The following is a 110,598-nucleotide window of genomic DNA, read 5'->3' as shown; positions in this document are numbered from 1 at the left end:
GGTGGGGGCGAGCAGGGCGTCGCCCCCAGCTCAGCCCCTCGACCCGGACGCCGAGGCGGTCACGACTCTCGGCGACGCCCTGCTCGCCCCCACCCGCATCTATGCCAAGCCGGCGCTGGCGCTGCTGCGCCACGGCGGCGTGCACGCGCTGGCCCACATCACCGGCGGCGGCATCACCGACAATCTGCCGCGGGTGCTGCCGGCAGGCACCAAGGCCGTGGTGGATCTGCGCACCTGGACGCCGCCGCCGGTGTTCCGCTGGCTGAAGGACGCCGGCAATATCGGCCAGGCGGAGCTGCTGCGCACCTTCAACTGCGGCGTGGGCATGATCGCCTGCGTCGCCGCCGACCGCGCCGCGGGCGCCTGCGGCCTGCTGCGCACCGCCGGCGAGCAGGCCTGGATCATCGGCCGGGTGGACCCGCATCGCGGCGAGCCCGTGGTGGAGTATGCCGGTGGCCGATGAGGCAGTACAGGCCCCAAGCTCCCACCCCCGACCACTGCCTGTGGCGGTGCTGATCTCCGGCGGAGGCAGCAACCTGCAGGCCCTCATCGACGCCCGCCAGGCCGGGGAGCTGCCAGTCGAGCTGCGCGCGGTGATCAGCAACCGCGCCGATGCCTATGGCCTCACGCGCGCCGCGCGCGCCGGCATCGCCACCCGGGTGCTGAGCCACAAGGCCTTCGGCAGTCGTGCCGAGTACGATCGAGCGCTGGCGGCGCTGCTCGATGAGCTCGCGCCGGGTCTCGTGGTGCTCGCCGGCTTCATGCGCATCCTCACCCCGAAATTCGTCGCGGGCTTCCGCGGGCGCATGTTCAACATCCACCCATCGCTGCTGCCCAAGTATCCGGGTCTGCACACCCATCGGCGGGCGCTGGAAGCCGGCGACAGCGAGCACGGCGCCACCGTGCACTTCGTCACCGAGGAGCTCGACGGCGGACCGCCGGTGCTGCAGGCACGGGTGCCGGTGCTGCCGGGGGACGACGCCGAGCGTCTCGCGGCGCGCGTGCTCGAGCAGGAGCACCGCATCTACCCGCTGGCGGTGCGCTGGCTCGCCACCGGCCGGCTGTGGTTGGACGAGACCGGTCGCCCGGTGCTGGACGGGCGCCCCCTGAGCGCACCTGTCCAACTGGCCGACGTCATCGCTCATCGACCCTAGCTCCGGACAGCCGACGCGCAGAGAGAGGATGAAACGCGGGTCCGATCTCGCTTCCGCGCCGTCGCAGCGCTCGGCTCGAAATCCCGGAAGTTTGACCCCAGAACCTTCGGCGTCTTCGAACTGTCCAGGCAGTAGCACCACCTCTGCACCAGCCGCCCAACCAGCATTCAGTCCCATGGCCCATCTGAACCTCAAGCACCTGCGCTATTTCTGGTCCGTTGCCAGTCATGGCTCCATCGCCCGCGCCGCCGAGATCCTGCACCTGACCCCGCAGACCATCAGCGGCCAGCTGCGGGAGCTGGAGGAGCAGGTGGGCGCCAAGCTCTTCACCAAGTCCGGCCGCGGCCTCGCGCTGACGGACACCGGGCGCCTGGTGTTCTCCTACGCGGACGAGATGTTCCGCATTGGCGACGAGCTCCAGGACGTGCTCGCCGGGCGCACCCCCGGCGGTGGGCTCACGCTGAATGTTGGCGTCGCCATGGTGGTGCCCAAGCTGCTCACCCACCGGGTGCTGGCGCCGGCGCTGGCCATGGACGAGCCGGTGCGGCTGCAATGCGTCGAGCGCCCGCTGACGGAGCTGCTCGCGGATCTGTCGGTGCACAAGCTGGACCTGGTGCTGACGGACAGCCCGCTGAACCCGGCGCTCAACATCCGCGCCTACAACCACCCCCTCGGTGAGACACCGAGTGTGTTCTGTGCCGCCCGCTCCCTCGCCGCCCGGCTGCGTCCGGGCTTTCCGCAATCGCTGGACGGCGCGCCCATGCTCATGCCGAGCAGCCACAGCGCCCTGCGCCGGGTGCTGGACCAATGGCTGGACGGCCTGGACGTCAAGCCGCAGGTGGTCGCGGAGATCGAGGACCGCGCCCTAATGAAGACCTTCGGTGAGGCCGGTGCGGGCGTGTTCAGCGTGCCGCAGGCGGTGGAGGACGACGTGCTCCAAAAATACGACGTCGAAATCATCGGCCGCACCGACGAAGTCACCGAGCGCTTCTATGCCATTTCCGCCGAGCGGCGCATCAAGCACCCGGCGGTATCGGCCATCACCGAAACGGCCCGCAGCGGGCTCTTCTCGCCGCGGCGGCAAGTGCCCGCCCCGACACGGCCGCAGGCGGTGGAAGCCGGCGGCTGAGTCCGGCACTGCTCGCTCGCGCAGCGCAAACCGGACCCAGCCGCACCGTGAGCCGGGACCAGACAACGCCCGCGCGCCGCGCGGCGGCGGTGGACTGCACCTCGGTGTCTTTGCTGAGGACGTGGTCGGCGGCTGGAGCTACAGCGACGGGCCCTATGCCGAGCGCTTCTACGTCCAGCTGACGCTCAGGCCGGACCCGGCGAGCGGCACGGCCGAGCTCGCGCTGGTAACGGCTTGAGCGCCGGCCGCCGCGCGCCAACCCAGCCCGCATCGCGTAGCATGCTGCCACTGCTAAGGAGCCCACCCAGCCGGCACCGCATGACCGACACCGCCCCGCCCACAGTCGACTTGCACAGCGACGGCGAGCACGCAACGCTGGTGCTCGGCGGCAGCTGGCGGCTGTCCCAGCGCCTGCCCCGGTTGGCGCGCGCCGAGCGGCTGTTGGCGCGGGCGCCGGCGGCGACGCGGCTCGATTTCGACACCACGGCGCTGACGGACTGGGACTCGGGCCTGGTCACCTTCATCGCCGGGCTGGACCAGCGTTGTCACGAGCGCGGCATCGCGTGCGACGCGCACGGCCTGCCCGCGGGCCTGCGCAAGCTCCTGGAGCTCGCCCGCTCGGTCCCGCAGACGGGCCGCGGCGGCCATGCCATGCAGCCAACGCCCTCCTTCCTGACCCGCGTGGGCAGCGACGCGCTGGACCTAGTCCAGTCCACCGGCGAGATCATGGAGTTCTTCGGCGAGGGCACCCTGGCCTTCCGCCGCTTCCTGCTGGGCCGGGCGCGGTTCAAGCAGTCGGACCTGTGGGTGATCATGCAGGAGGCCGGGGCCGACGCCCTGCCCATCGTCGGGCTGGTGAGCTTTTTGGTGGGGATGATCCTCGGCTACATCGGCGATCAGCAGCTCGCGGAATTCGGTGCTCAGATCTATGTCGCGGACCTGGTGGGGCTCGCCACCGTCATCCAAATGGGCGCGCTGGTGACCGCCATCGTGCTGGCGGGGCGCACGGGTGCAGCCTTCGCCGCGCGCATCGGCACCATGCAGGTGAACGAGGAGATCGACGCGCTGCGCACCCTCGGCATCTCGCCCATGGAGTTCCTGGTGCTGCCGCGTATGCTGGCGCTCATCGCCATGACACCGCTGCTGGCCATCTACGCGGACCTGCTCGGCATCCTGGGCGGGGCCTTCGTCGGTTCGGTGGTGGGCGGCATCACGCTGTCCGCCTACATGACGCAGACGCAGCTCGCCATCGGCTGGAACCACATCATCCAGGGCCTGATCGCCGCGACGGTCTACGGCGCCATCGTCGCCGCCTCCGGATGTCTCAGGGGCATGCAGTGCGGGCGCAGCGCCGCCGCCGTTGGGGAGGCGACGACATCCGCAGTGGTCACCGCCATCGTCTTCATCGTCATCGCCGCGGCGGTGCTTACCATCATCTTCGACGCGGTGGGGCTGTCGTGAGCGCCCCCGACGGCAATGCGGGCACGGGCTCGGCACCGGCGCATATCCGCGTGGAGGGGATCACGCTCGGCTATGGCGAGACCCTGGTGCAGCAGGATCTGACCTTCGACATCCGCCGCGGCGACGTCTTCGTCATCATGGGCGGCAGCGGCTGCGGCAAGAGCACGGTGATGCGCTGCCTCACCGGGCTGCTCGCGCCCTGGTCGGGGCGGGTGCTGCTCGGCGGCGAGAGCCTGTGGGAGCTGCCGGCGGCGCGGCGCAGCGCCCTGATGCGCCGCAACGGCGTCATGTATCAAAGCGGTGCACTCTGGAGCTCCATGACCTTGGAAGAGAACATCTGCCTGCCCCTGGAGCAATACACGAAGCTGGCGCCGGAGCAGATGCGCGCCATCGCCGAGTACAAGCTCGCCCTGGTGGGTCTCGCCGGCTTCGGCGACCATTACCCGTCGGAGATCAGCGGCGGCATGCGCAAGCGCGTGGGCGTGGCCCGGGCCATGGCCCTGGACCCGGAGGTCCTATTCTTCGACGAGCCCTCCGCGGGGCTGGACCCGCTCTCCGCCCGCCGGCTGGACGAGCTGATCCTGGAGCTGCGCGAAAGCCTCGGGACCACCATGGTGGTCATCTCCCACGAGCTGGACAGCATTTTTACCATCGCCGACGATGCGGTTTTTCTGGATGCCGAGACCAAGACCATGCTTGCCACCGGCAACCCGCACGAGCTGCGCGATCACAGCCCAGTCGCGCAGGTGCGGGCCTTTTTGACCCGCGGCGAGGCCGACCAAGATGCCGCCGCGTAGCAACGCCCGCAAAGACAGCCCGCAGCAGGACGCACACCCCGCTGCGCGCTCCCGGCTGCCCGGGCTACGCCGTCCTCAGCCCTCAGCCCTCGGCCCTGAGCCCCCGGCTCTGTCGGCGCCCTATCCCCAATGCTCCCCCACGCTTGCCTGGCACCCCCACCGCGCAGCAGGCGCGCGCAGATGAGCAAGCAAGCGAACCCAACCGTCATCGGCGGCTTCGTGCTCGGCGCCCTGGTGCTGGTGGTGGTGGCCATCCTGGTGTTCAGCAGCGGCGCCTGGATGCGCGAGCGCGTGCCCATGGTCACCTACTTCACCACGACGGTGCAGGGGCTGAACGTCGGCAGCCAGGTCCTCTTCCAGGGCGTGCCTGTCGGCCAGGTGACCAGTATCGGCGTGGACTACGAGTCCGGCCGAGGGCGCTTTCGCATTCCCGTGCACTACGAGATCTGGCCCAAGCAAATGCATATCCTGGAGTCCTCCGGCGAGGACGAGCGGGATCTGAAATCCCTGCTGCGGGAGCTAGTGGCCGAGCATGGCCTGCGCGCCAAGCTGGAGTCCGTGAGCTTCGTCACCGGCCAGTACGTCATCACCCTGGGGCTGGAGCCGAGCGCACCGCCGCTGACCGCCCCTCAGGAGACCCGGGGCCCGGTGCAGGTGCCGCCGACACCGGCCACCCGGGATCAGGTGGAAGAGATGCTCCAGACCATCGACCTCGGCAGCCTGGTGGGCGCCGCCACGGGCACGCTGCAAGCCTTAGAGGAGCTGTTACGCTCGCCGGCGTTGCATTCGTCGCTGGAGAATCTGGACGACACCCTCGACGGCACCCGCACGGCGCTCACGGAGCTGAACACGGAGCTGCGGCCGTTGCTTCAGCGTGCCGACAAGACGCTGGCGGCCTACGGCGAGCTGGCCACCACGCTCGAGGCCCGCGTGGGCCCGCTCGCGACCCGCATCGAGCAGCGCTTGGACGACGTCAGCAACGACATCTCCGGCTTGACCCGTAACCTGGAGACGCGCATCGATCCCATCGCCAACGCCGCCACCGGCGCCCTCGGCGAGGCCGAGGCGGCCATGGGCGCCCTCGCCGACTTCGCCGGCGAGGGCTCGGCGACCCGCTACGAGCTCTCGGAGCTGCTGAAGGAGGCCACGCGTGCCGCGCGCTCCCTGCGCAGCCTCGCGGACTACCTGGAGCGTCATCCCGAATCCCTGCTGCAGGGCAAACGCTGATGACGGCCGCAGGCGCAGTGCCGAGGGGTCATGCTTGCAGCGATGGGCGCGCCGGTCGCGGCCCGGTCGCGGCAGGGATGCCGCTCCCACAGCGGCAAGGCGCGGGTCGGCGTGATGATCGGAGCATCCGGCGGCAAACCCATCGGGCGTGGCGATGTAACCTCAAGTGCTTGACACAACAGGACGGCATTCCCAGACTGGCGGGCTTCTTGGGTGATCTGCACCCTAGCGGGCAGCCCTTTCGCTGCGTCGGCCAGCGGTCGCACCTTTGCGCCGAGTAAAGACCAGCCCACGAAGAAAGACCACGAAGCAAGACAGGGACTTGGAGGCAAGCGTCGCCGAGGTCTCGAGCATCCGGTGATGACGGCGCAGACTTGTATATCCTACTGGGCCCTTTCGTGCTCTTCGTGGCTCAAATACCCGGTCTCGGTTGAGTGACGACCTGCCGCCGCCATCTTCTTCAACGCATGACACGCAAGCTCTACATCCAGACCCACGGCTGCCAGATGAACGAGTACGACTCCGCGCGTATCGCGGACGTGCTGCGAGTGTCCCATGGCGCGGAGCTGACGGACCGCCCGGAGGCGGCGGACATCCTGCTGCTCAACACCTGCTCCATCCGCGAGAAGGCGCAGGAAAAGGTCTTCTCGCAGCTCGGGCGCTGGCGGCCGTGGAAGGCGCGGCGCCCGGAGCTGGTCATTGGCGTCGGCGGCTGTGTCGCGAGCCAGGAGGGCGAGGCCATCCGCGCACGAGCGCCCTTTGTCGACCTGGTGTTCGGCCCGCAGACCCTGCACCGGCTGCCGGAGATGCTCGACAGCCTGCTCGCCGAGCGCGCCCCGCAGATCGATGTCTCCTTCCCGGAGATCGAAAAATTCGACCGCCTACCGGAGCCCCGCGCTGAGGGCCCCAAGGCCTACGTCTCCGTGATGGAGGGCTGCTCCAAGTACTGCACCTTCTGCGTCGTGCCTTACACCCGCGGCGAGGAGATCAGCAGGCCCTTCGATGACGTCATCGCCGAGGTCGCGAGCCTCGCCGAGCAGGGCGTGCGCGAGGTCAATCTGCTCGGGCAGAACGTCAACGCCTACCGCGGCCCCATGCACGACGGCGAGATCGCCGACCTGGCGCTGCTGATCCGCTACGTGGCCGCCGTGGACGGCATCGAGCGTATTCGCTTCACCACCTCGCACCCCATGGAGCTCTCGGACAGCCTCATTGAGGCCTACGCCGAGGTCCCGGAGCTGGCGAGCTTCCTGCACCTGCCGGTGCAAAGCGGCTCGGACCGCATCCTGGCGCAGATGAAGCGCGGCCACACGGCACTGGAATACAAGGAGAAGATCCGCCGACTGAGGCGCGCACGCCCCGGCATCAGCGTGTCGTCGGACTTCATCGTCGGCTTCCCCGGCGAGACCGAGGCCGACTTCGACGCCACCATGGAGCTGGTCACCGACATCGGCTTCGATCAGTCCTTCAGCTTCATCTACAGTCAGCGCCCGGGCACGCCCGCTGCGGCGCTGGCGGACGACGTGCCCCACGCCGTCAAGCAGGCACGCTTGGCGCGGCTGCAGCAGCAGATCAACCATCAGGCCCAGGCCATCGGCCGGCGTATGCTGGGGCAGATACACCGGGTGCTGGTGGAAGGCCCCTCGCGCAGGGACCCGTGCCAGCTCGCCGGCCGCACCGAGAACAACCGGGTGGTGAACTTCGCCGGCCCCGACAGCTTGGTCAGCACCTTCGTTGACCTGCGGATCACCGAGATCCTGCCCAATTCCCTGCGCGGCGAGCTGACCGACCCAAGCCCTGCGGCAGCGACGGCCTACGCGCCAGCGGATGCCGCCACCTTGGCCGAAGGCGCCGCCGCTACCCGAGCCCCCATTTGAGCCCCCTTTGAGTCCAGAGCCCTACAGCATCGACCTGGAGCTGGCGCCCGCAGACAACGCCCGGCTCTCCAGCATGTGCGGGCCCTTCGACCAGCACCTGCGCCTCATCGAGCGCCGTCTCGGCATCGAGATCAGCAACCGCGGCGTGAGCTTCCGCATCGTCGGCGAGCCAGCGGCGGCGGCCGCCGGGGAGCAGGTCTTGCGCGACCTCTACGACGTCGCCGAGACCGAGGCCGTCTCCCCCGAGTCCGTGCATCTGCAGCTCCAGCAGGCGGACGCCGAGGCCGCAGCCGAGGACACCGCCGAGCGCCTGCCGGATGTCATCATCAAGACCAAGCGCGGCCTGGTGAAGGCCCGCGGTGCCACCCAGCAGGCCTACCTGCATGCCATGGTCACCCATGACATCAGCTTTGGCGTCGGTCCCGCCGGCACCGGCAAGACCTATCTCGCCGTCGCCTGCGCCGTGGAAGCGCTGGAGAGCGAGCGGGTGCGCCGGCTCTTGCTGGTGCGCCCGGCGGTGGAGGCCGGCGAGCGGCTCGGCTTCCTGCCCGGCGACCTGGCGCAGAAGATCGATCCCTACCTGCGCCCGCTCTACGACGCCCTGTTCGAGATGCTGGGCTTCGAGAAGGTCAACAAGCTCATTGAGCGCAATGTCATCGAGGTCGCGCCCCTGGCCTACATGCGCGGGCGCACGCTGAACGACGCCTTCATCATCCTGGACGAGGCCCAGAACACCACGCCGGAGCAGATGAAGATGTTCCTCACCCGCATCGGCTTCGGCTCCACGGCCGTCATCACCGGCGACGTGACCCAAATCGACCTGCCCCGCGGGCAGCCGTCCGGGCTCAAGCAGGCCCTGGGTGTGCTACAGGACGTCCCCGGCATCGGCTTCACCCACTTTGGCGCCCGTGATGTGGTGCGCCATGCGCTGGTGCAGCGTATCGTCAACGCCTACGATGCGCATGATCGCCGCCAGGAGCGCCGACACCGTCGCGACAGAGACTCAGGGCATGAGCGCCGAGCCCCGGACGAAGGGCCGCACGAGAACGGCGACGAGGCGTGAGCAGCACCACCCAGCCCCCGGCTGCCGCGGACGGGGAGCCTCCGTCATCCCTATCGCCGGCGCCCGAAGTCCTGCTCGGCGTCCAGCGTGCCTGCGACGCGCCGGACCTCCCCGGCGATGAGCGGCTCGCGTCCTGGGTGAGCGCCGCCTTGATCGCGGGCTCGGCCGAGCCGCGTGCCAGGGCCGCACTGACGCTGCGCGTCGTCGACACCGACGAAGGCGCGCGGCTCAACGAGACCTATCGCGGCAAGTCCGGCCCCACCAATGTCCTGTCCTTTCCCTTCGAGCCACCATCCGGCCTGCCCCCAGAGGCGTTGGAAGCATTGGGCGAGGACTTGGACGCGGAGCTGGGCGACCTGGTGATCTGCGCCCCGGTGCTGCGCCGGGAGGCGGCCGACCAGGGCAAGACGCTCAGCGCCCACACGGCGCATCTGATCGTCCACGGCACCTTGCACCTGCTCGGATACGATCACATCGACCCGGCCGAGGCCGCCCGAATGGAAGCCCTGGAAAGCGCCATTCTGCGCGGGTTAGGATTTCCCACACCTTACGAGGTCCCCGAGGACCCTGATGACCACCGATCGAGCGCGTAACGACGCGCAGCCCAACTCCCAAGCCACACCCCAGCCCATTCCCCAGCGCATCCCCTGGCGCAAGCGGGTCTGCCGCCTGTTGGGCCGGGAGCCCAAGGATCGGGCCGCACTCATCGACATCCTGCAAGACGCCGAGCGCACGGGCCTGCTGGACCGCGACGGCCTCGGCATGATCGAGGGCGTCATGCAGGTGGCCGATCTGCGGGTCGGCGACATCATGATCCCGCGGGCGGAAATGGTCAGCGTCCGCCGCGACGACCCGCTGGAGCGCATCCTCGAGATCGCCGTGGACTCCGCCCACTCGCGCTTCCCGGTCACCGGCGAAGACAAGGGCGAGGTCATCGGCATCCTGCTCGCCAAGGACCTGCTCGCCTACTGCACCGAGAGCCGCCGGCAGGGCGCCTTCAACATCCGCGACCACCTGCGCGGCGCCGTCTTCGTACCCGAGAGCAAGCGGCTCAACGTCCTGCTCAAGGAGTTCCGCTCCAGCCGCAACCACATGGCCATCGTCGTCGACGAATACGGCAGCGCCGCCGGGCTCGTCACCATCGAGGACGTGCTGGAGCAGATCGTCGGCGACATCGAAGACGAGCACGACCACGACGAGGGCGCCTTCATCTTCAAGCGCGGCAAAGGCGAATACACCGTCAAGGCCCGCACCAATGTCGAGGACTTCAACGACTATTTCGATAGTGGCCTCGACCCCGGCGAGTTCGACACCATCGGCGGGCTGGTCACCAACGCCTTCGGCCGCCTCCCCACCCGCGGCGAGCGCACGGAGATCGAAGGCTTCCGCTTCACCGTCATGCGCGCCGACAGCCGGCGGGTGCATTTGCTGACGGTGCGCCCACCGGCCACCGCAGCCGAATGACATCCCCATAACCCAAGCCAGGCCCCAAGGCGCTCCCGGCGGGCTAAGAGCCCGTGCCCGGGACGACGAAAGAGCCTGCTGCCGCTGCAGCCCGGCGACGTGCCCGACACCCAAGCCGACGCCACCGACCTGGTGGAGCGGCAGGAATACAAGCCGGATGCATTGGTCGAGGACGGCATCGCGCGGTTCCTGGGGTGGTATCGGGGTATCAGGGCGTTTGACGTTGCGGGCTTGCGGGCCGGATGGAGTCCGCAAATGAACGCCGAGAGACGCAATCAAGCACGCAAATAGGGTTTCGGGAGGCGTATCGCCCGTCACCGGGGCATAGGGGCAGACATGCGATACCTACAGTATCTGGCTTTAGCAGTGGTGGTCGGCGGCGGGCTATACCTGCTATTGTCGATCTCTTTTGATTCCGCCTACGCCGCCAAAATGGCCGCGGTTACGGCGCCGCTGGCGCTGTGGACGGGGCGGCTGATCACAGCCTATCGAACTAGCGTCATCACCCGGCGCATGCCGATGCTCGATGGCGGCCCGACACGGGCGGGCGCCTTCTGGTCCTTCCGCCCGGATGTCTACGAGCGCAGACCGGGTTTCGACTATTTCAAGGGCTATTTCGTCAAGGAAGCCGCCGTGCTGGCGTTGCTCTGGCTCCTGTTTCTGTCCATACCGCTTATGGAGCTTTTGGACGGGGCGGGACTCGTGGAGCGCTAGCCATTATGAACGGCCGTTTCTCCGCCCGGTAAGCAGCGCCCGGTAAGCAGCGCCCGGTGGGCTACCGATCCAGCGCAATGAAGCCCCTATGCGTCGCGTCGCCGTCGACCACTTCGGTCAGCTGCGCCATGCCCGGCTCGTGGCCTTGATCATAACTCCGACCATTTCTTGCGCCGGTCTCCGATGCTTCAGACTAAGTGTCTGATTTGATGGGCTTGGCAGAAGCGTAACCATCGGCGACGCTGGGTTCTGGACGGACTTATGATCAAGGCCCGGCTCGTCGGGCAACAGGGTCACCCCAACGCGGTCGCTGACAGCCAATGCCTCGTATTGTGATCGCGACACCGCATAGGGATTGCTGTATGGCCGGCCCTCGTAGCGGTGCTCCACCTCGATGACGAAACTCGGGCTGGCGCTGCTGGACCCGCTCGGGTACGACCGGCTCTTCTCGATAACGACACCCTCAACTTGCACGCCGCGCGCGGCCAGATTTTCGAGCAGCGACTGATAGCGGTTGAAGTGCCATAAGCCCCAGCCGGCAAACACGGCTGCGAAAGCCATGATTGCGACGCACGACACCGAGGCGAGCCAAGCCGCCTATCCGCAGCCGGCGAGCCAACGCGAGGGCTTGGGCTTCTCGGTCATGCGCCTGGTGGTCTTGCTGTGTCTGGCCAGCGGCGCGTTGCTCGACGCGGCCGAGGGGGCCTGCCCGGGCAAAGGCGGCGACGAGCAGACGCTATTGCGCAGGGCGTAGGGTGGACAAGCGAAGCGCAGTCCACCAGGTTACGGGCGGCCCCGTGGTGGACTTCGCTGGCGCTTGTCCACCCTACGGCTTGCACTAACAATCAAGCCGCCGGGGGCGCACCCTGCGTAGCCGGGGCTTTCAGCCCTGATTGTGTCAGGCCGGGATGGCCTGACTACCCAGTCAGCGCCCAAGGCGGCCGGAGTGATGATCAAGGCCCTCGGCAACAAGGACCCTCTCAGCGTCTGGACCAAGCCGAAGCGCCCGGACTGGATGAGCCCGCAGGAGTACGCCGAGGTGCCCGACACCTTGACGGTGCGCGAGCTCTCCAGCGGGGGGCAAGATCCTGGTCACCACCTGCCTCTGCCCGAAGGACACCCCCAAGGGCATGCTCAAGGCCCTGTATGGGCGCCGCCGGGACGTCGAGCTTAACGTGCGCAACATCAAGACGACACTCGACATGGAATCAGTTGGCATGCGCGCGCCGGTGCCAGCCATGACGGCGTGGTCATCCACGGGTTGCTGCTGGTCATCGCCGAGCCGCGGGTTGGCCTCAGACCGGGGCGAATCGAGCCCCGTCAGCGCAAGCGCCGGCCCAAGTCGTTCCCCTTGCTGACCAAGCCGCGGGCCGAGGCGCGTGAGGAGGTGCGGCTCAACGGCCATCCGAAGAAGCAGCGCTGAGTCGGCAAGGTGGCTGCCAAGTGCATGATTCAGAGAGCTTTCCGCTTGACTTAGCGCCATTCGGCTCTGCCCGTTTCGCCGACCCCTTTTGCCCACAACGCACGCTGAGGGGCGACGGCGGCGACTACTGCTTACGATCGAATCCCGCCGTTGGCCCTTTCAGGGCCAACGACCGCTTCGTCCCAATCAGCGGTCACGGACGCCAATGGAATCTGCCGCACCGGTGTGATTGCGACAGTCGAGATGAAGCCACGGGGTGCGGCATCCGTGGTCGTTCTGTAAGCTGACACCAAGCCAAACGAGAGCTGAAGAAGCACTCTGCGGCGACCAGGCGTAGACGAGTATCCTCCCGGCATGCACAGCATTCTCATCAGCTGGCTCGGGCGCACCGATCTTCGAGCGGTCACCGAGAGTAAGCAAATCGGCATCGGGCCGGTTGCACAAGCCTTGGCAACAGGGCGTTTCGAGCGGCTGGAGCTTCTGTGCGACTGCTCGGCGGAAGAGGCCGAAACCTATCTGGCATGGCTCGTGCCGCGGACCGAGACGCGGGTCATTCCCCACCCGGCCGTGCTGCCAAGTCCAACCGATTTCGACGCCATCTACCGTCACGCGTGGACTGTCGCTGCTCAAGCGGCGGCGGAGGTGAACGGCCAGGCCGACCATCTCACTTTCCATCTGAGCCCTGGCACGCCGGCCATGGCCGCGGTCTGGATCATCATCGCCAAGACTCGCTTTCCCGCGGAGCTCATCGAATCCTCGATTCAGCACGGCGTCAGAACGGTCGCAGTCCCGTTCCAGATCTCGGCAGACTTCATCCCGGATCTGCTCAGGCGCCCGGATTGCGAGCTCACCCGCCTCACCGCCGGTCTGCCACCGGCCGCGCCCGCCTTCGATGCCATCATCCACCAAAGCCCGGTCATGCATCGGGTCGTTGCTCGTGCCAGACGGGTCGCGCTGCGCTCGATCCCGGTCCTGATCGAGGGAGAGTCCGGCACTGGCAAGGAGCTGCTGGCTCGGGCCATCCACCAGGCCAGCCCGCGCCATGATTGCCCCATGATCACCGTCAATTGTGGCGCGATCGCTCCGGAGCTGATCGAATCGGAGTTGTTCGGGCACGAAAAGGGCGCCTTCACCGGGGCCACCAGCGCCCGCCGGGGCGTCTTCGAGGCCGCCGACACCGGCACCCTGTTCCTCGACGAGATCGGCGAGCTACCCAAGCCGGCCCAGGTCCGCTTCCTCCGGGCGCTCCAAGAAGGCGAGGTCACCCGCGTCGGTGCCACCGCGGCGATCTGCGTCGATGTCCGCCTCATCGCGGCCACCAACCGCAGCCTGATCCAAGAGGTCACGGCCGGGCGTTTCCGGGAGGATCTCTTCTACCGCCTAGCGGTCGCCGTCATCCCACTGCCCGCGCTGCGCGATCGCGACCAAGACGCCGCCCTGCTGCTCGACCGCCTGCTCGACCAGGTGAACTGCGAGAGCACCGGCGAGCCCGGCTATGAGCCGAAAAAGATTTCCGTTGCCGCAAGAAAGCTTCTGCTTGAGCATCCCTGGCCCGGCAACATTCGCGAGATGCTCAACACACTGCGGCGCGCCGCCGTCTGGACCCCCGGCCCGATCATCGATGTCGACGACGCCCGCGACGCCCTGCTGCCGAGCCCGACCCAAGCCCAGGCGCAGGACGCCATCCTCGCGCAGGATGTCCGCCAAGGCATTGATCTCAATGGCATCATCGACCGCGTTGCGCGACACTATCTGCAACAGGCCATGGCAGGGACCGGCGGCAACAAGGCGCGCGCCGCCAAGCTCCTCGGCTTCGGTAACGCGACCACGCTGACCAATTGGCTCAAGCGCCACGGCGTCGAGCCCTGATGGCACGGCTTCTGCTTTACCCTTCTCAGCACATCGTGCGCCTCTCCAGGAAAGCCAGACCGGAACCCGATCATGTCCGTACCCACCATCAACCCCGAGTTTGCTCCCGTCCTCGAGTCGCTGGGCGACGGCGCTGGAGACTTCTTCCTCGCCGCCAGCCTTTACCATGCACACAAGATCAGCTTTGGCGCGGCGGCCGCCCTGGCCGGTCTGGGGTACGAGGAGTTCCACTATCGGTTGAAGGAGCACTTCGGCAGTGGCTTCGCCATCGACGACGAGACCATCCGTGAGGATCTGCGCCTCGTTGACGAGCTTGCCGGGCACCGGTCGTGAAAATCGTCACCAACGCCAGCCCGTTGATCTTCCTCTCGAAGATCGACTCGCTCGGGCTGCTGCAACAATGCTTCTCCGATGTCCTAGCTCCACCGGCCGTGTTGGCCGAGACGGGCCTGAAACTGCCGGACTTCGTCGAACAATCTCAACTATCCGATCTGGGTGAAGCCTTCGTCCGGGGCGCCCTTGGAAGCCTGCATCGGGGCGAGCTGGAAACTCTCGTGCTCGCGCGGGAGCGCGGCACAGATCTTGTCGCCGTTGACGACGGCGCCGCGAGGCGCAAGGCCGGCCAGATGGGTCTGCGCCCCATTGGTACCGTCGGCATTCTCGTCCTCGCGCGGCGTTTCGGGCATCTGGACGAGCCAACAGCGCTAGAGCAGCTCAACCTGCTCGTCGATCGCCACGGCCTCTACGTATCGAGCGCGCTTCTACAACAGGTCCGCCACGCGCTCGCCGGGCCACACCCGGATGCAACCGAAGAACACTAGCCGCCACCGCACGCGACGGAAATCACGATGATCCTCAAGGCCCTGACCCTCGAAAACTTCAAAGGCATCCGCGAGCCGGTGCGCATTGAGTTTGCGCCACTGACGCTGCTGTTCGGGCCGAACAACGCCGGCAAGAGCACCATTGTGCAGGCGTTGATGTATGCGCGGGAGGTGTTGGAGCGGGACAATTGCGATGTTGGACGGACTGAACTTGGCGGTGACGTAGTCGATCTTGGCGGTTTCAAGAACCTTGTGCACGACCAAGATTATCGAAATCGTGCGATCCGAATGCGCTTCCAGTTGGACCTCTCGCAAATTGGATTACCAGATTTCCGCCGACCGAGACGCTGCACGCGGGCCAACTGGTGGCCGGTGGCGTCTGCGATGCCTGGCTGTGGCGGGGCCGGCGGGTGGTGTTGGCCGACGGCACGACGACGAGCCGGCACGACACCGAGGCGAGCCAAGCTGTCTATCCGCAGCCGGCGAGCCAACGCGAGGGCTTGGGCTTCCCGGTCATGCGCCTGGTGGTACTACTGTGTCTGGCCAGCGGCGCGTTGCTCGACGTGGCCGCGGGGGCCTGCCAGGGCAAAGGCGGCGACGAGCAGACGCTATTGCGCAGGGCGTAGGGTGGACAAGCGAAGCGCAGTCCACCAGGTTACGGGCGGCCGCTCGGCATGGAATCAGTTTTTCATGTCGCCTGACACATGGGTTGCTGCTGCTCATCGCCGAGCCGCGGGTTGGCCTCAGACCGGGGCGAATCGAGCCCCGTCAGCGCAAGCGCCGCCCAAGTCGTTCCCCTTGCTGACCAAGCCGCGGGCCGAGGCGCGTGAGGAGGTGCTGCTCAACGGCCATCCGAAGAAGCAGCGCTGAGTCGGCAAGGTGGCTGCCAAGTGCATGATTCAGGGAGCTTTCCGCTTGACTTAGCGCCATTCGGCTCTGCCCGTTTCGCCGACCCCTTTTGCCCAAAACGGACCCTGAGCGGCGGGTGCTGCTCGGCCCCGTGACCCTCGAGTGTCAGCTTCCCGCCCCACAACGCACGCTGAGGGGCGACGGCGGCGACTACTGCTTACGACCCCTATGTAAAGTTGCAAACTATGTGAAGTTCGCCTGCTGGCCCCAGCGGTACGGGGCGTTGGAGCCAGCAGGTTCTTTACATAGTTACAGGGCTTGAAGGAATGCTCGCAGCGCATCGGGCGGGCGATAGCGATGGATCGTCGTATCGGGCTCGTCGAGGCGTGCGAGCGCCTGTTCCTTCATCGCCAGGTCCGCTTCCACGTATCGATGTGTCGTCGTTGTGCTCTCGTGACCCATCCACAGGGCAATCACGCTGAAGGCGACACCGGATTGCAGCATATGCATCGCCGTCGAATGACGGATCGTGTGCGGCGAGACATGCCGTCCAGCGAGGGAGGGATGCGTTTGGGTGGCACGGGTCACGGCGATATCGAATCGTTGGTTGACGTTTTGGCGTGTCATGGCGCGACCGCCGCGGTTGGGTAGCAACGGCGTGTCCCGCGCGAGCGCAGGATTGCGCCGCAGCCACGCGCGGATTTCCTGGACCGTGGATTTCCACAACGGGACTGCGCGCTGCTTTCGGCCCTTGCCGTGCAAATGCACACAGGCGGAAGCATCCAGCACGACGTCGGCGACCTGCACGGCGATGATCTCCGAGACGCGCGCCCCGGTGTTGTAGAGCATGGTCAACAACAGGTGGTCGCGCTGCGACGTCCAGGTCGCGCCCGGCTGGCCAATGACCGCGAGCATCTCCTCGCGCGACAGAAACCCCAACATGGGGCGCTCGAAGCGCTTCATGGGTACCGCGAGTGCCCGTTCGACGCTCAGCAGCGAGGCGACATCGTGCCGTCCGGCGAACTTCAGGAACGCGCGCAGGGCAGTCAGGCGCAGATTGCGGCTGCGCACCGAGTTGTTGCGCCGCCGTTCCAGGTCATCGAGGAATGCCAGGATGAGGTCCGGCGCGATATCCGCCAGACACAGCTCGGTCGGGGCCTTGCCCAGACGTTCGTGCGCGAAGTCCAGGAACAGCAGCATCGCATCGCGATAGGACGCGACCGTGTTGGGGCTCATGGCGCGCTGGGCGAGCAGATGGTCGGTGAAAAACTGCTGGACCAGCGCCGGAAATGAAGGCGTGTGTACGGCGTTGGCTTCAGACATGGTCGACCTCGGCGCTTGGGGGCAGCGGCTCGAACCGTTCGGTGGCCAGTGCCATGAGCGCGGGCACTGCTGTGATGTACCAGTAGGTGTTGGTCACCATCGCATGGCCGACGTAGGTAGCCAGGGCCAACATCTGTTGGTCGACATCGACCCCCTGCGCCTGCCAGAGCAGCATGCGACGCACGACGAACGTGTGTCTCAGGTCATGAATGCGCGGCGCGTGATGGGCGCCACGGTTGATCCACCCCAATTGGTCGGATAGGCCGCGGAACACCCGAGCGACTTGCCGCAGACTCAGCGCGCATCCCTGGCGCTCACCGCGCGTGCCGACAAACAACGGCGTTTCCTCCCTACGCGCGACCTGCCGATCGCGCAGCCGACAGTACGCTTTCAGCGCCTCCAGCGTGCTCGGATGCAGCGGTATCTGGCGGGACTTGGCGAACTTGGTTCGCCGGACTGTCAGCAGGCCCGAGCGCAGATCGACATCCGCATCGAACAGGTGCAGCGCCTCCGAGACACGCAGACCGGTTGCCGCCAACAAGCCGAACAAAGTTTCGTAGGTGGCGCCGCGTAACGGCGGACACAGACCACGCGCGGCGACCAGCAGGTCAGCAATCTCCTGCTCGGTGTAGATGTGGGGGGCCAACCGCTGGTCGACACCGCCGAAGACAGTGTCGTCGGGCACCTCGGTACCTGGCTCGAACTGCTGCATCCATCGGGCAAAGGGGCGCAGGATCTTCAGTCGCCGCGCCCAAGTGAGCGGGTTGTCACTGCCGTTCTTCGGACAGCGCGCCCACGCGGCCATGGCCTCGACGGTGAGCGGCGCCGGTGTTCCCAGGCCATCGATGTAATGCGCGAAGCTGCGCAGGGCATGCCCCATCGAGCGCGAGGCAAACCCGAGCCGACGACGTTCCTCCAGGAATTGCGCCACGGACGATTGCATGGCGGTCATGGTGTTCATGCCGCACCTCCTGGCCATGGCAACGCGACGGCGGTCAGCGTCCGGCTGTCGAGCTTGGCGTAGATCAGCGTGGTGTTGAGCGAACGATGGCGCAGGACATCGGCCACCTCCTTGAGCGAGCTGCCGCTCGCCAGCAGGCGACTGGCCATGGTGTGGCGCAGCAGATGCGAGCGGGTATAGGGCAAACCGGCACGGGCGTAGGCTTGGCGAATGCTCTTGCGCACGCAGTCGGCGCCGAGCGGGCGGTCGCAAGGCGCGATGCGGCGAACGAAGACCGCCCGACTGGCGCTCGGCGGGCGTTCGTGCAGGAGATAATCGACGATGGCCTGTCCCGTGGTCGGCGGCAACGGCAAGGTGTCTTCGCGACGGCTCTTGGTCCTGCGCAAGGTGATGGTGCCGGCCTGCCAGTCGATATCATCGAGGCCAAGCGTGGCGATCTCCCCGCTGCGCAAGCCCAGATCCAGGGCACAGCGCACCATAGCATCGGCGCGCCGCGCCGACGCCCCCTCCCAACCGAGCGAATCCACCAGCTGCTGAACTTCCGCATCGCTCAGGCCTTTCGGCAAGGAGGCCAACTGCCAGTTGGCCGGATAGGGCAGCACTCCGATGAGCGCATGTACCCGATCGCCACAGGTGGCGCGGAAACGGAAGTAGCCGCGCAACGCCGAGATCAGCGTGCCGGCGCTGGCCGGGCTGCTGTAGCGTTCGCTCTGACGGGCGACGAATCGACGCACGCGCTCGGGCGTGACGGCGTCGAAGTCGATGGCCTGATCGCCGAAGTGTTCGACGAGCAGACGGCGGACCGTTCGCAGGTACTGGGTGCGCGTCTTGGGGGCAAGTCCCTGCACACGCTCCATCCGTTCGCCGAAACGACGCAGTTCCTCCTCGACCGGCGTCCCCGGCAACCGTTCCGGTAGCGCTGCGTTGGCGTGCAAGACGATCAACAGATGCCCAAGCGCCGCCCGCAACTCTGCATGGGCGCGAACAACGGGTGCGGCACAATCGCACCGGGGAAGGTGGCCGTTGAGAAACTCCGCGACCCTATCTGCGCCGAGGGATTCGACCGGGATTCGGTGCCGGTGCATCCAACGCCCGAAGTGTGCCAGGCATCCGAAATAGGTCGTCGTCGTTTGAGCTGCGTACTCGCGCTCGCCGAGGTAGCGTGCGAAGGCGTCCACGTAAGGTGCCAACGGGCTGCCACGAAGCTGGCGGATTGATCGCTCGGGAAGTTGGCCTGCACTGCTCATCGCGGTCTCCTGAAGCGGCTGGAGCCTCTCAGTAAACCGCAGAAATATGTAAAGTTCGCTCCCCGTTCCTTCCCGCTGAGGCTCGCAAACACAGCGACTTACGAAGACCGCCGTGCCACGATTTACATAGTTGGCAACTTTACATAGGGGTCGCTATGTAAAGCTTTACATAGCGACCCATAGGAGACATCTTTCCTGAGAGATTGAACGACAGCAAAGCACCGCTCAGCGGACATCCAGCTCAGGTTGGTCTGCGATGCGATAGCCCATCGCTTGATACCCCCGTTGGCGTTTGTCCCACATGCGTTGTAGTGCCGGATGACCGGTATCGATGAAATCGATGATGCGTACGTCGGTCTTGATGGCATGTTCCCGGTGCAAGCGGCCGGCATATTGCTGCAACGTCCCCCTCCACGACACGGGCATCGCCAGTACCAAGGTGTCGAGCGGCGGATGATCGAAGCCCTCACCGACCAGTTTGCCGGTGGCGACCAACACGCGCGGCGCATCTGGCGCCAGCGCATCCAGTTCAGCGACCAAGGCGGCTCGCTGCTTTTTCGACATCCGTCCGTGCAACACGAAAAGGGATGGAATGGTACCCTCCAGTGCGGCATGGATGGTATGAACATGGTCTGTGCGTTCGGTCAACACCAAGACCTTGCGCCCGTGTTCCACCGCATTGTGGATCGGGTCGATTATTGCTTTAGTCCGATCCTGATCGTTGGCCAGGTGACGAAAGACTTCCTGAATCCCTGCATCTGGCGGTAGATCAATGCACCCAGACAGCTCGCGCGGCAGCACGGCAAGGTCACGCGGGGCGCCGGCGGGTTGGGTCGCCGTGTGTCGGATGGGGCCACACTGCATGAAGATGATGGGCTGTTGGCCGTCGCGGCGGATCGGCGTGGCGGTTAGGCCTAGGACGTATCTCGCTTTGACGCATTTGAGAATGTCCTCGAAGGAGGTGGCACCGAGGTGGTGACACTCATCCACAATGACCTGACCATAGTCTTCGACGCACGGGTTGACCTTGCCCCGACGCGACAGCGACTGCATCACGGCAAGATCGATCTTGCCGCTGAGTTTGGTCTTTCCGCCGCCGATGGTCCCGATCACGCCCTGGCCGACGCCGAGAAAGGATTGCAGACGCTCCCGCCATTGGTTGAGCAGGTCCGTTCGATGCACTAGGACCAGGGTGTTGACACGACGCTCAGCGATCATTCCGGCCGCGACCACCGTCTTGCCAAACGCCGTTGGCGCGCAGAGAACCCCGGTGTCCTGTTGCAGCATCGCGGAGACTGCCTCGGCTTGATCGGATCGCAGGGTGCCGGCGAACTCGACCTCAAGGGGTCGGCCTGAAGACCGCTCGTCGTGGACTTCGCTGCCAATCGCGTTGTCCTGCAACAGTTCCAGGACGGCATCGAGACATCCGCGCGGCAACGCAATGTGCTGAGGATAGTTTTCCGCGCAGCCGATCACGCGGGGCTTGTTCCAAACCGATAGGCGCATGGCCTGCGCCCGGTAGAAAGCAGGGTTTTGGAACGCGGCGAGGCGGATCAGCCGGTTAGCCAGCGGCTGCGGCAGTTGTGCCTTCTCGAAATAGACGCGGTCGGCCAACGTCATGGTGATGCGCTTGGGCATCGGTGCTGGTAGCGCTCTGGCCGCCGGTTTAGGGCGCTTCCAAGGCTCCGCCTGGTCCTCCTCATCAATGAAGGCAATATCCAATGGATGAACCCCGCCGCCACCGCGCAAGATCGCGGGCTCAATATCCTGCGGCGCCATCAGTCTTATCGATGCCAGGAAGGCCCATTGGTCGGGATACGCGTGCCAGTCGCTGTCGACGAACAGGCTGCACTGGCTTTCTCGCGGTTGCTTTTGCAGCGGCAAGGCAATCAGGTTGCCGAAGCCGCCCTTGGGCAGCCTGTCCTGGCTTGGGAAAAGTCGGTCGTAGGAGGTCAGCTCCAGCTGCCGGGTGCGGGCGCAGGTGTGGCTGATCAGGGTAGTGCCAAGCCGACGGGCCTCATGCGCCGGCACGCGGCCATCGAAGAAGATCCAGGCATGCGCCCCTTGGCCGGAGCGCGAGATTTCGAGCGCGACGGGGACCCCCAGGTCCTCGCAAGACTGGGCGAAGGCGCGCGCGTCGGCGCGCCAGTCGGCTTTATCGAAATCGACTGCTAGAAAGTGGCAGGTGTCGTCTTCCAGCAAGGGATAGATGCCAATCGTGTGCTTGCCTGCCAGGTGGTCATAGACGACGGTATCGGTCAGCGGGATCAGTACGCGATGAGCACAGTCCGCGCACTTGATGCGCGGTTTGTCGCACACGCCAGAGCGCCATTCGTTGGCGCAAGCTGGTGCATAGCCCGACTTGCCGCTGGTCTTGCTCTCCCAACGGATCGGAAAGACATCGTCGCGGCCTCGGAACAGCCGACGAAACAGCGCTACTTTCTCGCGCGTCGATAGCCCTTGTGTTTCCCGCTCGGAGACGGGGGAAAGGGACTCGGTAGGCTGTCGCCACTGGATTCCATGGGCCTCCAGTAACCCGATCAGGCGCGCGTTTTCGGCCCTCAGCGCTGCAAGCGCATCCTGCTCAGACACTGGGCCTACCGTTGGCAAGGGAACTGTGTAGGCCCCTCGCATCAGCGAGATCGGACTCGTTGGCGTGGATGGGGCTCGAAGGGGCCGCGGGTTGCTCGGTCGCCATAACGGATGGGCGGGGTCAGATGAGCGGAATAAGGGGCCGAATGGCACTCGCTTAACCGACAGCCCCTTAAAATCAATCGCTTAGCGAAGCCCTTCGCCCGCAGCCTGCATGATTTCAGCCAATCCCGCGGGAGGAAACCGCAGACCTTCACGGTAGACGCAGCGTGGATCGCCGGATCAAAGTCATCGCAAGCAACTGGTTTGTACGAGTTCGTGGCCTTAATCTAGCGCTATTCGGATTAGGCTCAATTTCTTTCCGATACCACCGACTCATAGCTCCGCCGCCAACCACTCCGCAAGCCGGGCGCGGACCGCGCTCAGACGTTCCTCGCTGATCGACCCAATAGACCCTATCAACAGGGCGCCGTCCAATACCGCGAGCCGCGAAAGGCGCAAGACGCTAGGCGCTTTCAGGCCGGAACCTGCAAAATCAGGGTCTTTCGTAAAGATGATCTCATCAAAACCGGGTTCGGCCTGATGCAGTTGCGAGGACACCATGCAAACCAGCCAGTCATCGGCGCGGCTGGATGCCTGACGGATCAATAAGACGGGGTGTAGCTTCGAACCGGAGAGATCTGTGTTGGGAAAGGGAGTCAAGGCGATTTGCCCGGCGCGCTTCATGGCCAACGCTCGCGGAGATCGGCGTCACCGTAAATGACCGGATCATCATCCATGCCGCGCAATGCCTGCTGCATCGCCATGTCGGCGAACTCCTCATCCGTCCACTGATCCATGGCGGGGCCTCGGTGGCTGGCGAATCGGGCGGCCAGATAATCGACGAAATCGAAAACCTCGGCCCGCTTCTCGTCCGGCAGTGTCTCCAGTTTCTTGATCAGCTCCGCGTAACCCATCGTTAGTGTACGTGTTCTCTGTTTGGTGCTCCACATGCTAGCGCGCGTCCGGGTCAGACGGAAGCCTCTCCGCCGGTATACCGGGCTCCCGGTCTCTCGCCTAAGACGTGTCTGCTAAGGATTCCTGGGCAGTCGGGTCGCCACGGAGCGGCAACGACCGGAATTGGCCGACTGCTGACGGAAGCCCATCCCCGACGCACGTCCGTAGTTTGCTGTACAGCGGACCTCCGCATTGTTTGTTTACACCCGAGAGCGCGCGGCGGGCAACCATACCCCAGCGACGGCGTCATGCCCCAGCCGCGCTGCTCTGCGCTCCCTCGGGTGCACGCGGACGCCGTCCAGTACAGGGCTGGGGTTTCGGCTCCAACTTCCCGGGCTGAGCGCCAGCGATTGGGCCTGGACCACTAGGTCAGCGTGAGCCCGGGTGCGCTGCGGGGCGAATCTGTTTGGATGCCATGTGCCTATCGGCGCCTGCGCCCGCAACGCGAAGCACCGCCATCGCTTGGTGCTCGGCATCTGGACTGCGCGGGGCGCAACCTTATGTCCTGCTTTGGGGCCGGGAGCGGTCCTAGCGCCCGAACTGGAGCCGGACACGGCCGTTCGTAAGGCCCTTGTCCAGGAGACAACACGGCGGCCACATCAGATTGGCGACGCGTGGTCGCGCCACAGGCTTTCAGACCTCGTTGCACAGCAGTTGCTGCCGGGGGATGGCAGCGACTTGGACGTTCTCCGGACGCGATGGCTTCTTCGAGCCGAGGTCCGGTCTCAAAACATGCGAATGCGCAACGAGCGAGCAAAAGTGCGCCCGGAGTCGTGACCAGAGGAATTGCCCCCTGGTGGTGGGCGCTTGGACTGGCAAGCGCCGCGGGCCAGACGGCCCGCGGCGGAGGCTAGGCAGCAGCCGTCAGACTTGGCGGGCGTCCATCATGCGCTCGATGATGGGCTGGAGGATGATCTCCATCGAAAAGCCCATCTTGCCGCCGGGCACCACCATGGTGTTGCGGCGGGACATGAAGGAGTCCGGGATCATGTTCAGCAGATAGGGGAAGTCCACCTCCAGCTTCTCCGGCTCCTTGAAGCGGATGATGACGAAGCTCTCGTCCGGGGTCGGGATGTCCCGGGCGATGAAGGGGTTGGAGGTATCCACCGTCGATACGCGCTGGAAGTTGATGTCGGTCAGCGAGAACTGCGGCGTGATGTGGCGGATGTAGTCCGGCATCCGGCGCATGATGGTGTCGACGATGGCCTCGGCAGAGTACCCGCGCTCGGCGTTGTCGCGGTGGATTTTCTGGATCCACTCCAGGTTGACGATGGGCACCACGCCGACGCCGAGGTCCACGTGCTTGGCGACGTCGATGTCGTCGGTCATCACCAAACCGTGCAGGCCCTCGTAGAAGAGCAGATCGGTGCCCGCGGGGACGTCTTCCCAGGGCGTGAACTGGCCGGGCTCGAGCTGCGTGTCCAGCCGCGCGTTGTGCTCGTCGGCCTCTTCCTGGCTGTGGATGTAGTAGCGCTTCTTGCCGCCACCGGACTCGCCATAGCTGGCGAAGAGCTCTTGCAGCAGGTCGAAGCGGTTGGCCTCGGGGCCGAAGTGGCTCAGATTGCGGTGCTCCTCGGCGGCACGGGCCATCTCCGCTTTCATTTCCTTGCGGTCGTAGCGGTGGAAGCTGTCGCCCTCGATGACGGCGGCGTTGATACCGTCGCGGTAGAAGATATGCTCGAAAGCGCGCTTGACCGTGGTCGTGCCGGCACCGGAGGAGCCGGTGACGGCGACGACTGGATGCTTCTTTGACATGGTGAACTCCCCGTCTTATTGACTGCTGCGGCGGCCGCGCCTGGCGGCCGGCGTGCGGGCAGGCGCCGCGACAACGGCCAGTACCTGGGCCGGTACGGGCTAGCGAGAGCCGAGGCGGCGCCGATCTCCGACGGCCGCCGGCCGCTATCGGAGCGCCGAAAAAAATGCAGAACCTCTAATATAACACGCCAGTTAAGACCACAGGACGGATGCTGGAAACCGGCATCCGCCGCCCGCCGGAGCCGACATGTCGCCCATGAGCCGCATCCCGCCCGCGCTGCGCGCCAATCCGGAGTTCCAGTCCGCGGTGGTACGCGTGGGCATCTGGCTGTTCGGATTGATCTATATCGCCGCGGCCGCCTGGCTCGGCCTCTTCAGTGTGGACTATCCGGCGTTTCTGTCGCTGTTCGCGGGCTACCTGGTGGTCAACCTGACCATCCTCGTCAGCGTGCTGCTGCGCGCGACCTGGGAGGCGCGGCGCTACATCTCGCTGTTCTTCGACATCGTCGCCGTCAGCCTGGCCATCTTCCTAACCGGCGACCAGGGCAGCCCCTTCTACCTGTTCTACATCTGGATCTTCATCTCCGCGGCGACCCGCTACGGGCGCACCCACCTGGCCGTTGCCGCGAGCGCCGCGGTGGTCTCCTACAACATCACCCTGTTGGTGCTCGGCGCCTGGACCAAGGACCCGATGGACGCCGCCTTCCATGTGCTGGTGCTGGTCCTGCTGCCCTTGTACCAGGACTCCCTGCTGGTGAAGCTGCGCGAAGCCCGCCGCGCCGCCGAGCAGGCCAACCAGGCCAAGAGCGACTTCCTGGCCAACATGACCCATGAGCTGCGCACCCCGCTTACCGGCGTGCTCGGTATGGCGACGCTGATGCGCACCACCGAGCTGGACACCCAGCAGCGCGAGTACCTGGACGCCATCACCAGCTCCGCCAACATGCTGCACGCGCTGATCGGCGACATTTTGGACCTATCCAAGATCGACGCCAAGAAGCTACAGCTGGAGCGCAGCGGCTTCGACCTGCGCGAGCCCGTGCGCGAGATCTGCGAGGTCATGCACACCCATGCCCTCGCCAAAGGGCTGGACCTGGTCTGCGACGTCGCCCCGGACCTGCCGCCGCGGGTGCTCGGGGATGCGCTGCGGGTGCGCCAGATTCTGTTCAACCTGATCGGCAATGCCGTCAAGTTCACCGAGCAGGGACAGGTGATGGTGCGCGCCAGTGTCGCCGACGCGGGCCCGGCGGACCCGCGCACCGGCGTGTGCCTGACGGTGGAAGACACAGGCATCGGCATCGCCCCCGAGAAGCTGGAGAGCATTTTCGAGAGCTTCAGCCAGGCGGACGACTCCACCACGCGCCGCTACGGCGGCACCGGCCTCGGCACTACCATCGCCCGTGACCTCACCCGACTCATGGGCGGGCACATCACCGTGGAGAGCCAGGTGGACCGCGGCACGGCCTTCCGCGTCTGGCTGCCGCTGCTGGGGCAGGATTGCCCGCGGCCGCCGGCGCCGCCGCAGCCGAGGCTCGAGGCTGTACGGGTGCTGATCTACGAGCGCAATGCCGCCCAGCGCGAGATCATCCACGCCACCTGCCGGAGCCTCGGCATGCAGTGCTTCGCCGAGCAGGACATCGGCCGCCTCGGCGGCTTGTTGCAGCGGGCCGGCGGCATCGACCTGCTGATCGTCGGCGACAGCCCGGAGCCGCTGGACCTGCCCGACCTGCTGGACACCTTCCAGCGCCTGCTGCACATCCGGGTGCCCTATCTGCTGCTGATCTACGGCCAGCGCCGCGGCGAGCTGCACGGGCACTGCCGCCACTGCCTCACCAAGCCGTTCCTGCGGGAGGACTTGGTGCGCGCATTGGAGGTCACACTGGCCGAGCGCGGCACGGCGCCGGACGACGACACGGACACCGTGGACACCGCGTGCGACGCATCGCAGCCGTCTGCCGGCACCCCGGCAAGACCCGAGCGCGAGACTTCGGAAACAGGGGAGATCCCCGCGCCCGACCCGAGCGCGCCGCAGATCCTGGTGGCCGAGGACAACGCCATCGCCGCGACCATCATTCGCACGCTGCTGGCGCAACAAGGCACCGCGGTGACAGTGGTGACGGATGGTGAGCAGGCGCTTGCAGCGGTGCGGCGCAAGGATTTCGACCTGGCGTTCGTCGACCTGCGCATGCCGAAGGTCGACGGGCTCGATTTCACCCGGCGCGTACGCGCGAGTCAGGGCGAAGGGCGGCGGCTGCCGATCATCGCCCTCACCGCCAACGCCGCCGAGGATGTCAAGGACCGCTGCCTGGAGGCCGGCATGGACGCCTTCCTCACCAAGCCCGTGGACGCCGATGCCCTGGCGGCCGCCGTCGCGCGCTGGGCACTAGCCGCGGACGCTCCTTGAGATGATCGAGGCCGTCAGCGCGGCGTCACGGGCACGTCAGCCCGGGGCCGGCTGCGCAGCATCCTGCTCCGGTAGATCGCGCCGCGCGGCGGCCGCCCGCTTGAGGCGGGCAGCACGCTTGTCGATGATGTTCTTCAGCGCGATCAGGAAGCCGAGCCCGATAAAGGCGCCCGGCGGCAGGATGGCCAAGAGCGCACCCTGGAAGTCCGGACCCAGATCCAGCCCAAAGCCGCGGGCCCCCTCTCCCAGCAGCAGCTCAGCCTGATGGAAGAGGGTCCCCTGCCCCAGGAGCTCGCGCATGCCCCCGAGCACCATCAGCACCAGCGAGAAGCCGATGCCCATGGCCAGGCCGTCGACGATGGCCTTGTCCAGACGGGCCTTGGAGGCATAGGCCTCGGCCCGGCCGATGATGGCGCAGTTGGTGACAATGAGCGGAATGAACAGCCCGAGCACCAGATAGAGCTCGTAGAAGGCCGCCTGCATGGTGAGCTCGACGGTGGTCACGAACGACGCGATCACCAGCACGAACACCGGCAGGCGCACCTCGGGGCGCACCAGGTTGCGGATCAGCGAGATGGTCGCGTTGGACAACACCAACACCGTGGTGGTGGCGAGCCCCATGCCGAGGCCGTTGGTGGCCGTGGTGGTCACCGCCAGCAGCGGACAGAGCCCGAGCATGGCCACCAGGGCCTGGTTGTTGCTCCACAGGCCGTCGCCGATGAGGCTGCCGTAGCCCTTCTCCGCCATCAGCCCGCCTCCGCAACCTTGCCGCTGCCTGGCAACTGCCCGCCGGCCGTCGCCGGCTCATCCGCCGCCGTCGGCGCCTCGGGCTCGGCCTGATTCGCCGGGCCCGCCGAGTCGTAGAGGGAATCGCCCGCACGCTCCACGAACAGCAGGGTGTTCTTGACGGCATTGACGATGGAGCGCGGCGTGATGGTGGCGCCGGTGAACTGGTCGAACTCGCCGCCGTCGCGCTTCACCTGCCAGGCCTCCAGCGGCGGGTTGCCGATGGACTTGCCATTGAACTGCTCGACGATCCAGTCGCTCTTCTTCTCGTCGATCTTGTCGCCGAGTCCGGGGGTTTCGTGGTGCTCCAGCACGCGCACGCCGCCGAGGCTGCCGTCGCGCAGTACGGACACCAGCAGCCGGATCGGTCCGGCATAGCCGTCCGGCACCACCGGCTGGAGGATCACGGCCACCGGCTCGTCCTCGTCGCGCACCCGGTAGACCTCGGTCTGCGCCGAGCCGAGCAGGTCCGGGGCGCTGACTTTGATGCTGTCCTGCAGCGGGTCGTTGGCGACGCGCTCGGCGGGCACGATGGCCTTGAGCTTGGAGAGCATGGCCTCGCGCTCGTTGGCGGCGATGCGCTCGCCGGTGAGCTCATGGGTCATGGCCACCAGGCCGACGCCGCCGACGGCGAAGCTGCCGAGGATGGCGGCGGCGATGAGGATAGGTGCTTTGTTCATGGTGAAGAACGACTGTCTGCGCTCGAAACAGGGGTCAACCTTCGGCGTGGCGCTGACCCGCCGACGGGCCGCGCCACCGCCGGCCGGGGCTAGGCACTGCGTTTCTGCCCGAAGACCCGAGGCTGGGTGTAATGATCGATCATCGGGGCGGCGATGTTCAGCAACAACACCGAGAAGGCCACGGCGTCCGGATAACCGCCCCAGGTGCGAATCACGTAGATGGTCACGCCGATGAGAAAGCCATAGACCAGCTGCCCCCGCTTGGTGGTACAGGCGCTCACCGGGTCCGTGGCGATGAAGAAGGCGCCGAGCACCGCCGCGCCCGACACCAGGTGGAGCATGGGTGCCGGATAGCTCTGTGGGTCCAGCAGCCAGAAGACGGCGGCGGCGAGCATCAGCCCGGCCAGGAAGGCCACCGGGATCTGCCAGGTGATGACCTTGCGCCAGAGCATGTAGAGCCCGCCGAGCAGGAACCAGAAGGCCACCCACTCCCAGCCGCGACCGCCGAACAGGCCCCACAGCGGGCTGGAGGCGCGGATCTCATCCATGGTCATGCCCTGATCGAGCAGGGTGCGCATCTCATCCAGCGGCGTGGCGGCGCTCACGGCATCCCAGGTGTGCTCCGCCGGCAGGGCGCCGGTGAAGATGAGCCGGGCGGAATCCATGAAGGACAGGGTCACCAGGTCCTGCGCCGCCAGCAGCGCCGGCACGTCCGGGGGCAGCCAGGTGGTGGTGGCCACCGGATAGGAGATCAGCAGGAATACATACCCGGCCATGGCCGGGTTGAAGGGGTTGTAGCCGATGCCGCCGTAGAGCTGCTTGACGATGACGATGGCGAACAGGATGCCGAGCAGCGTCAGCCACCAGGGCAGGGTCGGCGGGATGGTCAGCGCGAACAGCAATGCCGTCACCACGGCGCTGTAGTCGGCGATGGCGGGCAGCGCCGGGCGCCCGCGGACCTTCATCACCAGGGCCTCGGCCACCACCGCAAAGACCACGGCCAGGGCCATGTTGATGAGCACGCCCCAGCCGAAGAACCACACCAGCGCGAGGGTGCCCGGCACCAGTGCCAGGCAGACCTGGAGCATCACCCAGTCGACGCTGTTGACCCGCGCCGCGTGGGGCGAGGAGATGAAGCCTGCGCGCGCCTGCATCAGCCGCGCCCGGCCGATGCACGCGGCCGCTCCTGCTCCGTCGATGACGCGGCTGATGGCTGCTTGGCGTCATCTGATCCCTCACCTGGTCTTTCATCTGGCCCCGCGCCGAGGGTCTCGGCACCGGCCGCCTTTGCCTCATCCACGGCGCGACTGCCGTCGTCCGGCACCGGCTTCGGCACGGCGCCCTGCGCGCCCTGCTGCTCGGCGGCCTTGGCCTGGGTCTTCGCGTTCGCTTGGGCGCCCGGCGGCTTGCCGTCGGGCGCTGCCACCTTCGGCGTCTCGGCCCCGGCGGCGGCACCGGCCTCGGCGGCGTTCTGCTCGGGCGCCTCCTTTTGGGCGGCTGCTTCTGGCGCCTCGCGCTTCTTGGCGGCGGCCCGCTCGCGCGCGGCCTTGATGGCGGCCTGCTTGTCGTCGTCCTTGCCGCCCTTGGGCGCCACGGCCTCCTTCTTCTTGCGCATCTTGGCCTTCTTCTCGCGCTCCAGACGCTCGAGACGAGCCTCCTTGGCGGCATGGCGCTCGCGGGCGTGCTCTGCGGCGCGCTTCTCGCGCTCCCGCGCCCAGCTCTCGGTTTTGGCGAAGCGGTAGTACTGCACCAAGGGGATGTGCGACGGGCAGACCACGGCGCAGCAGCCGCACTCGATGCAGTCGAAGAGGTTGTAGTCCTGAACCTTGTCCAGGTCCTTGGCCCGCGCGTGCCAATAGAGCTGTTGCGGCAGCAGGTTGGCGGGACAGACCTCGGCGCAGCGTCCGCAGCGGATACAGGGCTGGGGCTCGCCCGGGTCCGGACTCTCGCCCGGCGTCAAGGCCAGGAGGCAGTTGGCGGCCTTGGTGATGGGCACGGCATCGGAGTCGATGCGAAAGCCCATCATGGGCCCGCCGACCACGAGCTTCTCCAGCGCACCGGTGTAGCCGCCGCTGGCGGCCACCAAGTCCGCGGCCGGGGTGCCGATGCGCACCCGGTAATTCTGCGGTTTGCCGACGCCGCGGCCGGTGACGGTCACATAGCGCTCGATGAGCGGGCGCCCGCGCAGCACGGCATCGGCCACGGCGCAGGCCGTCCCGACGTTCTGGCAGACGATGCCGATCTGCGCCGGAATGCCGTGGCTCGGCACCTCTTTGCCGGTGAGGATCTTGATGAGCTGTTTCTCGCCGCCGCTGGGATACAGCGTCGGGATCTCCATGACCTTGATGCGCCCGGCGGCGCCGTCCTGCTCGTTCGCCTGCTGCGCGGCCTCGCGCATGGCGGCGAGGGCCTCGGGCTTGTTGTCTTCGATACCCACCAGGCAGCGCTGCGTGCCCAGGATGTGCAGCATGACCCGAATGCCGTCGACGATGTCCGCCGCGCGCTCGCGCATGAGCAGGTCGTCGCAGGTGATGTAGGGCTCGCACTCGGCGCCGTTGATGATCAGCGTCTCGATGGGCTGATCCGGCCCCGGATTCAGCTTGACGCTGGAGGGGAATGACGCCCCGCCCATGCCGACGATGCCGCTCAGGCGGATGCGCTCCCGGAGCTCCGCCGGATCTTGCTGCGCGAAATCCGGCAACGGCGCCGGTAGCTCGCCCCAGACATCGTCGCCGTCGGTGGCGATGACGACACAGGGGGCGCTGAGGCCGGAGGGGTGCGGCACCTGCCGCGGCTCCACGGCCACGACGGTGCCGGAGCTCGGCGCATGCACCGGTGCACTGACATAGCCCTGGGGCTTGGCCAGCACCTGGCCCTTCTTGACCTGGTCGCCGACGCCCACGCAGGCCTGAGAGGGCGCACCGATGTGCTGCTGCAGCGGCACTACCAGCTGGGTCGGCAGCGGTGCGGCGACGCTGGCGCCGGCGTTGGACAGCGCCTTCTCGTCCGGCAGGTGAATGCCGCCGTGGAAGTGCCACAGGCGCTCGCGGTGGGGGTTGAGTACGGAAAAGAGCATGATTCAGGCTCAGGTCACGGCGCGGATCGTGAAGTGCCTAGTGTAGCGGCCGCCCGGGCGCGCCGGCGGGCTGCACCTGTCGCGACGGCGTGCGCGCTCCAGAGCATCGCCGGGGCATCGCCGGGGCTTGGGCGGGGTAGGCAAGGACTTGACAGCAGGCATCGCCGGGGCTTGGGCGCGGCTAGGCCGCCTCGCGCTGCTCCACGGCGTCGGCGTTGGCCGCACTGCCGGGCCGCCCGGAAGCGACGCGCGGCACCATCGGATAGGGCCACTTCCAATTGGCGATGGTCTGCGGAATCGGCTCCATGTGGATGCAGTCCACCGGGCAGGGCTCCAGGCAAAGCTCGCAACCGGTGCACTCGGCGGCCAGCACCCCGTGCAGCTGCTTGGCAGCGCCGACGATGGCGTCCACTGGGCATACCTGCAGGCACTTGGTGCAGCCGATGCACTCCTGCTCGTCGATGACGGCGACGGCTTTCGGCTTTTCCACCACGTCGCCCACTTCCACCGGCTCGCGGCCGAGCAGGTCGGCGATGGCGAGCATGGTGGCCTCGCCGCCGGGGGCGCATAGGTTGATCTCGGCCTCGCCGGCGGCGACGGCCTCCGCATAGGGACGGCAGCCCGGGTAGCCGCACTGGCCGCACTGACTCTGCGGCAACAGCTCGTCTAGCTGATCGGCGACGGGATCGCCGTCGATGTGGAAACGGATCGCCGAATAGCCCAGCAGCAGCCCGAAGGCCGCGGCGAGCAGCGCAATGGCAGCAACGGCAGTCAGCATGGCCGAATCTCCGATGGTAGCGGCCCGCCGCGGGTACCTGGGCGGCGGACGCGGACGTTGACCTCGCCGCGTTGGGCAGCGCGCGGGCGCCGCCCGTTCCAAACGTCGGCGCTCATACCGAGACCAGACCCGCGAAGCCCATAAAGGCCAGCGACATGAGCCCGGCGGTAATCATCGCGATGGCGCTGCCCTGAAAGGGCTCCGGCACGTCGGCCACGGCGACGCGCTCGCGCATGGCCGCGAACAGCACCAGCACCAGCGAGAAGCCGATAGCCGCCCCAAAGCCGTAGAGCGCCGACTCCAGGAAGCCCCGCTGCTCCTGGAGGTTCAACAACGCCACGCCGAGCACGGCGCAGTTGGTGGTGATCAGCGGCAGAAAGATGCCGAGCACCTGATAGAGCACCGGGCTGGTCTTGTGCATCACGGTCTCGGTGAATTGCACCACCACCGCGATCACCAGGATGAACGCGATGGTCCGCAGGTAATCGATACCCAGCGGCATCAGCAGGAATTCGTTGACCAGCCAGGAGGTGACCGCCGACAGCGTCAGCACGAAGGTGGTGGCAAACCCCATGCCAATCGCCGTTTCCAGCTTCTTGGACACGCCCATGAAGGGGCAGAGCCCGAGAAACTTCACGAGCACGAAGTTGTTCACCAACACGGTGCCGACGAGGATCAGCGCGTACTCGGTCATGGGTTACAGTGGTGCTCTATGCCGGATCCGACGCGCCTGGGACAGGTGCGGGCCGATCCAGTTTTTTCACTTAGTATGATCAGGGTTATTACCCAATCCCGGCATCATAGTCACAATTGTGCAGTGCAGCAACCCAGCAGCAGCCCGACCAGCAGCAGCCCGATTGGCTCCGGGCGTTGGCACCCCCCTGTCGAGACGCACCCAGGGCCGCCGCGAGCGGCCACGCAGGCAGCCACGCCCCCAGCCACGCGAAGCCCTCGAGTCGACACCTGCGGGGACACCTGCGGGGACTCCGGCAGGCGCCGGGCCAGTCCCAGCTCCTCCCAGCCGATCCCAGCCACTGCCAATCAGGCCCGCAACCGCTTGCACACCGCCTTGCAGTACTCTAGCAACGCCATGCGGGTGCCGCGTTGACCACCATCACCCAGGACCGCTTAATCCGAGTATTTTACTCAGGCAAAGCCTGGCTTGCACTACCGCCATTGCGCTTGCCCCAGACGCTGGCCAGTGCCACTGTCGGCGGGGATACTGACGGGCCTTCTGCACCATCGAGCCGGGCCCTGAGCACACGAAGCCATGCAGACAGACGTGAAGCCCCGTCCGCTCCCGCTGCCGCCCCCCGGTGACGCGCTGCGCCGTCTGCGCAGCAGCGTCCCGCTGGTGCAGAACATCACCAACTACGTCGCCATGCATGCCGCTGCGAACATCCTGCTCGCAGTGGGCGCCTCGCCGGCGATGGTGCATGCCGTCGAAGAGGCGGGCGAGTTCGCGACGCTTGCCGATGCCCTGACCATCAACATCGGCACCCTGTCACCGGCTTGGCTGGAGGGCATGCTCTCGGCGGCCGCCGCCGCTTGCCGTCACCGCAAGCCATGGGTGCTGGACCCGGTCGCCGTCGGCGCGACCACGCTGCGGCGCGAAGCGGCGGCACGGTTGCTGGCGCTGGCGCCGACACTGATTCGAGGCAATGCGTCGGAAATTCTGGCCCTGAACGCCTTGAGCGCGGATGCGTCCAACGGCGCCGGCGAGCACACCGGCGGTCGCGGGGTCGATGCCACAGACCCTGTCACGGCGGCGGAACAGGCTGCCGTGGTGCTCGCTCGCCGCCAGAGCTGTAGCGTCGCCGTCACCGGCGAGATCGACTTCGTTACCGACGGCCAACGCGCCGCGCGGGTCGCCAACGGCCATGTGCTCATGCCCCAGGTCACCGCCCTCGGCTGCTCCCTCACCGGGGTCTGCGGGGCCTTCCTCGCTGGCGGTGACGACCCCTTCGAAGCCACCGTCGCCGCACTCGCCTACTATGGGCTCGCCGGCGAGCATGCAGCCCGTGGCGCGGATGGACCGGGCAGTTTCTTGCTCTGCTTCGTCGACGCCCTGGCCGCGCTTAGCGCCGACGCCGTCAACGCGGACGCCCGCATTGCACCCGGGCCCGTGCCCGAGCCGCTGGCCAACGAGCCGCAGCGGGGCGCGGACGACATCGAGCCCACACCGGGAGCACCCGCCTCATGAGCCGCGCCTTGGACCTGTCGTTGTATCTGGTGACGGACCCCGGGCTTTGTGCGAGCCGCGGCCTGGTGGACACCGTGCGGGCCGCCGTGGCGGGCGGCATCAGCGTCGTGCAGCTGCGGGACAAGGCGGCACCGGACGCGCTGCTCATCGAGCAGGGCCGCGCGCTCAAGACGGCCCTGGCCGGCACCGGCGTACCGCTGATCGTCAATGATCGTCTGCGCGTGGCCGCGGCGGTCGGGGCCGACGGTGTCCACGTCGGCCAGTCCGACGCGAGCGTGGCCGCGGCACGGGAGCTGCTCGGGCCGGAGGCCATCGTCGGGCTATCCATTCAGACCATCGCGCATGCCCGGGCGGTCGCTGCATTGCCCATCGACTATGTCGGCATCGGCCCCGTCTTCGCCACCGCCACCAAGACCGACCACGCCGTGCCGCTCGGGTGCGACGGACTCGCCGCGGTGCGGGCGGCTTCGGACTTTCCGGCCGTCGCCATCGGCGGGCTCACGGCCGCCCACGCAGACTGCGTGCTGAACGCCGGCTGCGAGGGTCTAGCCGTGGTGTCCGCGGTCTGCGGGACGCCGGATCCGGAAGCCGCTGCCGCAGCACTCGCAGCCGCCGTGCAGCGGGCGCAGAAGCGGAAGCAGAGGCAGAAGCGACAGACAACATGAGCGCGACTCGCATCAAGAACGTCCTGAGCATCGCCGGCTCCGACCCCAGCGGCGGCGCCGGTATTCAGGCGGATCTGAAGGCCATCGCCGCCCAGGGCTGCTACGCCATGGCCGCCGTCACCGCCCTGACGGCGCAGAACACCCGCGGCGTCACCGGGGTTCGGCTCGTCGAGCCGGACTTCGTCGCCGCACAGATCGACGCGATCTTCGCGGACATCCGCGTCGATGCGGTAAAGATCGGTATGCTCGGCAGCGCCGACATCGTCGCCGCCGTCGCCGCCGCCCTCGCCCGCCATCGCCCGCCGCACGTGGTGCTGGACCCGGTCATGGTGGCCAAAGGCGGTGATCGGCTGTTGGCGGACGCGGCGGTGGCCATGCTCAAGGACCGCCTGCTGCCGCTGGCCACGGTGCTGACCCCGAACCTGCCGGAGGCTGCGGTGCTGCTGGAGTGCCCCGAGCCCGAGACGCGGGACGCCATGCTCGCGACGGCCAAAGCATTGCGCGGCCTCGGCCCCGCGGACGGCAGCGGCGCCGTGCTGCTGAAGGGCGGCCATCTGCCGGCGACGGACAGCCCGGACCTGCTCGTCACCGCCGACGGCGAGCATTGGCTCGAGACCGAGCGTATCGCAACCAAGAATACCCACGGCACGGGCTGCACGCTGTCCTCGGCGCTGGCGGCCCGGCTCGCCGCGACGGCCGACGTGCGCGCAGCCACCGAGCAGGCCAAGCGCTACGTCGCCGGCGCCATTGCCGCAGCCGATAGCCTCGACGTCGGTCAAGGCCACGGCCCCACCCACCACTTCCACGCCCTCTGGCGCTGAGCCCACCGCGCCGGCGTAGGTACCTGCGATTTAGCTCAGGCAACGGCGCGCAGCTGCGCGGGCTCGGCGGGGGCGGCGGGCAGGCCGAGGTCGAGTGTCTTGAGGTCGGCGCCGGCGCGGCCGGCGAAGAGCCGCAGGTCCGCGGCGATGAGCGACCAGCAGTAGGGACCGATGCGCTCGGCGTGGCCCTGGATCTCGGTCTCGACGCGGATGCGCGGGGCGCGGTAGAAGAGGCGGATGCCCAGAGTGAGGGGCGTGGCGCGCTGCTCGTCCGTCAGCTGCTCGGACAGGTCGATGCCACCGCTGTCGCGACGGGCCCCCGGGTAGATGTCGACGGCCAGCTCGACCAGATTGGTGGCGATGCGGGGCGTGCCCGTCTGCACGCGCTGAAGGGTGCAGTTCGGATCTCGGCAGCGCTCGCGCAGCGCAAAGGTGAACTCACGCTCGAAAAACACGCAGAAGGCGTGCTCGACCTCCTCCAGCTGGCGCTGGACCCGGCGCAGACGCTGCGGATAGGGCTGCTGGTCGCGCATTTCTTCCCGAATGACCTTGCGCAGCCGGCCGAAGGCCTTGGGCAGGGCGCCGGAATGGAAGCCCCGGGACATGAGCGCCCGCACGCTCTCGCCGTGGTGGCCGACGGCGGCGGGCTCCACCGGCAGGGGCTCCTTGCCCTCGCCCATGAGCGCCGGCTCCTGGTAGGCATGGCTCGCATCGGCGAGACCCTCGCGATGATTCGCCTGGTAGAGCTTCCAGTTCTCCTTGAGCTCCCAAACGAAGAAGCCGAAGAGTCCCGGCAGCAGCACGATGGTCAAGGTCACCAGCGGATAGGCGATGACCTTGGGCAGGATCGCATCGCTCATCTCCAGGAACGCGGCCGTGATGGCCGGCAGAAAGGGCAGCAAGAGCTTGTGCCCGATGCTGACGATGGGGAAGTGCTTGACCGGGTTGACCTGCGGCTCCACCAGCACCGTCACATAGAACTGCATCAGGGCCTCGGCGAGGCGCCACACCGGCGCCAACAGGGCCTTGGCGACGCGCCGTCCCATGCGCTCGCCTCGATGGTGGATCAAGGCCTCGTCCACCCGGTGCAACAGCTGCGAGAAGCGCCGCGTGACTTCCTTGAAGAAGTACAACAGCGACTGGATCAAGCCGATGAAGAGCGCCTGATTGAGTCGCGTGAAATAGAGGCCGACGCGCGTGCTCAAGTTGTCGAGGAAGCGTCGCCCGGCGGGCGTATTGCGCGCCAGTGTGCCGAGCGCAAAGGCCAGACCGGCGAGCCACAGCCCAGGCTCGATGGGCACCTCTTCCACGAGCACCGCAAGCAGGATGATGGGTGCCAGCGGCAGGGCGCCGATCAACAAGGGCTGCACCAGATTGCGCCCGAGACCGCGCACGATCCCGGTGCTGAGGAAGTCCGCCAGCGGGCGCCAGCGCCTGAGCCGGCTCAGCCCGTCGTAGAAAACGAAGCGCAGCGCCGCCACCAGCCCGTGCCACAGCGACACGGCGATGTGGCGGCCAATCCCTGTGTGCATCACCAGGTTCACGAGCCCGCCGAGGAGCATCACGTCGGTGAAGGAGGCGAGGTGGAAGGTTTTGTCGTGGTGCGGCAGCAGCTCCAGCAGCAGGTCGATGCTCTTGAGCAATAGGTAGGCGGCACCGAAGGGCACCAACAGATAGCGCGAGATGGTCCGCCCCGGCCCGGTGCCGAACAGCGGCGCGCTCAGCTGTTGCAGGCCTTTGATATAGATCTCGCCCGGCCGATAGACCCCCGGCAGGGCGTCGGCGGCGGTGCGATCGAAGCGCGCAAGGCGGTCGCCGCGGAAAAACTCGGACAAGGTCGGGTCCGGCAGGCGCAGGATGTTGCGGGCGACGATGTCGCGCACGTCGGTGAACTTGAGGTGTCGGCGGCGCTTGATGACGTCCAGCAGCTCCAGCTGCATCTTCTGCGCAGCGACGTTCTCGCGGTGATCCCGGGGCACGAAGTCGGCCTTGCACATGGCCTGCTTCACACGCGGCATGATCTGCTCGTCGAGGCGCGCGTTGACGCGCTGCGTCAGCGTCTCCAGCACGCGCGTGAAACGCTCCAGGTCCGTGATGGGCCAGGGCATCTCCTCCAGCCGCGCGCGGGCCGTCTCCATGGCGCGCATGGCTTTGAGCAGCGCCTGGAAGGGCAGCGGCTCCAGCAACCGCCGGCGCCCCGAGCTCAAGAGCCAACGCGCGAAGCGCAGACGATAGTAATCGCTGCGGCTTTCCGAGAGCACCTGCTCCAGGCAGCTGAGCAGCGTGCGGGCCGGGGCGGAGCCGAAGCGGCGGCGGTCCGCGGCGGCGAGGCGCTCGATGAGGTGGCGCAGCTCGCTGGCCGTGGCCGGCGCGAGCTTCCACTTGGCGGCGAGCAGATCCGCCAGATGCTCTTCGGCGGCGTGCTCGCGCTCGTTGATCGCTATCTCTACCGCGGCCGGCGCACAGCGTGCGGGTCGGCTCATCCGCTGGGCGAGCCGGCGCGCATCCGCGAGAAAGCGCAGCTGCGCCGCGAAGCGGCCTTCGAACTCGGCCCGCTGCGCACAGCCCACGGCGTGCTCGAACAGCGCGAGCCCTAGGCTGTGCCAGCGCATGGCGGTACCCGGCGCCGGCGCGAAGCCAATATCGTCCAGCCCCGGCAGGAACAGCAGACGGCCCACCAGCCGACGCAGGCCGTTGCGGACGTCGTCGCGCAGCCGCGCGAGCCAGCCCTTGCGGCGACGGACCCGCGTGCCACGGTGCAGGGCGGCAAGATAGTGTGCTTCCAGTGAGGGGGGCAGATCGGCGTCCATGTGACGCAAGTCGGCGCCATGGTCTTCCGTCTGCTCGCAGGGATCACCGCTCGCCGGGGCCTTGGCCGGCCACACCTCTGCGGCGTCGGCCACCGCGATGGCGAGATCCGGGTCCGAGGCCCCGAACGGTAATCCCGTGGGCAGCAGCGGCGGCGCCGCCGGCAGCTCGCTGCCGCCCGGGCGGCTTTTCATCAGCAGCAGCGGCTGACGCCCGTCACGGCTCGGCGCCGGTAGATCGAGGCCGCTGGCGGCGAGCCAGGCGTCCACTTCCGGCCAGACCTCGATGGCGGGGAAATAGAAGCCGCGGGCCCCGGGCGCGAAGTAGCGCAGCCGCACCACCAGGGCAGCGAAGGTGCGCGTAATGAGATCATCGCTCCAGACGGACAGGATCACGCCGTCACGATCCAAGACCTCGCGCACCTCGGCGAAGGCATGCCCGCCGATGAGACTGCGCAGCGCGACGGCGCCGAAGCGCTCGGCGTCGTCGTTGTCGTCGCGGGTGTTCTGCCAAGCCCTGGCCACTTCGGCCTCGAAGCTCCGCGCCCAATAGTCGTGCCGCAACCGCTCGAAGGCGCCCTGCCCCGCGGCCTGTGAGCTGGGGCTCGGCAGCAGGACCACGTACCGCGGCAGACGCAGGCCCTCGATGACGGACAAGGCCTCGGCGTTCTCGCTCTCGAGGCCGTAGAGGAAGGCCTCCCGCGGCATCAAGTAGTAGGGCAGGTTCGGGATGGGCACGCCGCGCGCCTGCGCGCCGAGCTCCTCCTCGATGAGGCGCTCGATGGCGCGGGCGTGGAAGAGAAACACCCCCTCGGCAGGCTTTAGGATCTGCTGCCGGAAGGCCTTGGCGCTGGGTGTCGACATAACTGCATGAATGTGCGCCGATGTCACCGGGATCAACGGCGCACGCGGCGGCCGAGTCGACGGCGGGCGACCGAAGAACCGCATGGTAACGCCAGCCGCCCCCGCGGGGTATCACTGCGTGCCCATCGCGCCTGGCGGCGACGCGCTGACGGGCGCCCTTCCTGATCTATCTCGCGCTGATGCTCGGCATCGTCGTCGCGAGCGGGCGCCGCGTCGGGCTTCGTGCCTCAGCCCGACCTACGGAGCGACAACGCAATGTCCGGGCCTCAAAGCCCGCCACTCTCAGGGCTCGCGCCCGGGCGTCAGAGGATGACGGGCTCCTGGCGGTCGCGCTCGAGGTCGAAATGGAGCTCGGCCAGGACCGCTCGGTACTTGTCCGCCAGCTCCATCTCGTCCCGGGCGCCGATGAAGACCTGCGCCAGCTCGAAGCTGTATTGGTCCTGGCCCTGGAGCTCTCGCAGGTGCTGGCCGGGCTCGACGGCAATCTTGACGACGGTATCCGGCTGTTGCTCGGCGATGCGCGCAATGGCTGCGTCGTCCGGCACCACGGTGATCCGCCCCGCATCCGGGGTGCGCACCATGAAATGCGCGGCGACGTTGAAGTGTCCGGCACGCTCCAGCGGCGACGGCTTGCGGCCCAGGGCGAGATCCAACATCACCGCATGATGGGAAATACCCGCGACTTTCTCGAACAGGTCCGTGTGCGCCTGCGAGATGCGCGGGTTGATCTCCAGGAGCCAGATTCGGTCCGCGCTCTGGTCGTAGTAGAGCTCGGCGTTGAAGGGGCTGTTGTCGAGACCGATGGCACCAACGGCAAGCCGGGCCGCATCGATCATGCGGTGCTGGATCTCCAGCGGCAGCGATGACGGGTACTGGTAGCGGCCGAAGGAGAGGCCCCCGGCCGCGCGGATGCTGTCGACAACGCCGTAGACGACAACGCCGCCTTGGTACACATAACCTTCCAGTGTGCATTGAGCCCCGCCGATCGGCGTCTCGGCGATGAAGGTCTCCGGCATGTCCACGATCTCCGCCGGCAGCTCGAACATCCGCAGCAGGTCGCGGAAGGGCTCGACGATATGCCCCTGCTCCTGACGGCAGGTTTGCATGACGTCGCGAAACTGGTGGGCGTCGTTGATCTGAAAGGCCAGATAGGAGCGGAAGGACTTGATGGGCTTGATCCAGAACGGCGGCACCAGCTGCAGCTTGCCGAAGGCGTCGTCGTCGTTCGGATCGAAGGCGCGGAAGACCGGCAGGTGCTGCGCCACGGCCTTCTGCTGCTCGAGCCGGCTCCAGTACTTGTGCTCGCACTTGAGCACGGCCTCCAGCGACGGCCCGGGCAGGCCGAAACGCTCGGCGAGGACGGGCACGAACAGACTGCCCGGGAAGTCCCAATAGGACGCGACGCCGTCGATACTGCCGTCGAAGTCCTCCATCGCGGCCACCGCCTTGTCGATCAGCGCGGGAACATCGTAACTGTCGACGTGACGGATGTCGGAGACATCCAAGGCCGCGTGGAGCTCGCAGTCGCGGGCCGCCGGCACACGTTTCAGCCGCTCCAGATTGAAGGGGTCCAGTCCGACGATGAAGACATTGTGCTTGGGCATGCGGTGCTCCGGTGTGGATGGGCGCTCCCCGCCGGGCTTGTAGCCACCGGCGACCGGGCGTGGAATCAGATCAGATCGCGCGGGATGGCCTCGTCCCAGCTCTTCTCGAACAGCCGCACGTCGCCCTCATAGGCGTCCAGTGTCGCGCGGATCAGGAAGTGGGTGGCCGTGGACGTCAGGATGGTGCGGGTGACGGTGCGCGCGGACCAGTCGGGGGCGCCCGCGACGCCGGCACGCTCGAAGCTGCGCTCGTGCACCACCTCGCCGCGCACGGTCTCGTAGCGCTCATTCTTGTAGCTCCAACGCTCCTCCACGTTGCGGCCGAAGGCGAGGCCGATGTCGTCCAGGCGCACGCGCGCGTCGTTGTTCACCACGTCCAGCGCCACCTCGTTGTTGGCCAGGTTGTGGCGGACGGTCCAGTGGCGCTCCGCCGGCACCAGCAGGGTGTGCGCCGGTGCCGGTGCGCTGCGCGGCGCCCCGAGATTGCGCAGCTCGGCATCCTCGGGCTTCGGCGTGCGCAGCGGCAGATACAGCCGGCAGCCCTCGGCGTCCAGGGTCAGCCGCGCCGGCTCGGGCGAGGGCCAAGCCAGCGGGAAGTAGGAGCTGGAAATGCCCAGCCGGATGCGGTGGCCGGCGAAGAAACGCTGGCCCACCTCGTTGAGCGGCACCCGGACGCGGTAGCGGCGGCCGGGCTCCAGCGGCTGCGGCTGCTCGTGGCCGTCCCGGTGCGTGAGGTTCAGCACGCCGAAGGTGACACGCGTAGCGCGGTCGTCGGGGCCGATGTCCGACAAGCGCACCGCCACCATGGCCACGGGCCGATCCGCCGCAAGCTCCAGCTCCACCTCGGGTGAGCCGAGGATGGAGATATCCTCCGCCAAGGGCGCCGTGTCGAACACCAAGGCGCCGCCGTCTTCCAGGCGCTGATCCGAGGGCAGATCCGTCGTCTCCGCGTACGAGCACCACTTGCCGGCAAAGAGGCCGACGCTCAAAGGGCTCTTGATGCTGAGCTCGGCACCGGCGGTGCTGGTGCTGCCGTCGTCCGGCACCAAGGCGCCGCGGGCGAGCCGGTAGGCCTGGGGCGCGATGTCGGGGCTGGGCCAAACCGGCTCGGCCACCCAGCGGCCGGTGGTCTCCGGGGAGGAGGGGTCGCGGCGGTCCAGCATCCAGGCGCGCAGCATGGGGTCGTCGTCGATGCCGCGGTCGATGCCCTTGAGCCATTGATCCCACCAGCGCACGCATTCGCCGAGAAAGTCGATGGCAGGGCCGGGGCCGCCCATGTGCGGATACTTGTGCCCCCAGGGCCCCACCAGCCCCCGGCGCGGCACCGACAGATGCTCCAACAGCCGGAATACGGTGTTGGAATAGCCGTCCGCCCAGCCGCTGACGGCCATCACCGGCACCTGGATGGCGCTGTAGTCCTCGCATACCGAGGCATGCTTCCAGAAGTCGGTGCGGCGCTGGTGCTCCAGCCAGTTCTTGATCCAGAGCCCGCTGCCCGCCAGGCGCTCCAGCCACATCGCGCGCCAGCGCTCGCCCACCACCGCCGGGTCCGGCGGGCAGGAGTTGAAGCCGAACATGGTGGAGGCCCAGGAGAGGTTATCCGTCAGCAGGCAGCCGCCCATGTAGTGGACATCGTCGGCATAGCGATCATCGGACGAGCAAACGGAGATCACCGCGCCCAGCTCCGGCGGCTGAAGGGCTGCGATCTGCAGGCCATTGAAGCCGCCCCAGGAGAGTCCGAACAGCCCGATCTTGCCGCTGCACCAGGGCTGCTCGGCGATCCAGCGCAGCACCTCCAAGCCGTCGTCCAGCTCGCGCTGGAGGTACTCGTCGCGCAGCACGCCCTCGGAGTCGCCGCTGCCGCGCAGGTCCACGCGCACTCCGGCGTAGCCGTGCTGCGCGAAGAAGCCGTGGATCTCGGCGTCGCGAATCGCCTTGTGATCGCGCTTGCGGTAGGGGATGTACTCCAGCACCGCCGGCACCGGATTGTCCTCGGCGTCCGGCGGCAGCCAGAGCTTGGCCGCCACTGAGCAGCCGTCGGACAGTGTGATCCAGATGTTGTCGATCATCCGCGGCCGCGCGCTGTGATTACCCGCCGCGGCACTGGTCTCTTCTGGCATAGGTCAACCCTCCTGCGCCTCGCGTCGGCGCACGCGTACTGCTCTCGACGCAATACCGCACGGCCACCGACGCCGCAATTGCCTGATGCGAGCACCGCCCCTGGTGTCAATGGCCAGGTCCAGCGCCGGCTTCGGCGCCAGGTCCGGACCAGAGCTCCCGTGCCAAGCCTGTACCGGCGCTTGCACAGGGCAAAACCAAGGCAGCCCACGCCTGTACCTTGCAGGATAGCAGTACGGCACTGTGCCGCCGAGCCGCGGCGCGGCCATCACTCACGGCTTGGGTCTCTTGCCAAGATCTTCGCTCCGACGCCGACCGCATTCGCCGCCCGTCTTGCCCCATCCGAGCTCTCACAGTTCTTTACACTTCGAAAAGTCTTAATAATCAGAAATCTCAGCGTTCCCCCCATCGCCGGGCAACGATTCGGCCTCAACGGCTATATGAGATAAACAACCAGCCTTTTCGGAAGACAGCATAGGCATCCGGGCCAAAATCGCCAGTGCTGTAAAACCGCTATTACACAGGCCCCATTGAGTTGGCCAGTACCGGCTTCGAGCTCGCATTCGCGAGTCTGTCCGGCGCTTGTACAGCCCAGTAATTGGCTTTTTAATCAGCACCCTAGCCGCTCAGCGAAACCCTTAGCCTCATTTGGTGGCGCAGGCCTCTCCGCGTGGCATGAATACTGTAATGCTGTTGTCGAGTTGCGCTGCTTCTGAAGCAGCCGCAGAGATCGGCGACCCTGCACACTCGCACGTGCTCATTGGGCAACCTGACATTCTCGGCATTGCCACTATCCGGTGCGCAGGCACCAGCAAGCCCGAGCCTACCCAGATGAGGCTCGACAGCGGCACAACTCGTGAAGAAACCTCGTTCCTCAACCGTTTCACGCATGCGGAGTCATCACATGAAACAGACAAGGCTCAACGTCGCCATCACCGGCGTGCTACTACTGGGCGCCGCGGGCTCGGCGCAGGCCAATTTCAAGGGCATCGCCATCTCGAAGATCTTCGACTTTGGCATTACGGATAGCGCTGGCAGTGTCACTTTGCTGTCGAGTGATATCGATGCCAATACCTCGGCAGAATGGAATGACCCGAATTTCGCCGTATCGACCGTCTCTGCCAGCGCCAGCAGCTCCATACCTAATGGCAATGATGCCCCCATGTCGATCTGCGGGCCTCTCGGCTGCGAGATCGTCGCAGGTAATGACGCGAGCGTGTTCGAGCCCAACGGCAACCAGTTCGAGCAGGTTGCCGGCCCAAAGCCCTATGTGGGTCAGAACTGGGCCCGCAGCGACTCCCTGATCAGCTCTTCCGATGTCTTTAACGGGAACGGCTCGTCACAGCTGCTGTCGGAAGTCGTTGCAGAGCCGGGCCTGACCACCCCGGACCCCGTGCGCACCGATGGCGACAACTCCCTGGATGCGACGTTCAATATCTCGGTCGGCGCAGCGACGCAGCTCACCTTCGTTTTCGACGCCGAGGTGTTTGCCGAGGTTTGGACGCCGGGCGGGGGGGACGAGTCATCCGTCAGTGCCGGCTACGCCTTCCAGATCAATATCGATGGGGCGGACGACGAGGTGTTCGGCTGGAGGCCTGACGGTGTCGCTGGCGGCATCTCCGGCGGCACAGAGGATTCCGATGCCTTCCGTTTGACTCGGTCCTTTGCCAGCATCAACGGCGTCACCAACAGAATCTTTTCAGATTCTTCCTCTAATGGAGGATTTCGGGCGACCACGGATGAACTACAGCCTGGCAATTACTCCATCTCCATCCTGCACAACGTGGATGCCGATGGCGCACAGGTGCCGGTGCCGGCAACCCTTGCCTTGCTCGGTGTCGGCTTGGTGGGCGTAGGCGTCGCCCGCCGCCGCAGGACCAAAGGCTGAGCCCTGAGTTCATTCACAGATAGTGGCTTGGCGTCTGCCAGCCACAGGGGGCTTCGGCCCCCTTTTTTGTTCCAAATCCGCGTGGCCCGGCGGGACCTTGCTGTCCAATAGCCGCCTAACACGCCTTGCATTTGGCCGAGCATTCCGCAGGCAGCAGGGCTCAAGGCGAGCAGGAACCGGGGCTGTTGTCAGACGTCAGCGCCGAGTATGCAAGGAGCGCGACCTCGGGACACAGGCGCAGATCTTCGGCATGGGAGCCCGGGCAGAAGCGGTGCAGCCCGGGGCCATCGCCACGACTTGGCCGCTGCGGTGCGCGAGGCCATCGACAGCACCATCAGCCCAAGCACATTTACGCCGCTGGCGTCGGTGTCCTCAGCGCAAACGCTCGACCAGTGCCTCCGCCTGGGTGCGCTCGGGGAAATCATGCGCCTGAGACAGCAGTTGCAACAGCACGCGCCGCGCGCGGTCACGGCTCCCGGCCCCCTCCAGCGCCAAGGCATAGTGGTATTGGAAGGTGGCATTGGCCGGCGCAATGGAAACCGCGCCCAGTAATGCCGCCTGCGCTGCCTGCGCATCGCCCGACTGCAGCAGAATCATGCCGAGGGTATCGAGGTAGCTCGGCTCGCGACGCTCGCTCAGCTCGACGGCCTGCCGCGCGAGCGTCAAGGCTTGGTCCGGGTCGTCTTGGCGCAGGAGCCAAGCGAGGTTGTTGCGTACCTGCGCGTTCTTGGGCGCCAGCTCCGCGGCCTTCATCAGATTGGCCTTACCGTCGGCGGCGCGCCCCGAAGCGAGCTGGAGCTCAGCCAGCACCATCAGCATTCGCGCGTTGCCCGGGATATCCCGCGCCGCTGCCTCCAAGGTTGCTAGGGCGTCCGCCGGGCGACCCGTCTTCAGCTGCACACGCGCGAGCTCGAGAGGTAAGCGCGGATCGTGCGGGACGCGCTTTGCCGCCTTATGCAAGTATGCCTCGGCACTGGCCGGACGGTTCTGACGCAGGGCTTCGGCCGCGTCCGCCAAGATCAATTCGACCCGATCCGGGGCTAGCGCTCGGATCCGCTCCATGCGCGCCACTCGGGACTCGGCATCTTTCGCGCGGCCCAGGAAATATTCCACCAACCGGCTTGCCGCAGGGTGGTCTGGACGCAGCTCAAGGGCCTTGAATAGCGCCACCCCGAAGCCGGCGTCATCACCTGCCGCCGCGTACGCATTGGCGAGCTGTAAGTGCGCCGCCGCCTCCGCTGGCTCCAGCTCGATCCGCCGATTGAGGCTCGCCACCGCTGCTTGGGGAGCACCGCTACTGAGCTGAAGCACGGCCAAGACGGACCAGTACAGCGGGTCGGCGGAGAAAGCGTCCTGTATACGCTTGAGCCGAAGCAGCGCTTCCTCGACTCGACCACGATCTCGGTAGAAGCCCACCAGGGCGAACTGCGGCGCGAGCCGCTGCGGGTGCGCCTTGATGGCCTGCTCGAGCAATGTCTCCGCAGCCTGATCATTGCCCAAGCGCGCTTCGAGCTGCGCCAGCTTCAGCAGGGTCTGCTCATGCTGCGGCCGTTGCCCGAGCGCTTGCTCGTAATAGCCCCGGGCGTCGTCCACACGTCCTTGTTTCAGAGCTATCGCGGCAAGGTTGGCTGCCGTGGACGGCTCACCCGGGGCGAGCACCAGTGCTTGCTCGAAAGCCCGCTGCGCCCCGTCAAGATCCCCGAGCGTCCCGCGAGCGATGCCAGCGAGGGCCCAGGGCGCACCGTTGTCTGGATATTTCTCCGCCATGGACTCTGCGGCCGACAGCGCCGCTTCGCCCTGTCCCTTGCGCAGCAAGGCGCTCACGATTCCAATGTCCGCCATCAGGTTATCGGGCTCTTGCCGCAGGGCCGTTTGCAAGATCTCGAGTCCTTCCACTACGGCGTCGTCGTCGCCCTTGACGAGACTCAAGCCCAGATCCGCAGCAAGCATCGGATCATCGGGCTCCAACACGGCGAGCCGACGGCGATACGCCGCCGCGCCATCAGCATCGCTCTGCCGCTCACGGATACGCGCCATGAGCCTCAATGCGTCGGCGTTTTCGGGGTCCTCCAGCAGCAGCCTAGTGAGGAGCTCCTCAGCGCCGGCGGCGTCGCCCGTGGCCAAACGGGCGCGGGCGAGGAGACGGGCAGCGCTGCTGGAGTCGGGGTTGGCATCGAGAAAGCGGCCGAGCAGGTCCCGGGCCTGCTCGTACTGCCCGGTGGCCAGGGCACTGGCACCACGGTAGAACGGCAGCTCGCGCTGAAAGGCCGGCACACCGCCGGCACGCTCGAAGTGCTCGTGGGCCCGATCGAAACGCCCGGTGTGGAAGGCGACGCGGCCCTGGAGGTGCGCAATGGCCGGATGGCCTTCGTGACGCATGCGCAGCATCTCGATGTCCTCCTGTGCGGCGTCATAGTCTCCCTGCTCGATGAAGAACATCGCGCGCTGGATGCGCGGTCCGAAGTCCGGCTGCGCGTACTCGATGGCCTTGCCGAAGGCGGGCGCAGCGGCGGCAGCATCGTTGGCAGCCGCCTCGATCCGCGCGAGCTGGAGCCAGGCGGCAGCGAAGCCCGGCCGAACTGCCAACGCCGCCCGGAGCTTGGTCCGCGCAATATCCGCCTCGCCGTTGCGCATAGCCAGCCGCGCCTGACCGAGCAATGCATCCGGCTGCTCCGACACAATGTCCAATGCGATCGCATAGGACGCAGCCGCCGCGTCGGCATCATCGAGTGCCATATGGGCATCGCCGCGGACCGCGTACAAAAGCGCCTGCTCGGAAGGTGGCAGCGTCGAATCCGGCGGAAACTCGTCCAGTACCCGCTGGTGCTCATCCTGCAGCAGGAGGCTTCGCGCCAGAAACGGGGCAAGCCCCTCGCGCCCGAGCTCCCGCGCGCGCAGTAGCTCCTTATGCGCAGCCGCGCCGTCACCGAGCTGCAGCTGGATCGCGCCGAGCCGGTAGCGCGCTTCGGCGTCGTTCGGGTCCGCTCTCAGCGCGTTCTTCAGCTCGATGACTGCCGCAGACAGGTTGCCTCTGTCGTGATGACGCTGTGCCGCAGCCGATGCATCCTCGGGCGCATCCGCCACGGCGATGACCAAATGGGCCGACCACAGCACCAAGGCTGCCAGCGCCCCTCCGACCTTCGTCCCGATGACTCGCATTACGCCTCCCGGCGGCAAAGCCAAGACCGACATCGCTGTAGGATTCCAAGCCCTGAATTATCGCGGATGGGCGGAGGCAGCGGGATCGGTCGAGTCCTTATACGTGTACGGGGGACTTGCCCAAAGCTCAGCAAGAGCAGCTCATCACGAAGACGAACACGCAAAAAGAGAGACAGTTGCGCACGGCGACCAGAAGACAGCGGGCATCACCAGTTGCTGGGATGTGTCGTGCGGACAAAAAAAGGGCGCTGAAGCGCCCTTAGCGAAGCAGTCCGCTGAAGTGAGCGGAGCAGCGGTCAGTTCACCTTCGGGTCCAGCTCGCCCTTGGCGTAGCGGTCGGTCATGTCCTCCAGCGACAGCACCTTGATCTTGCTGGCGTTGCCGGCGGTGCCAAAGGCCTCGTAGCGCGCCTTGCAGATCTCCTTCATGGCCTTGGTGGAGGCCGCGAGGTACTTGCGGGGGTCGAAGTTCTTCGGGTTCTCCGCGAGATGCTTGCGGATGGCGCCAGTGGAGGCCATGCGCAGGTCGGTGTCGATGTTGACCTTGCGGACACCGTTCTTGATGCCCTCGGCGATCTCTTCCACCGGCACGCCGTAGGTCTCGCCCATGTCGCCGCCGAACTCGTCGATGATCTTGAGCCACTCCTGCGGCACGCTGGAGGAGCCGTGCATGACCAGGTGGGTGTCCGGGATGCGGGAATGGATCTCGCGGATGCGCTGGATGGCGAGGATGTCACCCGTCGGCGGCCGGGTGAACTTGTAGGCGCCGTGGCTGGTGCCAATCGCAATGGCCAGCGCATCGACGTGGGTGTCGGCGACGAACTTCGCGGCCTCCTCGGGGTCGGTGAGGAGCTGATCGTGGGAGAGCTTACCCTCGGCGCCGGAGCCGTCCTCTTCACCGGCCATGCCAGACTCCAGCGACCCGAGGCACCCGAGCTCGCCCTCGACGGAGACGCCGCAGGCATGGGCCATGTCCACCACCTGGCGGGTGACGCGGGCGTTGTAGTCGTAGTCCATCGGCGTCTTCATGTCCTCGCCGAGGGAGCCGTCCATCATCACGGAGCTGAAGCCCAGCTGAATGGAGCGCTGGCAGACGGCCGGGGAGGCGCCGTGGTCCTGGTGCATGACCACGGGGATGTGCGGCCATTCTTCGATGGCGGCGAGGATCAGGTGACGCAGGAAGGGTGCACCGGCGTACTTGCGGGCACCGGCGGAGGCCTGAACGATGACCGGCGAGTCGGACTCGTCGGCGGCCTCCATGATGGCGCGCATCTGCTCCAGGTTGTTCACGTTGTATGCGGGTACGCCGTACTGATGCTCGGCGGCGTGGTCCAGAAGCTGGCGGAGTGAAATCAAGGCCATGGTGGGCTCTCCTATGTCGCTGAGTGGGTGTCGCTGAGTGGGTGTCGCAGGTTGGGTGGTGGGCGGTGCTCGCCTCAGTCGCCGGCGAGCAGCTTGTGCTCGCCGACGCGCATGATCTTCATGATGTTGGTCTGTCCCTCGACGCCGCCGCGGTCGCCCTTGGTGATGATCACCAGGTCGCCGTCGACGACGGTGCCCTGTTGCAGCAGCTCTTCGATGACCTCGCGGTTGACCTCGTGGATATTCTTGGACGCGACGTCGAAGTTTATCGGGTAGACGCCCCGGTAAAGCGTCACTTTTCGTCGGGTATGGACGAAGCGGGTGAGGGCGTAGATCGGAATGCCCGTGTTGAGCCGCGACATCCATTTGACGGTGCTGCCGGACTCCGTCAGCGCGGCGACCGCCTTGACGCCCAGGTGATTGGCGGCGTACATCGCGGACATGGCGATGGCCTCGTCCACGCGCTTGAAGCGGGTGTCGAGCCGGTGGCGGGACTTGCGACGGTAGTTTTCGGACTCGGCGCAGATGCGCGCCATCGCGGCCACTACCTTGGCGGGGTACTTGCCAACGGAGCTCTCGGCCGAGAGCATCACGGCGTCGGTGCCGTCGAGCACGGCATTGGCGACGTCGAAGACCTCGGCCCGGGTGGGGATGGGGTTGTCGATCATGGACTGCATCATCTGCGTGGCGGTGATGATGACGCAGTCCAGGTCCCGCGCCTCGCTGATGAGGCGCTTTTGCACCGCCGGCAGCTCGGCGTCGCCGATCTCCACGCCGAGGTCGCCGCGGGCGACCATGATGACGTCGGAGGCCTTGGTGATCTCGGTGGCGTGCTCCAGGGCCTCGGCGCGCTCGATCTTGGCGACGATGCCGCCCTTGCCGCCGGCCTGGACGAAGAGCTGGCGGGCGAGGTGGACGTCGTCCGGGCTGCGCACGAAAGACACCGCCAGGTAGTCCGCCTCCATCTCGGCGGCAAACGCGATATCGGCCTTGTCCTTGTCGGTGAGTGCCGGCGCCGACAGGCCGCCGCCGCGCTTGTTGATGCCCTTGCTGTTGGAGAGCTTGCCGCCGAGGAGCACGCTGCACTTGATGCTGCGCCCGTAGATCTCGGTGACTTCCAGCTCGATGGCGCCGTCGTCCAGCAGGAGCTGGTCGCCGGGCATCAGGTCGTCGGCCAGGTAAGCATAGGTACAGCCGACGCGCTCATGATTGCCCGAATCCAGCGGGCAATCCAGGTCGATGCTAAAGGTGTCGCCCTGGCTCAGCTGGATTTGATCGCCCTCGAAGCGCCCGACCCGGATCTTCGGCCCCTGCAGGTCGATGAGCACGCCCAGCGGGTGCTTCATGGCCTTGGCCACGGTGCGCACCCGCTCCACCCGCTTGCGCTGGCGCTCGTAGGTGTCGTGGGACATGTTGAGCCGGGCCACATTCAGCCCGGCGGCCACCATGTCCTCCAGCACCCCGGGCGGATCCGTGGCGGGGCCGAGGGTGGCGACGATTTTGGTTCGACGCGGCATAGGCGCTTGCTCAGAACAGCGGGGGAACAGCGAGATTGCCGAGCAGGGCGGAGGGCGGAGGACCAATGACCGATCCACTCGGGCGCCCCCTCAGCCCTCAGCCCTCAATCCTTAGCCCTCTCCTCCAACATCGCCACGGCCGGCAGCGTCTTGCCTTCCAGGAACTCCAGGAAGGCGCCGCCGGCGGTGGAGATGTAGGACACCTTGTCGTAGATGTCGTACTTCTGGATGGCGGCGATGGTGTCGCCGCCGCCGGCGAGGGTGAAGGCGTCGGTCTCGGCGATGGCCATGGAGATGGTCTTGGTGCCCTCGCCGAATTGGTCGAATTCGAACACGCCCACCGGGCCGTTCCAGACCACGGTGCCGGCCTTCTCGATGATGTCGGCGAGCGCGTTGGCGCTGTCGGGGCCGATGTCGAAGATCATGTCGTCGTCGGCGACCTCGTCGACCTTCTTCTGCACCGCGGGCTCATTCTCGTCGAACTTCTTGCCGACGACCACGTCGGTGGCGATGGGGATGGTGGCGCCGGCGGCCTCGGCCTTGTCCATCAGGCTCTTCGCGGTGTCCACCAGGTCTGCCTCGTACAGAGAGTTGCCGACGTTATGACCGGCGGCCTTGATGAAGGTGTTGGCGATGCCGCCGCCCACCACCAGCTGGTCCACCTTGGTGGACAGGGCTTCCAGCACCGTGAGCTTCGTGGAGACCTTGGAGCCGCCGACGATGGCGACCATGGGCCGCTTGGGATCGGCCAGCGCCTTGTGCAGCGCGTCCAGCTCTTCGGCCAGCAGCAGACCCGCACAGGCGGTGGGCGCGAATTTGCCGGCACCGTGGGTGGAGGCCTGAGCGCGGTGGGCGGTGCCGAAGGCGTCCATGACATAGACGTCGCAGAGCGCCGCGTATTGCTTGGCGAGGGCTTCGTTGTCCTTCTTCTCGCCCTTGTTGAAGCGCACGTTCTCCAGCAGCACCAGCTCGCCGTCGCCGACTTCCGGCGCGGTGTCGAGATAATCCTGCACCAAGCGCACCTCGCGGCCCATCTTCTCGCTCAGGTCCGCGGCGACCGGGGCGAGGGAGTCCTCCTCGGAATACACGCCCTCTTCCGGGCGGCCGAGGTGGGACATGACCATGACCTTGGCCCCGGCCTCGAGGCAGTGCTCGAAGGTGGGCAGGGACGCCTTGATACGGGCATCTGAGGTGACCTTGCCGCCCTTGACCGGGACGTTGAGATCCGAGCGGATCAGCACCCGCTTGCCGGCGAGGTCGAGGTCGGTGAGCTTGGTGAAAGACATAAACGGGAGCCTCGTGCAGTGGTGTCGAATGTCTTAAGCAATCTGGAAAGCGTCTTCACGCTTTCCGCATTGCTCTGGCAAGTATCGAGTGTCGAGGAGCGAGTATCGAGGCAGAGCCGTCCCCTCGATACTCGTCACTCGTTACTCGTTACTCGTCACTCACTTCGCTACATGCTCCACCATCCGCAGCATGTTGCAGGTGTAGCCGTACTCGTTGTCGTACCAGGCGACGACCTTGACGAAGGTGGCGTCGAGCATGATGCCGGCGCCGGCGTCGAAGACGGAGGGGGTGTTGGCACCGCGGAAGTCGGTGGAGACCACCTTGTCGTCGGTGTAGGCCAGCACGCCGGCGAGGTCGCCGGACTCGGAGGCGGACTTCATGGCCGCGCAGATGTCGTCGTAGGAGGCGTCCTTGTCCAGCTCGCAGGTGAGGTCCACGACTGAGACATCGGACGTCGGCACACGGAAGGCCATGCCCGTGAGCTTGCCGTTCAGCTCCGGCATGACCTTGCCCACGGCCTTGGCAGCGCCGGTAGAGGAGGGAATGATGTTCTCCAGGATGCCGCGGCCACCGCGCCAATCCTTCTTGGAGGGACCGTCGACGGTCTTCTGGGTGGCGGTGGCGGCGTGCACCGTGGTCATCAGGCCGCGCTTCACGCCCCAGTTGTCGTGCAGCACTTTGGTGACCGGCGCCAGGCAGTTGGTGGTGCAGCTGGCGGCGGAGATGATGGGCTGACCTTCGTAGACGCCATGGTTCACGCCGTAGACGAACATGGGCGTGGCGTCCTTGGAGGGCGCGGACTGCACCACCTTCCTGGCGCCGGCGGCGATGTGCTTCTGGCAGGTCTCTTCGGTGAGAAAGAAGCCGGTGCACTCGATGACCAGATCGGCGCCGATCTCGTCCCACTTGAGGTTGGCCGGGTCCATCTCGGCGGTGAGGCGGATGGACTTGCCGTTGACGATCATGCTGGTGCCATCGACGGCGACGTCGCCCTGGAAGCGGCCGTGCACGGAGTCGTACTTCAACATGTAGGCGAGGTAATCGGGGTCCAGCAGGTCGTTGATGCCGACCACCTCGATGTTCGGGAACTCGTTGCTGATCGCGCGGAAGGCCATGCGACCGATGCGGCCGAAGCCGTTGATGCCAACTTTCAGGGTCATGTTCGGTTACTCCTGATCGGAACGAAGGTTGGAAAGCAGCTGCTCTCGGAATCGAGCGCCGTCGGCGACGAGTAACGAGTGGCGAGTAAGCACAGACCTTCCTCGCACCTCGTTACTCGGGACTCGACGCTCAAAGGAGGCTGTTGACGGCGTCGGCGACGGACTCGGCCGTGACGCCCAGGGCCTTGTAGACATCGCCGGCCGGGGCGGACTCGCCAAAGGTGTCCACGCCGACGACCTTGCCGTGCATGCCGACGTACTTCGGCCAGAGGCTCGACACGCCGGCCTCGACGGCGACCCGCACCGGTACCGTCTCCGGCAGTACCTTGGCCTTGTAGGCGGCGTCCTGGGCGTCGAAGGTGTCCATGCTGGGCATGGAGACGACCCGGATCTTGCGGCCTTCGGCGGTGAGCTTGTCGGCGGCCTCCATGGCCAGGCCGACCTCGGTGCCGGTGCCGATGACAATCGCATCCGGCAGCCCGTCGCAGTCCTTGAGCACATAGGCACCGCGCTCGATGTCGCGGATCTGGTCGTCGGTGCGCGGCATGTGCGCGGCACCCTGGCGGGAGAAGACCAGCGCGGTGGGCCCGCCGGTGCGCTGCAGGGCGAGCTTCCAGGCGACGGCTGTCTCGACGGCGTCACAGGGGCGCCAGGTGGACATGCGCGGGGTCAGCCGCAGGATGGAGATCTGCTCCACCGGCTGGTGGGTCGGGCCGTCCTCGCCGAGGCCGATGGAGTCGTGGGTGTAGACGAAGATCGGGTTGATCTTCATCAGCGCTGCCATGCGCACCGCGTTGCGGGCGTACTCCATGAACATCAGGAAGGTGGCGCCGTAGGGCTTGAAGCCGCCATGCAGCGTGATGCCGTTCATGACCGCGGACATGCCGAACTCGCGCACGCCGTAGTAGACGTAGTTGCCGGCGGCGTCATTGGGCTTGACGCCCTTGGCACCCGACCACAGCGTCAGGTTGGAGCCGGCGAGGTCCGCCGAGCCCCCGAGCAGCTCCGGCAGGCTCGGGCCATAGCCATTGAGCGCCTGCTGGGAGGCCTTGCGCGTGGCGACCTTCTCGCCCTTCTCGTTCACCGACTGGATGAACGCCTGCGCCTTGGCCTCGAAGTCCTCGGGCAGCTCGCCTGCCATGCGGCGCTCAAAGTCGGCGGCCTCGGCCGGGAACTCCGCTTTGTAGGCGGCGAACTTCTCGTTCCAGGACTGCTCGGCGACGGTGCCGCGCTCGCGCGCGTCCCAGGCCTGGTAGATATCGTCCGGCACCTCGAAGGGGGGATGGGTCCAGCCGAGCGCCTCGCGGGTCAGGGTGATCTCGTCGTCGCCGAGGGGCGCGCCGTGGCATTCCTCTTTGCCCTGCTTGTTGGGGGAGCCGTAACCGATGATGGTCTGGCAGCAAATGAGCGACGGTTTGTCGGTGACGGCGCGGGCTTCCTCGATGGCGGCCTTGACGGCCTCCGGGTCATGGCCGTCCACCTCGGGGATGACATGCCAATTGTAGGCCTCGAAACGCTTGGGTGTGTCGTCCAGGAACCAGGCGGGTACGTCCCCGTGACCGCGCACCTCGCCGTCGATAGAAATGTTGTTGTCATCGTAGAAGGCGATCAGCTTACCGAGGCCGAGCGCGCCGGCCAGGGAGCAGGACTCGTGGGAAATGCCTTCCATCAGGCAGCCGTCGCCGAGGAACACATAGGTATGGTGATCGACGATCTCATGGCCGGGCTTGTTGAACTGTGCGGCCAGGACCTTCTCTGCGAGCGCCATCCCGACGCCGTTGCTGACGCCCTGCCCGAGGGGGCCCGTGGTGGTCTCGATACCCGGGGCATAGCCGTATTCCGGGTGGCCCGGGGTCTTGGAATGGAGCTGGCGGAACTGCTTGAGCTCTTCGATGTCCAGATCGTAACCGGTGAGATGCAGCAGCGAATACAGCAGCATCGAGCCATGACCGTTAGAGAGCACGAACCTGTCGCGGTCCGCCCACTCCGGGTTTGCCGGATTGTGCTTCATGAAGTCGTTCCAGAGCACCTCGGCGATGTCCGCCATGCCCATGGGTGCGCCCGGATGTCCGGACTTTGCCTTCTGCACCGCATCCATGCTGAGCGCGCGGATGGCGTTCGCGAGTTCTTTGCGTGAGGACATAAGGATCTCTCCTTCGGTCGGTTTATCAATGCGATCTGGCAGGAGCTCGATCGCCCGCGCAGCGGCTTGAGCTGGCCCCCTGAGCCCCATGTGTCGGGCGCTGCTGGCGGGTCTCCCTCTGGACCCGTATCCGTAATTGGGGCCGGCGGCCGGCGGGGGCTCTCTTGAACGGGTGGCAACGGGCCTCGCGGCTGCGCTGTAACCGAGTCCGACGCAGCAGACGCTTGCGCCTGCGGCGGGTCGAACGCTCAACCATGCGGGCGCACATCCCGCACGGGTCTGACGGCCGGCGTGTGACAGCCTCCAGGTAGTGGACCGCGTATTCTTGCGCAAAAAGCGCGGTTTAGCCAGAAGCTGACATCGCAGCAGGCGATGCAATCTTCATAACTTTCTAATATTAAGGATTTCACTCGGCTATAGGCAAGTCGAACCGCTCTGGTCCCGGCGGCGGGGCGCCGGGCGGACCCTGTGCCCGCCCCGCCGCGCCCGTGCTCAGGCCTCGTCCCGCCACTTGATGGAGCAGCCGACACTCGGGATCTGCTCCGCGGGCCCCTGACCCGTCTCGGCCACCTGCTTCATACCGAGGAACAGGTCGCGACGCATGTCCGCCGGCGCCGCCTCCTTGCGGCTCGCGTCCAGCCGGCCGCGATACTGAAGCCCCAGATCCGCGTTGTAACCGAAGAAATCCGGGGTGCACACGGCCCCGTAGGCCTTGGCCACGGCCTGAGACTCGTCCAGCAGGTAAGGAAACGGAAAGCCGTATTCGGCGGCCACCTGCTGCATGTGCTCGAAGGAGTCCTCCGGGTAGTCCGCCGGGTCGTTGGACATGATGGCCACGGAGCCGATACCGAGATCGGCGAGCTCGCGCGCATCGCGCACGATACGTTCACGTACCGCCTGCACGTAGGGGCAGTGGTTGCAGATGAACATCACCAGCAGCCCGTTCGGGCCCTTGCATCGGTCACGGGTCCAGGTGTTGCCGTCGACGCCGGGCAGCGAGAAATCCGGTGCGGGCTGTCCGAAATCGCAGACGGGGGTTTCGAGAGACACCATTGCGGCCTCCTAGAGCGCAGATTTCGATGGGAAAAGGTTGTCCATGGTACCCGAACCGGCCGCCGCGGGAAGCCCGGTGGTCTGTGCCGGCATCTGTTAATCGCTGGCGGGCTCGGTTAGTATGGGGGACTCACGACCGCCGCAGTCCCACGCGGCAAGACTTCATCTCACCTCACCCACAGCAACAAAGAGCGCCCGGGGGCGCCCTCATATCGCTATGTCAAACGAACTGCTCTTCACGTCCGAATCCGTGTCCGAAGGTCATCCCGACAAGGTCGCGGACCAGATTTCCGACGCCGTCCTCGACGATATCCTGGAAAACGATCCGAACGCGGACGCCGCCCGCGTCGCCTGCGAGACCATGATCAAGACCGGTGCAATCATCGTCGCCGGCGAGATCACCACCGACCACCACGTGGACTTCGACAGCCTGGCGCGCCGTGTCGTCAACGAGATCGGCTACGACCGCTCCGAAGTCGGCTTCGATGGCAACACCTGCGCCGTGATGTCGCTGGTTGGTAAGCAGTCCGCGGATATCGCCCAGGGCGTGGATCGCAAGAGTCCCGAGGAGCAGGGTGCCGGCGACCAAGGGCTCATGTTCGGCTACGCCACGAACGAGACCGACGTGCTGATGCCCGCGCCCATCACCTTCGCGCATCGCCTGGTGGAGCGCCAGTCCCAGGTCCGCAAGGACAAGACGCTGCCCTGGCTGCGGCCCGACGCCAAGAGCCAGGTCACCATGCGCTATCGCGACGGTGAAGTGGTCGGTGTGGACGCCCTGGTGCTGTCCACCCAGCACGACCCCGACGTGACCCAACAACAGATCCATGAGGCGGTGATGGAGACCATCGTCATGCCCGTGATCCCCAAGGAATGGATCCACAGCGACACCAAGATCCACATCAACCCCACGGGCCAGTTCATCATCGGCGGCCCCGTCGGCGACTGCGGCCTCACCGGGCGCAAGATCATCGTCGATACCTACGGCGGCATGGCCCGCCACGGCGGCGGCGCCTTCTCGGGCAAGGACCCGTCCAAGGTGGACCGCTCCGCGGCCTACGCCGGCCGCTACGTGGCCAAGAACATCGTCGCCGCCGGCCTCGCCGATCGCTGCGAGATCCAGGTGTCCTACGCCATCGGCGTCGCCGAGCCCACGTCCATCAGCGTCGAGACCTTCGGCACCGCCAAGGTGGACGAGAACCGCATCGCCATGCTGGTGCGCGAGCTCTTCGACCTGCGCCCCTATGGCCTCATCCAGATGCTGAGCCTGGTGAAGCCCGTCTACCGCAAGACCGCCGCCTACGGCCACTTCGGCCGCGAGGTGCCGGAGTTCACCTGGGAGCGCACCGACAAGGCCGAGCAGCTGCGCGACGCAGCCGGGCTGTAAGCGGCTCGGGAGGCTCGCAGGGCCCGCGCGACGGGCGCGGAACGAATGCCCTGCGAGCTCCCCGCTCGCTGGCGCGAGAGACCGCGTCAGTCTTGCTCGCGGCTGCCCGGCGAGCGCCGCGCCGTAGGTCCGGCCGACGTCAGGAGGCCCGACGATAAGCGGTTGTCGGAAACGCCGCGTCGGGCCTCGCTCCTCAGCCGGACCTACGTCAGATGCCAACCCGTGCGCTCCAGCCCGGGCGCAAAGGCCGACGCTCTGGCGCCCCTGGCCTGCTAACTCCTACGATCCAGCACGGGATCAAGACCCGACGCTCTTGCGTCGCGTCGCCGCTACGCCGGAGCACCGGCCCCACACGGGCGCAACGGCTCATCGCCCCCCTCGCAGCGACCTCACCCGGCCGCGCCCACGAACCCCGCCTCGGCCACCCGCCGAGCGCTGCCAGCCGGGTACGGTCCAACAGCATCCTCCGCCCGCTGACGCCTGGGCACCGGTGCCAGAGCGCTGCACCGGCTCGGTATACTGCGCCGCACATCGGCCCACACCCACCAACGGCCCGCGAGCGTCTGCATGAACATCGGCACCCCACTCTCCCCCAATGCCACCCGCGTCATGCTGCTCGGCGCCGGCGAGCTCGGCAAGGAAGTCATCATCGCCCTGCAGCGCCTGGGTATCGAAGTGATCGCCGTGGACCGCTACGCGAACGCGCCGGGGCACCAGGTGGCGCATCATGCCCGGGTCATCGAAATGGCCGACCCCGCCGCGCTGCGGGCACTGATCGACGCCGAGCGACCAGCGATCATCGTGCCGGAGATCGAGGCCATCGCCACCGACGTGCTCGCCGAGGTGGAGCAAGCGGGCCTGTGCGAGGTCATCCCCACGGCTCGGGCGGCGCAGCTGACCATGAACCGCGAGGGCATCCGCCGGCTCGCGGCCGAGGAGCTCGGCCTGCCCACATCGCCCTACGCCTTCGCCGACGATTTCGAGACACTGGAGCGGCAGGCCGCGGCCGTCGGCTACCCCTGCATCATCAAGCCCGTGATGTCTTCCTCCGGCAAGGGCCAGTCGCGGGTCGACGACGCCAACGCGCTGCAAGCCGCTTGGGACTACGCCATGGTGGGCGGACGCATCCAACAGGGCCGTGTGATCGTCGAGGGCGTGGTCGACTTCGATTTCGAGATCACGCTGCTGACGGTGCGCACCGGGCCGCCCGGCGGCGAGAAAGGAACTGATTTCTGCGACCCGGTGGGGCACCGCCAGGTCAGCGGTGACTACGTGGAAAGCTGGCAGCCGCAGCCCATGACCGATGCGGCCCTGGCCGCGGCCAAGGACATCGCCCGGCGCATCACCGAGGCGCTCGGCGGGCGCGGCCTCTTCGGCGTGGAGCTCTTCGTGCGCGGTGACGATGTCTGGCTCAGCGAGGTCAGCCCCCGTCCGCATGACACCGGTATGGTCACCATGGCCTCCCAGCGCCAGAGCGAATTCGACCTGCACGCCCGCGCCATCCTCGGCCTGCCGGTGGACACGCGCCGCGACGCCGTCGCCGCCAGCGCCGTCGTCTACGGCGGCATGGACGCCGTGGGTATCGGCTACGACGGCGTCGCCGAGGCGCTCGCCGTGCCCGACTCGGAGCTGCGGCTGTTCGGCAAGCCCGAGGCCTTCACCCGCCGGCGCATGGGCGTCGCGCTGGCGCGCGGGGCGGATGTGGACGAGGCGCGTGCTCGGGCGGCGCAGGTGGCCGCGGCGGTGGTCACGCGGGCGCCCTGACGCACTGCCCTGCGGTATTGCATCCCCGGTCGTCGCGTCACGCGCCGGCACGGGGCGTCCGCACCGCACGCGTGCGATAAGGTACGTGCCACACGCCGCAGGAACTTGCACCTCCGGCTCCGCCGCACTACCGTCAAAGTGGGCATGCAAACGACGGAGGAGCAGATGACCCCAGGAGCGTGATCGTCCGGGATCACGACATCCTCACCGGGACACCGGTTTTCGCCGGCACGAGGGTACCCGTCGCGACCTTCATCGACTACATCGCCGCGGGCGATTCCATCGATGAGCTCCTTGAAGGTTTCCCCGGCGTGCGCCGAGATCAGGTCATCGCCTATCTTGAACATCCCTCGGAGGCTTCCCCTTCAGGATGAGGCCCGGGGCGCCACGATTGCTTGACGCAACGCCAGCGCCCAACTAAGTTCTTGATTCACAGTCTGAGCACGACCGCGACTGCCGCGACCGATCCCGAGGCGTCGCCGCCGCTGCACAGCCGAGGGACAGCGCCCATGCCCGCCACCGCGCCAGCCAGCACCAAGACAGCCGACACAGAGGCGACGGCCATCGCCGATGCACGCCCGCCCACCGAGGCCGAGCTGATGGATGCCGACGGCCGCCTGGTGTCCGAGGCCGACTACTGGGCCTACTACTACGAATTCCCGGATGTCCACTACGAATGGAACAACGGCCGCCTTGAGGAGAAGCCGGTGTCGGACAACCTGACGTACTGGATCTATAACTGGCTCCGCTCCCTGCTGGACCAATTCCTGAAGATTCATCCGATCGCCAAATGCACGGCGCTGGAGCACGGCTTTCGACTCGCCCTGCCCGATCGCGTCGTCATCCGCAAGCCCGACCTCGCCGTGGTGCGCAACAACAACCCGGTCCCCTTAGGCGACCTGGAGCGTTCGTACCGCGGCACCTTCGACCTCTGCATCGAGGCCCTGTCGGATAGCGACCGCGCGGCGCGGGAGCGCGACGAGGTGGAGAAGCGCCGCGACTACGCCGAGGGCGGCGTGCGCGAGTACTACATCGTCCACCACAACCCCGAGCGGCTCAGCTTCCTGTCCCGCGGCCTGGCCGACACCTTCGAGTCGATCCTGGACGAGGACGGCATCGTGCGCTCCCGCACCCTGCCGGGCTTTCAGTTCCGCATCAGCGACCTGATTGCCCGCACCAGCATCGACGATCTGCGCCATGAGCCCGTCTACCGGGGCTTCGTGCACCCGCAATGGCAGCAGGCCGAGCAGGCCCGCGACCAAGCCGAGCAGGCTTTGTATGAAGCCGAGCGCCAGCGCGATGGCGCTATCGGCAAGCTGCACGCCCTCGGCCTGGAGCCGGAGCAGATCGCGGCGAGCCTGGGCATCGAGCCGGACCTGGTCCGCGCGCACCTGGCGGATGACCGGCACCCTCCCGGCTGACCGCGGCCGGTTTGGGCTGACCGAGCGCCCGATACCGGGATTGAGCATCGGCGCCGGCACAGCCCGCGGTGATGCGACGCCGAGCCTGCACCGCCATGGCGATGGCGTCGCGCCGCCGCGCGGGCCCGTTGCGCTGGACACTGCCCCACCCGCTCGCGTTACAATGCTCGGACACGAACAGCGCGGTGGATGCCGTACCGCCGGGCGCCGTGGACATTGGCCGTCGCCAGTGCCCGCCAGATTCCCCCGCCGGAATCCGCCGCCAAAATCCGCCGCCGTCACTCGCGCCCCTCCGGCGCATCCCCGCCGCACCAGCGGCCGCCCGACCCGACACACAATGCCGAGACGGAGGTGACCTCGCTGCCCCGCGCAGGAGGCCGAGCCGACCGCACCGAGCACATCTCCAGCCCCGTTCCGAGGAGCGCTGCAACAGGGTATCGCCCTGCCAGGCTCGGTCGAGGCTCCGAACGTTCCAACGGCGCTCACTCAAGATACTCAGGAGCTGAATACCATGAGTGAGCTCAAAGACTTCAACGACTACAAGGTTGCCGACATTTCGCTGGCCGACTTCGGCCGCAAGGAAATGGACATCGCCGAAACCGAGATGCCGGGCCTGATGGCCATCCGCGAGAAGTACGGCCCGAGCAAGCCGCTCAAGGGCGCGCGCATCACCGGCAGCCTGCACATGACCATCCAGACCGCCGTGCTCATCGAGACGCTGGCGGACCTGGGCGCGGAGATCCGCTGGGCCTCCTGCAACATCTTCAGCACCCAGGACCACGCCGCCGCCGCCATCGCCGCCCGCGGCATCCCGGTCTACGCCTGGAAGGGCGAGACCCTGGAGGAGTACTGGTGGTGCACCGAGCAGGTGCTGAACTGGCCCGACGGCCAGGGCCCGAACATGATCCTCGACGACGGCGGCGATGCGACGCTTTTGGTGCACAAGGGCGTCGAGATCGAGAAGGCGGGCTCCGTGCCGCAGCCGAGCGCCGACGACAACGAGGAATGGCGCGCCGTGCTCGGCGTGCTGAACCGCACCTTCGAGCGTGACAACCACCATTGGCACCGCACCGCCGAGGGCATCAAGGGCGTCACCGAGGAGACCACCACCGGCGTGCACCGCCTCTACGAGATGTTCAAGAAGGGCACGCTGCTGTTCCCGGCCATGAACGTCAACGACTCGGTGACCAAGTCCAAGTTCGACAACCTCTACGGCTGCCGCGAGTCCCTGGTGGACGCCATCAAGCGCGCCACGGACGTGATGATCGCCGGCAAGGTCGCCGTGGTCTGCGGCTACGGCGACGTCGGCAAGGGCTCTGCGGCCTCCCTGCGTGGCTTGGGCGCCAACGTCTGGGTAACGGAGGTGGACCCCATCTGCGCGCTCCAGGCCGCGATGGAGGGCTACCGCGTCGTGCGGCTCGACGACGTCGTCGGCCAGGCGGACATCTTCGTGACGGCCACCGGCAACAAGGACGTCATCACCGAAGAGCACATGCTCGCCATGAAGGACCAGGCCATCGTCTCCAACATCGGCCACTTCGACAACGAGATCCAGGTGGACAAGCTCTCGAAGTACGAGTGGATCGAGATCAAGCCGCAGGTGGACCAGATCGTCTTCCCCAATGGCAACCGCATCACGCTGCTCGCCAAGGGCCGGCTGGTGAACCTCGGCTGCGCCACGGGCCATCCGAGCTTCGTCATGTCCAACTCCTTCACCAATCAGGTGCTGGCGCAGATCGAGATCTTCACCAAGCCCGACGAGTATCCCCTGGGCGTCTATGTGCTGCCGAAGCACCTGGACGAAGAGGTCGCCAACCTGCACCTTGAGAAGATCGGCGCCAAGCTCACCAAGCTGCGCCCGGACCAGGCCGAGTACATCGGCGTCACCGTCGACGGGCCGTTCAAGACGGATCATTACCGGTATTAAGAGAGGGCTGGGGGCTGAGGGCCGAGGGCCGGGTTCGGACGCTGCTGCCGGACCTGGGCCCTTGGCCCTTGGCCCTTTTCGCATTCTGTTCAGCACTCTCCGATACGGTGACACACCATGAACGCCCCGACCGACACCCGCACCTTCAGCTTTGAGCTGTTTCCGCCGAAGACGCCGGAGGGCATGGAGAAGCTCAAGGGCACGGTGGCCAAGCTCAACGCCGTCGGCCCCGAGTATTTCTCCTGCACCTACGGCGCCGGCGGCTCCACCCGCGAGCGCACCTTCGCCACCGTCGACTGGCTGCGCTCCCAGGGCATCGACACCGCCCCGCACCTGGCCTGCATCGGCTCTGACGAGACCGAGATGCGCGACATCATCGGCCACTACATCGACCAGGGCATCACCCGCCTGGTGGCGCTGCGCGGCGACATGCCCTCAGGGATGGGTAGCGCCGGCCGCAGCGCCTTCCGCTATGCCAACGAGCTGGTGGCCTTCCTGCGCGCGGAGTACGGTGACCGCTTCAAGATCGAGGTAGCCGCCTACCCCGAGTTCCACCCGCAGGCGCCCAACGCCATGGCGGACCTGGAGAATTTCAAGCGCAAGGTGGATGCCGGCGCCGATGCCGCCATCACCCAATACTTCTTCAACCCGGACGCCTATTTCGAGTTCGTCGAGCTTTGCGACGAGGCGGGCATCACCGTGCCCATCATCGCCGGCGTCATGCCCATCACCAACTTCAACCAGTTGGCGCGCTTCTCTGACGCCTGCGGCGCGGAGATCCCGCGCTACATCAGAAAGCGCCTGGAGGCCTACGGCGACGACAAGGAATCCATCAAGGCCTTCGGCCACGAGGTGGTGCTGGACCTGTGCCGCCGGCTGCTGGAAGGCGGCGCCCCCGGTATTCACTTCTACACCATGAACCAGGCCGAGGCGACGCTGAAGCTCTGGCACGAGCTGGAACTGCCGGTGACGGCGCCCAAGCAGGTCTGATCCGCCCCGTGGGCAAACTGCGGGCCGGCCCAGGGAAGGCGCCGGCGGCCGAAGCCGCTCGCCGCCGCAGCCGTGACGCTGGGCCGAAGACACCGGCGCGATGCTGACCCCGCCCCACGCCCTTGCAGCCAGTCTGCGCTATAGAGCCAATACCTGGATCGGTGAGCGACCGCGACTGGCTGTCTCGCTCTACCGGCGCTCAGCCCGCAAGCGCCGATTCCTGGTGACTCCGGAAACGGAGCTGGTGATCGAGGCATTTCCGCGGTCGGGATCGACTTATGTCTGGTATGCCTTCATGGTTGCCCAAGGCCGTGCTTGTGCGGTAGCCACCCACGCACATGTCCCGGCGCAGGTATTGCTAGCCATCGACCTGGGCATCCCAACCCTGGTGCTGCTTCGCGATCCCGAGGCCGCCGTTCGCTCTTTCCTGCTTCGGGAGCCGCATCTTGCGGTTAATGCGATGCTCGACCGTTACCTGAGCTTTTATCGGGTCATCGCGGCGCAACGCCATCGGATTGTCCTGGCAGACTTTGCCTGTGCAATGTCAGACGTCGCGGGCGTCATCGACCGAATCAATGCCCACTACGCCACCAGCTTTTGGCGCTTGGAGCCAAGCCCCGGCAATAGCGACCGGATCAACCAGCTCCTTGACGCCAGGCATCGGGCCATCGGCGGTGGCGCGCTCACCAGCTATCGTCCGAACGCAGAGAAGGCGCGTGCTAAGGATGCTATCGGTCTGGCCCCCTATAGCGCCAAACTCGCCGCCTGCAAGGAGCTCTATGCGGAGCTCGTCGCCTGCCTGCCCGGCCGAGATGCGTCACGCTGAGCGGTTATGCGCGCTTCGGCGCAGGCAAGGTCTATTGCGCATGGTCTTACTGCGCGCGACAGGGTATTTCACCGAGGTGGCGAATAGGCCCAGGTAGCAGCAGCCATCCCTGGACGCCCTGGACGCGTCTCCATCGCGCCTAGCAACCTACTTCCCGCGGCCCGGGCAAGCACCCATCCGATGCATCCAAGGTGCTTAGCCGCCGGTACACACCCAAGGCGATCAGCAAATTGCTGACTGTCAGCAACAGCTCGCTGCCCCTGTGCAACAGATCCGCGTGCGACAGGCTCGGCAGCCCGAGCCGCTCCGTCGCGAAAACGGTCGCCGCAATGGTGCCGGCGACGAACACCAGCAGGAGCCAGAACCCGACGACCGTCACCGGCGAGAACAACACCGGCTCCCGCCGCTGGAGCACGAGCAGCAGCACCAGGAAGGCCAGGTAGGCCAGGCTCGCCCCCGGCAGCAGTGCCGCCGCATCGGCCTTACCGAGCAGCCGGCTCACGCCCCAGCCAACCCCGGCCGCCATCAGTCCCGCAACGACCCAGACGGCCTTAGACCGAGCCCGCAGCAGCAGCCAAAGCGTCGCCGCCAGCAAGGACCAGCTGCCGAGAAAGGTGAACAGCCGCGCGGTGTCCAGCAGCCCATCCACGCGATCACCGCTCGCGTGGAATGCCAGAACCAGGAGGCCTCCGACGAGGTGCGGCAGCATCGCAACCGCAAACAGCCGCAGCCCCGGCCGGGCGATGCGCACCCCATAGCGGTGGATCAGCAGCAATGCCGTCAGCCACTCGCTGACCGTCAACAGATGGATGATCCAGGTGGGAATCGACATCAGCATAGACCCAACCCAAAACTGTGACAGTTACCATAACTCCATGCGCGCGCCGACGACCCCGTCTACGCTGTCACCGGGACCTCATCCGAAGGCGCATTGCCGCCGTGCGGGGAGACCGGCTCACCAGCCGAGCCCGCCAACCCCCTGCCGGCTCATCAGCTCCTCCACGCGCTCCGCCAGCCGCGCGATCTGCGGCCAGTCGTGGCTGACAATGTCCTGGGCGTGGGCGAGGTTGTTGCGCAGGCTCTCCAGGTCGCGCATCACGCGCTTGGCGGCGCCCTTGGTCGGCAAGCCGAACGCAGCGCGCTCCTGCTCGTCTTCCATGGCGATCTGCGCCTTGTCCGAGAGCTGCAGACAGTCCGCCAGGTCCACGTGCTGGCCACGGCGACGGCGCTCGACGAGCAGAGTCTCGGCCTTCTTGAGGCGCCCTTCGGACAACAGCCGCGTCCAGCTGCCGTCCGGCCAGCGGGCGCGGATGCGCTCGCCGAGCTCCAGCTCGATCAGGGTGATGATGCCGAACAGCCACATCCGCACGATGGGGCTTTGCATGTCGCCGCGGGTGATGACGCCGGCGACGTCGCCCATGGCGGTGACGAAGCAGAAGTCGTAGCGGGTCAGCACCCGCACCACCTCCGAGAGCGCGCTGTCGCCGCGCAGTACCTGCGCCGGTACGAGGGCGCGCAGCGCATCCGGCGGGTCGCAGTCAGGCTTGCAGTCGGTACGCAGGTAGCCGATGCAGACACCGTCGCGACGCACGCCGGCGACCTCCAACCGGGCGGCCTGCGCCTGGGCCAGCAGCGCGGCCACCGGGCGCTCGGCGTCGAAGGACCGCAGCGGCAGCGCGATCTCCCGCGCCGTGAAGGCCGTGGTGAAGAGCCCGAGCCCGCGGCGCTGCGACAGGTTGAGGCCCGCCGGCGGCCGCCAGTTGTCGTCATCCGGCGTGCTCTGCGGCGGCTCCGGCAGGCCGAGCCGGCGGGCGCAGTCGGCGACGGCCTTTTGCGCCCGGCGGTAGAGCCCGGCATCGCCCTCGTCCAGCACCTCCAGCAGCGCGGCGGCCTCGGTGAGATAGACCCGGGCGAAGCGCGGGTCGTGGGCGCAGATATCCCGGCAGTTGTCGATGAGGTCCGCGAGCTTGACCGTCTTGGCCCGCGGCGAAGCGCGGGCCGTGTGCTGGCGGTCGATGGCCTTGCGCACATCACGGTTGCCGTCGCCGGGGCGGCTCACGTCCGTCAGCTCCGCCACCAGCTCGCGCACCGCCGGGCCGAACTCGCGCTCGACGTCGCCGAAGGTGGCGGGCGTATCCTCCACGGTGTCGTGCAGCCAGGCGGCGGCGAGCATTTCCGGGTCGTCGCTGACCTCTGCCACCAGGCCGGCGACGGCCTTCAGGTGCTCCTGGTAGGGCTGGTGGGTGTACTTGCGCCGCTGATCGATGCGCTGGTGCGCCTTGGTAGCGAAGCTGCGGGCACGAGAGACGAGATCGGTCATGGCTCTGTTGCAGCGTCGTTGCGGGCAGCGGCTGCCGGCGGATTCGAGTGTACCGGGCTGTGCCGGACGAGCGCACACCGTGCACCGCCGCGGCGGGCTCAGGCGATCAGCAGATCCGCCAGCTTGAGCACGACGCCGAGCACCGCCAGCCCGCCGATGAGCCAGCGCGTCTGTGCCGCCATGGCCTTGTGCAGGCTGACCTTCAGTGGCAAGGTCGTTGATCTGCGGAAAAGCGGGCCTCGAGCGCATCGAAGGCCTCGGCGATGAGGCGGGCACGGGTCTTGTCGTCCCCGGCTTCCGTCAGTTGCTCGTAGAGTTGGAGTGCGGCGCTCATGCCCGGAGTCTATGCAGATGTCGCGAAGACCGGCTCGGGCCGGGCTCTGCGGTTGGATACCAGCACGTTAGCGGGGCGGCCGACTGCCGGCAAGCCTCCGCCCGGCCGCGACCTGTGGACGCGAACGGGACAGCGCGGCCGGTGCAAGCGGCGCGTCGCACCGCGGCGAGCGGCGTGCTCACCACCGCTCCGGCAGCTTGCGCTCCAGCACGAAGCGCTTGCCCTCCAGCGAGATATAGCCGCCGGTCTTAAGGTCCCCGATGATGCGGCTCACCATCTCCCGGGAGCAGCCGACCCGATCGGCGATCTGCTGTTGGGTCAGCGGCGGCGTCATGAGCCGCCCGCCTTCATCCCGGGACTGATCCACCAGCACCTTGGCGATGCGCCCGTAGACGCTGAGCAGCGCCAGGTCGCTGGCGGTGTCCGTGAGGTCCGCAACCTGGCGCACCAGGTGGCGGATCAGGCTCAGCGCCACCTCCGGGTGCTTCGCCAAAAAGTCTTTGAACACCGGCCCCGTGAGCAGGCGCACGTCGCAGTCCGTCAGGGTCTCGACGGACGCCGTGCGCGGCGAGCCGCCGAGCAGCGCCAGCTCGCCGAAGTGATCCCCGGGGCCGAGCTCCCGCAGGACGATCTCGCGGCCGGCATCGTCGGCAACGTAGACCTTGGCGCGTCCCTGCTCCAGAACATACAGGCTAGAGGACTCGTCACCCTTCTCGATGATGACGGTGCGCTTTTGGTAGTGCTTGCGCTTGGTCTGTTGCTCGATCGCCGCCAGGGCGTCGGCATCGAGGTCAGCGAACAGCGGAACATTGGCGAGCATGGCTTGGCTTCTCCGCAGGGACGGCATCCGCGAGCCGCGGCGGGCGGCGGTCGCTCAGGCGCAGCCTAGCGACCCCCCGCCGCCACCACAACCGAGCGGCGGGCAGGAAGCCTTACGAAGCGATGGCTTATCATTGCCGTTTACCGTGCAGCGCCCGATCCGATATGGACCTCACCGCGATTCATCTACTTCATCCCCTCGCCGTGGCTCTCTTGATGCTGGTCTTGATGGCCGGCGCCATCGAGCTCGGCTACCGCGTCGGCCTGCGCACGCGTCGGCGCTCCGGCGATCCGGAGGCGATCGCCAAGCGCGATGTGACCCTGGGGGCGCTGCTGGCGCTCCTCGGTCTGCTGCTGGCGTTCACTTACTCCTTCAGCCTGAGCCGCGCGGACCTGCGCAAGGAGGCGCTGCTCACCGAGGCGAACGCGCTGGGAACCGCCTTCCTGCGCGCCGACCTGGCCTCGGAGCCCGCGCGCACCGTGCTGCGCCAAGCCCTGTACGAATACGCGCGCACCAGAGTCGTAGACGACACCGATGTCAGCGCGACACAGACCTTTGCGGCCACGGTCGAGCGTTCCGAAGAGAAGCAGCGCGCGCTCTGGCCTGCCGTCAAGGCGGTGCTCGCCGACGACCCACCCGGGCCGCTCGCCAACGCCCTGGTGCAGGCGGTGACCGAGGTCCTCGACCTGCACGCGACGCGCGTCGCACGCTTCACCGACCGCTTGCCCATGGTGGTGTTCTGGCTGCTGGTGCTGGTCACGGCCGCCGCGCTCGCCGTGGCCGCCCACAACGCCGGGCTCGCCGGTCATATCAGCCGCACCCGCATGGGCGCCTTCGCCGTGGTGCTGAGCGCGCTCATCGCCGTCATCATCGACTTCGACCAGCCCCAGCGCGGCGCCATCGTCATCAGCCAAGCACCGCTCGCGCGCACCGTCACCGCCATGGCCGACGAGCTCGCCGCAGCGGACATGCGACCGGACTGATGTCAACGCGGCCGCGCAGCCCGCCGCCGCGAGCTCGCCGCCGGCTTGGTTATACTGGCGGGCTCAGTCACACGCCCGCTGCCTCAGCGCCCATCCCGCCGCCCGAGACCGTCATGCTGGACAAGACCTACGACCCCCACCGCATCGAAGCCCAGTGGTACCAGCGCTGGGAGGACGCCGGCTGGTTCGCGCCGCGGCTGGACGGTGACGGCGGCGCCTACTGCATCATGATCCCGCCGCCCAATGTGACGGGCAGCCTGCACATGGGCCACGGCTTCAACAACACGCTCATGGACGCGCTGATCCGCTACCACCGCATGTGCGGCGACAAAACCCTGTGGCAGCCGGGCACGGACCACGCCGGCATCGCCACGCAAATGGTTGTCGAGCGCCGGCTGGAGGCCGAGGGCAAGACGCGCCACGACCTCGGCCGCGAGGCCTTCATCCAGCGCATCTGGCAGTGGCGCGAGGAATCCGGCGGCACCATCACCCGCCAGCTGCGGCGCCTGGGCTCGTCGCTGGACTGGCAGCACGAGCGCTTCACCATGGACGAAGGCCTCTCCAACGCCGTGCGCGAGGTCTTCGTGCGGCTGTTCGAGGAGGGGCTCATCTACCGCGGCAAGCGCCTGGTGAACTGGGACCCGGTGCTGCACACGGCGGTCTCGGACCTGGAGGTGATCTCCGAAGAAGAGTCCGGGCACATGTGGGACATGCGCTACCCGCTCACCAACGGCACCGGGCATCTCACGGTCTCCACCACCCGCCCGGAGACCATGCTCGGCGACTGCGCCGTCGCCGTGAATCCGGAGGACGAGCGCTACAGGCACCTGATCGGCGAGCTGGTGGCGCTGCCGCTCACCGGCCGGCGCATCCCCATCATCGCCGACGAGCACGCGGACCCCGCCTTCGGCACCGGCTGCGTGAAGATCACGCCGGCGCACGACTTCAACGACCACGCGGTCTGGGCCAACCACCGCGACGAGCTGCAGATCGCCGACCAGCCCCACGGCGGACTCATCAACATCTTCACGCCGGATGCCGCCATCCGCGCCAACGAGCCGGACGAGGACCAGCTCATCCCCGCCGCCTACATCGGCCTGGACCGCTTCGAGGCCCGCAAGCGCATCGTTGCGGACCTGGAGGCGCAAGGCCTGCTGGCGGGCGTAAAGGACCACAAGCTGATGGTGCCCCGCGGCGACCGCTCCGGGGCCGTCATCGAGCCCTATCTGACGGACCAGTGGTACGTGAAGATCCGCCCGCTCGCGGAGCCGGCCGTGGCCGCCGTCGAGGACGGGCGCATCCGCTTCGTGCCGGACAACTGGAAGAACACCTATTTTGAATGGATGCGCAACATCCAGGACTGGTGCATCAGCCGCCAGATCTGGTGGGGCCACCGCATCCCGGCCTGGTACGACGCCGAGGGCAATGTCTACGTCGGCCGCTCGGAGCAGGAGGTCCGCGACAAGCACGCCCTGCCCGCGGACTTTGCACTGGAGCAGGACCCGGACGTGCTGGACACCTGGTTCAGCTCGGCGCTCTGGCCCTTCAGCACCCTGGGCTGGCCGGAGCAGACGGACCGGCTCCAGACCTTCTACCCCACCTCGGTGCTCATCACCGGCTTCGACATCATCTTCTTCTGGGTCGCGCGGATGATCATGATGGGGCTCAAGTTCATGGACGACGTGCCCTTCCGCGACGTCTACATCCACGGGCTGGTGCGCGACGCCCAGGGCAACAAGATGTCCAAGTCCAAGGGCAATGTGCTGGACCCCATCGACCTCATCGACGGCATCGAGCTGGAGCCGTTGGTGGACAAGCGCACCAAGGGCATGATGCAGCCGCACCTCGCCGAGAAGATCGCCCAGGCGACGCGCAAGGAGTTCCCGGACGGCATCCCCGCCTACGGCACCGATGCGCTGCGCTTCACCTTCGCGGCGCTGGCCACCACCGGCCGCGACATCAAATTCGACCTGGGCCGCATCGAGGGCTACCGCAACTTCTGCAACAAGCTCTGGAATGCCTCCCGCTACGTGCTCATGAACGTGGGAGCGACTTCCGGCGGGGATGACGCTGTCGACGTGCTCGATCATCGCGGCAAGGATGCCGCTCCCACCGACGCCGGCGACATCGAGCTCTCCGCCGCCGACCGCTGGATCCGCGCCCGCCTGCACCGCGCCATCGCCCAGGTGCGCACCGCCATCGACGCCTACCGCTTCGACCTCGCCGCCCAGGCCATCTACGAGTTCACCTGGAGCGAGCTCTGCGACTGGTACCTGGAGCTGGCCAAGCCGGTGCTGACGGGCGAGCACGCCAGTGACGCCGCCAAGCGCGGCACCCGCCGCACCCTGGTGCAGACGCTGGAGACCCTGCTGCGCCTGGCCCATCCCTTCCTGCCCTTCATCACCGAAGAGATCTGGCAGAAGGTCAAGCCCCTGGCCCCCAGCCCCGCGGGCTACGACGGCGAGACCATCATGCTCGCGCCCTACCCGGTCGCCGATGCCGCCGTGGACGACCCGGCGGCCGTCGCCGAGATGGAGTGGGTCCAGCAGTTCATCCTCGGCGTGCGCCGTATCAAGGGCGAGATGAACATCGCGCCCGGCAAGTCCCTGCCGGTGCTGGTGACCAATGCCGGCGCGCAGGACCGGGCCTGGATCGAGCACGCCCGCCCGTACCTGGACTTCCTGGCTAAGACCGAGTCCATCACCGTGCTGGAGGACGAAGCCGAGGCCCCCGAGTCCGCCATCGCCCTGGTGGGCGACATGAAGCTCCTGATCCCCATGGCCGGCCTCATCGACAAAGACGCCGAGCTCAAGCGCCTGGACAAGGAGATCGCCAAGCTGCGCGCCGACATCGCGCGCATCGAGGGCAAGCTCGCCAACCCCAACTTCGTCGACAAGGCACCGGCGGCGGTGGTGCAGAAAGAGCGCGAGCGCCTCACCGAGCAAGGCGCGGCCCTGGCCCAGCTAGTGGCGCAGCACACCAAGATCGCGAGTCTCTGACGCAGCGCTGCCGAGCACCAAGGGTATAAGCCCACCACAGCTGGGCATGCAGAGGTTTCACACCCGATGAGCGAGCTTGCGGCGCGGCCGGCGACGCCGTCGGTTGTCAGGTCCTGCAGAGGTCTACCGCAGCGCGGCGGGCGTCGGCGCCAGCCCAAGGCGCGCGGAGGCGTTTTCGTCGCGGGCATGCGCACTCGGCGCCCGAGCGGCTTGTGCGGGTACGCCGAGGCGCTGAGTCTTATGGAAGCGGTGCGGCGTCATCGTCGCCGCCCATGCTCACGGCCTGCGCCCCTTCAACGCCTTCCACCACGCGAATGCGCCGATCCGCGCCCAAGTCGCTGAGCACCTGCCGTGCTCCCGACGGCCAATCCAGGACGAGCCGCTCCACCTGTTCGCAGTCGCCGAGCCCGAACCATTGGCTCCCGTGGCTCTGGCTCACATAACCGCTGCCGATCTGACTGTAGCGCACCTGGGTGCGACCATCTGCACACCTGAGCCGCAACCAGGTACCGACCCCCTGGCGGTTGGACGCTCGGCCCTCGAGATCTACCGCAAGCCAATGCCCTGGTGGGTCCGCCACATTCTCCAGCAGGACCGCCCGAGGGGCATTGCGGTTGGCCACCACCAAGTCGAGATCTCCGTCGGCGTCGAGATCGCCGCTCACCACCGCACGCCCGTCCTGAACCAGGTCCAGACCCGAAACGGCTGCCGCGTCCGCGAAGCGTCCTCCTCCCAGGTTGTGAAAGAAACGGTTGCGCTCATGCCCGGCAAAGGAATGCGCGTAGGTCTGCAGTCGGTCTGCGAGCACTGCCGAGCCCAGCGCATAGGACGGATCCTGCTGCGCTACTGGGATCAAGATGTTGCGCCAGAAGTGCGGATCGAGGTCCGCCGTGCGTAAATTGGTCAACATGCCGTTCACGACGTATAGGTCCAGGTCGCCGTCGTTATCGTAGTCGAACAGACGATTACCCCAAGCCCACTTAGCGTCATCGAACGGGCCCGACACGCGCTCGAACCGGCTGTCGCCCTTTGCCAACAGCAGCGAGTTGCCACGCAGGAAGTGCTTCACGGTACGCCGCCTCGCCTCGGGTAGATCGCTCTGATGGAGTATGCGTCGCCCAGCCCAACTGTGCATGTTCGAGACGAACAGATCGATGCGCCCGTCGCCGTCCAGGTCGCCGCTGCTCACACTCATACCGTTCCCGAGATCACCCGCACCGCTCGCAGCACCGACGTCCTCAAAGCCGCCGTCAGCGCGATTGCGGTAGAGCTGATTGGGTCCATAGTCGTTGACCACGTAGAGATCCGGACGCCGATCCTCGTCAAGGTCCAGCCACAATGCTGCGAAGGACCAGCGTCGGTTGTCCTCAGCGAGTCCGGCGGCCGCGGTCGTGTCCTCGAAGCGACCGCCGCCCTGGTTGCGAAACAGCTTGTTGAAGTACCCGGAGCGGCTGTCGAAATAATCGAAAATTGGTGAGCGGGCTGGATCTCCATAGCCGCACACATAGAAGTCCAGCAGGCCATCGCCGTCGTAATCCGCGATCGCCGCCGACGTCAGGCCGTCGACGCGAATGTGGTCGAAACCGGAGCGAGCCGAGACGTCCGCGAAGCCTTCCGCTCGATGCTCGAGCAGGCGGAGCCCGAATTGCGTCACCAACAAGAGATCGGCGTCACCATCGTTGTCCCAATCGAGTCCGTAGGCGCTACGCAGTCCAGCAATGTCGCCGAGCCCGAGCCTCGCTCCGGCCTCCGTAAAGCCACCCCGGCCGTCGTTCAGCAGTACCGAGGCAGGGCCATCCCGGTTCCCGAGGATAAGATCCGGTGCCTCATCGCGATTCAGGTCGACGATGGACGCGCCCTCGGCGAAATACGCGACAAAGAGTGCGGCCCCCTGCGGCTGCCCATCGACTCGCCGCACAGGCAATTGCCGAGCAACGAACGCCGGCTGCCCGCTGACCCCGCGCAGCGACGTCAAGCGCAACCCGGTAATGCGCCAAGCAGCGCGCGTCTCCGCGGCCAGCTTGAGTGCCAGCCGACCTTGGTCCTGGCGCAAGTCCCCACCGCGCTGACCGGTGATCCGGAACACGACACTGAGCTCCGCGCCCTGTTGCGCCTGGCCGGCTTCGAGCGCCAACGCCGACACGTGGTGCTCGGTGCGCGTGACGTCATCGAAGCCTTGCATGTAGCCGGTCCAAGCAGCGGCGATGGCCTCTCGTCCAGTGACGGTCTTTACATCGAACACACGCGTTTGCAGCGCACCGTCGGCGCCGTGGCGCGGTGACGTCGGCGCTTCGCCCTGCGCCGCCGGCGTCAATAGAGCCCGAGCAAGCGCGTCCGGGAGCGCACGGCTGCGGAGCGAACCGAACCACTGCGCCAAGGTCTCCTCGATGCGCGCGAGCGCCACCTCGCCCGGCCACAGGGCTCGCTCGCGCGCCCGCAATTCCACGGCCCGCTCGATCTGGCCAGGTCCGGGGCTACCGCGTCGCTGACCGAGATCCGGCACCGTGCTCGATCCAGACTCGGCGCAGCCCATAGCGGCGGCCATGAGCAGCACGAGACCGAGGATGGTGGGGCCAAAACGCTGACCGGCGCCGATGCGCCGAGGTATCATCCGCGCAGAAACAGCGTGGAAGCGCACGCACTGGCGATCCCGTTCAGCGGCCGTGAGCATTCGTAGCCTCCTCAGCATCGTCGTATTGGCCACCGGCACGTGCCAGGGCGCAGCACCTGTGCCAGCGCCACTGACCGACACGGACTTCCACGCCGACGGCGCGCCCCCGCCGGCAGAGGTGGCGCTCGGGCGGCTGCTCTTCTTCGATAAGCTCCTGAGCGGGAACCGGAACATCGCATGCGCCACCTGCCACCATCCGGATGCTGCCACCGGGGATGGCCTCGCCTTGTCCATTGGCGAGGGTGGACGCGGTCCGGCACTGGAGCGCACCCCAGGACTGGGCGCAGATCGGGTGCCCGCGCGCGTCGGCCGAAACGCGACTCCCCTGTTCAATGTCGGTGCGCGCAGCTATAAGCGCATGTTCCATGACGGGCGGGTGGAGGTGCATCCGCAGGACCCGGCTCGCTTCCTCACTCCGGCCGGCTCGGCGCTGCCGGGAGGTCTGCGCAACGTCTTGGCGGCACAGGCCATGTTCCCGGTGCTGGCACCCTTGGAGATGGCCGGTCAAGAGGGAGAGAACGCCATCGCCGAGGCAGTCGCAGCCGGGGACTTTCAACGCGCCTGGGCGCTCCTCACGGCGCGCCTCCAAAACCCCGCCAACGGGTACACGGATTATTTCATCGATGTCTTCCCCCACATCGATGCGGCCGATGACATCGGCTTCGTGGATGCCGCCAACGCCTTGGCGGCATTCCAGGCCGCCACTTGGCGCAGTGACAACGCCCCCTTCGATAGCTGGCTGCGAGGCGACCGGACCGCACTGAGCGAAGCCGAGCAGCGCGGATTGAACCTGTTCTACGGCGATGCCGGCTGCCATCGCTGCCACAGCGGCCCGCTGCTGACCGATCACCGCTTCCATGCGGTAGGCATGCCCCAGCTCGGACAGGGAAAAGGCAACGGCTTTGACGGGCTCGACGACTTCGGCCGCGAAAACGTCACCGGCGATCCGGCGGATCGGTATCGCTTCCGCACGCCTTCCCTGCGTAACGTCATGCTCACCGGTCCCTGGGGACACGCCGGCGGCTTCGATTCGCTGAGGAACCTGTTGCGTCATCATTTGGACCCGGTCGCAGGGCTGCGCCACTACTCGCCGGCGCCGCTGGCACCGGCGCGGGCGGACCTGGCTGGCACCGATCTCACCGTCATGCGCTCCCATGCACGCCGCGACGCTATTGCCCGGCGTGTCGAACAACGACCGGTCCGGCTGACCGACGGCGAGGTCGCGGACTTGCTCGCGTTCCTAGGTGCCCTCACGGATGCCACGCTGTCCGACGCCCAAAGCCTTGTGCCCGGGCAAGTGCCGAGCGGGCTCCCGGTGAGGGACTGACGCCGACGGGGCACCATCGGTCCCTCGAGTTTCGGCCGCCTCAAGGGTCAGGTGCGGCAGCTGCGTCCTGTTCGCCGGGGCCGAGATTGCGCACCACGACGCGGATGGGGGTGCCATCCGGCGGCAGCAGCGCCCGGTTCACTCGCGGCGGGTGCGGTGCACCCAACCCGATACCTCGCCGATGCTCGATGATGCTGTCGCGGTCGTGCACGAAGCCGATCAGGGCTCCCGTGCGCTCGGCGAGATAGTCGCCGGGGCCGATGAATGTCGAGCCGGTGTAAACCCAATCGTGATCATCGACGGGCTCGCCTTCCACCAGAATCAAGCGAGCCGGCGGCACCCTGCGCCACTGGCCGTCCTGCTCCCATTCCACCCGCAGCTCGGCTGCATCGCCCTCAAGCGGGGTCGGGTCGAAGTGATACTCCGGCAGAGTTGCGCGGTCCGCATCGAAGCCAATCAGGATGCACGCGAGGTTGAAGGCTGCTGCGTTGGTATCCAGCTCGATCAGAGCCTCATAGGCCTTGTAGCCATCGCGCTTGACGGCGAGATACTCCAGCAAGTCGTCGCCGGGTGCCGGGGGCACGTCCGCATCGGACTTCGGCGGCTCGGCGGACACCAGGAAGCGCCCGGGCACAGCGAAAGTCCGCTCCGCCCTGTCGAGCTCGATAGTACCGAGCTGGCTGCTGCCCTCCGGACCGGCGCTAGCGGCGGTCTCCTGAGCGGCCAGAGGCCATGACCACGGCATCAAAGAAGCCGCCAGCAGGGGCAACAATAGGCTGCGCATCAGCCCCGAACCCCCTGTACGATCCGATGCGGCAGCGGCGTCGGGAAGGGTTGGCCCTGCACGTCCCGAAAACCGGCATCGGTCATCCACGCGGCAACGTCGGCATCGGCGTGCACACCACCGTCGTCGGCGGTGAGCAGCATATTTAGCCCGAAGAGCGTCGCGAAGGGGGGCTCGGCACCGCCGGCGTCGGTGAACACATCACTGATCACCAACAGCCCACCGGGCACCAGCGCCTCCCGCGCACGCTCGATGAGATCCCGACAGTATGCTGCTGTCTCGCGGTGGAAGACACCGGAGATCAGCACCGCGTCCTGGGCACCGGGAAGATCCGCGACCCTGTAGTCCCCCGGAACGTGGCGCACGCGCTCGGCGACGCCCATCTCGGCGATGATCTCGGCGCCCACGGCAGCGACGCCGGGCAGATCCACGACCGTCGCCGAGAGATCCGGGTGCTGTTGCGCAAAGAGCGCGGAATAGGTGCCGGGGCCGCCGCCGATATCCAGAAGTCGCTGCCGCCCAGATAGATCCACCAGCCCGACCAGCGCTCGGCCGATGCCCAGCGCACGGTTATGCATGCCATAGACGAAGTGTCGGGTCTGCGCCGAATCGTCGCCGGTGTAGCGGGCCGCCGGCACCGCCGGACGACCTGTCCTGACCGCCTCCGCCAAGTGCCCCCAGGCTGCATAGAGGTCGTCGTTGTAGCGAAGCGCATCGCCCAAATAGCCGGGCCGGCCCGGCACGAGGTAGGCTTCCGCCAGTGGGCTCACGCCGAACAGCCCGCCGCGGTTACCGAGCAGCCCCAAAGCTGCACAGGCGTTCAGCAACAGATGCGTGGCGCGCGCGTCGGTGCCGAGCGCGGCAGCAACGGACTCCGCGGTGCGGGGGCCCTCGTCGAGCAGCGCGAACAGCCCCAGACGATTCGCCGTGAGCAGTGTTTGCGCGCCCCAATGGGCGGTGGAAAGCGCCAGCAGTGGCGCCGGATCCGGGCTGGCGGCCACCCGCTCTGCCTCAGACATGGCTCGCCTCCGCGCGGTCGATATCGCACTCCAGCTGCATGTACGCGGCGCGATGGGTCAGGAACCGCTCCGAGATCCGCACGCCCTGCTCGCGGCGGATGCGCGCATAGCCGAGATTCAGCGCCTCGAAATAGTGCAGCAGTCGGCTGAAATAATCCGGATGATCGCGGCCACCGGTCGGCCAATAGAGGGAATAGACCGGAATGGCCCCGCGCGCGCAAAGGTCCCCGGCGCCCCGCACGGCAAGCGCCGCAGCCTGCTCCCAGTCCATGCCGTGCTCAGGCTCCAGCTCGATACCGGCAACCATGGCGGTGTAGACGTTACCGGCGCCGAAGCGAGTGACCGCCTGCTCCAGCGCGCGTAGCCAGTTCCCATAGCCCACAAAGCGCTCTTTGCCGGGGCAAACCCGCGCGAACAGGGCCTCGGACCAGACCTCCAGATTGAAGCAGACCTGGTCCACGAGACCCTCACCGTGGAGCTCGTCCAGACGTGCGTCCGGCAGTGCGCCGGAGCCACAGGCCACTGGCACGCGGTGATCATTGACGGCCTGCACGGCACGGGCGAGCTCAACGAACCGCGCGCCTTCCTGGTCCCAGTCGGACATGGAGCCGCCCACGAGGTAGAGATGGCGGACACCACCTTCGGCCAGTGCCGCAGCCAGCGCCTGCTGCATGCGCGCTACCGCCCGTGGCGACAGAGCAGACTCGCCGATGCGCTGATCATAGTGCTTGACCCGCTCGTTCGGCGCCCCGTAGGCGCAGAAGGTGCAGCGTAGCGAATCTCCTTCGTCACCTCGGTGCAAAAAGAACTCGCATCCGGGCGCGATATTGATGACGGCCATGTCCCCGTGCAGGCTCACGCCCGCCTGGGCCAACGGCAGACCGTCATCGGTCGTGGCCTGCATCCAAGCGGGCAGCGGCGCAAAGTCGATGGCCAGATCGCGACCGTCGTCATGGCGCAGCCGGTAGCCCTGCTCTCGGTCGCCGACCACCTGCCAGGGGGCACCGGCAGTGCCCTTGACCCGGATCAGCGTTTCGTCGGACAGCGTCATCAGGTAGGGGATGGTCGCTTTGTCACGGCCGGTCTCGCGCTGCTCCTCCGGTGAGAAGCGGTACGGATAGAAGTTGGGGAAGGCGTGCTCGGCGGCAGCGCCGAGGCTCTCGCTCCAACGTACGCCGTCGAACATCAGCTCGATCTTCAGGCGCGCCGATTCGGGAAGGGTCTCAGGCGTCATCACGGCTCCATCAGGCGTGGGAATAAGCCGGCCGCTCGCAAGGCGGCTGGGGCGGATCGGACCGACGCCAATGCTATATCATCGGGGACTTCGTGCCAGCGCCAACCCCCAACCGGAGACCAGCCTTGTTGTACATGTTGATCAACCGCACCCGTCCCGACCTGTCGCCGGCGCAGTATGAAGAGCTTGCCCGCCTGGCGCAGTCCTTTTACGACAATATTCCAACCGGCGTGCGTCTGGTGGGCGACTGGGCGGCAGATGATCGCTCGCGCACCTTCGCGTTATTGGAGACGGACGACCCGGCGCTGCTGGAGCGCATTCAAGCGCCGTTCGCCGGTCTCGTCGATATCGAGACGATTCCAGTCACCCAGGTGACGGGCTGGGGCCGTCGGGACTGACCAATGCCGCCCCGCGCTCGCGCCGCGTTGGTCATCGCCGTCGCGCTCCTGATTCCGGTCATCCCCTTCGTCGTCATCGGCGAGCTGCCCGGCGAGCAGTGGCTCTCCGCAGCGGGCGACGACGCCCTGGTATTCGGTCTCATCGGCGGCGGCCTGCTGGCGGCCGACGTGCTGCTGCCGGTGCCCTCGAGCATCATTGGTACCCTGCTCGGCGCGCGGCTCGGCTTCGTCCCGGGGCTGTTTTGGGCTTGGAGCGGGCTGATGCTCGGGGCCCTCGTCGGCTATGGTGTCGGCCGGCTGCTGCTGGGTCGGCTCGGCGAGCGTCTGCCGCAGGCGCCAACGCTGGCGCTGCTTCTGCTGAGCCGCCCGGTGCCGGTGCTGGCAGAGGCGGTCACCGTCACGGCGGGTGCGGAGCGATTATCGCTGCCGGTCTTCCTAGCGGTCTGCGCAGCGGGCAATCTCGTCTACGCGGGCGCGCTTACAGCCAGCGGTGCCGCCTTTCTCCCCACGGGGCTCGCCGGCCCGGGTCTCGCCATACCCTTGGCCGTTCCCGCCCTCGGCTGGCTGATCTGGCGCCGTGTGGAACACCAGGGCAGCGGCTGAGCCATGCCCGACGGGCAGCCGCAAACAGCCACTAACGGCTTCTAAGGCATCGGGCCGCCGGCATCGGCGGGCTCGATGTAGACCTCGTGCAGGCCCTCGACGTTTTCGACCGTGATCTGCGGCCAGTCGCGGCGCGCCAAGGCCTTTCGGATCTTGCGCAACGCCTCCTTTGGGCCGTCGAAGTCCTGCCGGCGGATGGCGACGATCCGTGCCTGCTCCGGTAGCCCCAGAGCCTGGGCGACGGCCGCATGCGCGGCGGGGCCTTCCGAGACCTCCTGCAGGGATTGCTCCACCGCTTTCAGCGCCGGCACCAGCTCTTCCAGAGGCGCCAGCCTGACTTGCGCGGTCCGTGCCAGCGCCGTCCGCGGGATACGGGTGGCGCTGCCGCCGCCGAGCGGCACAAGCAGGCGCTCGCCGTCGTGCTCTACCTCGACCCCTTCAGGAACCACGGCGGCGATCGCTGTGCCGCCGACGATGTCCCCGGCGCGTATGGACTTGATCTCGCCTTCCAGCTCCACCAGCGCCCCGAGCCGCTCGCCGCTGCCGTAGACCGCCGTGACTCGAAAGTCCGCGGCGGCCACCGGCAGCATCGAGCCTGGCAGCAGGGCCGCAGCCAGCGCGAAAGCATGCCTGTTCATGCGTTCTCTCCGAAGTAAAAACGGCCCGCGCAGGCGGGCCGTCGACTCTTCCAGCCGGAAACGCCCCTCGCGGCCGATGCACTGCATCGACCGGAGGGCCGTCCGCCTTACCTGCGGCTGCGCCGCGCCTGCAGCTGTCCGCTGCCCTCGTTGGACTGACAAATCTCGGAAGTATCGATCCGGATCGGCCGTACGATGTAGTAGTAGGTCGTACCGGCCGCCACCGCGGAGTCGGCATAGCCAGGCGTCGGTGTGTTGCCGATCAGGTTGTACGGGCCGCCGTTAATGGTCCCGCGGTAGACGTTGTAGGAGTCCGTCTCCGGGTTGTTGGACGCCGCCCAGTTGAGCGAAATGGCTCGCGAATTGCTGCGAATGAACAGATCGCTGATGCACTCGCACTCCTGAGCCCCGAGGGCAAAGACGTTGGCCTCACCGATATCGAAGCCGGTCAGGTTCTCGTCCGCCACCGTCGGGAAGCAGGCGGCACTGTCGTCCTGGACCCGCAGTGACGCGTTGAAGGCGCCCGGCGTGGTGTAGAAGCCTGTGACCTCGGCCTGTGCGCCGCTGGCGTCATCGAATTGGTTATCACCGTCGAGGTCCCAGTCATACGCGGTAATACTGTCGCCGTTCGGGCATCCTCCGGGCGGCGGATCGGTCTCGGCCTCGCCATCGTCCGGATTCTTTGAGCCGGTGCCATCCAGGAAGAAGTTCTGACCGAGGCAGAACACATAGGGTCCGTTGGCATCCGCGGTCGGCGCCAACGGCGGCGTGTCCACGGTGACGTTGCAGACCGTGCTCGCGGTGTCTGCCGGATCACTGTCGTCGGTGACCCGCAGCGTGACGGGATACACGCCGACGGCCGCCGGGAAGCTCACGTCGGGGACCACGGCGCCGGTCTCGTCGAAGACGCCGTCGTTATCGGTGTCCCATTCCCAGGAAATGATGCTCTTGCTCGCGTCCTGGTGGAAGGAATTGGTGCCGTCCAGGGTCACCGGCTGCCCGGCGATGGAGGGATTCGGACGCAGGCCGCACACCGCCACAGGCTCGCCGGACGAGAACACCGTGCGGTTCAGCATGATGATGGCCCAGGTGCTCGTGAACGGATACTGAGTGCTGGAGAATTGATTGCCATTGGGCCAGGCACCCCAGGACGCCCCGGCACCGCTGCCGTTTTGGCTGTCGACGATCTCGCGGGCCACGCCGTCGCACGGGGCTGTCGTACCGGGGTTGCAGAGCGTGTCCGGCTGACCGGACTCCGCTCCGTACCAGTCCAAGGGATTGGTACTGCCGGTGTTGACCAAGCAATCGAGGCTCGTGGGTGCGCTGCTGCTGCTGTCGTGCAGGAGCATCGACTTGGTGAACGAAAACAGGCCGTAGTAGTAGTCCTTGATGGCGCTCCGGGCACCGCCGGTGTTGCAGAAGTTGTCGCGAATGTAATTCTCCGACCGATCCCATTGGTCGTCGCCACGCCCGATCCCCTGCCAGGCCAACTGGACCATGCCCGACGGCGTCGTCGCATAAGGGCCCCAAAGGGGGCTACTGCTGGTATACCCGAACACGCCGCTCGTCTGCTGCGTATTGGTCAAGGAAATCTGATTCATCGCCTTGACTTCGGGCGGAACGACACTGCCGAACTCCCGCTCAGCGGCAATCAGACCAATCGCCGCCCACTGGTTCGTCGAGTTGTCGGTCGTGGTGCCCCCGCCGTTGTCATACCAGTTGTAGCGCCATCCGCCGCCTGCTTCGGATTGCCCCCAGGAGTAGGCGTCGACCATGTCCTGCACGATGTCGGCATAGGTGCGACCCTGCACGATGCTGGCCTCAGTGCCGGAGGCCGCCGTGGAGCCTGCGTCGGCGGTCTTCGCCGGTGTACCTGTGGCGACGATCGCGTCAATAAACAAGCCGCCCTGGTAGGGCGGATCAGAGGTGTCTCCCTGCAGGCCGATCCCGTTGCCGTTGACATCCGGGTCAAAGGTTCCGACTGTCGCAGTCTGACTAGACAGGGTTTCCGCCGAAAGCTGCTCCAGAGTGGTATTGATGCCCCGCTCAACGGTTTCCGTGTAGGGGTTGGTCGCGGCTCCAGCTTCTGAGTGGCCATTCACGAGGAAGGCGGTCACGTTTGCTGGGTCGATGGCGTTTTCGGTGGTGCTCGTGCTCGGAAGGGCGACACCCTGCCAGCTGCCGCAGGGCTCGGCGGCATTGGTGGAGCAGGTGCTACGGCTCATCCGCTTGTGCAGGTACCACAGGCCCTCGTCAATGGCGATGTTCACGTCGACACCGAGGGAAGGCGCTTGGATCTGTGTAAAATAGTTGACCGTCGCTGAATCACCAGTTGCGTCGTCCGTCACCGTCAGCGTGCCGGTGAAGAGCTGCCCCGGCGTGCCGGTGTAGGTCACCGCGCACTCGATGGCGTACTTGGTGGTGCTGCTGACGGTGCCCGAGCACTGCCCGGGATTGCCGCCGCCGGTGTCCCAGAGCCAGCTGACCGTGCCGACGACACCGGCATCACCCTGGCCGATGCTGGAGGTGCCTTTGAGCCGCGTCGGCTCACCGGACAGGGCCGTGTGCGGCGACAACGGATTGGCCGGCACGAAGGGCACGGCCTTGACGACGGGCGTGACCGCCAAGGCAACTTCGGTGCCTGCAAGCAGCGTTGCCGCTGCGGCGGCGCCGAGCAGCCCGCGCCACAGGCGGGATTTGCTAGCGATGGTCATTGGTGTTTCCCCTTCCAGAGTTTGAGACGTCGCACCACACGGTCCCCACGACCGAAGCGATGCTGTCGCAGCGGGTCACGGGCGCCCGCTGTTGCCTCAGGCGCGGCGCTGCGCCGCGGTCCGATGCAGTCCGAAGAGCCCAAAGGCGAGCAGGACCAGCGTCGCCGGCGCCGGCACACCCTGGGTGCGGATGTCCAGATCGGCGGCGAGCTCCACGGTGCCGCCGCTGCCGAAATCCGTCTGGATCAGCGCGAGGCCGCTGGTGTTGAGCGACTCGGCAATGTCGATAGTGATCGTGGCCACCTGGTTGTCGAGCAGCGAGTAGGCGTAAATGGTCGCCATGGCGACGTCGGTGCCGATCGGGAAGCTGGTCGTATCGACGCTGCTGGTATTGTCCAGGGTGTTGGCCTGGAAATTCGTAAAAATGTCCCCGTTGAACGGCTCGTCCATTTCCCAGCTCTGCCCAGCGGCGGCTGCGCCGGCGGTACTGCCATTCTCGTTACTGAAGCCGTTATCAGCGACATCGATCTCGAGATCGAAGTAGCCCCCGAAGAAGTGATCGCCGATGGTGGAGTTTTGGTAGACCAGCCTGCCCAGACCGGTGGTCTCGTCGAAGCTGGTGGAGTCGAGCCCCGGCACGTCGGTAATGGCATCGGGGGTCGTGAAGCCGTTGCCGTAGACGGTGCCGTCGACGTTGAAGGCCCACTCGAACAGACCGATGTCAGCGGCGCCGGCGAGGCCCGGAGCCGCTGCGCCGGCGCAGAGGTAGGCCGCGAGGGTGAGTTGTTTCGTCTCCATGTGTCTGGATACTCCGTGCTCGGGAGGATGGACGTTCATGCGGGCATCGTTGAGAAGATGCCGGCTGCTTTCGGTGGTTTGTAACGACCGCGAGGATTGCATCTTTTAAGCAAGAATGAGGCCATACTTACGCCACAGAAAAAAAATTCCTTACTCTTAGTACCTTGCGCAAGGTCGTGCCCCACCTGTCAAACTGCCCCCGGAAAAAACTGCGAATTTTTGTAAAGAAACTTGACAATGGTGCTTGCCCAAGCGGCTAAGGCGGCGTCTTAAAGCATTGTTTTACAAGACCCTTTTGAGTACACCGGTCAGCTAGCCGCCACTGTCACAACCGCTGCGGTGAGGCGGACCCCGGACTACGCGGATCAAGCTCCCTTTAAACAATATTTTTCAATAAGCTATAGGCATTGGAAGAAGCGGCGAAAGCAACCTCGACAAGCCGAGGGTGTAAAATTTTCCGAAACGCTCCCTCGGCGTCGAATCGTCGCGACTCCGCGCCGGCCGCGAGTTGGAGCACGCGCGCTCGCGTTGTAAACATTGCGCGAAACCCCCTCGTTACGGCACCGTGCCCACCCTATGGCAGGTGTCCCTCGATCCGTAAAACGCCCGGTCCGTGCCGGTCAGACCCTGTGGCGACGGCTCGATATGCGCCAGCGGCTCCTGTTGCCATTGACGCTGGTCTTCGTGCTGGCGTCGTTGCTGGGCTGGTGGGCTGCGTCGGAGCTCGTCGGCCGTGCGCTGCGCCTGCGCCAACAGGCGCTCGTCGTCGCCACCGCAGAACAGCTTGCCGGCGGTCAACTGCCCCTGACGCCCGAGCTGCTGACGCGCCTCGGGGCCTTGGTGGACGCCCAGATCCTGCTGCTCGACAGTCGGGCGCCGGCATCGCTTCCGCAGTGGCTGCCCGCGCTGCCGAGTCCGGCGCGGGCGCCTGAAGCCCCGGCGCGGCCGATGGCTACGCCCCATGCAGACGGGACACTCAACCTGCGCATCAACGGCGCACCGCACCTGGTCGCGCTGAGACCACTGCCGCCCGGACTGGCACACGGCGCCGATCATGTCGCCGTGATCAACAGTCTGGCGGATCTGGAGGCCGCGATTTACCGGGCGGCACAGTGGCTCGCGCTGGCCGCCCTGGTGTCGATCGCGCTGCTCCTGGCGGTGGCCACGGCACTCACTGACAGCATTGCCCGGTCGCTTGCGCAGTTGTCGACGATGGCCAGACGCATCGCCGATGGCAACCGGTCCGTGCGGATGCGCGCCCTCGGGCCGCCGGAGCTGCGCTCGCTGACATGCAGCCTCAACGAGATGGTCGCACGCCTCGATGCCTATGAACGACGCGCGGCCGAGCAAGCGAAGCTCGCCGGGCTCGGCGCCATGGCAGCTCGGGTCGCGCACGAGGTGCGCAACCCGCTCACGGCCATCAAGCTACAGCTGCAGCTCCGCGCCGAGTCGGGGCCGGGAGGGCAGGAGCCCGATGCCGTGGACCTCGTCGCCGAGATCCGACGGCTGGAGCTCCTGCTGGGGGGCTTGCTGGAGCAGGCGCGCCCGCGGCGCCTGCACATCGCCGCCGCCGACCTCAACGCCGTGGCGGGGGACGTGGCGAGGTTGTTCGAGCCGCAGCTGGCGCATGCCGGCATCACCCTGGCCGTCGATCTCGCGCCCACACTGCCGCCGGCGGTCATGGACGTGGATGGCTGTAAACAGATACTCACCAACCTTCTCGTCAACGCGCGGGACGCCCTCGGCCGCGGCGGCCGGGTTACCATCGCAACCGGGCCCGCTCATAGCGCAGCGGTGTTCGTGAGCATCTCCGATGACGGTTCAGGTCTGCCGGATGCGCTCGCCGCGGCCCTTATCGCCGGAGACCGCGATACCCTCGGTGCCGGCGGTCGGGTCGGCCTGCGGCTGTCCCTGGAGCTCGCCGAGCGCATGGGCGCCCGGCTCGCCACCTGCGAGAGCGAGCTTGGCGGTGCCTGCCTGCGGCTGCGTCTGCCGAGGGCCGCCCCGCATCACCAAGAGGAAGCGACGTGGCAAGCGTCCTGATCGCCGACGACGAGCCTGCCATCTGCCGGGTCTTCAGCACCATGCTGGAGCGCGCGGGTCACCGGGCGCTAGTGGCCGCGGACGGCAATCAGGCGTTGGAGCTGGTGAGCCGCGAGGCCCCAGACGTCGCCTTCCTCGACGTGCGCATGCCCGGACTGGGCGGCCTCGAAGCGCTGGCCCGGCTGCGCGAGCTGGCGCCAAACCTGCCGGTGGTAGTCATGACCGCCTACGGCACGGTGGAGACGGCGCTCGCGGCCATACGCAACGGCGCCTTCGACTACCTCGGGAAGCCCATCGAGCTGGAGCGCCTGCGCGCGGTGCTCGATCGCGCCCTGCGCGCGGCACAAGCGTCTCCGGCGGATGCCAGCGCAGCACAGGGGGATGCCGCCGACGACGAGACCGCGAAGCTCGACCTCGTCGGGCAGGGGCCCGCGATGCAGCAGCTTTTCAAGCTCATGGCGCTGCTCACGGACAACGACATGCCGGTGCTGATCCACGGCGAGAGCGGCGTGGGCAAGGAGCTCGTCGCCCGCGGTCTGCACCGCCACGGCCGCCGACGCGAGCAGCCCTTTGTCGCCGTCAACTGCGCCGCCATTCCCGCTGAGCTGCTGGAGAGCGAGCTGTTCGGCCATGTCCGCGGCGCCTTCACCGGCGCCGTCGAGGCGCGAAGCGGCAAGCTGGCCGCCGCGGGTGCCGGCACCCTGCTCCTGGACGAGGTGGGCGAGCTGCCCCCGCCCCTTCAGGTGAAGCTACTGCGGGTGCTGCAGGAGCGCTGCTTCGAGCCCGTCGGCGAGCATCGGCCCCAGCGCCTGCAAGCCCGCCTCCTTGCGGCCACCAACCGCGACCTGCCGCGGGAGGTCACCGCCGGACGCTTCCGCGAGGATCTCTATCATCGGCTCAACACCATCAGCCTGCACATTCCGCCCCTGCGACAGCGCCTCGAGGATCTCCCGCTGCTGGCTCGGCACTTCCTCGCCCGCGCCGCCGCGGAGCTGGAGCGCCCGGCGCCGACACTGGCGCCGGATGCTCTGGACGCGCTCAGGCGCCACCACTGGCCCGGCAACGTCCGCGAGCTGGAGCACCTGCTGCGCCGCTCGCTGCTGCTGAGCCCCACGCCCATACTCACGGCCGTCGATCTCGCCTTTGCGCAGCCGGAGCAGGCGCCGGGGGACAGCGGCGACGCGGCCACCCCAGACGCATCATTGACAGCGCTTGCCCAGTCCACGGCCGCGGCGCTGGACGCGCTATTGCTCGCGGCGCCATCCCAACACGGCGGCTCGGCGTACAGCATGCTCGTGGAGCATGTGGAGCGAACACTGGTGCACGAGGCTCTGCGTCGCTGCGACAATAACCAGGTCGCGGCGTCTCGCTTGCTGGGGCTGCATCGCTCAACGCTGCGGAAAAAGGCAGGCTTGGACAGAACAGACCCAACGGCGGCAAACGAATGACTGTTTTATGTACAGCATGAGCCCCTCTGTCGATATCGCGTACAATCAGCAGCCCAGCCCAAGCACGCCCGAGCAACAGGCGCGCACGCAACGCCCTGAGTTGTCTCGGGACAAGGCGATGAGGCTTTTTGGCATCCGACATGCTTGCCCTAGTCTCAAGGTAGCGCATCCGCCATCTCCTGCGGCGCCGCGCCGCCCGTCGCCGTGCCACCCTTCCACGGCGTCGGCGCTCCGAGCACGCCGGGGCGACTGCGGCTCCCCACCGGTCTGCATGCTTGACGATGGCTGCGGGAGCGCTCCGATCAGTCGCCGGGCCATCGCGGCTCGGCGGCGCCTAATTCACGCGCGGCCGCGACCGCTAAACGCAAAGGACAGCACCCGCCACGGGATGATATGACCGGTTCCACGGAGCACACACCGGGGACTTCGGGGCCGCGCCTCGGCATCTGGATCGCGGGTGCCGGAGGCGACATCGCCACCACCACCATCGTCGGCGCGCGAGCCATCGCCCAGGGCCTCGCCGACGACCTGGGCTTGGTGACCAGCCTTCCGCCGTTTGCAGCATTGGGGCTGCGCTCGCTTTCCACCCTGCACTTCGGCGGTGTCGACGTCGGCTACACCTCGCTGCCGCAGACGGCCGAGGCGCTCTACCGCCGCTCGCGCACGGTGAGTCGGGAGCTGCTCGACGCGCTGCGCCCCGACCTCGACACCATCGAGACCGATATCCTGCGCGACCGCGCGCTCGGCTGGACCGCCACCAGCGATGGCACTCCGCTTGCCGATACGCTGGCCCACCTGCGCGGCGCATTGCGCGATTTTCGCGAGCGCCACGGCCTGGAGCGCGTCGTGGTGGTCAACCTGATCTCCGCCGGGCCGACGGCGGCGGCGGACCCGGCCCAGCAGAGCGCCGACGGCTTGGCCGAGCTAGTTGCCACCGACCGCCGGGAGCTAGTCACGCCGAGCATGGCGTTCGCCATGGCCGCGCTGGCCGAAGGCTGCCCCTTCGTCAACTTCACGCCCAACCCGTCCACCGGCTACGACGGCGTCCGCGAGCTGGCGGACCGCTACCGCGTGCCCATCGCCGGCGACGACGGCAAAACCGGCGAGACCCTCGTCAAGACCGCACTGGCGCCCATGTTCCTTGCGCGCAATCTGCGCGTGCTGAGCTGGGAGGGCGTCAACCTGCTGGGCAACGCCGACGGGCGCGCGCTGGACCACCCGCAGAACCGCAGCGCCAAGATCCACAATAAAGAGCACGTGCTCGAGCGCATCCTCGGCTATGCGCCCCACGCCGGCGTGGACATCAACTATGTGCCGTCCCTGGGGGATTGGAAGACCGCCTGGGACCTGATCCACTTCCAGGGCTTCCTCGGTGTCCCGATGACCATGCAGTTCACCTGGCAGGGCTGTGATTCCATCCTCGCAGCACCGCTGGTGTTGGATCTCGCACGCTTCGCCGATCTCGCCGCCCGACACGGTGAATACGGTCCGATGTCCCATCTCGCCGCGTTCTTCAAGAATCCGCTCGGCTGCGATGATCTCGCGTTACCGAGCCAATTCGAGCGGCTGCTGGACTATGCGCGGGCACACACCGTCGGCTAGGAGCTTTATACGCCGCACGCGCACCGCCGCGCTTGCAACCACCGTCACCGGGCTGGGAATCTGGCTCGCACTGCGCGAGTCGCTGTCTCTGCCATTGGCGGCGATGGCACCCTTGCTCGCCGCGCTCGTGCCCGGCATGCTTCTGCAACTGCCGCCTGCACTCCGGCACACTCGACCGCTGCCGGCGCTGGCACGCGCGCTCGCAGGCGCGCTGGCGCTCGCACTGGTATTGGCCTTGCTCGACGGCGCCCCGCCTGCTGCGGCGGCGACGGGCGCGCTGACAGTAGCGCTGGTGATGCTCGGCCTTGGTGCGGCCTGTCTGCTGGCCCCGCGGCAGGGCCGCGAAGCGGTACACGGACTCCTGGTCACGGGGCTCGCCGCGTTGGCCCTAAGCCCCGTCTGGCTCGCACCCTGGCTCGACGCCGCGAGCCGGGTGCCGGGTCTCGTGAATGCCCTGGTGGCCCTCAACCCGTTAACCTTGCTTGCCAGCCCAATGGCGCTCGACTACTTGCGAGCGGACTGGTTTTACCGCTACTCGCCTCTAGGCAGCCTGCGCTACGACTACCCGGCGCCGGCGGTGCTGATGCTCGGCTGGCTCGGGGCAGGCACCGGCATGCTGCTCGCCAAGGCGGCACGCCGGCGTTGGACGAGCCCCAAAAACCCACGACTGAATCCGGAGGTTCCCCGATGAAGACGATCACTGCCGGCCTGATCACGCTCATGCTTGCCGCTGCCCCCCTCTGTGGCCTCGCCGAGGACGTGGCAGTGAGCGGATCGGATTCAGCGACCGAGCCCGCAGCGGACGAGACCGCACTCGACACCGAGCTGAGATCCGAGATCGAGCGCGCCATTGACGCCGGCCTGCGCTATCTGAGAGCAGCCCAGGCAGACGACGGCTCCTGGTCGCAGTCCGTCGGCGTCACCGCACTGGTGCTGCGCGCCTATCTGCAGAGCCCGCGCGGCTCCACGGAGGAGGACGGCCCGTTCATTGCCCGCTCGATTGCGTACCTGCTGGATCATGTCCAGGACGACGGCTCCATCAGCGAAACCAACCACAATCGCAACTACAACACCGCGGTTGCGATCACCGCACTCAAGGCCACCGGTAACGCCGAATACACGCCCGTCATCGCCAATGCCCAAGGGTTTCTCAAGGGCTTACAACTGGACGACGAAGACGGCTACGCGCGCTCGCACAAGTATTACGGCGGCATCGGGTATGGTGGCGACGAGCGCCCCGACCTGTCGAATATGTACATGGCGCTGGAGGCACTGAAGGCGTCGGATGTCGACCCGGACGACCCGGTGTGGGAGAAGGCCCTGGTATTCGTCTCCCGTAGCCAGAACAACAGCGAGACCAATGACGTAAAGGTCAGCGTGGACGACGGCGGCTTTGCCTATATGCCCAACTACAGCCCACACGGGGGCGGTGAGTCTTACGGCGGCATGACCAGCGCCGGCCTGCTGAGCCTGCTCTTCGCCGGTGTGGACAAGAACGACCCGCGGGTGCAGGCTGCCTACGACTGGATCAGGGCCAACTACACCGTCGACGCCAACCCAAACGCCAAAGAGGGCCAAGGTCTCTTTTATTATTACAACGCCTTCGCCAAGGCGATGGCGGCCTACGGCGAGCCGACGGTCACCGACACGGCGGGCAACACCCACGATTGGCGTCGCGATCTGGCGGAGAAGCTCCTGTCGCTTCAACGCGAGGATGGGTCTTGGATCAACTCCTTGTCCAGCCGGTGGTGGGAAGGCGATCCCAACCTGGTCACGGCCTGGAGCGTCATCGCGCTGAACCACGTCTACGGCACTTGATTGGCACCTACGCGATGAGTGCGGCGCCATGCTGAGGCGCGCAGGGCGGCACGGGACGCGGCTGGGCGTCCATGGCGCACGGCGGGCACTCGTTGGGAGCCTCTGGCTCGCGATGTCGGCCTCCGCCGCCGAGCCCGTGAGCCTGGTCTGGGGCGGCGCCTTCATCCGCGGTGCCAGCACGGAAATACAGGTTCGATTGGACACGGCGTCGCCGCAGCCGACCACCGTCCGCGTAAGCTCCGGCCCCAGCGAGGTGTCGATCGCAGCGCCCACCAACTACCCGGGCCCGGTCGTCGTGCCGCTTCACCCCGGCGCCGATGGTGTCGTGGACGTGCTGCTGCGCGACGGCGCCGGCTCTGAGCACCGCCACCGGCTTCAGCTCACGCCCGTGGCCGAGCCGCTGAACGTGGACGCTGCACAAGGTGTACTGCCGCGCACCGCATCCGGTTACGGGCCTGTTGCGATGCTCCACATGACGCGTGCGCGGCTCGCGTCTCTCGATGCGGCAGAGGCGGCGGCCCTGGCGGGCTACCTCGCCGCCTGCGGCCGCATGGTCGTTGCTGACGCTCATGGGGCGGTGCTCGAGCCACTGCGGGCTGCCGCCGGCTGCGGCGGCGTTTTCGTCGCCGGCGCGCAGGCGCCGGACGCGCCTGCCCACGCGCCTGCAGCACTACCATCGCCCAGCCCAGACAGCGCTCGAGCCACCGACAGGCTGGCGTTGTGGCTGCTGCCCTACCCGCTGCTGCTGCTGGCGCTGGCCTCCCTCCCCGGCACTCATACACCGATAGCCGGCCTCGCGCCGCGCCGGGCACGCCTCGGTCCCTGGCTTCTCGCCGTGCCGCCGGCGATGGCCATGGTGCTCTGGATCGGCTTGCCCCAGACCCTGCCGAGCGCACGACTCGATCGAACTGCCTTGATGAACGTCGCCGACAGCACGTACCGCTGGCAGGGGATACTCACTTTGAGCGGGAGCGGGGCCGCCGTCTCGCTGCCGCCGCTATCAACGCCGCCGATCGCTGTGGACGGCGGAAGACAGCAACTGTCCGCATCGGCGGACGGCACCGAGCTTCGGCTGCCAAGGCCGAGGCAGCTGCTAGCCGAGCGGCAGTATCGTCTGGCCGGCACCGCGTCCTCGCCCTGGCAGCTCGAAGCGAGGCTCGCCAGCGGAGAGCTGCATCTCGGAAACCTAGGGCGCCGCAATGTGCCGCGGGGCCGGCTCTTCATCGCCGATCCACAGCACCCTGGACAGCGCCGAGCCATACCCACACCGGCGCTGGCCGCGAGCGAGAGCCAAAGCCTCCCATTGCCCAGCGTCGGCAGAGCAGGCCAGCCGACGGCGCCGAGCGCAGCCCCAGCCGAGGCTGCGGCCGACATACCCGGCGCGTCACCGCCCACAGCGCTACTGCCTGCGCTGCTGTTGCCGCTGCCCCCGACCGTCGGCACCGACCCACGCATCGAGACGACCGGCTCGATCATCGTAACGCTCACGGGCGACGCCGGATGAATCCCTACCGCCTGGCCTTGTTCGGCGGCTTGCTGCTGCTGATGCCTGCTGCCGGTTGGCTGCTCTCGATCTTGGGCGCCCAAGCCGCCCCTGCGGACCTGACGCAGGCGGCCTTGCTGCTCTCGCTCTTTCAGTTGGCCCTGGTGATGCTGCTGCTGCCTGGGCTCGCGGCAGGCGGTCCACCGCTGACGCCCGCCTTGCTGCTGTTCCTGCTCCCCGCGCCGCTCGCGCTGATGCTGATACTCACCGGCGCGGAGCCTGTGCAAGCGGGGGGCGCTCAGGCGGTGGGTCTGCTGAGCACCGCCGGTCTCGCCCTCCCCTGGCCCAGACTCGCCGGCGCCGGCCGAGCCGACGGCACGCAATTTGTCGAGCACCTGGCTCAGACCGGGCTGCTTGTTGCGCTGTGCGCCTTTGGCACCCGGCTGCTGGCTGTCGGTGCAGCATGAGCGCGGGCCTGGACCGATTGGCTCGACAGGTCTGTCGCCGCCAGCGGGCTGCGGCGGTCCGGCGCGGGCTGATAACGATTTTTTCAGGCGCCGCCGTAGTGCTGGCGACGGGGACCCTGATACATCTCGCTTGGGGCGAGCGGATGCCGCGCGCGCTCGGGCTGCGGGCGCTGGACTGGGTCCTCCTGACCAGCGCTTTCGTGCTTGCCCTGGCGGCCGTTGCCTGGCGCCGAATTCGGCATCCTCAGGGCCGGCGCGACAGCGACGCGTGCGATTCGCTGCGGCGCGTCGACGCCCTGCTCGGCGCCGACACTCTCTTGCTCGCCGCCGCTGAGATCCGCCGCAGCGGCGGGCCCAAGACCGCCGTGCAGGCGCTCGTCTTGCACCAGGCCGACAGTGCGCTGGCCCACTGGCGGACACGGGCGGCAGCGCTGCGCTTCGCACCGGCACCGGGCGCGCTGGCGGCGCCGGCACTGGCTCTGGCGGCGGCCGTGGCTCTATGGGTGGCAACGCTCCAGCACCCGCTCGGGCACGCCCCCCTGGGGGCGCCTGCGGGATCGGGCACGGAATCGGCGCCGCCGCCGGCGGCCCTCGCCCAACTGCGCACCGCCATAGCCCGGGCGGCCGAGAAGACGCCGCAATCCGCGACGGCTCAGGCAGAGCACTTGGCACAAACGGGGGAGCGGACATCGGCCCAGCCCAGCCCCGGCGACTGGTCGCCGGTCATGCCCCCGCCCAGCATCGATGTCGGCGCCATCCCCGGCGCCATTCAACCTGACGACGCCGGGCAAACGCACGGTCTGGCCTTGGCCGGGACAGGCGTGGACGGCTTCGGCAGCGAAGTCGCCACGGCCAGCAACGATACGACGCCCTTGCGCCAGTTACCGTCTTCCGGCGCGGTCATCCCCCTTGCTCGCGCCGAGATCGGTCTCGATGCAGGCGCCTCGGCACCGGCGGAGCGTATTCAAGAGCCGCCGAGTCGAGCCGCATCCGCACGTGCGACCACTGCGCTACCATCGCTGCGGCCGGTCCTAACGGTGCAACGGTCCGCTGCGCCGATGGACGGCTTATCACTCCATCAACGCGGCATGCTTGCCGCCTATCATCGATACTTGGCCGGCGACACCAAGCTTTCCGATGTCCGCAGCAAACGCCAATGACCACACCCCGGGGCACTGAAACGGCAACCGACCTAGCCGCGGCCACGGCAGACCTGGCCGCGCTGCGTGCGGCACTTGGGAGCGTGGTGCTCGGGCAACAGAGACTCATCGACCAACTCTTGTGCGCGGTGCTGGCGGGCGGGCATGTCTTGCTGGAGGGATTGCCGGGTCTCGGCAAGACGCAGCTAGTGAAGGCCCTCGCGCGGGTGCTGGACGTTTGCATGAGCCGGGTGCAATGTACGCCGGATCTGATGCCTGCCGATGTCACCGGCAGCGAGATACTGACCCGCGAGCACGCCACCGAGGCCCTTCACTTCATGCCGGGGCCGGTATTCGCGCAAATGGTGCTGGTGGATGAGATCAACCGCGCCACGCCCAAGACCCAGGCCGCGCTGCTCGAAGCCATGCAAGAGGGGCAGGTGACCTGCAACGGCCGCACACACCCCTTGCCCGAGCCGTTTCGGGTCGTCGCCACCCAGAACCCCATCGAGATCGAGGGCACCTATCCGCTGCCCGAGGCGCAGCTGGATCGCTTTGCCGTGCGGCTGCACGTGGACATGCCCGATCGCGAGACGCTGGTGGCCATGCTAGATGTCTCCCTGGACGCCGAGCCGGCCGAAACGCTGGCACCGGTCCTCACATCGGAGCGCCTGCAGCTGTTGCTGGCGAGTGCCCGCGCGCCGGAAATTACCGGCTCGGTCAAGCGTGCTGCTGCCGACCTGGTGCTCGCCACCCACGGCGATAGCGACACGCCCGCGGCAGCGCTGCGTTACGGCGCCAGTCCCCGGGGGCTGCAGGCGCTGCTGCGCTGCGCGCGGGTCCACGCGCTCCTGGATGGGCGCGCGCATGTGGCCTTTCGGGACCTTGAGACTTTCGCGCTGCCCTGCCTCAATCACCGTGTGGTGCTGAGCATGGACGCGCTACTGGGCGGCGCCGACCAAGCGACTGTGCTGGGGCAGCTGCTGGCGCAATGGCGGGCACGATGGTGCGGCGACGGCTGAGCAGCGGCGCTGACGAGGATCCGCTGGTGGCCCTGGATTCGGTGCGGCTGCAACGGCTTTCTCTCCTGACGAGCGGCCTGCTCGCGGGCAGACCCCAGCACGCCGACGGGACGCTGCGCCACGGCTGGATCGCCTCCGGGCAGGACTTCATCGACCACCGCCCCTACACGCCCGGTGACGATCCGCGCGGCATCGACTGGCGGGCCAGCGCCCGGCGTCGGGAGCCGGTTGTCCGCCGCTACCGCGACGAGCGCGCCGGCGAATGGCTGCTGGCCCTGGATCGCAGCGCGTCCATGGGCATTAGTACACGGCAGACTCAGCACGGCGCTTGGAGCCTCGCAGTGCAGCTCGCCGCCGCCACCGCCTTCGTGCTGACACAGCAGGGACACAGGGTCGTGCTGGCCCTGTTCAGTCATACCGTCGATGCGGCCACTGAGCCTGGACGCGGCGCAGAGGCAAGGCGTGGCGTCTATCGGCTGTTGCGCAACTGGCGGCCCGTGGCGCCGATGCGTGAGCGTCCGGTCAGTCCCGACACATCATGCCCAGAGCGCTGTGCGCCTCTGGCGCAGGGTCGGCGCGTATTGCTGATCAGCGACTGTCTGCGCCCGGACGGCATGGCCCCAGCACTGGCGCTCTTGGCACGCGCGGCGGCCGGCGTGGAATTACTGCGCGTGGCAGCGCCGGCAGCGCAGTTAGGGGGCGCGATCAGGCTGGTGGATGCCGAGACCGGCTACCAGCTCACCGTAAGCAGCGATGAAGCGACGGCACAGCGCGCCCGAGCACGGCTGGATGCCGTCTTCGAGACCCTTGCGAGCCGCTGTCGCGAGCTCAGGATACCGGCTACCGTTGCCGCGCCCGATGCCGCCTGGGATCAGGTGATACTGTCACACCTGCTGCGACATCCGCACGCAACCGTGCCGCGGCAGGGTGGCCAGCAGCCTGAAGGTAGTCCGCTCCAGGGCTCAAGCTCGTGATCACCTTCGCCGCTCCCTGGTGGCTGCTAGGCCTGGGCTTGCTGCCGCTGCTGCGACCACTCCACCGCCGCGGTCAGGCCTCGCCGGCGCTCGTGCCGGCGCTCTTCCCTTGGATCACAACGCAGGCGCCGGAGGCCGCTGCACTGCAGGACGCACGCCCCGATCCGCGCTGGCGCCGTCGCGCTTTGATCGCCGCACTGCTGTTGCTCGCACTGGCAGGCATCGGCTGGCGCCCGCCGGCGGACAGTCTGCAGGTCCGCGTCGAGCTCGAGGCCACGCCAAGCCTGCTGGCCGTCGAGCCGGACGGCCGAAGCCGTGCCGCGCACGCCGCCGTCGCCCTGCATACCGCCTTGGCGAACGCGCACGCGCCGTCTGCGACCCTGTTCGCCAGCGGCGCGGACAGGGCACCAAGCCCAGTCGACGGCCTCGACAGCGCTGCGCTGGCGGCTCGATTCACCAGGGCCGCTGACGCCGCAGTCGCCGGTACGGCATCGCCAGCACTTCCGCCGCCGCTCCCCCATGGGGTGCGAACCTGGCTCGTCACCGATGGTACACGGGGCAGCGATGCTGCGCCGGGAGACTACTCGCGGATCATCACCTTTGGCGAGAGCACCGAGAACTTCGGTATTGCAGCACTGGCCCTGCGGCTCGACCCGCGCGACGCGTCGCTGCTCCAAGGCACCGTACAGATCCACAACGCCGGCACCCACCACGGCGAGCGCGCGCTGGTGCTGACCCAGGGTCAGCGGACGCTCGCCGAGTGGCGCGTGTCGGTGGCCGCGAGCGCCACCGAGGTACGCCACTTCGACATCCCTCGCGCCGGCGGCGCGCGCCTGCTGGCAAGGCTGAAGCCCGCCGACGCACTGGCGGTGGATGACCAGCTGGAGGTCGCTGCCGAGGCACTGCAGCCGCTGGCAGCGCAGATTGCGCCCGAATGCCCGGACACGCTACGTGCTGCAGTTGCTGCGAGCCCGAGACTCGAATCCAGCGAAGCCGCGCCGGCGCTGATGATCGTCTGCGCTGAGCGGCCATCGCCCGAGGCATCCAGCAGCGCGGTTTCGCTATGGTTCCGAGCGGCTTCAGCACAGTCTTTGCAGCCGCTGCCGAGGGCGCTGCTACCCGCGCCACTGCAAGGGCTGGATTCGGCAACCCGGCCGCGGACAGTCGCCATTGTGCCCGCAGAGGACCACGCCGGCGTCCTGTTGGCTGGTACTCGCCGCCTGCCGCTGGTGCTGGGGTATCCGGGCGAGCGTCGCATCGATGTGCTGATCGAGCTTCCGCGCGGCACCGGCGGTGCGCCGGCGCTGCTGCTCGACTGGCTGCTGGACCGCCTGCCGGCGGCGCTGCCCCAGCAGCCGTCGCCGGTGCGGGGTGCCATCGGCCCAGTTGCGGCGCGGCGAGCAACGGCGCAGATGCGCATTGCACCCGGCCCAGTGGCTCAATCCGGCACCACCGGCCGCGAGCGACCGCCGTCACGAACTGTCCCTGCCGCCCTGGCCCTGGCGGTCGCGCTCGCACTGCTGGTGCCGGAGCTCACTCGCACGGGTGTGCGCGGACCGTCCAGAAGCATATAGCCGTATGCGTTTCAGCCCAGATGCCGTGCACCGTTGGGGCATGCGCGCCGTGGCGGCGCTGTTGCTCCTGGCGCTGTGGAGCCCGCCGCTGCCTCGGGGCGGCGAGCCGGCAGTACTGACGCTCTTGCTGGACGACTCCGCGAGCCTGCGTCAGGGGGATGCAGAGGCCAGTTGGCAGAGCTTGCGGCGGCGCCTGCGCGGCCTGCCGGAGAACAGCCGCGTCACGCTCATCCGCTTCGCCGCGCGGCCGGCCGTCGAGCTGCGGGAGGCTGCGCCGCGACTTGGTCTACCGGATATCCTGCCGCGGCAGACGCAGCTGTCGCCCCTGGGCACCGATTTGGCGGGGGCACTGGCGCAGGCGCCGCAGGGGGCGCCGGTGCTGCTGGTCTCCGACGGCCGCGGCACCACCGCAGGTACCGCCCGAGCACTTGCCGAGCTACAGGCACGGGTGCCCGCCGTGGCTTGGTGGCGACGGCCCGCGGCGGTGCCGAATATCCGCATTGCAACAATGGACGGTCCCGCTCGCGTGCCGATGGGAAGTCCGGTACGGCTGCGATTGGTCCTCACGGCCGAGCGACCCGCGCAGACGAGGCTGAGCCTGGACATCGACGACAGCCAGGCGCTGCACCGCCCCGTGTCCGTCCCGGCGGATGCGCCCACCGTGATCGAGCTGGAACTGCCGCCCCCCGCGCCCGGTGTGCACCGTGTGCGGGCGCGCCTGGGCGATCCGCCGGCTGCGGACACGACACCGGGCGCCCTGCACCTGACCAAGCTCTTGCGCGTGGAAGGAGCACAGTCGGTCTTGCTCGTGGGCACGGAGGACCACGGATTGGCAAGCGCACTCCGGGCTGGCGGTTGGAGCGTCGAGCAACGAACGCCGGAGCGGCTGCTGACCGCCGATCTGGCCGGCGCGGCGGTAACCCTATTGGATGACGTGCCTGTCGCAGCGCTATCCCCACCGCTGTTGGAGCGCTTGGCCAATGCGGTCAACGGCCGTGGCATGGGCTTGGTGGTGCTCGGAGGGCCACGCAGCTTTGGCGCCGGCGGTTATCGCGGGTCTCGGTTGGAAGCCTTGCTACCAGTCGTGTCGGTGCCGCCAAAGCGGGTACCCGCAGCATCGGTGCTATTCGCCTTGGACAGCTCGGGCAGCATGGGCCAGCCCCTCACCGAGGGCGTGACGCGCATCGACGCCGCGCGCGCGGCAATCATGGCGGCGGCGGCTGCTCTGGCGCCGCAGGATCGGATCGCTCTGGCGGTGTTCGGCACGGAAGCCGAATTGACGCTGCCGCTCGCGTCCTATGCCGAACCGTCGGCGACGCTCGCCAGCGCGAAGCGGCGCACACCTGCCGGGGGCACACACCTCGCGCCGGCGATCGATCTGGCGATGACGGCATTCGCCGAGCGGCATGAAGACGCCAAGGGGCGTCGGCTCCTGGTGCTAATCAGCGACGGGCAGTTCGCAGACACGCCGTCTGCGGACTTGACGGCCGAGGGCCGACGTCTGCGCGAGGCGGGGGTCGAGCTGATCGCCATCGGCATCGGTGAGCCGAGCCGAACGGCACCGCTGCGGGCACTCGCCACTGCCGCAAACGGTCGCTTCGCGAGGGTCGATGAGGCAGCACAGCTACCGAGCTTCGTCGCGACCGAGGTACAGCGCGATCGCCCGGCGAAACGCCCGGGGCTGGTTTCGGCACAGCCTGGCACCGAGCTACCGTTTAGACTCCCTGGCAACGAGCCGCAAGACTGGCCGCCGGTGGCGGACTACCGCAGGACGCGGCTACGCGACGGCGCGGCAGCGCCGGTCATTACCGCCGAAGGCGACCCCCTGCTGGCTTGGCAAAGCGCGGGGCAAGGGCGCGTGGTAGCACTGACTGCGGGGCTCGGTGAGCTGGCTCCCGCATGGCGTGCCTGGTCGTATCTGCCGGCGGTGCTGGGGGGCCTCATAAGTTGGACGGCCGGCGCAGGGCAGGACCCCGGCGTCGAGGTCCGTGCACGACACGACGCCGATCGCATCCGTCTTCACGTGGACATGCTTGGGAGAAACGGAAGTTGGGCGCGTACCGCACGGCTCGAGTGGCAGCTGCACGGGCCCCAGGGCGGGCGCCACAGCGGCAGCCTGCCGGCGTCGGCGCCCGGGCGTTTCGTACTGGATCTGTCCGCGCCCCGACCAGGCCGCTATGATGTAATCGCGCATGCAGGCCCTGCGCGCCTAAAGCGAGCGCTCTGGCATGCGCCGCGGGCAGAGTGGCTGCGCTCCGCGGCAACGCAGGACGCCCTAGCTGCACTCGCAGATCTACCGCGCTGGACGCCGGTGGATGACTTTCCGTCAGGCGGCCGCCTCGGCTTCACAGGAGCCACCGCCGGGACGCGGAGCCGGCCTTGGCTGGCAGGGGCAGCGCTGTTGCTGTTCATCGGCATCCTGGCCCGGGAGCGACTTGGACGTGTACCAGGCGAAGCGTGGCGGCCGCCTTGGGCCGGGCCGCGACCCAAGGACCCTGCGCGAGAACTATGACAGACATGATGACCCTGGTCTGGGACCCTTTCATTCGCCTGTTCCACTGGGCCCTCGCCCTAGCTTTCTGCACAGCCTATATGACCGGCGACGGCTATTACGAGCTACATCTTTGGCTCGGCTACACGGTGCTGGCACTGGTGCTGATGCGACTGCCCTGGGGCCTTCTCGGACCCCGGCACGCGCGTTTCCAAGACTTCGTCGCGGGCCCGCGGCGCACGTTGGCATACGCCGCAGCCTTCTTGCGCGGGCGCGCTGCACGGCACTTGGGCCACAATCCCCTCGCCGGCTGGATGATCGTTTTGCTACTGCTTGTGCTGACGATCACCGCCCTCAGCGGCATCACCTTGGACGCGGCCGAAAACCGGTCCGGTCCGTTGGGCAGCACCCGCCTTTTCATCTACGGCGATATCATCGAGGCGGCTCATCTTCTCTCCACGAATCTCGCGCTGGCGTTGATTGGGCTGCACTTGGCGGGCGTCGCGGCCACATCCTGGATGTACCGTGAGAATCTGCCGGCGGCAATGATCACCGGGTACAAGCGCCCGCACACGGACTGACGCGCATGCAGATCGCATACAGCACCAACGCCTACACGCGCCACGATCTGGACACTGCGGTGACCCGCATTGCGGCCCTCGGCTTCGACGGTGTCGAGCTCCTGTGCGACCGGCCGCATTGGTTCGCCGCCGACACCACGGTTGGAGACGCCGAGCGCATGGCAGACCGGCTACAGGGACTCGGCCTTATGGTCAGCAACTTGAACGCCAACACCGCCTGCGGCTATTTCATCGAGCCACCGCCAGAGACCGTCTTTGAGCCATCCCTGTCGAGCGCTGACGCAGAGCGCAGGCACTGGCGTCTCCAATACAGTATCGCCGCGGTGGAGCTGGCGGCGCGGGTCGGCGCCGGCAATATCAGCATCACCTCCGGCCGACCCGATTCCGGAGGCACGCCAACACAGGGCTTGGCGCTGTTCGTGGATAGCCTCAAACGCCTGTGCGAGGCTGCCTCGCGTCGCGACGTCCGTATTGGCATCGAGTACGAGCCAGGGCTGCTGGTGGAGCGCGCAACCGAATTGGCAGAGGTGATCGAGCGAGTCGACTCACCGCTGCTGGGCGCCAATCTCGACGTCGGTCACGCGCATCTAGCCGGCGAGACCGCAGCGAAGACGCTGCCCTTGCTTGCAGGACGCATTTGGAACCTGCACCTCGAAGATATTGCCGGCGCCAAGCACTACCACCTGGTGCCCGGTGACGGCAACCTGCCCATCGCGGACTGGCTCGCAGCCTTGGCAGATCACGACTACAACGGCTCTTGCACCGTTGAGCTATATACCTATTCGCACATGCCGGATGCTGCTGGCGCCAAGGCGCTCGACTACCTGCGCACGGTCATCGACCACCTGCCCTCGGCCGACGGAGCTGGGGAAACATGACCGGCGCTGCGGGCGCGCTCGTGGCGCGGATCGGACCCTGGATCGAGCTGGTACGCCTGCCGGCAGTCTTTTCCACATGGTCCAACATCATCGCGGCCCACCTCATCGCCACCGCCGGCAGCCCGCATTGGCGGCTGTTGCCGCTGCAGCTGGGCATCAGCACCTGCCTCTATTGGGCGGGCATGATCCTGAACGACTGTTTCGATCAGGACATCGATCGTGTGGAGCGCCCTGAGCGTCCGCTACCATCCGGCCGCATTCAGCCGCGGGCCGCTTGGACCGCGGGCTTCGGCTTGCTCGCCGGCGGTGCTCTGCTGGGTGCGGTCGCAGGCCCCGGCCCGTTCCTGATCTCGGGCCTGCTGGCGGCAGCCGTCCTGGCGTATGACGCAGGCCTCAAGCACGGTCCGCTGGGACCACCGTCCATGGCGCTGTGCCGCTGGCTGAACTGGCTCTTGGGCTTGAGCGCCGGCCTGGTGCTCCTCCCGGAGCTACTTCTGGCGCTGCCTGTGTTCCTCTACACCCTGGCAGTCACGCTGCTGAGTCAGGCTGAGACCCAGAGTGGCAACCTTGGCGCCGTGCGCCGCGCGTCCATTGCCCTGGCCGCCGCACTCGCAGCAGCGCTCGCGCTCTATCCGCTGGGGATTCTGCATGATCCCTATGCATTGGCCCTCACCGCCGTCGCCGGCGCCTTGCTGCTGCGCCGACTCTTGCGATTGCAGCAAGACCCCACCGCCGCACGCGTGCGCGCCTCGGTGGGATTCATGCTCTTGTGCATGGTGCCGCTCGACGCCCTGCTGCTGGGTGGTGATGGTCAGCGTCTCGCCGCGGCAGCGCTGCTGCTTCTGCTGCTACCCAGCTGGGTCTTGGTATGGCGCGTCCAGGTCACCTGACAGTCGATTTTGCTCACTGCGGGTCACGTCAATCGCGCGCCTGCCCAGCCTAACCTCCCTAACGCAGGAGAGCACGATGTCGTACTCCGAGCCGGTGGCCGCCGCCACACATCAAGACGCACTCCTACAAGCCCTCGCCGGCAGCGGCGACGCGGGTCTAGTGTGGCTGCGGCAGAACCTAGAGGCGCTACAGCAATCGGCACCGGAGGCGGTCTTCGCCAAGCTCGCCGGCGCCCACGCCGGAGCACGGCGCCGCCTCGGGGAGGCGTTGCTGGGTGCGCTGGGACCTGAACTGAGCACGGCCTGCGGCCCGCTGGACACCCGGGCGTGGGGCCGAGATGCGGCTGGCCGGGCTTGCCTGCTGCTAGCCGCTCTGAGCGGGGGGGCAAGCCATGCCGAGCTCGCCGACGCCCTCTATCGCAGCGGCGACGAAGGCGAGCGCACGGCCGTGGTCAAGTCCCTGTGCCTGCTGCCGAACCCAGCGGTTGCGCTGACCACAGCCCGGGTGGCAGCTCGCACCAATAGCATGCGGCTGTACGCGGCTGTGGCGCTCGACAACCCTTATCCCGGTCAGTGCTACGACGATGCTGACTTCAATCAGCTGGTTCTGAAGTGCCTGTTCAACGGCCTTCCGCTCAACCGGGTCATCGGCTTGCAGCGGCGAGCCAATCCGCGGCTCGCGGCGATGTGCGAGGACTATCATGACGAGCGGGTCGCCGCCGGCCGCACCGTCCCCGCGGACATCTGGCTCGCCTTGGCGCCTTGCGCCAGTCCGCGGGGACTGGCACTCGCCTGCGCCCGATTGGCCAGCGAGTTGCCTGAGCACCGACGTTTCGCGGCGCAGGCGCTCGTCGCCCGCCGAGACAGCCCGGAGGTCGAGGCGGCGCTGGCAGAACGCGTCGCCGAGGAGTCGGATGCGGAGATCCGAGCCATCCTCGCCGGGGCGACGCGCGCGGCCTCGGCTGACGCCTGAGGTTGCCCCAGGCGCATGCTGCGTGCAGGATGCAGTGTTGTCGCCTCGCAAGATAGGCTCGGGGCGAAATCCAGGAAGCCGCCCCAACAGTCTTTCAAAACACCTGGAGGTCCAGCGAATGCGCTATTTCGACCCGCATATTCACATGCTATCGCGAACCACCGACGACTACGAGAACATGGCTGCGGCAGGCATCCTCGGCGTCGTCGAGCCGGCCTTCTGGCAGGGTCAGCCGCGCACGCAGGTGGGTACCTTCATCGACTATTTCGATGCGCTGCTGGGCTGGGAGCCCTTTCGGGCGAGCCAGTTCGGCATCAATCATTTCTGCACCATCGGCATCAACCCCAAGGAAGCCAACGACGTCGCCCTATCGGAGCAGGTGATGGCCCTTATGCCCCGCTACCTTGAGAAGGACGGTGTCGTGGCCGTGGGCGAGATCGGCTACGACGACATCACACCCGAAGAGGAACGATTCTTCGCCGAGCAACTGACGCTCGCGAAAGAGCACGGACTGCCGGCATTGATCCACACGCCACATCGGGACAAGGTCACGGGTACCGAGCGCTCGCTGGCACTGGTACGCGAGGTGGGCATCAACGAAGAGCAGGTGGTGGTCGACCACCTCAACGAGCTCACCCTTCCCCTGGTGATGGAGACGGGGTGCTGGCGGGGACATTCAGTGTATCCGAACACGAAAATGTCTGAAGACCGGATGGTGGCACTGCTCAAGGCGTACGGTACCGAAAAGATGATCGTCAACAGCGCTGCCGACTGGGGCCGCTCCGATCCGCTCAAGGTCCCCAAGACAGGCCAGGCCATGCTCGCCGCCGGTTTCAGCGAAGATGACGTGGACCTGGTGCTGTTCCGCAATCCGATCAATTATTACGCCCAGAGCGGGCGTATCACGGTAGACCAAGTAACACGCCCAAACATCGACCAAACCCGCCTCTACGAAGACAATTCCGTGCTGCGTGGGCAGACGCCGCTGATCGAGCCGTGACCTCGGCGGCGCCCCCGGTGGAGCGGTATCACGGCGGTGCCATCGCCTACAGCACCACTGACCTCGGCTTTTGCAGCAACGTCTTCGCGGGCGCCGATTGGCCTGCGGTGGAGGCTAATCTGCTCGGGCCGATACGGGATGTGCGGGAGCGCCGGAGACTGGACCGCATGACCACAGGACTCTGGCTGTCGGCCGCCGCGACGGCGCACCTGGCCGCAGACCCGGCACCACTGGTAGACGCCCTCGCCACGTCCGGCGTGGACTTGGTAACCCTTAACGGCTTTCCATTCGGCGATTTCCACGCCGAGCGCGTCAAGCAGCGGGTTTATACTCCAGCTTGGGACACCCCCCAACGGCTGGACTACACTCTGGACTTGGCCCGGATACTCGTCCGCTGCCTGCCGGCACGCGCGGCGTTCGGCACCATCTCGACGCTCCCCTTGGGCTACGCAGCGCAGTGGCATCCAGATCGGCATGCGGCCGCCCTGGCCGCCCTGTGCCGCTTGGCCGCGGCGTTGGCGCGCATCGCCGACGAGACAGGTCGCGCCATCCGCGTCTGCCTGGAGCCCGAGCCGGATTGCGTGCTGGAGCACACCATCCAAGCGATTCGGCTCTTCACGGAGGAGCTGCCGGCGGCGGCACAGCGCTGCGGCGTGGCGCGCAGCGCCATCGAATCGCACCTGGGTCTCTGTTTCGACGTCTGCCATCAGGCCGTACAATTCGAGGACATTGACGCCTCGCTGCGCGCCCTTGCAAGCGCAGGCGTCACGGTGGGCAAGGTACAAGTATCGAGTGCCCTGGAGCTGCCCGAGCCCGCCGCAGCGGGAGCGCTGCTCGGCCCCTTCGCTGAGCCGCGCTATCTGCATCAAGTACGCTGCCGCCGAGCAGATGGACGGATCGTCGCAAGTCCGGATCTCGCACAGGCGTTGGCGGACCCGGACCTTCCCCGTGACGGGCCTTGGCGCGTGCACTTCCACGTGCCCATTCAACACCCCCCCCAAGGTGCAGACGGGCTCGGCACCACAGCCCCCGCCATCCTTCAGGCTCTGGATTACCTCGCCGCAGCACCGGACCATCGGCCGCATCTCGAAGTGGAAACCTATACCTGGAGAGTGCTGCCGCCCGAGCACCGGCCGCGGGACACGCACACCCTAACGTCGGGTCTCTGCGCAGAGCTGGCGTGGCTGGAGACGCACTTGGCCGAGCGCGGACTGCTGGACGGGGACACATGACACCCACCCAGCGCCGCCTCATGGTGCTCGACATCGTCGGCCTGACGCCGGCGATGATCGGCCCGCACACGCCACACCTGGCCGCGCTCGCGCGCGACGGCTTCATGGCCCCGCTGGACGGGATTTTCCCGGCAGTGACAACCAGTGCACAGGCATCGATGCTTACCGGGCTGGCTCCGGCACAGCACGGGATCGTCGGCAATGGCTGGTACTTCCGAGATCTGGCGGAGGTCTGGTTCTGGCGCCAATCCAATCGGCTGGTGCACGGGGAAAAGGTCTGGGAGACACTGCGTCGCGACCATCCCGGCTTTCGTTGTGCCAAGCTGTTCTGGTGGTACAACATGTACTCCAGCGCGGACTGGTCTGTAACGCCTCGGCCTATCTACCCGGCGGACGGGCGCAAGATCCCCGGACTCTATTCGCATCCGATGCGGCTGCACCAGGAGATGGAGCAGGCCCTCGGGCCTTTCCCGTTCTTTCATTTCTGGGGACCAAAGGCGGACATCGCTTCCAGTCGTTGGATTGCCGATGCGGCCCTCTGGCAGTTCCGACGCGCGCCAGCAGAGCTCACCCTGGTGTACCTGCCGCACCTCGACTACAACCTGCAACGGCTCGGGCCGGACGACCCGGCCATCAATGCCGATATCACCACCATCGACGCGGTTGCCGGCAAGCTCATCGATGGCGTGCGCGCCGCGGGTGCCGATGTGCTCGTGGTATCGGAATACGGCATCGAGCCCGTGTCTGGCTGCGTGCACATCAATCGACTACTGCGCGAGGCGGGCTACCTGGCCGTACGCGAAACCCTCGGCTGGGAGCTGCTGGACGCCGGCGCAAGCCGTGCATTCGCGGTGGCGGATCACCAGGTCGCGCACGTGTACATCGACGACCCGAAGGACCGGGAGCCAGTGCGCAGGCTGCTCGCCTCCGCGGCAGGTATTGAGCGCGTCCTTGGCCCGGAGGATAAAGCGGAGCTCGGCATCGACCACGCCCGCTCTGGCGAGCTCATCGCTGTGGCCGAGCCCGATCACTGGCTCAGCTACTATTATTGGCTGGATGATGCAAAAGCGCCCGACTTCGCCCGCACCGTGGACATCCACCGCAAGCCCGGATACGACCCGGTCGAGCTGTTCGTGGATCCGGCGTTGCGCATACCGCAGCTAAAGGTGGCGCTGCGACTCGCACAAAAACGGCTCGGCTGCCGAATGCTCATGGACGTGATCCCGCTTGATCCGACGCTCGTCAAGGGCAGCCACGGTCGCTTGCCGAGGCGCACTGAGCACGGTCCGGTGGTCATCGGCTCCGATGCTGGGCTCGCAGCTGAGCGCTATGCCATGACCGACATCCACGACCTGATGCTGCGCCATTTTCGCCACTGAGCTTGCCCGCGAGCGCACCCGGCCAGGAGTCGTCGCGGCACGTGAAAAGTCCATTGGGCGCTACCATCTCAACCTCGCCGCTTGAAGCCCTGTCAAGGACAGCCATGACCGACACCACACCCAATATCGACGCCTCCGAGATCCACAAGTTCGAGGAGATCGCCTCGCGCTGGTGGGACCCGGAGAGCGAATTCAAGCCCCTGCACGAGATCAACCCGCTGCGCCTCGGCTATGTCCAGAGCCACGTCAAGCTCACGGACAAAAAGGTGCTGGACGTTGGCTGCGGTGGCGGCATCCTGGCGGAGGCCATGGCCGCCGCCGGCGCCGAGGTCACCGGCATCGACATGGGCGAGGAGCCCCTGCGCGTCGCCGAGCTGCATACCCTGGAAACCGGCGTGGAGGTGGACTACCGCCAGATCACCGCCGAGGCCCTGGCCGACGACATGCCCGGCGCCTTTGACGTGGTCACCTGCATGGAGATGCTGGAGCACGTGCCGGACCCGGGCTCAGTGGTGGATGCCTGCGCACGGCTGGTGCGCCCGGGCGGCCACGTGTTCTTCTCGACGCTGAACCGCAACCCGAAGAGCTACCTCTTCGCCATCGTCGGCGCCGAGTACATGCTGAACCTGCTGCCCCACGGCACCCACGACTACGCCCGCTTCATCCGCCCCGCGGAGCTGGATCGCTGGGTGCGGGCGACGGACCTGCGCATCGTGGATCTCGCCGGACTCACCTACAACCCGGTCACTCGGGTCTACCGGCTGGCGCCGAAGGATATTTCCGTCAACTACATGGCCACGTGCCGGCGGCCGGCGCACGGCTGATGCCGCATCATGCCCGCCAGCGTTGACACGGCCCCGCGGGGAGCCGTTCTGTTTGACTTGGACGGCACCTATGCCGACACGGCCGCGGACATGGGCGCAGCGCTGAACGTGCTGCTGCGCCGCCATGGACGCCCGGCGTTGGCGCCGGAGCTGATCCGCCCGCATGTCTCCAGCGGCGCCCGGGGCTTGCTCAAGGCGGGCTTCGGGCTTACGCCGGAGGCGCTGGAGTACGCCGAGCTGCGTGGTGAGTATCTGGAGATCTACGCGGCCGACATCTGCTGCCACACGCGCCCCTTCGACGGCATGGAGGCCCTGATCCGCCGGCTCGTGGACCAGGGCCTGACCTGGGGCATCGTGACCAACAAGCCGGGCTGGCTGACCACCCCGCTGCTCGCGGCCATGAGCCCGCTGCCCGCCCCTGCCTGTGTCGTCAGCGGCGACACCGCTCCGCGGCCCAAGCCGCACCCCGACCCGCTGCTGTATGCCTGCGGGCTGCTCGGCCTGGAGCCCGCGCATTGCTGGTACATCGGCGACGACGCGCGGGATATCAGCGCCGGCCGTGCCGCCGGCATGGCGACCCTTGCCGCCGGCTGGGGCTACCTGGGCACGGACACCCAGCCGGCGGAGTGGGGCGCGAACGGCCTTGTGGAGCACCCGCTCGGCGTATTGGAATGGCTCGCCGCCGACCGCCCGCCGCCGGAGCCCTCCGCGCCCCCGCCACGAGCGGCTTGAGTCTCGCGGCAGCACCGCCGTAGCGCCACTCTCGGACTCACTGTCACCCCGGTATTCGCGCATCGCACCAGCCGACACGTCGCCCGATTGCCCCGCAACGCATCGATCGCGCTCTTGCCCAGCCCATGCCCGCGCCCGACACCGCACCCGGCAGCGCCGAGTGGCGCTATCCGAACCGCGCCACGCCGCCCGGCTCCAGCCTCTACTACGCCGTGCGCTTCGCACCCCGGGAGCTGCGAGACGCGCTGGCCGCGCTGGCGGGCTTTCGGCACGAGGTCCGCGCCATCCTGGACGAGGTCTCGGACCCAGGCGTCGCCCGCCTCAAGCTCGACTGGTGGCGGGACGAGATCCGGCGCACCCTGGAAGGCGCACCGCGCCACCCGCTCAGCCATGTGCTGACAGCGACGCTGGAGCCGACAGCATCCGGCGAGCGCCTGCCGGCGGGGCCCTTCCTCGCCATCGCCGATGCCGTCGAGCAGGAGCTGCGCCGCCAGCGCCCGCCGGACACGCAGGCGCTGCGGGCCGCGGACACCCATGACCTGGGCGCCCTCTTCGAGCTGCTGGCTCGCGCCCATGGCAAGCACGACGAATCCGCCATCGCTCCCGCGCGGCAAATCGGCGGCTGGTGCGGCAGCGTCCGCCGGCTACGGGACGCGGGGCTACTGCTGCGCCGCGACCGCAGCGTGCTGCCGACTGACACACTCGCCGCCGCCGGGCTCAGCCACGAGGCGCTGGCCAGCAGCGAGCATCGCCACCGGCTGCCGCAACTGCTGGCACCGGAGGCCGAGGCGCTGTGTGAGGCGGCACCGCTTACCGCGTCGGAAGCCCTGCCCAGGGCTCTGCGCATCCAGCAGCGCATCCACGCTGCACTGCTGGAGGAGCTCCTCCGCAGCGAGCTGGCCGTCGTCGACCAGCGCATCGGGCTGACGCCGCTGCGGAAGCTATGGATTGCGGCTCGAACGAAACGATAGGGGCAAGGGGGAGAAGGGGCGAGG

At 67.3% G+C, this 110,598-nt stretch carries 92 protein-coding genes, 2 pseudogenes and 1 riboswitch; of the genes and pseudogenes, 59 read left to right on the top strand and 35 right to left on the bottom strand.

The window, feature by feature from the left end; genetic code table 11:
* The 12 genes from CKO31_RS05795 to CKO31_RS05740 all read left to right on the top strand — a co-directional run.
* Positions 1–463, top strand: a 463-nt coding sequence (locus tag CKO31_RS05795) for an AIR synthase-related protein (protein WP_242475176.1), incomplete at its 5' end; no start/stop codon positions are given.
* A complete protein-coding gene (gene purN / locus CKO31_RS05790) occupies positions 447–1,154 on the top strand; it encodes a phosphoribosylglycinamide formyltransferase (protein ID WP_200234888.1) in 708 nt (235 codons plus the stop codon). The genes CKO31_RS05795 and purN, both read left to right, overlap by 17 nt.
* Before the next feature lie 175 nt (positions 1,155–1,329).
* The gene (gene nhaR / locus CKO31_RS05785) at positions 1,330–2,283 is read left to right on the top strand and encodes a transcriptional activator NhaR (protein WP_200234886.1); all 954 of its coding nucleotides are present in this window, start codon (positions 1,330–1,332) and stop codon (positions 2,281–2,283) included.
* 318 nt (positions 2,284–2,601) lie between these two features.
* On the top strand, positions 2,602–3,744 hold the full coding sequence (locus tag CKO31_RS05780) for an ABC transporter permease (RefSeq protein ID WP_200234884.1): 1,143 nt from the start codon (positions 2,602–2,604) through the stop codon (positions 3,742–3,744).
* Positions 3,741–4,541: an ABC transporter ATP-binding protein gene (locus tag CKO31_RS05775; RefSeq protein ID WP_200234882.1), complete on the top strand. Its 801-nt coding sequence runs from the start codon at positions 3,741–3,743 to the stop codon at positions 4,539–4,541. Before CKO31_RS05780 ends, CKO31_RS05775 begins: the two co-directional genes overlap by 4 nt.
* Before the next feature lie 180 nt (positions 4,542–4,721).
* Complete coding sequence (locus tag CKO31_RS05770; protein ID WP_200234881.1) at positions 4,722–5,768, top strand: MlaD family protein; 1,047 nt, start codon at positions 4,722–4,724, stop codon at positions 5,766–5,768.
* A gap of 467 nt (positions 5,769–6,235) precedes the next feature.
* Positions 6,236–7,645 (top strand): tRNA (N6-isopentenyl adenosine(37)-C2)-methylthiotransferase MiaB, encoded by a 1,410-nt coding sequence (gene miaB, locus CKO31_RS05765; protein WP_200234879.1) that lies wholly within the window; start codon positions 6,236–6,238, stop codon positions 7,643–7,645.
* A 7-nt stretch (positions 7,646–7,652) separates the two neighbouring features.
* Entirely contained in the window at positions 7,653–8,708 is a 1,056-nt protein-coding gene (locus CKO31_RS05760) for a PhoH family protein (RefSeq protein ID WP_242475175.1), read from the top strand.
* A 71-nt stretch (positions 8,709–8,779) separates the two neighbouring features.
* Entirely contained in the window at positions 8,780–9,301 is a 522-nt protein-coding gene (ybeY, locus tag CKO31_RS05755; protein WP_200234892.1) for an rRNA maturation RNase YbeY, read from the top strand.
* Entirely contained in the window at positions 9,279–10,172 is an 894-nt protein-coding gene (locus tag CKO31_RS05750; RefSeq protein WP_200234876.1) for a CorC family transporter, read from the top strand. The genes ybeY and CKO31_RS05750 overlap by 23 nt, the downstream gene beginning before the upstream one ends.
* 99 nt (positions 10,173–10,271) lie before the next feature.
* Positions 10,272–10,463, top strand: coding sequence for a hypothetical protein (locus CKO31_RS05745; RefSeq protein ID WP_200234874.1), 192 nt, complete (start codon positions 10,272–10,274; stop codon positions 10,461–10,463).
* A gap of 45 nt (positions 10,464–10,508) precedes the next feature.
* Positions 10,509–10,886, top strand: coding sequence for a hypothetical protein (locus CKO31_RS05740; protein ID WP_200234872.1), 378 nt, complete (start codon positions 10,509–10,511; stop codon positions 10,884–10,886).
* Positions 10,887–11,003: 117 nt separating this feature from the next.
* Here CKO31_RS05740 and CKO31_RS05735 read toward each other — a convergent pair whose 3' ends face one another.
* Positions 11,004–11,447 carry a hypothetical protein gene (locus tag CKO31_RS05735; RefSeq protein WP_200234870.1) on the bottom strand — a complete coding sequence of 148 codons (444 nt, stop codon included), beginning with the start codon at positions 11,445–11,447 and terminating at the stop codon, positions 11,004–11,006.
* On the opposite strand from CKO31_RS05735, the gene CKO31_RS05730 reads away from it, so the two are divergent.
* The 8 genes and pseudogenes from CKO31_RS05730 to CKO31_RS27865 form a co-directional block, all read left to right on the top strand.
* On the top strand, positions 11,446–11,640 hold the full coding sequence (locus CKO31_RS05730; RefSeq protein WP_200234868.1) for a hypothetical protein: 195 nt from the start codon (positions 11,446–11,448) through the stop codon (positions 11,638–11,640). The genes CKO31_RS05735 and CKO31_RS05730 overlap by 2 nt on opposite strands.
* 507 nt (positions 11,641–12,147) lie before the next feature.
* Positions 12,148–12,309, top strand: coding sequence for a hypothetical protein (locus CKO31_RS05725; protein WP_200234866.1), 162 nt, complete (start codon positions 12,148–12,150; stop codon positions 12,307–12,309).
* A gap of 354 nt (positions 12,310–12,663) precedes the next feature.
* Positions 12,664–14,178: a sigma 54-interacting transcriptional regulator gene (locus CKO31_RS05720; RefSeq protein ID WP_200234864.1), complete on the top strand. Its 1,515-nt coding sequence runs from the start codon at positions 12,664–12,666 to the stop codon at positions 14,176–14,178.
* A gap of 72 nt (positions 14,179–14,250) precedes the next feature.
* Positions 14,251–14,511 (top strand): UPF0175 family protein, encoded by a 261-nt coding sequence (locus CKO31_RS05715; RefSeq protein WP_200234863.1) that lies wholly within the window; start codon positions 14,251–14,253, stop codon positions 14,509–14,511.
* Complete coding sequence (locus CKO31_RS27490; RefSeq protein ID WP_200234861.1) at positions 14,508–14,999, top strand: PIN domain-containing protein; 492 nt, start codon at positions 14,508–14,510, stop codon at positions 14,997–14,999. Before CKO31_RS05715 ends, CKO31_RS27490 begins: the two co-directional genes overlap by 4 nt.
* 27 nt (positions 15,000–15,026) lie before the next feature.
* Positions 15,027–15,158 (top strand): annotated as a pseudogene (locus CKO31_RS27605) (AAA family ATPase); the annotation flags it as partial.
* A 206-nt stretch (positions 15,159–15,364) separates the two neighbouring features.
* Positions 15,365–15,625: a hypothetical protein gene (locus CKO31_RS26695; protein WP_242475173.1), complete on the top strand. Its 261-nt coding sequence runs from the start codon at positions 15,365–15,367 to the stop codon at positions 15,623–15,625.
* Between the two features lie 83 nt (positions 15,626–15,708).
* Positions 15,709–15,869 (top strand): annotated as a pseudogene (locus CKO31_RS27865) (IS4 family transposase); the annotation flags it as partial.
* Between the two features lie 288 nt (positions 15,870–16,157).
* Here the strand turns inward: CKO31_RS27865 and CKO31_RS05700 are convergent.
* From CKO31_RS05700 to CKO31_RS05670, 7 genes are all read right to left on the bottom strand, one after another.
* Positions 16,158–17,171 carry a tyrosine-type recombinase/integrase gene (locus CKO31_RS05700; RefSeq protein WP_200234856.1) on the bottom strand — a complete coding sequence of 338 codons (1,014 nt, stop codon included), beginning with the start codon at positions 17,169–17,171 and terminating at the stop codon, positions 16,158–16,160.
* Entirely contained in the window at positions 17,164–18,132 is a 969-nt protein-coding gene (locus CKO31_RS05695; protein WP_200234855.1) for a tyrosine-type recombinase/integrase, read from the bottom strand. The genes CKO31_RS05700 and CKO31_RS05695 overlap by 8 nt, the downstream gene beginning before the upstream one ends.
* On the bottom strand, positions 18,129–19,379 hold the full coding sequence (locus CKO31_RS05690) for a tyrosine-type recombinase/integrase (RefSeq protein WP_200234853.1): 1,251 nt from the start codon (positions 19,377–19,379) through the stop codon (positions 18,129–18,131). The genes CKO31_RS05695 and CKO31_RS05690 overlap by 4 nt, the downstream gene beginning before the upstream one ends.
* A 225-nt stretch (positions 19,380–19,604) precedes the next feature.
* On the bottom strand, positions 19,605–21,971 hold the full coding sequence (locus CKO31_RS05685; protein WP_322789098.1) for a TOTE conflict system archaeo-eukaryotic primase domain-containing protein: 2,367 nt from the start codon (positions 21,969–21,971) through the stop codon (positions 19,605–19,607).
* Between the two features lie 375 nt (positions 21,972–22,346).
* Positions 22,347–22,697, bottom strand: coding sequence for a type II toxin-antitoxin system PemK/MazF family toxin (locus tag CKO31_RS05680; RefSeq protein WP_200234849.1), 351 nt, complete (start codon positions 22,695–22,697; stop codon positions 22,347–22,349).
* Positions 22,694–22,927, bottom strand: a complete 234-nt coding sequence (locus CKO31_RS05675) for a DUF2281 domain-containing protein (RefSeq protein WP_200234847.1) — start codon at positions 22,925–22,927, stop codon at positions 22,694–22,696. The genes CKO31_RS05680 and CKO31_RS05675 overlap by 4 nt, the downstream gene beginning before the upstream one ends.
* Before the next feature lie 904 nt (positions 22,928–23,831).
* Entirely contained in the window at positions 23,832–24,722 is an 891-nt protein-coding gene (locus CKO31_RS05670) for a phosphoribulokinase (RefSeq protein WP_200234845.1), read from the bottom strand.
* Positions 24,723–24,978: 256 nt separating this feature from the next.
* Here CKO31_RS05670 and CKO31_RS05665 point away from each other — a divergent pair, with 256 nt between their 5' ends.
* A complete protein-coding gene (locus CKO31_RS05665; RefSeq protein ID WP_242475172.1) occupies positions 24,979–27,126 on the top strand; it encodes an ATP-binding protein in 2,148 nt (715 codons plus the stop codon).
* A gap of 36 nt (positions 27,127–27,162) precedes the next feature.
* Here the strand turns inward: CKO31_RS05665 and CKO31_RS05660 are convergent, their stop codons facing one another.
* From CKO31_RS05660 to rsxA, 6 genes are all read right to left on the bottom strand, one after another.
* Entirely contained in the window at positions 27,163–27,873 is a 711-nt protein-coding gene (locus CKO31_RS05660; RefSeq protein WP_200234841.1) for an electron transport complex subunit E, read from the bottom strand.
* Complete coding sequence (gene rsxG, locus CKO31_RS05655; RefSeq protein WP_200234839.1) at positions 27,873–28,592, bottom strand: electron transport complex subunit RsxG; 720 nt, start codon at positions 28,590–28,592, stop codon at positions 27,873–27,875. The genes CKO31_RS05660 and rsxG overlap by 1 nt, the downstream gene beginning before the upstream one ends.
* Before the next feature lie 89 nt (positions 28,593–28,681).
* Positions 28,682–29,746, bottom strand: a complete 1,065-nt coding sequence (gene rsxD / locus CKO31_RS05650) for an electron transport complex subunit RsxD (protein WP_200234837.1) — start codon at positions 29,744–29,746, stop codon at positions 28,682–28,684.
* Positions 29,746–31,668 (bottom strand): electron transport complex subunit RsxC, encoded by a 1,923-nt coding sequence (gene rsxC, locus CKO31_RS05645; protein ID WP_200234835.1) that lies wholly within the window; start codon positions 31,666–31,668, stop codon positions 29,746–29,748. Before rsxC ends, rsxD begins: the two co-directional genes overlap by 1 nt.
* Positions 31,669–31,849: 181 nt before the next feature.
* Complete coding sequence (gene rsxB / locus CKO31_RS05640) at positions 31,850–32,446, bottom strand: electron transport complex subunit RsxB (RefSeq protein WP_200234833.1); 597 nt, start codon at positions 32,444–32,446, stop codon at positions 31,850–31,852.
* A 112-nt stretch (positions 32,447–32,558) separates the two neighbouring features.
* Positions 32,559–33,140: an electron transport complex subunit RsxA gene (gene rsxA, locus CKO31_RS05635; RefSeq protein WP_200234831.1), complete on the bottom strand. Its 582-nt coding sequence runs from the start codon at positions 33,138–33,140 to the stop codon at positions 32,559–32,561.
* Positions 33,141–33,716: 576 nt separating this feature from the next.
* On the opposite strand from rsxA, the gene thiM reads away from it, so the two are divergent.
* From thiM to thiD, 3 genes are read left to right on the top strand one after another with little or no spacing between them, the layout of a single operon-like run.
* Entirely contained in the window at positions 33,717–34,649 is a 933-nt protein-coding gene (thiM, locus tag CKO31_RS05630; RefSeq protein ID WP_200234829.1) for a hydroxyethylthiazole kinase, read from the top strand.
* Positions 34,646–35,314, top strand: coding sequence for a thiamine phosphate synthase (thiE, locus tag CKO31_RS05625; RefSeq protein ID WP_200234827.1), 669 nt, complete (start codon positions 34,646–34,648; stop codon positions 35,312–35,314). Before thiM ends, thiE begins: the two co-directional genes overlap by 4 nt.
* Positions 35,311–36,135, top strand: coding sequence for a bifunctional hydroxymethylpyrimidine kinase/phosphomethylpyrimidine kinase (gene thiD / locus CKO31_RS05620; RefSeq protein WP_200234825.1), 825 nt, complete (start codon positions 35,311–35,313; stop codon positions 36,133–36,135). Before thiE ends, thiD begins: the two co-directional genes overlap by 4 nt.
* A gap of 35 nt (positions 36,136–36,170) precedes the next feature.
* On the opposite strand, the gene CKO31_RS05615 is transcribed toward thiD, so the two are convergent.
* The 3 genes from CKO31_RS05615 to CKO31_RS05605 form a co-directional block, all read right to left on the bottom strand.
* Positions 36,171–39,806 (bottom strand): sulfite exporter TauE/SafE family protein, encoded by a 3,636-nt coding sequence (locus tag CKO31_RS05615; RefSeq protein WP_200234823.1) that lies wholly within the window; start codon positions 39,804–39,806, stop codon positions 36,171–36,173.
* A 302-nt stretch (positions 39,807–40,108) separates the two neighbouring features.
* Positions 40,109–41,410 (bottom strand): ATP-grasp domain-containing protein, encoded by a 1,302-nt coding sequence (locus CKO31_RS05610; protein WP_200234821.1) that lies wholly within the window; start codon positions 41,408–41,410, stop codon positions 40,109–40,111.
* 65 nt (positions 41,411–41,475) lie between these two features.
* Entirely contained in the window at positions 41,476–43,479 is a 2,004-nt protein-coding gene (locus CKO31_RS05605) for a CocE/NonD family hydrolase (protein WP_438874001.1), read from the bottom strand.
* 953 nt (positions 43,480–44,432) lie between these two features.
* Between CKO31_RS05605 and CKO31_RS05600 the strand changes: the two genes are divergently transcribed.
* The gene (locus tag CKO31_RS05600) at positions 44,433–45,416 is read left to right on the top strand and encodes an EDSAP-1 family PEP-CTERM protein (RefSeq protein WP_200234817.1); all 984 of its coding nucleotides are present in this window, start codon (positions 44,433–44,435) and stop codon (positions 45,414–45,416) included.
* Positions 45,417–45,788: 372 nt separating this feature from the next.
* On the opposite strand, the gene prsT is transcribed toward CKO31_RS05600, so the two are convergent.
* The 7 genes from prsT to CKO31_RS05565 all read right to left on the bottom strand — a co-directional run bounded on the left by prsT (position 45,789) and on the right by CKO31_RS05565 (position 57,096).
* Positions 45,789–48,575: an XrtA/PEP-CTERM system TPR-repeat protein PrsT gene (gene prsT, locus CKO31_RS05595; RefSeq protein WP_200234815.1), complete on the bottom strand. Its 2,787-nt coding sequence runs from the start codon at positions 48,573–48,575 to the stop codon at positions 45,789–45,791.
* Positions 48,576–48,871: 296 nt separating this feature from the next.
* Entirely contained in the window at positions 48,872–49,936 is a 1,065-nt protein-coding gene (gene fba, locus CKO31_RS05590; RefSeq protein ID WP_200234813.1) for a class II fructose-bisphosphate aldolase, read from the bottom strand.
* A 74-nt stretch (positions 49,937–50,010) separates the two neighbouring features.
* Entirely contained in the window at positions 50,011–51,453 is a 1,443-nt protein-coding gene (pyk, locus tag CKO31_RS05585) for a pyruvate kinase (protein ID WP_200234811.1), read from the bottom strand.
* Between the two features lie 104 nt (positions 51,454–51,557).
* A complete protein-coding gene (locus CKO31_RS05580) occupies positions 51,558–52,739 on the bottom strand; it encodes a phosphoglycerate kinase (RefSeq protein WP_200234809.1) in 1,182 nt (393 codons plus the stop codon).
* A gap of 159 nt (positions 52,740–52,898) precedes the next feature.
* Positions 52,899–53,900, bottom strand: a complete 1,002-nt coding sequence (gap, locus tag CKO31_RS05575) for a type I glyceraldehyde-3-phosphate dehydrogenase (RefSeq protein ID WP_200234808.1) — start codon at positions 53,898–53,900, stop codon at positions 52,899–52,901.
* A 130-nt stretch (positions 53,901–54,030) separates the two neighbouring features.
* A complete protein-coding gene (tkt, locus tag CKO31_RS05570; RefSeq protein ID WP_200234806.1) occupies positions 54,031–56,043 on the bottom strand; it encodes a transketolase in 2,013 nt (670 codons plus the stop codon).
* A gap of 492 nt (positions 56,044–56,535) precedes the next feature.
* Positions 56,536–57,096: a thioredoxin family protein gene (locus tag CKO31_RS05565; RefSeq protein WP_200234804.1), complete on the bottom strand. Its 561-nt coding sequence runs from the start codon at positions 57,094–57,096 to the stop codon at positions 56,536–56,538.
* 217 nt (positions 57,097–57,313) lie between these two features.
* Here CKO31_RS05565 and metK point away from each other — a divergent pair, with 217 nt between their 5' ends.
* The 7 genes from metK to CKO31_RS05530 all read left to right on the top strand — a co-directional run bounded on the left by metK (position 57,314) and on the right by CKO31_RS05530 (position 65,411).
* The gene (metK, locus tag CKO31_RS05560) at positions 57,314–58,483 is read left to right on the top strand and encodes a methionine adenosyltransferase (RefSeq protein ID WP_200234802.1); all 1,170 of its coding nucleotides are present in this window, start codon (positions 57,314–57,316) and stop codon (positions 58,481–58,483) included.
* Between the two features lie 567 nt (positions 58,484–59,050).
* Positions 59,051–60,247 carry a formate-dependent phosphoribosylglycinamide formyltransferase gene (purT, locus tag CKO31_RS05555; protein WP_200234800.1) on the top strand — a complete coding sequence of 399 codons (1,197 nt, stop codon included), beginning with the start codon at positions 59,051–59,053 and terminating at the stop codon, positions 60,245–60,247.
* 179 nt (positions 60,248–60,426) lie between these two features.
* Positions 60,427–60,621: a DUF433 domain-containing protein gene (locus CKO31_RS05550; RefSeq protein WP_200234798.1), complete on the top strand. Its 195-nt coding sequence runs from the start codon at positions 60,427–60,429 to the stop codon at positions 60,619–60,621.
* 135 nt (positions 60,622–60,756) lie between these two features.
* Positions 60,757–61,668: a Uma2 family endonuclease gene (locus CKO31_RS05545; RefSeq protein WP_242475171.1), complete on the top strand. Its 912-nt coding sequence runs from the start codon at positions 60,757–60,759 to the stop codon at positions 61,666–61,668.
* A gap of 410 nt (positions 61,669–62,078) precedes the next feature.
* Positions 62,079–62,159: riboswitch (S-adenosyl-L-homocysteine riboswitch) on the top strand.
* 20 nt (positions 62,160–62,179) lie between these two features.
* Positions 62,180–63,595, top strand: coding sequence for an adenosylhomocysteinase (gene ahcY / locus CKO31_RS05540; RefSeq protein WP_200234796.1), 1,416 nt, complete (start codon positions 62,180–62,182; stop codon positions 63,593–63,595).
* A gap of 117 nt (positions 63,596–63,712) precedes the next feature.
* The gene (gene metF / locus CKO31_RS05535; RefSeq protein WP_200234794.1) at positions 63,713–64,585 is read left to right on the top strand and encodes a methylenetetrahydrofolate reductase [NAD(P)H]; all 873 of its coding nucleotides are present in this window, start codon (positions 63,713–63,715) and stop codon (positions 64,583–64,585) included.
* 100 nt (positions 64,586–64,685) lie between these two features.
* Entirely contained in the window at positions 64,686–65,411 is a 726-nt protein-coding gene (locus CKO31_RS05530) for a hypothetical protein (protein ID WP_200234792.1), read from the top strand.
* Between the two features lie 139 nt (positions 65,412–65,550).
* Here CKO31_RS05530 and CKO31_RS05525 read toward each other — a convergent pair whose 3' ends face one another.
* From CKO31_RS05525 to CKO31_RS05515, 4 genes are all read right to left on the bottom strand, one after another.
* Positions 65,551–66,243, bottom strand: coding sequence for a DUF2499 domain-containing protein (locus tag CKO31_RS05525; RefSeq protein ID WP_200234791.1), 693 nt, complete (start codon positions 66,241–66,243; stop codon positions 65,551–65,553).
* A gap of 123 nt (positions 66,244–66,366) precedes the next feature.
* The gene (locus CKO31_RS05520) at positions 66,367–67,731 is read right to left on the bottom strand and encodes an HD domain-containing protein (RefSeq protein ID WP_200234789.1); all 1,365 of its coding nucleotides are present in this window, start codon (positions 67,729–67,731) and stop codon (positions 66,367–66,369) included.
* A 202-nt stretch (positions 67,732–67,933) separates the two neighbouring features.
* Complete coding sequence (locus CKO31_RS27165; protein WP_274607697.1) at positions 67,934–68,065, bottom strand: hypothetical protein; 132 nt, start codon at positions 68,063–68,065, stop codon at positions 67,934–67,936.
* Positions 68,066–68,243: 178 nt separating this feature from the next.
* Positions 68,244–68,885: a Crp/Fnr family transcriptional regulator gene (locus tag CKO31_RS05515; RefSeq protein WP_200234787.1), complete on the bottom strand. Its 642-nt coding sequence runs from the start codon at positions 68,883–68,885 to the stop codon at positions 68,244–68,246.
* A gap of 215 nt (positions 68,886–69,100) precedes the next feature.
* On the opposite strand from CKO31_RS05515, the gene CKO31_RS05510 reads away from it, so the two are divergent.
* Entirely contained in the window at positions 69,101–69,868 is a 768-nt protein-coding gene (locus CKO31_RS05510; protein WP_200234785.1) for a bestrophin-like domain, read from the top strand.
* Between the two features lie 113 nt (positions 69,869–69,981).
* Positions 69,982–72,867: a valine--tRNA ligase gene (locus CKO31_RS05505; protein ID WP_200234782.1), complete on the top strand. Its 2,886-nt coding sequence runs from the start codon at positions 69,982–69,984 to the stop codon at positions 72,865–72,867.
* A 238-nt stretch (positions 72,868–73,105) separates the two neighbouring features.
* Here CKO31_RS05505 and CKO31_RS05500 read toward each other — a convergent pair whose 3' ends face one another.
* The gene (locus CKO31_RS05500) at positions 73,106–75,577 is read right to left on the bottom strand and encodes a CRTAC1 family protein (protein ID WP_322789097.1); all 2,472 of its coding nucleotides are present in this window, start codon (positions 75,575–75,577) and stop codon (positions 73,106–73,108) included.
* A gap of 19 nt (positions 75,578–75,596) precedes the next feature.
* Here CKO31_RS05500 and CKO31_RS05495 point away from each other — a divergent pair, with 19 nt between their 5' ends.
* Positions 75,597–76,865 carry a cytochrome-c peroxidase gene (locus tag CKO31_RS05495; RefSeq protein ID WP_322789096.1) on the top strand — a complete coding sequence of 423 codons (1,269 nt, stop codon included), beginning with the start codon at positions 75,597–75,599 and terminating at the stop codon, positions 76,863–76,865.
* A gap of 40 nt (positions 76,866–76,905) precedes the next feature.
* Here the strand turns inward: CKO31_RS05495 and CKO31_RS05490 are convergent, their stop codons facing one another.
* The 3 genes from CKO31_RS05490 to CKO31_RS05480 form a co-directional block, all read right to left on the bottom strand.
* On the bottom strand, positions 76,906–77,499 hold the full coding sequence (locus tag CKO31_RS05490; RefSeq protein WP_200234779.1) for a YdjY domain-containing protein: 594 nt from the start codon (positions 77,497–77,499) through the stop codon (positions 76,906–76,908).
* A gap of 149 nt (positions 77,500–77,648) precedes the next feature.
* A complete protein-coding gene (locus CKO31_RS05485; protein WP_200234778.1) occupies positions 77,649–78,668 on the bottom strand; it encodes a methyltransferase in 1,020 nt (339 codons plus the stop codon).
* On the bottom strand, positions 78,661–79,902 hold the full coding sequence (locus CKO31_RS05480; protein WP_200234777.1) for a radical SAM family protein: 1,242 nt from the start codon (positions 79,900–79,902) through the stop codon (positions 78,661–78,663). Before CKO31_RS05480 ends, CKO31_RS05485 begins: the two co-directional genes overlap by 8 nt.
* Before the next feature lie 134 nt (positions 79,903–80,036).
* Between CKO31_RS05480 and CKO31_RS05475 the strand changes: the two genes are divergently transcribed.
* Positions 80,037–80,300 carry a DUF3303 domain-containing protein gene (locus tag CKO31_RS05475; RefSeq protein WP_200234776.1) on the top strand — a complete coding sequence of 88 codons (264 nt, stop codon included), beginning with the start codon at positions 80,037–80,039 and terminating at the stop codon, positions 80,298–80,300.
* A 3-nt stretch (positions 80,301–80,303) separates the two neighbouring features.
* Positions 80,304–80,903 (top strand): TVP38/TMEM64 family protein, encoded by a 600-nt coding sequence (locus tag CKO31_RS05470; RefSeq protein WP_200234775.1) that lies wholly within the window; start codon positions 80,304–80,306, stop codon positions 80,901–80,903.
* 41 nt (positions 80,904–80,944) lie between these two features.
* On the opposite strand, the gene CKO31_RS05465 is transcribed toward CKO31_RS05470, so the two are convergent.
* The 3 genes from CKO31_RS05465 to CKO31_RS05455 all read right to left on the bottom strand — a co-directional run bounded on the left by CKO31_RS05465 (position 80,945) and on the right by CKO31_RS05455 (position 85,053).
* Positions 80,945–81,541: a hypothetical protein gene (locus tag CKO31_RS05465; protein ID WP_200234774.1), complete on the bottom strand. Its 597-nt coding sequence runs from the start codon at positions 81,539–81,541 to the stop codon at positions 80,945–80,947.
* A gap of 107 nt (positions 81,542–81,648) precedes the next feature.
* Entirely contained in the window at positions 81,649–84,255 is a 2,607-nt protein-coding gene (locus CKO31_RS05460) for a hypothetical protein (RefSeq protein WP_200234772.1), read from the bottom strand.
* Positions 84,256–84,351: 96 nt separating this feature from the next.
* A complete protein-coding gene (locus CKO31_RS05455; protein ID WP_200234770.1) occupies positions 84,352–85,053 on the bottom strand; it encodes a PEP-CTERM sorting domain-containing protein in 702 nt (233 codons plus the stop codon).
* 645 nt (positions 85,054–85,698) lie between these two features.
* Between CKO31_RS05455 and CKO31_RS05450 the strand changes: the two genes are divergently transcribed.
* The 22 genes from CKO31_RS05450 (at position 85,699) to CKO31_RS05345 (ending at position 110,574) form a co-directional block, all read left to right on the top strand.
* Complete coding sequence (locus CKO31_RS05450) at positions 85,699–87,096, top strand: sensor histidine kinase (RefSeq protein WP_200234768.1); 1,398 nt, start codon at positions 85,699–85,701, stop codon at positions 87,094–87,096.
* The gene (locus CKO31_RS05445) at positions 87,081–88,544 is read left to right on the top strand and encodes a sigma-54-dependent transcriptional regulator (protein ID WP_200234766.1); all 1,464 of its coding nucleotides are present in this window, start codon (positions 87,081–87,083) and stop codon (positions 88,542–88,544) included. The genes CKO31_RS05450 and CKO31_RS05445 overlap by 16 nt, the downstream gene beginning before the upstream one ends.
* A gap of 393 nt (positions 88,545–88,937) precedes the next feature.
* Entirely contained in the window at positions 88,938–90,146 is a 1,209-nt protein-coding gene (locus CKO31_RS05440; RefSeq protein ID WP_200234764.1) for an inositol-3-phosphate synthase, read from the top strand.
* A complete protein-coding gene (locus CKO31_RS05435; RefSeq protein ID WP_200234894.1) occupies positions 90,079–90,837 on the top strand; it encodes a hypothetical protein in 759 nt (252 codons plus the stop codon). Before CKO31_RS05440 ends, CKO31_RS05435 begins: the two co-directional genes overlap by 68 nt.
* A complete protein-coding gene (locus tag CKO31_RS05430; protein WP_200234762.1) occupies positions 90,834–91,964 on the top strand; it encodes a prenyltransferase/squalene oxidase repeat-containing protein in 1,131 nt (376 codons plus the stop codon). Before CKO31_RS05435 ends, CKO31_RS05430 begins: the two co-directional genes overlap by 4 nt.
* A gap of 112 nt (positions 91,965–92,076) precedes the next feature.
* Complete coding sequence (locus tag CKO31_RS05425) at positions 92,077–93,468, top strand: hypothetical protein (RefSeq protein WP_200234760.1); 1,392 nt, start codon at positions 92,077–92,079, stop codon at positions 93,466–93,468.
* Positions 93,465–93,914, top strand: a complete 450-nt coding sequence (locus CKO31_RS05420; protein ID WP_200234758.1) for a hypothetical protein — start codon at positions 93,465–93,467, stop codon at positions 93,912–93,914. The genes CKO31_RS05425 and CKO31_RS05420 overlap by 4 nt, the downstream gene beginning before the upstream one ends.
* A gap of 143 nt (positions 93,915–94,057) precedes the next feature.
* Complete coding sequence (locus CKO31_RS05415) at positions 94,058–95,074, top strand: hypothetical protein (RefSeq protein WP_200234757.1); 1,017 nt, start codon at positions 94,058–94,060, stop codon at positions 95,072–95,074.
* On the top strand, positions 95,071–96,075 hold the full coding sequence (locus CKO31_RS05410; RefSeq protein WP_200234755.1) for an AAA family ATPase: 1,005 nt from the start codon (positions 95,071–95,073) through the stop codon (positions 96,073–96,075). The genes CKO31_RS05415 and CKO31_RS05410 overlap by 4 nt, the downstream gene beginning before the upstream one ends.
* Complete coding sequence (locus CKO31_RS05405) at positions 96,045–97,049, top strand: DUF58 domain-containing protein (RefSeq protein ID WP_200234753.1); 1,005 nt, start codon at positions 96,045–96,047, stop codon at positions 97,047–97,049. Before CKO31_RS05410 ends, CKO31_RS05405 begins: the two co-directional genes overlap by 31 nt.
* Positions 97,046–98,623, top strand: a complete 1,578-nt coding sequence (locus CKO31_RS05400) for a hypothetical protein (protein WP_200234751.1) — start codon at positions 97,046–97,048, stop codon at positions 98,621–98,623. Before CKO31_RS05405 ends, CKO31_RS05400 begins: the two co-directional genes overlap by 4 nt.
* 4 nt (positions 98,624–98,627) lie before the next feature.
* Positions 98,628–101,135, top strand: coding sequence for a vWA domain-containing protein (locus tag CKO31_RS05395; protein WP_200234749.1), 2,508 nt, complete (start codon positions 98,628–98,630; stop codon positions 101,133–101,135).
* A 5-nt stretch (positions 101,136–101,140) separates the two neighbouring features.
* On the top strand, positions 101,141–101,695 hold the full coding sequence (locus CKO31_RS05390; RefSeq protein WP_242475168.1) for a cytochrome b/b6 domain-containing protein: 555 nt from the start codon (positions 101,141–101,143) through the stop codon (positions 101,693–101,695).
* A 5-nt stretch (positions 101,696–101,700) separates the two neighbouring features.
* Positions 101,701–102,573: a sugar phosphate isomerase/epimerase family protein gene (locus CKO31_RS05385; protein WP_200234745.1), complete on the top strand. Its 873-nt coding sequence runs from the start codon at positions 101,701–101,703 to the stop codon at positions 102,571–102,573.
* Positions 102,570–103,463 (top strand): UbiA family prenyltransferase, encoded by an 894-nt coding sequence (locus CKO31_RS05380; RefSeq protein ID WP_200234743.1) that lies wholly within the window; start codon positions 102,570–102,572, stop codon positions 103,461–103,463. The genes CKO31_RS05385 and CKO31_RS05380 overlap by 4 nt, the downstream gene beginning before the upstream one ends.
* A 76-nt stretch (positions 103,464–103,539) precedes the next feature.
* Positions 103,540–104,436 carry an EboA domain-containing protein gene (locus CKO31_RS05375; RefSeq protein WP_200234741.1) on the top strand — a complete coding sequence of 299 codons (897 nt, stop codon included), beginning with the start codon at positions 103,540–103,542 and terminating at the stop codon, positions 104,434–104,436.
* 118 nt (positions 104,437–104,554) lie between these two features.
* Entirely contained in the window at positions 104,555–105,436 is an 882-nt protein-coding gene (locus tag CKO31_RS05370) for a TatD family hydrolase (protein ID WP_200234739.1), read from the top strand.
* On the top strand, positions 105,433–106,668 hold the full coding sequence (gene eboE, locus CKO31_RS05365) for a metabolite traffic protein EboE (protein ID WP_200234737.1): 1,236 nt from the start codon (positions 105,433–105,435) through the stop codon (positions 106,666–106,668). Before CKO31_RS05370 ends, eboE begins: the two co-directional genes overlap by 4 nt.
* Positions 106,665–108,047: an alkaline phosphatase family protein gene (locus CKO31_RS05360; RefSeq protein ID WP_200234735.1), complete on the top strand. Its 1,383-nt coding sequence runs from the start codon at positions 106,665–106,667 to the stop codon at positions 108,045–108,047. Before eboE ends, CKO31_RS05360 begins: the two co-directional genes overlap by 4 nt.
* 104 nt (positions 108,048–108,151) lie before the next feature.
* A complete protein-coding gene (gene ubiG, locus CKO31_RS05355) occupies positions 108,152–108,871 on the top strand; it encodes a bifunctional 2-polyprenyl-6-hydroxyphenol methylase/3-demethylubiquinol 3-O-methyltransferase UbiG (RefSeq protein WP_200234734.1) in 720 nt (239 codons plus the stop codon).
* Positions 108,872–108,880: 9 nt separating this feature from the next.
* The gene (locus CKO31_RS05350; RefSeq protein ID WP_200234732.1) at positions 108,881–109,603 is read left to right on the top strand and encodes an HAD family hydrolase; all 723 of its coding nucleotides are present in this window, start codon (positions 108,881–108,883) and stop codon (positions 109,601–109,603) included.
* A gap of 125 nt (positions 109,604–109,728) precedes the next feature.
* Positions 109,729–110,574: a squalene/phytoene synthase family protein gene (locus CKO31_RS05345; RefSeq protein ID WP_200234730.1), complete on the top strand. Its 846-nt coding sequence runs from the start codon at positions 109,729–109,731 to the stop codon at positions 110,572–110,574.
* The last annotated feature ends 24 nt before the right edge of the window (positions 110,575–110,598 follow it).

The sequence above is a fragment of the Thiohalocapsa halophila genome, assembly GCF_016583825.1.
GTDB classification, from domain to species: Bacteria; Pseudomonadota; Gammaproteobacteria; order Chromatiales; family Chromatiaceae; genus Thiohalocapsa; species Thiohalocapsa halophila.
Note: the sequence above shows the minus strand (reverse complement) of the source record. Positions and strands in the feature narration are given on the sequence as shown.

Bases quoted from the DNA above. Each gene is read 5' to 3' on its own strand.
- purN (WP_200234888.1), top strand. From the start codon at position 447: ATGCCGGTGGCCGATGAGGCAGTACAGGCCCCAAGCTCCCACCCCCGA.
- nhaR (WP_200234886.1), top strand. From the start codon at position 1,330: ATGGCCCATCTGAACCTCAAGCACCTGCGCTATTTCTGGTCCGTTGCC.
- CKO31_RS05780 (WP_200234884.1), top strand. From the start codon at position 2,602: ATGACCGACACCGCCCCGCCCACAGTCGACTTGCACAGCGACGGCGAG.
- CKO31_RS05770 (WP_200234881.1), top strand. From the start codon at position 4,722: ATGAGCAAGCAAGCGAACCCAACCGTCATCGGCGGCTTCGTGCTCGGC.
- miaB (WP_200234879.1), top strand. From the start codon at position 6,236: ATGACACGCAAGCTCTACATCCAGACCCACGGCTGCCAGATGAACGAG.
- CKO31_RS05750 (WP_200234876.1), top strand. From the start codon at position 9,279: ATGACCACCGATCGAGCGCGTAACGACGCGCAGCCCAACTCCCAAGCC.
- CKO31_RS05740 (WP_200234872.1), top strand. From the start codon at position 10,509: ATGCGATACCTACAGTATCTGGCTTTAGCAGTGGTGGTCGGCGGCGGG.
- CKO31_RS05730 (WP_200234868.1), top strand. From the start codon at position 11,446: ATGATTGCGACGCACGACACCGAGGCGAGCCAAGCCGCCTATCCGCAG.
- CKO31_RS05735 (WP_200234870.1), bottom strand. From the start codon at position 11,447: ATGGCTTTCGCAGCCGTGTTTGCCGGCTGGGGCTTATGGCACTTCAAC.
- CKO31_RS05720 (WP_200234864.1), top strand. From the start codon at position 12,664: ATGCACAGCATTCTCATCAGCTGGCTCGGGCGCACCGATCTTCGAGCG.
- CKO31_RS05715 (WP_200234863.1), top strand. From the start codon at position 14,251: ATGTCCGTACCCACCATCAACCCCGAGTTTGCTCCCGTCCTCGAGTCG.
- CKO31_RS05700 (WP_200234856.1), bottom strand. From the start codon at position 17,171: ATGTCTGAAGCCAACGCCGTACACACGCCTTCATTTCCGGCGCTGGTC.
- CKO31_RS05695 (WP_200234855.1), bottom strand. From the start codon at position 18,132: ATGAACACCATGACCGCCATGCAATCGTCCGTGGCGCAATTCCTGGAG.
- CKO31_RS05690 (WP_200234853.1), bottom strand. From the start codon at position 19,379: ATGAGCAGTGCAGGCCAACTTCCCGAGCGATCAATCCGCCAGCTTCGT.
- CKO31_RS05680 (WP_200234849.1), bottom strand. From the start codon at position 22,697: ATGAAGCGCGCCGGGCAAATCGCCTTGACTCCCTTTCCCAACACAGAT.
- CKO31_RS05675 (WP_200234847.1), bottom strand. From the start codon at position 22,927: ATGGGTTACGCGGAGCTGATCAAGAAACTGGAGACACTGCCGGACGAG.
- CKO31_RS05670 (WP_200234845.1), bottom strand. From the start codon at position 24,722: ATGTCAAAGAAGCATCCAGTCGTCGCCGTCACCGGCTCCTCCGGTGCC.
- CKO31_RS05665 (WP_242475172.1), top strand. From the start codon at position 24,979: ATGAGCCGCATCCCGCCCGCGCTGCGCGCCAATCCGGAGTTCCAGTCC.
- CKO31_RS05660 (WP_200234841.1), bottom strand. From the start codon at position 27,873: ATGGCGGAGAAGGGCTACGGCAGCCTCATCGGCGACGGCCTGTGGAGC.
- rsxG (WP_200234839.1), bottom strand. From the start codon at position 28,592: ATGAACAAAGCACCTATCCTCATCGCCGCCGCCATCCTCGGCAGCTTC.
- rsxD (WP_200234837.1), bottom strand. From the start codon at position 29,746: ATGCAGGCGCGCGCAGGCTTCATCTCCTCGCCCCACGCGGCGCGGGTC.
- rsxC (WP_200234835.1), bottom strand. From the start codon at position 31,668: ATGCTCTTTTCCGTACTCAACCCCCACCGCGAGCGCCTGTGGCACTTC.
- rsxB (WP_200234833.1), bottom strand. From the start codon at position 32,446: ATGCTGACTGCCGTTGCTGCCATTGCGCTGCTCGCCGCGGCCTTCGGG.
- rsxA (WP_200234831.1), bottom strand. From the start codon at position 33,140: ATGACCGAGTACGCGCTGATCCTCGTCGGCACCGTGTTGGTGAACAAC.
- thiM (WP_200234829.1), top strand. From the start codon at position 33,717: ATGCAGACAGACGTGAAGCCCCGTCCGCTCCCGCTGCCGCCCCCCGGT.
- thiE (WP_200234827.1), top strand. From the start codon at position 34,646: ATGAGCCGCGCCTTGGACCTGTCGTTGTATCTGGTGACGGACCCCGGG.
- thiD (WP_200234825.1), top strand. From the start codon at position 35,311: ATGAGCGCGACTCGCATCAAGAACGTCCTGAGCATCGCCGGCTCCGAC.
- CKO31_RS05615 (WP_200234823.1), bottom strand. From the start codon at position 39,806: ATGTCGACACCCAGCGCCAAGGCCTTCCGGCAGCAGATCCTAAAGCCT.
- CKO31_RS05610 (WP_200234821.1), bottom strand. From the start codon at position 41,410: ATGCCCAAGCACAATGTCTTCATCGTCGGACTGGACCCCTTCAATCTG.
- CKO31_RS05605 (WP_438874001.1), bottom strand. From the start codon at position 43,479: ATGATCGACAACATCTGGATCACACTGTCCGACGGCTGCTCAGTGGCG.
- CKO31_RS05600 (WP_200234817.1), top strand. From the start codon at position 44,433: ATGAAACAGACAAGGCTCAACGTCGCCATCACCGGCGTGCTACTACTG.
- prsT (WP_200234815.1), bottom strand. From the start codon at position 48,575: ATGCGAGTCATCGGGACGAAGGTCGGAGGGGCGCTGGCAGCCTTGGTG.
- fba (WP_200234813.1), bottom strand. From the start codon at position 49,936: ATGGCCTTGATTTCACTCCGCCAGCTTCTGGACCACGCCGCCGAGCAT.
- pyk (WP_200234811.1), bottom strand. From the start codon at position 51,453: ATGCCGCGTCGAACCAAAATCGTCGCCACCCTCGGCCCCGCCACGGAT.
- CKO31_RS05580 (WP_200234809.1), bottom strand. From the start codon at position 52,739: ATGTCTTTCACCAAGCTCACCGACCTCGACCTCGCCGGCAAGCGGGTG.
- gap (WP_200234808.1), bottom strand. From the start codon at position 53,900: ATGACCCTGAAAGTTGGCATCAACGGCTTCGGCCGCATCGGTCGCATG.
- tkt (WP_200234806.1), bottom strand. From the start codon at position 56,043: ATGTCCTCACGCAAAGAACTCGCGAACGCCATCCGCGCGCTCAGCATG.
- CKO31_RS05565 (WP_200234804.1), bottom strand. From the start codon at position 57,096: ATGGTGTCTCTCGAAACCCCCGTCTGCGATTTCGGACAGCCCGCACCG.
- metK (WP_200234802.1), top strand. From the start codon at position 57,314: ATGTCAAACGAACTGCTCTTCACGTCCGAATCCGTGTCCGAAGGTCAT.
- purT (WP_200234800.1), top strand. From the start codon at position 59,051: ATGAACATCGGCACCCCACTCTCCCCCAATGCCACCCGCGTCATGCTG.
- CKO31_RS05545 (WP_242475171.1), top strand. From the start codon at position 60,757: ATGCCCGCCACCGCGCCAGCCAGCACCAAGACAGCCGACACAGAGGCG.
- ahcY (WP_200234796.1), top strand. From the start codon at position 62,180: ATGAGTGAGCTCAAAGACTTCAACGACTACAAGGTTGCCGACATTTCG.
- metF (WP_200234794.1), top strand. From the start codon at position 63,713: ATGAACGCCCCGACCGACACCCGCACCTTCAGCTTTGAGCTGTTTCCG.
- CKO31_RS05530 (WP_200234792.1), top strand. From the start codon at position 64,686: ATGCTGACCCCGCCCCACGCCCTTGCAGCCAGTCTGCGCTATAGAGCC.
- CKO31_RS05525 (WP_200234791.1), bottom strand. From the start codon at position 66,243: ATGTCGATTCCCACCTGGATCATCCATCTGTTGACGGTCAGCGAGTGG.
- CKO31_RS05520 (WP_200234789.1), bottom strand. From the start codon at position 67,731: ATGACCGATCTCGTCTCTCGTGCCCGCAGCTTCGCTACCAAGGCGCAC.
- CKO31_RS27165 (WP_274607697.1), bottom strand. From the start codon at position 68,065: ATGAGCGCCGCACTCCAACTCTACGAGCAACTGACGGAAGCCGGGGAC.
- CKO31_RS05515 (WP_200234787.1), bottom strand. From the start codon at position 68,885: ATGCTCGCCAATGTTCCGCTGTTCGCTGACCTCGATGCCGACGCCCTG.
- CKO31_RS05510 (WP_200234785.1), top strand. From the start codon at position 69,101: ATGCTGGTCTTGATGGCCGGCGCCATCGAGCTCGGCTACCGCGTCGGC.
- CKO31_RS05505 (WP_200234782.1), top strand. From the start codon at position 69,982: ATGCTGGACAAGACCTACGACCCCCACCGCATCGAAGCCCAGTGGTAC.
- CKO31_RS05485 (WP_200234778.1), bottom strand. From the start codon at position 78,668: ATGTCTGAGGCAGAGCGGGTGGCCGCCAGCCCGGATCCGGCGCCACTG.
- CKO31_RS05480 (WP_200234777.1), bottom strand. From the start codon at position 79,902: ATGACGCCTGAGACCCTTCCCGAATCGGCGCGCCTGAAGATCGAGCTG.
- CKO31_RS05475 (WP_200234776.1), top strand. From the start codon at position 80,037: ATGTTGATCAACCGCACCCGTCCCGACCTGTCGCCGGCGCAGTATGAA.
- CKO31_RS05470 (WP_200234775.1), top strand. From the start codon at position 80,304: ATGCCGCCCCGCGCTCGCGCCGCGTTGGTCATCGCCGTCGCGCTCCTG.
- CKO31_RS05465 (WP_200234774.1), bottom strand. From the start codon at position 81,541: ATGAACAGGCATGCTTTCGCGCTGGCTGCGGCCCTGCTGCCAGGCTCG.
- CKO31_RS05460 (WP_200234772.1), bottom strand. From the start codon at position 84,255: ATGACCATCGCTAGCAAATCCCGCCTGTGGCGCGGGCTGCTCGGCGCC.
- CKO31_RS05455 (WP_200234770.1), bottom strand. From the start codon at position 85,053: ATGGAGACGAAACAACTCACCCTCGCGGCCTACCTCTGCGCCGGCGCA.
- CKO31_RS05450 (WP_200234768.1), top strand. From the start codon at position 85,699: ATGCGCCAGCGGCTCCTGTTGCCATTGACGCTGGTCTTCGTGCTGGCG.
- CKO31_RS05440 (WP_200234764.1), top strand. From the start codon at position 88,938: ATGACCGGTTCCACGGAGCACACACCGGGGACTTCGGGGCCGCGCCTC.
- CKO31_RS05435 (WP_200234894.1), top strand. From the start codon at position 90,079: ATGATCTCGCGTTACCGAGCCAATTCGAGCGGCTGCTGGACTATGCGC.
- CKO31_RS05430 (WP_200234762.1), top strand. From the start codon at position 90,834: ATGAAGACGATCACTGCCGGCCTGATCACGCTCATGCTTGCCGCTGCC.
- CKO31_RS05425 (WP_200234760.1), top strand. From the start codon at position 92,077: ATGTCGGCCTCCGCCGCCGAGCCCGTGAGCCTGGTCTGGGGCGGCGCC.
- CKO31_RS05420 (WP_200234758.1), top strand. From the start codon at position 93,465: ATGAATCCCTACCGCCTGGCCTTGTTCGGCGGCTTGCTGCTGCTGATG.
- CKO31_RS05415 (WP_200234757.1), top strand. From the start codon at position 94,058: ATGCCGCGCGCGCTCGGGCTGCGGGCGCTGGACTGGGTCCTCCTGACC.
- CKO31_RS05410 (WP_200234755.1), top strand. From the start codon at position 95,071: ATGACCACACCCCGGGGCACTGAAACGGCAACCGACCTAGCCGCGGCC.
- CKO31_RS05405 (WP_200234753.1), top strand. From the start codon at position 96,045: ATGGCGGGCACGATGGTGCGGCGACGGCTGAGCAGCGGCGCTGACGAG.
- CKO31_RS05395 (WP_200234749.1), top strand. From the start codon at position 98,628: ATGCGTTTCAGCCCAGATGCCGTGCACCGTTGGGGCATGCGCGCCGTG.
- CKO31_RS05390 (WP_242475168.1), top strand. From the start codon at position 101,141: ATGATGACCCTGGTCTGGGACCCTTTCATTCGCCTGTTCCACTGGGCC.
- CKO31_RS05385 (WP_200234745.1), top strand. From the start codon at position 101,701: ATGCAGATCGCATACAGCACCAACGCCTACACGCGCCACGATCTGGAC.
- CKO31_RS05380 (WP_200234743.1), top strand. From the start codon at position 102,570: ATGACCGGCGCTGCGGGCGCGCTCGTGGCGCGGATCGGACCCTGGATC.
- CKO31_RS05375 (WP_200234741.1), top strand. From the start codon at position 103,540: ATGTCGTACTCCGAGCCGGTGGCCGCCGCCACACATCAAGACGCACTC.
- CKO31_RS05370 (WP_200234739.1), top strand. From the start codon at position 104,555: ATGCGCTATTTCGACCCGCATATTCACATGCTATCGCGAACCACCGAC.
- CKO31_RS05360 (WP_200234735.1), top strand. From the start codon at position 106,665: ATGACACCCACCCAGCGCCGCCTCATGGTGCTCGACATCGTCGGCCTG.
- ubiG (WP_200234734.1), top strand. From the start codon at position 108,152: ATGACCGACACCACACCCAATATCGACGCCTCCGAGATCCACAAGTTC.
- CKO31_RS05350 (WP_200234732.1), top strand. From the start codon at position 108,881: ATGCCCGCCAGCGTTGACACGGCCCCGCGGGGAGCCGTTCTGTTTGAC.
- CKO31_RS05345 (WP_200234730.1), top strand. From the start codon at position 109,729: ATGCCCGCGCCCGACACCGCACCCGGCAGCGCCGAGTGGCGCTATCCG.